At 53.7% G+C, this 114,353-nt stretch carries 117 protein-coding genes and 1 pseudogene (2 of these 118 cut by a window edge); 81 read left to right on the plus strand and 37 right to left on the minus strand.

Annotated elements, in window-relative coordinates; translation table 11 throughout:
* The 4 genes from DK507_RS11210 to DK507_RS11225 all read right to left on the minus strand — a co-directional run.
* Window positions 1–5, minus strand: the 5' portion of a protein-coding gene (locus DK507_RS11210; protein ID WP_109357636.1) for a TIGR01244 family sulfur transferase. It extends 427 nt beyond the left edge of the window; only the first 5 of its 432 coding nucleotides appear in the window; it begins with the start codon at window positions 3–5; the stop codon falls past the left edge of the window.
* A 116-nt stretch (window positions 6–121) separates the two neighbouring features.
* Window positions 122–1,909, minus strand: coding sequence for a DNA helicase RecQ (gene recQ / locus DK507_RS11215; RefSeq protein WP_109356482.1), 1,788 nt, complete (start codon window positions 1,907–1,909; stop codon window positions 122–124).
* 89 nt (window positions 1,910–1,998) lie between these two features.
* Window positions 1,999–3,282: an MFS transporter gene (locus DK507_RS11220; RefSeq protein WP_162559015.1), complete on the minus strand. Its 1,284-nt coding sequence runs from the start codon at window positions 3,280–3,282 to the stop codon at window positions 1,999–2,001.
* 45 nt (window positions 3,283–3,327) lie between these two features.
* Window positions 3,328–4,491: a TIR domain-containing protein gene (locus DK507_RS11225; protein ID WP_109356484.1), complete on the minus strand. Its 1,164-nt coding sequence runs from the start codon at window positions 4,489–4,491 to the stop codon at window positions 3,328–3,330.
* Between the two features lie 123 nt (window positions 4,492–4,614).
* Here DK507_RS11225 and DK507_RS11230 point away from each other — a divergent pair, with 123 nt between their 5' ends.
* Window positions 4,615–6,366 carry an adenylate/guanylate cyclase domain-containing protein gene (locus DK507_RS11230; RefSeq protein WP_109356485.1) on the plus strand — a complete coding sequence of 584 codons (1,752 nt, stop codon included), beginning with the start codon at window positions 4,615–4,617 and terminating at the stop codon, window positions 6,364–6,366.
* 10 nt (window positions 6,367–6,376) lie between these two features.
* On the opposite strand, the gene DK507_RS11235 is transcribed toward DK507_RS11230, so the two are convergent.
* Window positions 6,377–7,621: an AarF/ABC1/UbiB kinase family protein gene (locus DK507_RS11235; RefSeq protein ID WP_109356486.1), complete on the minus strand. Its 1,245-nt coding sequence runs from the start codon at window positions 7,619–7,621 to the stop codon at window positions 6,377–6,379.
* 202 nt (window positions 7,622–7,823) lie between these two features.
* Here DK507_RS11235 and DK507_RS11240 point away from each other — a divergent pair, with 202 nt between their 5' ends.
* Window positions 7,824–8,726: a histone deacetylase gene (locus DK507_RS11240; RefSeq protein ID WP_109356487.1), complete on the plus strand. Its 903-nt coding sequence runs from the start codon at window positions 7,824–7,826 to the stop codon at window positions 8,724–8,726.
* A gap of 21 nt (window positions 8,727–8,747) precedes the next feature.
* Here the strand turns inward: DK507_RS11240 and DK507_RS11245 are convergent, their stop codons facing one another.
* Both DK507_RS11245 and DK507_RS11250 read right to left on the minus strand, forming a co-directional pair.
* Window positions 8,748–9,452, minus strand: a complete 705-nt coding sequence (locus tag DK507_RS11245) for a toll/interleukin-1 receptor domain-containing protein (RefSeq protein ID WP_109356488.1) — start codon at window positions 9,450–9,452, stop codon at window positions 8,748–8,750.
* A 5-nt stretch (window positions 9,453–9,457) separates the two neighbouring features.
* Window positions 9,458–10,438, minus strand: coding sequence for a hypothetical protein (locus DK507_RS11250; RefSeq protein ID WP_162559016.1), 981 nt, complete (start codon window positions 10,436–10,438; stop codon window positions 9,458–9,460).
* Between the two features lie 101 nt (window positions 10,439–10,539).
* Between DK507_RS11250 and DK507_RS11255 the strand changes: the two genes are divergently transcribed.
* The gene (locus DK507_RS11255; RefSeq protein ID WP_109356490.1) at window positions 10,540–13,749 is read left to right on the plus strand and encodes an amidohydrolase family protein; all 3,210 of its coding nucleotides are present in this window, start codon (window positions 10,540–10,542) and stop codon (window positions 13,747–13,749) included.
* Window positions 13,750–13,778: 29 nt separating this feature from the next.
* Here the strand turns inward: DK507_RS11255 and DK507_RS11260 are convergent, their stop codons facing one another.
* Window positions 13,779–14,498, minus strand: a complete 720-nt coding sequence (locus DK507_RS11260; RefSeq protein WP_109356491.1) for a TylF/MycF/NovP-related O-methyltransferase — start codon at window positions 14,496–14,498, stop codon at window positions 13,779–13,781.
* Between the two features lie 146 nt (window positions 14,499–14,644).
* Window positions 14,645–16,072 (minus strand): amidohydrolase, encoded by a 1,428-nt coding sequence (locus DK507_RS11265; RefSeq protein ID WP_109356492.1) that lies wholly within the window; start codon window positions 16,070–16,072, stop codon window positions 14,645–14,647.
* Between the two features lie 203 nt (window positions 16,073–16,275).
* Here DK507_RS11265 and DK507_RS11270 point away from each other — a divergent pair, with 203 nt between their 5' ends.
* The gene (locus DK507_RS11270; protein ID WP_109356493.1) at window positions 16,276–16,542 is read left to right on the plus strand and encodes a hypothetical protein; all 267 of its coding nucleotides are present in this window, start codon (window positions 16,276–16,278) and stop codon (window positions 16,540–16,542) included.
* Between the two features lie 75 nt (window positions 16,543–16,617).
* Here the strand turns inward: DK507_RS11270 and DK507_RS11275 are convergent, their stop codons facing one another.
* From DK507_RS11275 to recF, 3 genes are read right to left on the minus strand one after another with little or no spacing between them, the layout of a single operon-like run.
* Window positions 16,618–17,196, minus strand: a complete 579-nt coding sequence (locus DK507_RS11275; protein WP_162559017.1) for a molybdenum cofactor guanylyltransferase — start codon at window positions 17,194–17,196, stop codon at window positions 16,618–16,620.
* 40 nt (window positions 17,197–17,236) lie between these two features.
* Window positions 17,237–17,980 carry a CHAP domain-containing protein gene (locus tag DK507_RS11280; RefSeq protein WP_254054355.1) on the minus strand — a complete coding sequence of 248 codons (744 nt, stop codon included), beginning with the start codon at window positions 17,978–17,980 and terminating at the stop codon, window positions 17,237–17,239.
* 47 nt (window positions 17,981–18,027) lie between these two features.
* On the minus strand, window positions 18,028–19,101 hold the full coding sequence (recF, locus tag DK507_RS11285; protein ID WP_109356495.1) for a DNA replication/repair protein RecF: 1,074 nt from the start codon (window positions 19,099–19,101) through the stop codon (window positions 18,028–18,030).
* A 539-nt stretch (window positions 19,102–19,640) separates the two neighbouring features.
* On the opposite strand from recF, the gene DK507_RS18095 reads away from it, so the two are divergent.
* The 4 genes from DK507_RS18095 (at window position 19,641) to DK507_RS11305 (ending at window position 22,378) form a co-directional block, all read left to right on the plus strand.
* Window positions 19,641–19,904, plus strand: a complete 264-nt coding sequence (locus tag DK507_RS18095; protein ID WP_109356496.1) for a PspC domain-containing protein — start codon at window positions 19,641–19,643, stop codon at window positions 19,902–19,904.
* Window positions 19,905–20,025: 121 nt separating this feature from the next.
* Window positions 20,026–20,979: a cation diffusion facilitator family transporter gene (locus DK507_RS11295; RefSeq protein WP_109356497.1), complete on the plus strand. Its 954-nt coding sequence runs from the start codon at window positions 20,026–20,028 to the stop codon at window positions 20,977–20,979.
* 468 nt (window positions 20,980–21,447) lie between these two features.
* On the plus strand, window positions 21,448–21,801 hold the full coding sequence (locus DK507_RS11300) for a PilZ domain-containing protein (protein WP_162559018.1): 354 nt from the start codon (window positions 21,448–21,450) through the stop codon (window positions 21,799–21,801).
* 52 nt (window positions 21,802–21,853) lie between these two features.
* On the plus strand, window positions 21,854–22,378 hold the full coding sequence (locus DK507_RS11305; protein WP_109356499.1) for a thermonuclease family protein: 525 nt from the start codon (window positions 21,854–21,856) through the stop codon (window positions 22,376–22,378).
* Here DK507_RS11305 and DK507_RS11310 read toward each other — a convergent pair.
* Complete coding sequence (locus DK507_RS11310; protein ID WP_162559019.1) at window positions 22,350–22,943, minus strand: rhodanese-like domain-containing protein; 594 nt, start codon at window positions 22,941–22,943, stop codon at window positions 22,350–22,352. The genes DK507_RS11305 and DK507_RS11310 overlap by 29 nt on opposite strands.
* Window positions 22,944–23,104: 161 nt before the next feature.
* Here DK507_RS11310 and DK507_RS11315 point away from each other — a divergent pair, with 161 nt between their 5' ends.
* Both DK507_RS11315 and DK507_RS11320 read left to right on the plus strand, forming a co-directional pair.
* Window positions 23,105–23,743, plus strand: a complete 639-nt coding sequence (locus DK507_RS11315) for a lysophospholipid acyltransferase family protein (protein ID WP_254054356.1) — start codon at window positions 23,105–23,107, stop codon at window positions 23,741–23,743.
* Window positions 23,740–24,549 (plus strand): DUF1295 domain-containing protein, encoded by an 810-nt coding sequence (locus DK507_RS11320; protein WP_109356501.1) that lies wholly within the window; start codon window positions 23,740–23,742, stop codon window positions 24,547–24,549. Before DK507_RS11315 ends, DK507_RS11320 begins: the two co-directional genes overlap by 4 nt.
* Before the next feature lie 2 nt (window positions 24,550–24,551).
* Here DK507_RS11320 and DK507_RS11325 read toward each other — a convergent pair whose 3' ends face one another.
* The 5 genes from DK507_RS11325 to DK507_RS11345 form a co-directional block, all read right to left on the minus strand.
* Complete coding sequence (locus DK507_RS11325; RefSeq protein ID WP_109356502.1) at window positions 24,552–25,211, minus strand: DsbA family oxidoreductase; 660 nt, start codon at window positions 25,209–25,211, stop codon at window positions 24,552–24,554.
* A 29-nt stretch (window positions 25,212–25,240) separates the two neighbouring features.
* Entirely contained in the window at window positions 25,241–25,591 is a 351-nt protein-coding gene (gene clpS, locus DK507_RS11330) for an ATP-dependent Clp protease adapter ClpS (protein WP_109357639.1), read from the minus strand.
* 236 nt (window positions 25,592–25,827) lie between these two features.
* Window positions 25,828–26,718, minus strand: coding sequence for a phasin family protein (locus tag DK507_RS11335; protein ID WP_162559020.1), 891 nt, complete (start codon window positions 26,716–26,718; stop codon window positions 25,828–25,830).
* Between the two features lie 202 nt (window positions 26,719–26,920).
* Entirely contained in the window at window positions 26,921–27,778 is an 858-nt protein-coding gene (locus DK507_RS11340; RefSeq protein ID WP_254054357.1) for a sterol desaturase family protein, read from the minus strand.
* Window positions 27,779–27,893: 115 nt separating this feature from the next.
* Window positions 27,894–29,114, minus strand: coding sequence for an AraC family transcriptional regulator (locus DK507_RS11345; protein WP_109357640.1), 1,221 nt, complete (start codon window positions 29,112–29,114; stop codon window positions 27,894–27,896).
* On the opposite strand from DK507_RS11345, the gene DK507_RS11350 reads away from it, so the two are divergent.
* The 6 genes from DK507_RS11350 to DK507_RS11375 all read left to right on the plus strand — a co-directional run bounded on the left by DK507_RS11350 (window position 29,095) and on the right by DK507_RS11375 (window position 36,876).
* Complete coding sequence (locus DK507_RS11350; RefSeq protein ID WP_109356505.1) at window positions 29,095–30,144, plus strand: type III polyketide synthase; 1,050 nt, start codon at window positions 29,095–29,097, stop codon at window positions 30,142–30,144. The genes DK507_RS11345 and DK507_RS11350 overlap by 20 nt on opposite strands.
* Window positions 30,144–30,674, plus strand: a complete 531-nt coding sequence (locus DK507_RS11355; protein WP_109356506.1) for an isoprenylcysteine carboxyl methyltransferase family protein — start codon at window positions 30,144–30,146, stop codon at window positions 30,672–30,674. The genes DK507_RS11350 and DK507_RS11355 overlap by 1 nt, the downstream gene beginning before the upstream one ends.
* A gap of 151 nt (window positions 30,675–30,825) precedes the next feature.
* Window positions 30,826–32,625, plus strand: coding sequence for a hypothetical protein (locus tag DK507_RS11360; protein ID WP_162559021.1), 1,800 nt, complete (start codon window positions 30,826–30,828; stop codon window positions 32,623–32,625).
* Window positions 32,626–32,810: 185 nt separating this feature from the next.
* Window positions 32,811–34,934 carry a prolyl oligopeptidase family serine peptidase gene (locus tag DK507_RS11365; RefSeq protein ID WP_109356508.1) on the plus strand — a complete coding sequence of 708 codons (2,124 nt, stop codon included), beginning with the start codon at window positions 32,811–32,813 and terminating at the stop codon, window positions 34,932–34,934.
* Window positions 34,931–36,163 (plus strand): DUF819 domain-containing protein, encoded by a 1,233-nt coding sequence (locus DK507_RS11370; protein WP_109356509.1) that lies wholly within the window; start codon window positions 34,931–34,933, stop codon window positions 36,161–36,163. Before DK507_RS11365 ends, DK507_RS11370 begins: the two co-directional genes overlap by 4 nt.
* Window positions 36,160–36,876 (plus strand): Type 1 glutamine amidotransferase-like domain-containing protein, encoded by a 717-nt coding sequence (locus DK507_RS11375; RefSeq protein WP_109356510.1) that lies wholly within the window; start codon window positions 36,160–36,162, stop codon window positions 36,874–36,876. Before DK507_RS11370 ends, DK507_RS11375 begins: the two co-directional genes overlap by 4 nt.
* A 45-nt stretch (window positions 36,877–36,921) precedes the next feature.
* On the opposite strand, the gene DK507_RS11380 is transcribed toward DK507_RS11375, so the two are convergent.
* Window positions 36,922–37,818 carry a LysR family transcriptional regulator gene (locus DK507_RS11380; protein ID WP_109356511.1) on the minus strand — a complete coding sequence of 299 codons (897 nt, stop codon included), beginning with the start codon at window positions 37,816–37,818 and terminating at the stop codon, window positions 36,922–36,924.
* A gap of 159 nt (window positions 37,819–37,977) precedes the next feature.
* Between DK507_RS11380 and DK507_RS11385 the strand changes: the two genes are divergently transcribed.
* The 3 genes from DK507_RS11385 to DK507_RS11395 all read left to right on the plus strand — a co-directional run bounded on the left by DK507_RS11385 (window position 37,978) and on the right by DK507_RS11395 (window position 42,110).
* Complete coding sequence (locus tag DK507_RS11385; RefSeq protein WP_109356512.1) at window positions 37,978–38,877, plus strand: TonB-dependent siderophore receptor; 900 nt, start codon at window positions 37,978–37,980, stop codon at window positions 38,875–38,877.
* Window positions 38,784–41,030, plus strand: a complete 2,247-nt coding sequence (locus DK507_RS11390; RefSeq protein WP_162559022.1) for a TonB-dependent receptor — start codon at window positions 38,784–38,786, stop codon at window positions 41,028–41,030. The genes DK507_RS11385 and DK507_RS11390 overlap by 94 nt, the downstream gene beginning before the upstream one ends.
* Before the next feature lie 114 nt (window positions 41,031–41,144).
* Window positions 41,145–42,110, plus strand: coding sequence for a hypothetical protein (locus tag DK507_RS11395; RefSeq protein ID WP_162559023.1), 966 nt, complete (start codon window positions 41,145–41,147; stop codon window positions 42,108–42,110).
* A 65-nt stretch (window positions 42,111–42,175) separates the two neighbouring features.
* Here DK507_RS11395 and DK507_RS11400 read toward each other — a convergent pair whose 3' ends face one another.
* Window positions 42,176–43,078 (minus strand): prephenate dehydratase, encoded by a 903-nt coding sequence (locus DK507_RS11400; RefSeq protein ID WP_109356515.1) that lies wholly within the window; start codon window positions 43,076–43,078, stop codon window positions 42,176–42,178.
* 220 nt (window positions 43,079–43,298) lie between these two features.
* Here DK507_RS11400 and DK507_RS11405 point away from each other — a divergent pair, with 220 nt between their 5' ends.
* Window positions 43,299–43,940 (plus strand): cytochrome c family protein, encoded by a 642-nt coding sequence (locus DK507_RS11405; protein ID WP_109356516.1) that lies wholly within the window; start codon window positions 43,299–43,301, stop codon window positions 43,938–43,940.
* A gap of 29 nt (window positions 43,941–43,969) precedes the next feature.
* Here the strand turns inward: DK507_RS11405 and DK507_RS11410 are convergent, their stop codons facing one another.
* Together DK507_RS11410 and DK507_RS11415 are read right to left on the minus strand one after the other, a co-directional pair.
* Window positions 43,970–44,839 (minus strand): TIGR00730 family Rossman fold protein, encoded by an 870-nt coding sequence (locus tag DK507_RS11410; RefSeq protein WP_109356517.1) that lies wholly within the window; start codon window positions 44,837–44,839, stop codon window positions 43,970–43,972.
* 68 nt (window positions 44,840–44,907) lie between these two features.
* Window positions 44,908–45,573 carry an extensin family protein gene (locus tag DK507_RS11415; protein WP_109356518.1) on the minus strand — a complete coding sequence of 222 codons (666 nt, stop codon included), beginning with the start codon at window positions 45,571–45,573 and terminating at the stop codon, window positions 44,908–44,910.
* A gap of 252 nt (window positions 45,574–45,825) precedes the next feature.
* On the opposite strand from DK507_RS11415, the gene DK507_RS11425 reads away from it, so the two are divergent.
* The 5 genes from DK507_RS11425 (at window position 45,826) to DK507_RS11445 (ending at window position 51,707) form a co-directional block, all read left to right on the plus strand.
* Complete coding sequence (locus tag DK507_RS11425) at window positions 45,826–46,995, plus strand: phosphoserine transaminase (protein WP_109356520.1); 1,170 nt, start codon at window positions 45,826–45,828, stop codon at window positions 46,993–46,995.
* A 107-nt stretch (window positions 46,996–47,102) separates the two neighbouring features.
* Window positions 47,103–48,686, plus strand: a complete 1,584-nt coding sequence (serA, locus tag DK507_RS11430) for a phosphoglycerate dehydrogenase (RefSeq protein WP_109357641.1) — start codon at window positions 47,103–47,105, stop codon at window positions 48,684–48,686.
* Window positions 48,687–48,745: 59 nt separating this feature from the next.
* Window positions 48,746–49,861 carry an ATP phosphoribosyltransferase regulatory subunit gene (locus tag DK507_RS11435; protein ID WP_109356521.1) on the plus strand — a complete coding sequence of 372 codons (1,116 nt, stop codon included), beginning with the start codon at window positions 48,746–48,748 and terminating at the stop codon, window positions 49,859–49,861.
* An 18-nt stretch (window positions 49,862–49,879) separates the two neighbouring features.
* Complete coding sequence (locus DK507_RS11440) at window positions 49,880–51,169, plus strand: adenylosuccinate synthase (protein WP_109356522.1); 1,290 nt, start codon at window positions 49,880–49,882, stop codon at window positions 51,167–51,169.
* Window positions 51,159–51,707 carry a murein L,D-transpeptidase family protein gene (locus tag DK507_RS11445; protein ID WP_174209040.1) on the plus strand — a complete coding sequence of 183 codons (549 nt, stop codon included), beginning with the start codon at window positions 51,159–51,161 and terminating at the stop codon, window positions 51,705–51,707. The genes DK507_RS11440 and DK507_RS11445 overlap by 11 nt, the downstream gene beginning before the upstream one ends.
* A 15-nt stretch (window positions 51,708–51,722) precedes the next feature.
* Here DK507_RS11445 and DK507_RS11450 read toward each other — a convergent pair whose 3' ends face one another.
* Window positions 51,723–53,144 carry a short-chain fatty acyl-CoA regulator family protein gene (locus DK507_RS11450; RefSeq protein ID WP_109356523.1) on the minus strand — a complete coding sequence of 474 codons (1,422 nt, stop codon included), beginning with the start codon at window positions 53,142–53,144 and terminating at the stop codon, window positions 51,723–51,725.
* A 199-nt stretch (window positions 53,145–53,343) separates the two neighbouring features.
* Here DK507_RS11450 and DK507_RS11455 point away from each other — a divergent pair, with 199 nt between their 5' ends.
* Entirely contained in the window at window positions 53,344–54,936 is a 1,593-nt protein-coding gene (locus DK507_RS11455) for an isocitrate lyase (protein ID WP_109356524.1), read from the plus strand.
* Between the two features lie 75 nt (window positions 54,937–55,011).
* Here the strand turns inward: DK507_RS11455 and DK507_RS11460 are convergent, their stop codons facing one another.
* The 8 genes from DK507_RS11460 to DK507_RS11495 form a co-directional block, all read right to left on the minus strand.
* Window positions 55,012–55,944, minus strand: coding sequence for a hypothetical protein (locus tag DK507_RS11460; RefSeq protein WP_109356525.1), 933 nt, complete (start codon window positions 55,942–55,944; stop codon window positions 55,012–55,014).
* Complete coding sequence (locus DK507_RS11465) at window positions 55,917–56,840, minus strand: lipopolysaccharide assembly protein LapB (protein ID WP_109356526.1); 924 nt, start codon at window positions 56,838–56,840, stop codon at window positions 55,917–55,919. The genes DK507_RS11460 and DK507_RS11465 overlap by 28 nt, the downstream gene beginning before the upstream one ends.
* Before the next feature lie 156 nt (window positions 56,841–56,996).
* A complete protein-coding gene (locus DK507_RS11470; RefSeq protein WP_216822384.1) occupies window positions 56,997–57,818 on the minus strand; it encodes a matrixin family metalloprotease in 822 nt (273 codons plus the stop codon).
* Window positions 57,819–57,912: 94 nt separating this feature from the next.
* Window positions 57,913–58,239 (minus strand): hypothetical protein, encoded by a 327-nt coding sequence (locus tag DK507_RS11475; RefSeq protein WP_109356527.1) that lies wholly within the window; start codon window positions 58,237–58,239, stop codon window positions 57,913–57,915.
* A 116-nt stretch (window positions 58,240–58,355) separates the two neighbouring features.
* Window positions 58,356–58,637: a hypothetical protein gene (locus DK507_RS11480; RefSeq protein WP_162559024.1), complete on the minus strand. Its 282-nt coding sequence runs from the start codon at window positions 58,635–58,637 to the stop codon at window positions 58,356–58,358.
* A 218-nt stretch (window positions 58,638–58,855) separates the two neighbouring features.
* On the minus strand, window positions 58,856–62,194 hold the full coding sequence (locus DK507_RS11485) for an error-prone DNA polymerase (RefSeq protein ID WP_109356529.1): 3,339 nt from the start codon (window positions 62,192–62,194) through the stop codon (window positions 58,856–58,858).
* Window positions 62,191–63,756 carry a DNA polymerase Y family protein gene (locus DK507_RS17970; protein WP_109356530.1) on the minus strand — a complete coding sequence of 522 codons (1,566 nt, stop codon included), beginning with the start codon at window positions 63,754–63,756 and terminating at the stop codon, window positions 62,191–62,193. The genes DK507_RS11485 and DK507_RS17970 overlap by 4 nt, the downstream gene beginning before the upstream one ends.
* Complete coding sequence (locus tag DK507_RS11495; protein WP_162559025.1) at window positions 63,659–64,411, minus strand: ImuA family protein; 753 nt, start codon at window positions 64,409–64,411, stop codon at window positions 63,659–63,661. The genes DK507_RS17970 and DK507_RS11495 overlap by 98 nt, the downstream gene beginning before the upstream one ends.
* A 185-nt stretch (window positions 64,412–64,596) precedes the next feature.
* Here DK507_RS11495 and DK507_RS11500 point away from each other — a divergent pair, with 185 nt between their 5' ends.
* Complete coding sequence (locus DK507_RS11500) at window positions 64,597–65,601, plus strand: toll/interleukin-1 receptor domain-containing protein (RefSeq protein ID WP_109356532.1); 1,005 nt, start codon at window positions 64,597–64,599, stop codon at window positions 65,599–65,601.
* A gap of 12 nt (window positions 65,602–65,613) precedes the next feature.
* On the opposite strand, the gene DK507_RS11505 is transcribed toward DK507_RS11500, so the two are convergent.
* Window positions 65,614–66,159, minus strand: a complete 546-nt coding sequence (locus DK507_RS11505) for a DsrE family protein (RefSeq protein WP_109356533.1) — start codon at window positions 66,157–66,159, stop codon at window positions 65,614–65,616.
* Between the two features lie 149 nt (window positions 66,160–66,308).
* Here DK507_RS11505 and DK507_RS11510 point away from each other — a divergent pair, with 149 nt between their 5' ends.
* The 34 genes from DK507_RS11510 to gdhA all read left to right on the plus strand — a co-directional run bounded on the left by DK507_RS11510 (window position 66,309) and on the right by gdhA (window position 90,376).
* On the plus strand, window positions 66,309–67,757 hold the full coding sequence (locus tag DK507_RS11510) for a cytochrome ubiquinol oxidase subunit I (RefSeq protein WP_109356534.1): 1,449 nt from the start codon (window positions 66,309–66,311) through the stop codon (window positions 67,755–67,757).
* A 3-nt stretch (window positions 67,758–67,760) separates the two neighbouring features.
* Window positions 67,761–68,756, plus strand: coding sequence for a cytochrome d ubiquinol oxidase subunit II (cydB, locus tag DK507_RS11515; protein ID WP_109356535.1), 996 nt, complete (start codon window positions 67,761–67,763; stop codon window positions 68,754–68,756).
* Complete coding sequence (locus DK507_RS11520) at window positions 68,756–68,902, plus strand: DUF2474 domain-containing protein (protein WP_109356536.1); 147 nt, start codon at window positions 68,756–68,758, stop codon at window positions 68,900–68,902. The genes cydB and DK507_RS11520 overlap by 1 nt, the downstream gene beginning before the upstream one ends.
* Before the next feature lie 361 nt (window positions 68,903–69,263).
* Entirely contained in the window at window positions 69,264–70,256 is a 993-nt protein-coding gene (locus DK507_RS11525) for a hypothetical protein (protein ID WP_109356537.1), read from the plus strand.
* 82 nt (window positions 70,257–70,338) lie between these two features.
* Entirely contained in the window at window positions 70,339–71,130 is a 792-nt protein-coding gene (locus DK507_RS11530) for a hypothetical protein (RefSeq protein WP_109356538.1), read from the plus strand.
* A gap of 125 nt (window positions 71,131–71,255) precedes the next feature.
* Window positions 71,256–71,627 (plus strand): 30S ribosomal protein S12, encoded by a 372-nt coding sequence (rpsL, locus tag DK507_RS11535; protein ID WP_067198316.1) that lies wholly within the window; start codon window positions 71,256–71,258, stop codon window positions 71,625–71,627.
* Between the two features lie 24 nt (window positions 71,628–71,651).
* Window positions 71,652–72,122: a 30S ribosomal protein S7 gene (gene rpsG / locus DK507_RS11540; protein ID WP_109356539.1), complete on the plus strand. Its 471-nt coding sequence runs from the start codon at window positions 71,652–71,654 to the stop codon at window positions 72,120–72,122.
* Window positions 72,123–72,274: 152 nt separating this feature from the next.
* Entirely contained in the window at window positions 72,275–74,368 is a 2,094-nt protein-coding gene (gene fusA / locus DK507_RS11545) for an elongation factor G (RefSeq protein WP_109356540.1), read from the plus strand.
* Window positions 74,369–74,521: 153 nt separating this feature from the next.
* Window positions 74,522–75,712, plus strand: coding sequence for an elongation factor Tu (tuf, locus tag DK507_RS11550; RefSeq protein WP_109356541.1), 1,191 nt, complete (start codon window positions 74,522–74,524; stop codon window positions 75,710–75,712).
* Window positions 75,713–75,927: 215 nt separating this feature from the next.
* Window positions 75,928–76,239: a 30S ribosomal protein S10 gene (gene rpsJ, locus DK507_RS11555; protein ID WP_108810519.1), complete on the plus strand. Its 312-nt coding sequence runs from the start codon at window positions 75,928–75,930 to the stop codon at window positions 76,237–76,239.
* A gap of 214 nt (window positions 76,240–76,453) precedes the next feature.
* Window positions 76,454–77,320 (plus strand): 50S ribosomal protein L3, encoded by an 867-nt coding sequence (gene rplC, locus DK507_RS11560; protein ID WP_109357644.1) that lies wholly within the window; start codon window positions 76,454–76,456, stop codon window positions 77,318–77,320.
* 3 nt (window positions 77,321–77,323) lie between these two features.
* Window positions 77,324–77,950: a 50S ribosomal protein L4 gene (gene rplD / locus DK507_RS11565; RefSeq protein ID WP_109356542.1), complete on the plus strand. Its 627-nt coding sequence runs from the start codon at window positions 77,324–77,326 to the stop codon at window positions 77,948–77,950.
* A complete protein-coding gene (locus tag DK507_RS11570) occupies window positions 77,943–78,251 on the plus strand; it encodes a 50S ribosomal protein L23 (protein WP_109356543.1) in 309 nt (102 codons plus the stop codon). Before rplD ends, DK507_RS11570 begins: the two co-directional genes overlap by 8 nt.
* A gap of 1 nt (window position 78,252) precedes the next feature.
* Window positions 78,253–79,089, plus strand: a complete 837-nt coding sequence (gene rplB / locus DK507_RS11575) for a 50S ribosomal protein L2 (protein ID WP_108810516.1) — start codon at window positions 78,253–78,255, stop codon at window positions 79,087–79,089.
* Between the two features lie 2 nt (window positions 79,090–79,091).
* Window positions 79,092–79,367 (plus strand): 30S ribosomal protein S19, encoded by a 276-nt coding sequence (gene rpsS / locus DK507_RS11580; protein ID WP_109356544.1) that lies wholly within the window; start codon window positions 79,092–79,094, stop codon window positions 79,365–79,367.
* Window positions 79,367–79,750 carry a 50S ribosomal protein L22 gene (gene rplV / locus DK507_RS11585; protein WP_109356545.1) on the plus strand — a complete coding sequence of 128 codons (384 nt, stop codon included), beginning with the start codon at window positions 79,367–79,369 and terminating at the stop codon, window positions 79,748–79,750. Before rpsS ends, rplV begins: the two co-directional genes overlap by 1 nt.
* A gap of 3 nt (window positions 79,751–79,753) precedes the next feature.
* Window positions 79,754–80,449 (plus strand): 30S ribosomal protein S3, encoded by a 696-nt coding sequence (gene rpsC, locus DK507_RS11590; protein ID WP_109356546.1) that lies wholly within the window; start codon window positions 79,754–79,756, stop codon window positions 80,447–80,449.
* A 24-nt stretch (window positions 80,450–80,473) separates the two neighbouring features.
* The gene (gene rplP / locus DK507_RS11595; protein WP_109356547.1) at window positions 80,474–80,905 is read left to right on the plus strand and encodes a 50S ribosomal protein L16; all 432 of its coding nucleotides are present in this window, start codon (window positions 80,474–80,476) and stop codon (window positions 80,903–80,905) included.
* A gap of 4 nt (window positions 80,906–80,909) precedes the next feature.
* A complete protein-coding gene (gene rpmC / locus DK507_RS11600; RefSeq protein WP_109356548.1) occupies window positions 80,910–81,122 on the plus strand; it encodes a 50S ribosomal protein L29 in 213 nt (70 codons plus the stop codon).
* Window positions 81,123–81,131: 9 nt separating this feature from the next.
* On the plus strand, window positions 81,132–81,443 hold the full coding sequence (gene rpsQ / locus DK507_RS11605) for a 30S ribosomal protein S17 (RefSeq protein WP_109356549.1): 312 nt from the start codon (window positions 81,132–81,134) through the stop codon (window positions 81,441–81,443).
* Between the two features lie 61 nt (window positions 81,444–81,504).
* Window positions 81,505–81,873 (plus strand): 50S ribosomal protein L14, encoded by a 369-nt coding sequence (rplN, locus tag DK507_RS11610; protein WP_074204535.1) that lies wholly within the window; start codon window positions 81,505–81,507, stop codon window positions 81,871–81,873.
* Window positions 81,874–81,875: 2 nt separating this feature from the next.
* Window positions 81,876–82,196, plus strand: a complete 321-nt coding sequence (gene rplX, locus DK507_RS11615) for a 50S ribosomal protein L24 (protein WP_109356550.1) — start codon at window positions 81,876–81,878, stop codon at window positions 82,194–82,196.
* Window positions 82,189–82,767, plus strand: coding sequence for a 50S ribosomal protein L5 (rplE, locus tag DK507_RS11620; protein ID WP_109356551.1), 579 nt, complete (start codon window positions 82,189–82,191; stop codon window positions 82,765–82,767). The genes rplX and rplE overlap by 8 nt, the downstream gene beginning before the upstream one ends.
* 68 nt (window positions 82,768–82,835) lie before the next feature.
* On the plus strand, window positions 82,836–83,141 hold the full coding sequence (gene rpsN / locus DK507_RS11625) for a 30S ribosomal protein S14 (protein ID WP_108810506.1): 306 nt from the start codon (window positions 82,836–82,838) through the stop codon (window positions 83,139–83,141).
* Between the two features lie 12 nt (window positions 83,142–83,153).
* Complete coding sequence (gene rpsH / locus DK507_RS11630) at window positions 83,154–83,549, plus strand: 30S ribosomal protein S8 (RefSeq protein ID WP_109356552.1); 396 nt, start codon at window positions 83,154–83,156, stop codon at window positions 83,547–83,549.
* The gene (rplF, locus tag DK507_RS11635; protein WP_109356553.1) at window positions 83,549–84,082 is read left to right on the plus strand and encodes a 50S ribosomal protein L6; all 534 of its coding nucleotides are present in this window, start codon (window positions 83,549–83,551) and stop codon (window positions 84,080–84,082) included. Before rpsH ends, rplF begins: the two co-directional genes overlap by 1 nt.
* A gap of 3 nt (window positions 84,083–84,085) precedes the next feature.
* Entirely contained in the window at window positions 84,086–84,439 is a 354-nt protein-coding gene (gene rplR / locus DK507_RS11640) for a 50S ribosomal protein L18 (protein ID WP_109356554.1), read from the plus strand.
* A 2-nt stretch (window positions 84,440–84,441) separates the two neighbouring features.
* Entirely contained in the window at window positions 84,442–85,170 is a 729-nt protein-coding gene (gene rpsE, locus DK507_RS11645; RefSeq protein ID WP_109356555.1) for a 30S ribosomal protein S5, read from the plus strand.
* Window positions 85,171–85,176: 6 nt separating this feature from the next.
* Window positions 85,177–85,356 carry a 50S ribosomal protein L30 gene (rpmD, locus tag DK507_RS11650; protein WP_109356556.1) on the plus strand — a complete coding sequence of 60 codons (180 nt, stop codon included), beginning with the start codon at window positions 85,177–85,179 and terminating at the stop codon, window positions 85,354–85,356.
* 46 nt (window positions 85,357–85,402) lie between these two features.
* Complete coding sequence (gene rplO / locus DK507_RS11655) at window positions 85,403–85,957, plus strand: 50S ribosomal protein L15 (protein ID WP_109356557.1); 555 nt, start codon at window positions 85,403–85,405, stop codon at window positions 85,955–85,957.
* A 182-nt stretch (window positions 85,958–86,139) separates the two neighbouring features.
* Entirely contained in the window at window positions 86,140–87,513 is a 1,374-nt protein-coding gene (secY, locus tag DK507_RS11660) for a preprotein translocase subunit SecY (protein ID WP_109356558.1), read from the plus strand.
* Window positions 87,514–87,557: 44 nt separating this feature from the next.
* On the plus strand, window positions 87,558–88,208 hold the full coding sequence (locus tag DK507_RS11665; protein WP_109356559.1) for an adenylate kinase: 651 nt from the start codon (window positions 87,558–87,560) through the stop codon (window positions 88,206–88,208).
* 82 nt (window positions 88,209–88,290) lie between these two features.
* Window positions 88,291–88,890, plus strand: coding sequence for an SRPBCC family protein (locus DK507_RS11670; RefSeq protein ID WP_162559026.1), 600 nt, complete (start codon window positions 88,291–88,293; stop codon window positions 88,888–88,890).
* 130 nt (window positions 88,891–89,020) lie between these two features.
* Complete coding sequence (gene gdhA, locus DK507_RS11675; RefSeq protein WP_109356561.1) at window positions 89,021–90,376, plus strand: NADP-specific glutamate dehydrogenase; 1,356 nt, start codon at window positions 89,021–89,023, stop codon at window positions 90,374–90,376.
* A gap of 51 nt (window positions 90,377–90,427) precedes the next feature.
* On the opposite strand, the pseudogene DK507_RS11680 reads toward gdhA, so the two are convergent.
* Window positions 90,428–90,688, minus strand: a pseudogene (locus DK507_RS11680) (hypothetical protein).
* A gap of 121 nt (window positions 90,689–90,809) precedes the next feature.
* Here DK507_RS11680 and DK507_RS11685 point away from each other — a divergent pair.
* The 6 genes from DK507_RS11685 to DK507_RS11710 all read left to right on the plus strand — a co-directional run bounded on the left by DK507_RS11685 (window position 90,810) and on the right by DK507_RS11710 (window position 97,392).
* Window positions 90,810–92,267 carry an ATP-binding protein gene (locus tag DK507_RS11685; RefSeq protein WP_109357645.1) on the plus strand — a complete coding sequence of 486 codons (1,458 nt, stop codon included), beginning with the start codon at window positions 90,810–90,812 and terminating at the stop codon, window positions 92,265–92,267.
* A gap of 337 nt (window positions 92,268–92,604) precedes the next feature.
* Complete coding sequence (gene rpsM / locus DK507_RS11690) at window positions 92,605–92,973, plus strand: 30S ribosomal protein S13 (protein WP_074204551.1); 369 nt, start codon at window positions 92,605–92,607, stop codon at window positions 92,971–92,973.
* A gap of 52 nt (window positions 92,974–93,025) precedes the next feature.
* Window positions 93,026–93,415, plus strand: coding sequence for a 30S ribosomal protein S11 (gene rpsK / locus DK507_RS11695; protein ID WP_074204552.1), 390 nt, complete (start codon window positions 93,026–93,028; stop codon window positions 93,413–93,415).
* Window positions 93,416–93,518: 103 nt separating this feature from the next.
* Window positions 93,519–94,577: a DNA-directed RNA polymerase subunit alpha gene (locus DK507_RS11700; protein WP_108810491.1), complete on the plus strand. Its 1,059-nt coding sequence runs from the start codon at window positions 93,519–93,521 to the stop codon at window positions 94,575–94,577.
* 136 nt (window positions 94,578–94,713) lie between these two features.
* The gene (gene rplQ, locus DK507_RS11705; protein ID WP_109356562.1) at window positions 94,714–95,136 is read left to right on the plus strand and encodes a 50S ribosomal protein L17; all 423 of its coding nucleotides are present in this window, start codon (window positions 94,714–94,716) and stop codon (window positions 95,134–95,136) included.
* 99 nt (window positions 95,137–95,235) lie between these two features.
* Window positions 95,236–97,392 (plus strand): prolyl oligopeptidase family protein, encoded by a 2,157-nt coding sequence (locus DK507_RS11710; protein ID WP_109356563.1) that lies wholly within the window; start codon window positions 95,236–95,238, stop codon window positions 97,390–97,392.
* 54 nt (window positions 97,393–97,446) lie between these two features.
* On the opposite strand, the gene DK507_RS11715 is transcribed toward DK507_RS11710, so the two are convergent.
* Window positions 97,447–98,532 carry a metallophosphoesterase gene (locus tag DK507_RS11715; RefSeq protein WP_109356564.1) on the minus strand — a complete coding sequence of 362 codons (1,086 nt, stop codon included), beginning with the start codon at window positions 98,530–98,532 and terminating at the stop codon, window positions 97,447–97,449.
* A gap of 114 nt (window positions 98,533–98,646) precedes the next feature.
* Window positions 98,647–101,202: a DNA topoisomerase (ATP-hydrolyzing) subunit B gene (gyrB, locus tag DK507_RS11720; protein ID WP_254054358.1), complete on the minus strand. Its 2,556-nt coding sequence runs from the start codon at window positions 101,200–101,202 to the stop codon at window positions 98,647–98,649.
* 237 nt (window positions 101,203–101,439) lie between these two features.
* Here gyrB and DK507_RS11725 point away from each other — a divergent pair, with 237 nt between their 5' ends.
* Window positions 101,440–101,841: a PaaI family thioesterase gene (locus DK507_RS11725; RefSeq protein WP_109356565.1), complete on the plus strand. Its 402-nt coding sequence runs from the start codon at window positions 101,440–101,442 to the stop codon at window positions 101,839–101,841.
* 56 nt (window positions 101,842–101,897) lie between these two features.
* Window positions 101,898–102,413 carry a hypothetical protein gene (locus DK507_RS11730; protein WP_109356566.1) on the plus strand — a complete coding sequence of 172 codons (516 nt, stop codon included), beginning with the start codon at window positions 101,898–101,900 and terminating at the stop codon, window positions 102,411–102,413.
* A gap of 28 nt (window positions 102,414–102,441) precedes the next feature.
* On the opposite strand, the gene DK507_RS11735 is transcribed toward DK507_RS11730, so the two are convergent.
* Window positions 102,442–102,849 (minus strand): host attachment family protein, encoded by a 408-nt coding sequence (locus tag DK507_RS11735; RefSeq protein WP_109356567.1) that lies wholly within the window; start codon window positions 102,847–102,849, stop codon window positions 102,442–102,444.
* A gap of 53 nt (window positions 102,850–102,902) precedes the next feature.
* Window positions 102,903–104,246 carry a dicarboxylate/amino acid:cation symporter gene (locus DK507_RS11740; RefSeq protein ID WP_162559027.1) on the minus strand — a complete coding sequence of 448 codons (1,344 nt, stop codon included), beginning with the start codon at window positions 104,244–104,246 and terminating at the stop codon, window positions 102,903–102,905.
* Window positions 104,247–104,432: 186 nt separating this feature from the next.
* On the opposite strand from DK507_RS11740, the gene DK507_RS11745 reads away from it, so the two are divergent.
* The 12 genes from DK507_RS11745 to DK507_RS11800 all read left to right on the plus strand — a co-directional run.
* Window positions 104,433–106,013, plus strand: a complete 1,581-nt coding sequence (locus DK507_RS11745) for a class I adenylate-forming enzyme family protein (protein ID WP_109356569.1) — start codon at window positions 104,433–104,435, stop codon at window positions 106,011–106,013.
* Window positions 106,014–106,228: 215 nt separating this feature from the next.
* Window positions 106,229–106,915: a PEP-CTERM sorting domain-containing protein gene (locus DK507_RS11750; protein ID WP_109356570.1), complete on the plus strand. Its 687-nt coding sequence runs from the start codon at window positions 106,229–106,231 to the stop codon at window positions 106,913–106,915.
* A 131-nt stretch (window positions 106,916–107,046) separates the two neighbouring features.
* Entirely contained in the window at window positions 107,047–108,693 is a 1,647-nt protein-coding gene (locus DK507_RS11755) for a tetratricopeptide repeat protein (RefSeq protein WP_162559028.1), read from the plus strand.
* Window positions 108,694–108,765: 72 nt separating this feature from the next.
* A complete protein-coding gene (gene guaA / locus DK507_RS11760) occupies window positions 108,766–110,325 on the plus strand; it encodes a glutamine-hydrolyzing GMP synthase (protein ID WP_109356572.1) in 1,560 nt (519 codons plus the stop codon).
* Window positions 110,326–110,409: 84 nt separating this feature from the next.
* On the plus strand, window positions 110,410–111,417 hold the full coding sequence (locus DK507_RS11765) for an NAD(P)-dependent alcohol dehydrogenase (protein WP_109356573.1): 1,008 nt from the start codon (window positions 110,410–110,412) through the stop codon (window positions 111,415–111,417).
* 77 nt (window positions 111,418–111,494) lie between these two features.
* Window positions 111,495–111,890, plus strand: a complete 396-nt coding sequence (locus tag DK507_RS11770) for a VOC family protein (protein ID WP_109356574.1) — start codon at window positions 111,495–111,497, stop codon at window positions 111,888–111,890.
* Window positions 111,891–111,902: 12 nt separating this feature from the next.
* Window positions 111,903–112,661 (plus strand): endonuclease III, encoded by a 759-nt coding sequence (gene nth / locus DK507_RS11775; protein WP_254054359.1) that lies wholly within the window; start codon window positions 111,903–111,905, stop codon window positions 112,659–112,661.
* Window positions 112,658–113,080: a GNAT family acetyltransferase gene (locus tag DK507_RS11780; protein ID WP_109356575.1), complete on the plus strand. Its 423-nt coding sequence runs from the start codon at window positions 112,658–112,660 to the stop codon at window positions 113,078–113,080. The genes nth and DK507_RS11780 overlap by 4 nt, the downstream gene beginning before the upstream one ends.
* Window positions 113,080–113,547 (plus strand): AAC(3)-I family aminoglycoside N-acetyltransferase, encoded by a 468-nt coding sequence (locus DK507_RS11785; RefSeq protein ID WP_109356576.1) that lies wholly within the window; start codon window positions 113,080–113,082, stop codon window positions 113,545–113,547. Before DK507_RS11780 ends, DK507_RS11785 begins: the two co-directional genes overlap by 1 nt.
* Before the next feature lie 107 nt (window positions 113,548–113,654).
* On the plus strand, window positions 113,655–113,828 hold the full coding sequence (locus DK507_RS11790) for a hypothetical protein (RefSeq protein WP_254054440.1): 174 nt from the start codon (window positions 113,655–113,657) through the stop codon (window positions 113,826–113,828).
* A gap of 10 nt (window positions 113,829–113,838) precedes the next feature.
* Window positions 113,839–114,207 carry an ArsC family reductase gene (locus DK507_RS11795; RefSeq protein WP_254054360.1) on the plus strand — a complete coding sequence of 123 codons (369 nt, stop codon included), beginning with the start codon at window positions 113,839–113,841 and terminating at the stop codon, window positions 114,205–114,207.
* Between the two features lie 10 nt (window positions 114,208–114,217).
* Window positions 114,218–114,353, plus strand: the beginning of a protein-coding gene (locus DK507_RS11800; RefSeq protein ID WP_109356578.1) for a metal-dependent hydrolase. The gene runs 416 nt beyond the window's last position; the window shows 136 of its 552 coding nt (coding positions 1–136); its start codon is at window positions 114,218–114,220; its stop codon lies beyond the right edge, outside the window.

The following is a 114,353-nucleotide window of genomic DNA, read 5'->3' on the forward strand; positions in this document are numbered from 1 at the left end:
AACATGTTTTCAACCTTTTCTACAGGAACAGAGGAATTTTCTTCCGCGAAACTGGTGGAATATCCCAGCACCGCACCACCGAGCAGCAGACCGCCGGTTGCCAATGATGCGATAACCTTTTTCACACGCTTTCCTCTTGTGCTTCAGATACCTCTCTTATCACATTCAGAAAGTCTTCCCCATATTTTTCAAGCTTCGCCGCACCGATGCCGGGCAGCTCGCCCAACGCTGACAAGCTGCGTGGTTTGAAGCCGGTCATATCACGCAGCACGCTGTCATGGAAAATAACATAGGGGGGTACGCCTTGATCCTTGGCCAGCTCCATACGTTTGGCGCGGAGGGCATCGAACAACGGATCGCCCACTGGATTGGGAGAAGAACCGCCGCGCCGTTTCTTGCGTTCGCGTTTTGGTGGCTCGACAATTGCAACCTCAGTTTCGCCTTTTAAAATTGCGCGGGCCTCCGGTCCGAACATCAGCCCGCCGTGCTCGGTGTTGCGCAGGGCGTCGCGCAGCAGCAGTGATCGTGAGACGGGTTTGATCAGCGGCGCTTCCTCGGTATCAACAATGTCGAAAACCGAAAGCTGGTCATGGCCGCGCGACAGCACTTTGTCTTCCTGTTTGCCGGTCAGCACCGCTTCAAGATGACCGACGCCAAAACTCTGTCCGGTGCGATAGACGGCGGAGAGAAATTTGCGTGCCAGTTCGGTAACATTGCGGGTAATCGGCGCATTCAGGCAGTTATCACAATTGCCGCAGCTTTGCGGTGGTTCTTCGCCAAAATGCTTCAGCAGGATGGCGCGGCGACATCCTGCTGCTTCCACCAAGCCGCCAAGCGCCGATAGCCTTGTGCGTTCGCTGTTCAGGCGCTGTTCGTCCACTTCCGTCAGTCTTTGCCGCGCCTTGGCGAAATCTTCTGCTCCCCAGAACATATGTGCCTCGGCAGGATCGCCGTCGCGGCCCGCGCGGCCGGTTTCCTGATAATAGGCTTCGATGGATTTGGGCAGACCTGCATGGGCAACAAATCGCACATCCGGCTTGTCGATACCCATACCGAAGGCAATGGTCGCGACCATTACCATATCTTCAGAAGCGACAAAATCGGCTTGATTGCGCTGCCGCACTTCCGGTGGTAACCCTGCATGATAGGCTCGGGCGCTGCGGCCTGTTCTGGCAATTTGATCTGCCATTTTTTCGGTCGCATTTCGGGTTGGAGCATAGATGATACCGGGACCGGACAAACGTTCTACCAGATCGGCTATTTGCCGGGTCAGGCCTTTACGGGGCGAAATGCTATAGCGGATATTGGGCCGGTCAAAGCCAGCGATGACCAGTCCATCTTGCTCGATGCCAAGCTGCACCAAAATGTCATCCCGCGTATGTTTGTCGGCGGTGGCTGTGAGCGCCAAGCGCGGCACATCGGCAAAATGATCGAGCAAGGGTCGCAGCAAGCGGTAATCGGGCCGGAAATCATGCCCCCACTCGGAAACGCAATGGGCTTCATCAATCGCAAAAAGCGAAATCTTCGTCTGTTCGAGCAGGTTTCTGAAATGCTCGCCGGATGCGCGTTCCGGCGCGGCGTAGAGAAGGTCAAGTTCACCAGCCTTCAACCGCGCGATCGTCTCCGCCCAATTGTCATCTGCTGAAGTAAGTGTTGCCGCGCGAATGCCGACCGCCTCCGCGCTGCGCAACTGATCGTGCATTAGGGCAATAAGCGGAGAGATAACAACAACCGTGCCTTCATTGGCAATGGCGGGCAGTTGATAGCATAGCGACTTGCCGGCGCCGGTTGGCATGACTGCGAGCGTATTTTGGCGCTCCATCACCCGCGCGAGAACCCGATCCTGCACGCCGCGAAACGCGGTAAATCCAAAGGTCGATTTCAGGAGCGGCAGCAGGTTCTCGATCATCCGGCTTTCCTACCCAGCGTATCGGCGAAGTGAAACCGTTAAAGTGGAAATGACCGATTTTGTTGGAGTGGTATTGGGTGCCGTGAAGGTCAGTCGGGCATCGAACGTGTCGCGCGCCAAAAATGAAAGCCGGCCCAGATGTTGAAAAGCGCCAGAATCGCAAGGGCACGCTGAAGCGCGGCGGCCTCGCCGAGTTCGTTGGCAAACGTATCTGACAGGATGCCGACAAATACCGGCCCGACGCCCAGACCGATAATACCCGCGATGAGCAGATAGATCGCCACCGCCATGGCGCGGGTTTCGTCACTGGCCAGTTTTTGCAGCGCGGCAAAATTGGGACCATAGTAAAAGGTCGCGGCAAAGGTCGGGATAGCCAGCAACATCACTGCGATATTGGCGCTTGGTCCATATATGGCCCAAATCATCCCCGGAGCTGAAACCACCATGACCAACGCTGCGACGAGCAGCGGCAGCGTCGGGCGCAGCTTGCCAAAATAGTCACCAGCGCGGCCACCGAGCCATGCGCCGAACCCGCCTGATATACCAACCATGACGCCAAGTTTCCAACCCAGTTCGCCATAGCCGATTTCATGGACCCGGACGAACAGACCGCCATAGAAGCTTGCCAACCCATAGGAGACAAACTGCACCAGCACGCCAGCCGCAACTAGGTGCCAGTAAGCGGGCTTGGAAGACAGTTCGATCAACGCGTCCTTCAATTTGGTTTTGCTTGGGTCAGGTTTGAAAGCCGCAGCCAATGACACGTTGCCGCGCGGATCGGGAACCGTGAACCAGATTACCACCGCAATGATGATCCCTGGTAACCCGGCCATCAAAAAAGCTACGCGCCAGCTGAAATTTTCGGCAATCCAGCCGCCGCCAGCATAGGCGATAAATGCACCTATTGGCACCGACATGCCCAATATGCCCAGAGCGCCCGCGCGACGTTCAGGCGGGAACAGATCGGCAATCAGCGAATGGGAAGCGGGCGCCGAACCTGCTTCCCCGATGCCGACTCCGACACGGGCCAGAAAAAGCTGAATGAAATTGGTCGCGAGGCCGCAGGCAACGGTCATGGCGGACCAGATGGCTATGGCTATGGCTATAATGCGGCTGCGGTTCCACTTGTCGGCCAGAGCAGCTACCGGGATGGCGAGAGTGGTATAAAAAATCGCAAATGAGAGTCCGGTCATCAGCCCGATTTGCGTATCGCTTAGACCTAGATCCCGCTTTACTGGTTCAGCTAAAATGGAAATGATCTGACGATCAAGGAAGTTGAGCATCGTGACGATGAACAATACGCCAAGTACATAGTTGGGATAGCGACTGGACATCGCTGTTCCGGTTCCCGCGGTGGTTTCAAGTCCTGCCATTACGCATCTGTTTGACATGCAATGACCTCCGGAGACACCCTTTGTTTAATTAGGACTTCGTTCGACAGGGCGCGCTATATTTTCCTCGAAAGCGCGCTCACCATCATCGTTGAAAGCATCGCTAAACTGGCTTCTGAATTCCGGTCTGGGTGGGTCCCGGGGTACGTCCAGATTACCAGCAGCAATGGCTCGCAAAATTGCGATCCGTTCCCGAACAATCGTGGCAACACAAGCGGTGTCAGGACAGGTGTCTCGTGTTTCGGTGCGCCATGCGCGTTGTTGTCGCTGAAGCCTGGGAGCATTTGGGCCGGCAGCGGACATTGCGTTCTTGTAAACGGACGACAAGGTCCGGTCGAGCTTGGCAAGTTCCGGGGTGTTGCAGATTAGAAATTCAATCCGCTGCGACGCTTTGGCACAATCAAAACTCGGCCCGTCGGGCGGCAGCGGTTTTGGAGCGACCGGTTTTGCTACTGGTTCAGGGTCCGGTTCTTCGGCCATATCGTCGTCCACCGGTTCGGCGGGATTTTCGACAGGATCAACCGGTGGCAAAGGCTCGTCCGCACTCATGGTGGTCCAGATCAGGAAGCCAGCGACTACAGCCACGAAAAGCCCGGCGATACCGACAATCGGCAGCCAATTGGTTTGTGACTTTTCAGGTTCCCAATCATCATAGTCTTCATAAACCGGCTCAGGCTCGGGTTCGGGCTCCGGATCCGGTTCCGGCTCTGGAGCTTCGGCTGCGCTCGCCTCGTCATTGCCGCTATGTTCGATCAGATCATCGACGGTCATGGTTTTCTGGACCGTGCCAGCAAGTTGATGCGCCTTGGCAGCAACCCGTTCAATTGTGCTCTCGCGCTGTTCGAGCCAGTCGATCCACTGCGAACTGGCAAGATGATAAGCCAGTTCATCCGGGGCAAGTTCTTCGAGCCGTACGGGAATAATGGCCTTTCGTGACGAATCTGCCAGGATCAGCTCGCGCTTCACATGGGGACTTTTGTCTGACTTGCTGCAGAAGAGAAGCAGCGTTGCACAGCTTTGATCAATGGCGCGTTTTATCGCCATATCGAATGCCTCGCCGGGTTCAACATCGCGGGGGGCCAGCCAACAGGTCACGCCATATTTGGCCAGAGATTTTTCGAGTTCCAGCGCGACAGGCAATTTACTGGAATGATGGCTGATAAACAGCTGAGTCGCTGGTTCTTGCCCCATATTTCCCCGTTCCCCTCCGGCGTAGCCGTCATGCGTTCCCAATCACATAGCGGAGCTTATACCCAAGATAGTGACTAAAGCCATAATTTGCGGCATTTGCAAAACTTAACTAGGAGGGATTGCATGGGGGCAAGCTTAACTGAAACCAAAAAAGCCATCGACAAAGGAAATTTGTTGCTGGCCTACGATCTTGCCCGCGTGGCGATCGATAAGGGTGATACATCGGCAGAATTGCGACACTTGCTGGTGCTGACGCTCGCTCGTATGGGCGATGGGCCGCAGGCGATGGAACTATATGAAGAATATGGTCTGCACAGTTCGGCCAATGCGCATCATCGTTCAATTGCTGCGCGAATATTGAAAGATGCGGCGCTGGCGATGCCGGATGGTGATGATCGTGATGAAGCGCTGTTGTCCGCCTACCGGGCTTATACCAAGATTTATGAGGATAGTGGTGACGCTTATCCAGGCATCAATGCTGCCAGTCTTGCCCTGATAAGCGGGCGCAAGAAACAGGCACAGGCGCTGGCTTCTTCAATCATTGCACTCAAGGAAATATCGAACCCGAAAGACTATTATGATGCGGCGACACTGGCCGAAGCCCTGTTGATCAACGAGCGGGTCGATGAGGCTGCCGCTGCACTATACATGGCGAGCCAGTTGCCCGATGCCAATAGCGGTGCAAAGTCGAGCACCAATCGCCAACTTGCATTGCTGGCCCGAACATTGGGGCTGGATGCTGATCGGGAAAATGCTGTGCTCGCCCCGATATCGCCGCCCACCGTCGTTCATTATTGCGGTCATATGTTTCTTGAAGATGCGGCAACCGAGGCGGCTTTGCGGAACCGGATTGACGAATTTCTGAACAAGCAGAATGGCGATTTTGCTTACGGCTCCTTGGCGGCCGGTGCTGACATATTGGCGGCGGAAGCGATGTTGGCACGCGGTGGGGAACTGCATCTGACGCTGCCATTTCTAAAGGAAGATTTTATCGAGCAGTCTGTCATACCTGCTGGTGAGGGATGGCTTGGGCGGTTCGAACATTGTCTGGAATCGGCTACCAGCGTGCATTTCGCGACGGAAATGAACTATGTCGGTGATCCGGCACAATTTGGTTATGCCAGCAAAGTCGCCATGGGCATGGCGAAATTGCGGGCGGATTATCTCGGTACATCTCCGCAGCAATTGGCTTTGTGGGATGGGGTGGCGGTTGACGGACCCGCCGGAACCGGTGCCGATGTCAAGGCTTGGAGTGACTATGGCGGCGTCACTACAGTTATCGCACCGGACGCAATTGATCGCAATCTGAGCTGGCCCGAACAACCTGATACAGATGACCTGGGCCGCGGTCTGGCGGCGTTTTTGTTCACCGACTTTCCGGGTTTCTCGAAACTTGCGGAAGCGGCACTGCCGGCCTTCTGGCAAGGTGTAATGGGACGGATGGGAGCAGTGCTGGACAATTATCCGGACCAGGTTCTGGCGAAGAACAGCTGGGGAGATGCGGTGTTGGCAATCACCCCGGATGCGCCGGTTGCTGCCGAGATTGCGCTGGCCCTGCAAGAAACTTTGCAGGATTTTGACTATGGCCTGCTGGGGCTTTCCGAAAGCAGCGGCATGAGGATCGGCGTCCATTATGGACCCGCCTATCAGACTAAGGATCTGATCACTGGTAAAACGACCTTTTATGGTACTGAAGTCTCACGCGCCGCGCGGATTGAACCGGTTACTCCGCCTGGCGCGGTGTTTGTGACGGAACCTTTCGCCGCGATCCTGATTCTGGAGGCGTCTGACCGGTTCAAATGCCGCTATGTCGGGAATGTCGAGTTTGCCAAAGGCTATGGGACATATCCGATCTATCGCCTGATGCCAGTCTAGTACTTGTTGCTTAGAGATAGTCTTTCAGCAACGGGCCGACATCGACTTTTGCTTTCAGACGGTTGGCCAGCATGTAGACACCGCCAAATTTGCGGTGAATGAAAACCGTATCAACCGGCGGGACATGCCAGAAATCGCGGGCCGCCGCAAAACGCATCCCTTCGTCGCGCAGATCCTGCGCGATTGCATTGTCGGAAAAGTCTATTGGACCTTTTTTACGCAACGGCGCCATGGCCATCTCGAACATGTCCATGATGGCCTCCTGATGATGGTCCGCTGCGCTGTCATCGAACAAGCCGATTTTGATCGCTGCTTTCTGGGCTGCCTCGCGATCGCCGGCCATTCCGGCGATCACCAGCTTGCGATATTGATTGGCGACACGTTTCGGCACGGCACGGGTCGCACCAAAGTCTAGCAGCACGAGTTGCCGCGTTTCGTGATTATAGCGATAGTTGGCAAAATTAGGATCAGTTTGCATCAACCGAAATTCAAACAGTTCGCGGAGCATCAGGCTGAATAGCAGTTTGATGATGCGGTTGCGTTCCCTTTGGGATGCAGACGCCATGGACTCGATAGGCGCGCTATCAATGTAGGACATGGCGAGGACATGACCGGTCGTGAGATCTTTGTGCAATGCCGGTACCTGAAAGTCCGGTGCATCTTTCAGCAACTTGCCAAAGCGTTTGAGATAGGCCGCTTCCTGCTCATAATCCGCTTCCTGATGCAGCTGCAGCTTGGCTTTCGAGAGCATCGGGGCGATGTCGAGTGATTTGGGCACGACACCGGACAGGTTGATAAGCGATGCGACATTATCGACGTCGCTATCAATGCTTTCCCGTACGCCGGGATATTGGACCTTGATAGCAAGATCGCGGCCATCAGCCGTGGTGGCGCGATGGACCTGACCGATGGAAGCGGCGGCAACAGGCCTCATCTGGAAATCTTCAAACCGGTCTTGCCAATCTGACCCATATTGAGAGGATATCACTTTAAGCAACTGCTTTTGAGGCATATATTGCGCATCGGCGCGCAGTCGGGCAAGAATTTCGGACAGTTCTGGCGGAAGGAAATCGCTGGCATCCATCGACAGCATCTGCCCCAGTTTCATCGCCGCACCGCGCAGATTGGCTAGCTGGTTGGTCAGTTTAATCGCGTTGCCAGGCGTAAGCAGCATGTCGCTGATCTTCGGACGTTCGCCTTCGGCCAGACGTTTTGCTCCCTCCAGCAACATGCCTCCGCCAATTGCCGTTGCCATGGTCCCGAAGCGGGCAAAGCGCGACAAGCGTCCGCTGGGTACAGCGAGCCCTTTTTCCGGCGATTTGCGCTTACTGGCTATGATCGTGTCTTTTCATTTTTGGAAAACGTCGGTCAATATGTCGTAGGTGATTTCGGCTTTAATCCCGATACGCCGATGGGGACAGTGTCATTTTTGCATGCGTTGTTCTAACACATGCCGCATGTTGCATGTCGTTCATCATGGTGACTATGTCGCGCCGGCGCCCACACGCGGCAGTTTTGCTTTCGACAAATACCGGCTGGTCATGGACGCAGTGAAACAGTTGTCAGACCGGTACACCGTTTACGCGCCGCATGCGATGGAACGTGAATGGCTCGAAGCCGTACATGACCCGGAATATGTTGATCAGGTTTTGTCTGCTGTGGTGCCTCATGAGAAAGAACGGCGGATCGGCTTTCCGGTTTCGCAAGAGATCGCGCGGCGGGTGCGATTTACCTCTGGCGGGACATGGCTGGCCGCGAAACTGGCGCTGGACCATGGCTATGCGGCCAACAGTGCAGGGGGCAGTCATCATGCGCTGGCTGATACCGGGGCCGGCTATTGTGTGTTCAATGATCTGGCGGTGAGTGCCAACCGGCTGATCGCGGAGGGCGATGCCGGACGGATATTGATCCTCGATCTGGATGTGCATCAGGGAGATGGCACGGCTTCACTCTTGGCCGGGCGTAGCGACATTATGACCGTGTCTGTCCATGCTGAGAGGAATTTCCCGGTGCGCAAGGCCCAATCCACTCTGGATATCGGACTGGAAGATGGCACGGACGATGTACGATATTTGGCGAAGCTGGTAAAGCATCTCCCGGCGTTGCTAGATGATTTTCGTCCGGATCTGGTCCTCTATCAAGCCGGGGTCGATCCCCATGTCAATGACCGGCTGGGGCGTCTCGCCCTGACTGATGAAGGTCTTGCAGCGCGCGAGCGCTTTGTTATCGCACAGGCACGAGGCAGAAAAGTCCCGGTCGCCAGCGCCCTGGGTGGAGGTTACGGGCAAGACCATCAGACTGTTGCAATGCGTCACGCGCGCTCGATGCTGACTATGGCAGCTGAAAATGACCGCCGTTGAGCGAGTTTCTGGAGCGATGTTTCAGGTTCGACGAAGTGGAAGGCGGATGACGCCAAAGGACAAGGCCTGACACAGGCCAAGGATCGCCAGAACCAACAGGCCGAGACCCGCCCGCCCGCCGAGCAGCGTTTCCAGCGATTGTCCGCCGCTCAACGAAAAGCTGATGAGGCCGATGATGAGCAAAAGGATGACTGCCATTGCCAATCCACCCAGCAGGCGCAGGCCGATATTAGCAACCGTCCATTGCTTTCGTTTCCCAAGCCGCGGGGCCGTTTGACTATGGAAGATCGCATCGTTCAAGATCTCGACGTCCTGGCTAAAGGAAATATGCCGCACGAACAGCGCGTTGCGATCCAGTAACGGGTGAAGCTCCTCAGGCAACTGATCCCGCGTCGGCATATCGGCCTCGTTGAGCAGAACGGGGATCACCCGTTTGCCGAGGCGCAGCGCCTCTGCCACTTCCATGCGCACAAAATCATTCTCGTTGGATATGCGCGGTCGTGCGCCTTTTATCGTCTGCCCCAGCCATTTGTCACCGATGAGGACGAGGCAGATATCGGCCTCGGCCATTGCACTGCGCAAACGGTCTGGAAAAGCCTCGCCAGCCGCAATCGATTCCACGTCTAGAAACACCGACTTAACGCCCGGCAGGTCGGCTAGCCGGTCCGCCAGTCGCGCTGTGGCATCCCGGCTGTCATCGCGGCGGTAACTGAGGAATATGCGCATGGTCTTCAACGCTTGAAATTGGCCGCGATGGTCATGTTGAGCTTCGTCTTCGCCAAGTGGATGCGCGGAGTTAAACGGCCGGGTGCGATCATCCGTACCTTGCCGGTGCGGGAGTTTTTAGTGAACTCATAAATCAACGCCTCAACATTGTGATCGCCCGTGAAAGCGATTTTTTTATAGGCGGTCGAAAGATTATTGCTGCCAGCGCTGAGCCTTCTCTGTGCTTCGGTGCTGGACAGTGACCGGCGGCTGGTTTGATAGGGAGTGTCGCTGACGACCACGGCAATATAGCGATAGAATCCCGGAGGCGCGTCAAGGAACAGGCCTCTGACGAAACTTGTCAGGGAATCGGAATTGCGCTGACTGGGCAAGGTATAGCGTTCCGTACCAGGCAGCGGATCGCCCTTGGCGCTAATTTTTTCAATACGGGTGACCAGAACAAAGCCGCCCGGCGCAGAAAAATAACTATATTCAAGATAGCCTGCATCCTCGAAAGCCGCCTTAAGCTTCTGACCGGCATCGTGAAGTGACAAATTTGCCCGACCCTTGATGAAGCGGTCAAGGCTGACGCGCGAGGACGGCGTTTCAGGGGGCCAGACGGGATATCTGGGGATTTTGGGACCTCCCTTAAACAGCCCTGATAATGATCCGGTCCTGATGGAGCGTTTGACTGTCTTCCCGGCTTTCGATCCGACCTTGTCAACTATTCTCTTCTGCGCGGGACGCGGGCGTGGTTTGGCCACCGCTACGGGAGGCGGCGGCGGAGGGGGAGGAGGAAGGGCAGCGGGCTTCGGCTCGGCCATGGGGGAGGCGACTTGCTGTGATTGGCCGGTTAAAGGCTTGCTCGCGCAGCCCGACATCAGCAGCATCGTCACACTCGCCGCTGCGGCGACATATCGATAGTGCTGGCTGGCCCCCGTCATGTTCCCCACCTGAATAGCCCCATGTAAAGCCTTGTAATCCAATAAAGCTGTGAGGTCCATCATCGAAACCAGCGGGTGGTTTTGTCGAGTATGAAGTTTCTCTGTTCATCCGGCTAATTTTGTTGTTAACCTACGACATAAAATAAAGCCTAAGGGAGTCCTCCATGAAATATCGTCTGATTACGGCGCTTGCTGCCATTTCTCTTGCTGGGCAGGTGCATGCACAATCGTCTGATGACAAATCCAAAGAGGAAAATTGGGACGTTAACGCTCCAAAAGGTGCAACCATCAAGCAGGTGCCGATCAAGACCGATGAAGGCAGCTGGATTGATGTCGATGTCAGTCCCGACGGCAATAGCATCGCTTTTGCGCTGCTTGGCGATATTTATACGATGCCGATGGCAGGTGGAACGCCCACTCGTATTGCTGAAGGGCTAGCGTGGGAAGTGCAGCCGCGTTTCTCTCCTGACGGGAAACGTATCGCCTTTACCTCGGACCGTGGCGGTGGCGACAATATCTGGATTATGAACCGCGATGGCAGCGACAAGCGGCAGGTAACAAAAGAGAAATTCCGCCTGCTCTATCAGCCGAGCTGGAGCCCCGACGGCCGGTATATCATTGCCAAGAAACATTTCACCACCGGCCGGTCACTCGGAACCGGGGAAGTCTGGGTCTACCATGTTTCGGGCGGAGCAGGGGTTGTTCTGGTGAAAAAGCCTAATGAGCAGCACCAAAAAGAGCTGGGCGAGCCTATTTATGCCCCCGATGGCAAGTCGCTTTATTATACTCGCAATATCACGCCTGGTGGTCAGTTTATCTATGCGCAGGATTCCAATACGGACCTGTTCAATATCGAGGAATATGACTTGGAAACCGGTGAGATTACGACCGCTGTATCGGGTCTCGGTGGGTCAGTGCGGCCAACACCATCGCCAGATGGCAAGAGCATTGCTTTTGTCCGGCGTGAGCGGGCGAAGTCCAAGCTTTATGTAAAAGACCTCGCCACCGGAATAGAGCGCAAGGTCTATAACGATCTGGATCAGGATGTGCAGGAGACATGGGCTGTCACCGGGGTTTATCCCAACATGGATTGGACACCGGACAGTCGTAGTATTGTCTTTTGGGCCGGCGGAAAAATCCGCAAGGTTGCCGCCGATGGTTCCGGTGCATCGATCATCCCGTTTGCTATCAATGACACGCGCGGCATTGCAGATGCTCCGCATCCTAAAATTACTGTAGCGCCCGATAGCTTCACCACAAAGATGCCGCGCTTTGCTGAAGTTTCGCCTAACGGCCGACAGGTTGTGTTTGAAAGCCTTGGGCAACTTTACATCAAGTCAATGGGTGGTGGTGCGGCAAGGCGCCTGACCCGCAGCAATGGCCAACGCGAGCTTTTCCCGTCCTGGTCCCGTGATGGCCGGTCGATTGTTTTTGTCGAGTGGACCGATAGCAACCTTGGTCGGATCAAGACGGTGAGTGCTTCCGGCGGATCGGCTCGTGTCGTGACCAATCGGCCCGGTCATTACGCCCGACCGCATTTCTCCCCTGATGGCCGCACGATCATTTTCGAAATGCAGGGCGGCGGATATCTAACCTCCCCCGACTATTCAGTGGAAGATGGCGTGTACCGTGTCGCTGCATCGGGCGGCACACCCGAACGTGTCGCAAAGGGGGCTGCAGGACCCCAATATGGCGCGAACAGCGACCGTCTGTTCATGATGGCGCAGAAAGACAATAAACGTGTGTTGATGAGCAGCGACCTTAAAGGCGAAGCGAAGCGCACCCATGCAACCGGCGAATTGGCTAATGACTATATAGTGTCACCAGACGGGCAATATGTCGCTTTCCGCCAGAATTATGAAGTGTTTGTCATGCCTCTGCTTCCCGGTACGCAGGCCGTTGCAGTTGCTCCGGACAGCAAGTCGCTGCCGGTAATCCGAGTCAGCAAGGGCGGGGCGGACTACATACACTGGTCGCAAAACGGGCAGCAACTCCATTGGAGCATTGGACCGCAAGTCTTTACCGCGAAGACCAGCGCTCTTTTTCCCAATGCGCCAGCAGGGAAAGACGCACCGAAATTCACTCCGCCAACCAGCGGCGTCTCGCTGGAGCGAATTGTCGCCGCCGACAAGCCCGCTGGGGTGGTCGCTTTGATCGGCGCGCGGTTGATCACGATGGCTGATGATCAGGGCGGGGTCGTTGAGGATGGCACGATTGTCGTCAAGGACAACAAGATCATCTCTATCGGGGGGCGTGGCAGTATTGCCGTTCCAGCTGAGGCAACCGTGGTTGATGTCACAGGCAAAACCATTGTGCCCGGATATATCGATGCGCACGCCCATGGCGCTCAGGGAACGGATGAATTGGTCCCGCAGCAAAACTGGTCACTGATGCAGAATCTGGCACTGGGCACCACGACCATTCATGACCCGTCCAGCAGGGCGAGCGAGATTTTTGTGGCAGCAGAAATGCAGCGGGCCGGCCAATTGATCGGGCCACGTATCTTCTCAACCGGTGAGATTGTATATGGAGCAAAAGCGCCGCGCGTTTATGCGGAGATCAACAATCTCGATGATGCGCTGGACCATGTCCGGCGGCTGAAGGCGCAGGGAGGCAGCAGCGTCAAAAATTATAATCAGCCACGCCGGGAACAGCGTCAGCAGGTTGTCGAAGCCGCGCGTCAGGAGAACATGCTGGTCGTGGCAGAGGGCGGATCGCTCTATGGCATGGATATGGCATTGATTGCTGACGGCAACTCTACGCTGGAACATAATATCCCGCTGGATATTTTCTACGACGATGTCATCCAAATGTTCTCGCAATCACAGACCAACTACACACCTACAATAGTGGTCAGCTATGGTGGTCTCGCCGGTGACCCATATTGGCGGCAGGCGACCGATGTGTTCAAGCATCCGCTGCTAACACACACGCCGCCGAAACAGTTGGCCGCTGCTAACGTGCGCCGGACCAAGGCACCGGAAGAGGATTTTGTCGATGACGATAATGCCCGCGAAGCCAAGAAGCTGGCGGACAAGGGTGTGTTGGTATCCATCGGTGCGCACGGTCAACAAGCCGGTATCGCGACCCATTGGGAACTTTGGTCCTTCGTTCGTGGCGGCATGTCGCCGTTACAGGCGCTGCGGTCCGGTACGATTGATTCCGCCAAATCACTTGGCATGGCTGATGAGATTGGATCGCTGGAAGCCGGTAAGCTCGCCGATCTGGTTGTACTGGACGCCGACCCGACCGTCGATATCCGCAACAGTGACAAAATCCACCGCGTCATGGTCAATGGCCGGATGTACGATCCGGTGACTATGAACGAAGTCGTGACCGGAGCACGGAAACGGTCAGCTTATTGGTGGGAGTAAATTAGACGGCCCCGATCCGATCTGCAGAGTCAGGCTTGGCGCCGCAAAATCGGATTGGGGCCGTCTTCAAAAACATAGGGGGGGTTGAGGGATAGGAACTCTTCAACTGCTGTTCGGCAGCCGCCGTAATCGTGAAAATCATCAATCACAATCACGCCGCCCGGACTCAGCTTCGCCGCAATAGACTTCAGGCAATAGGCGACAGGTTCGTACCAGTCGCAATCGACATGCGCAAAGGCCAGTCTGTCCACATTAGCGCCTGACCATGTATCTTCGAACAAGCCTTTATGCAGAAAAATACCATTTTTACCGACCGTTAGCCCATGGCGGGCAAAACTGTCTTTGACGTCCGAGAATAAATCGTCCCTGTAACCATAGTAGGACTCGCCACCGATACCGCGCGATGTTCCTGATTTAATGGTTTCGTACCGGGATTTCGATTTATGATCGTCTTTCTCAGAGGTCGGTTCGGGGATCATGCCAAAAACGTCAAAGCCATGAAACTGGCGATTTTCACGCTGACTGGCAATGAGAATGGCTGAACCGCCCAGGGCCACTCCAAACTCGGCAAAGTCTCCTTCGACGCGGCTGACTGATTTCAGCGCGTCCTCGATCCTTATCAACTTGGCCGGAGCGAGGTAGGTCAACCCTTCCCGTAATATCGTCCGGGAAAGTTGTGAAAGGCCATAGGTGCTGAAGCGATGACGTATACGCCGCGCCAATGGACGAAGGGGGATAGGCAAAGCCATAGATCCACAATAGTCTGAAGACGTTGGATAACCAATTCGTCTTCCGGCCGTTGAGCGGTCTCAGAACCCAAAAAAAGCACGTCCCTTCGGATTTGACCGACGTCGATAGAATCTATGGTAAAGGGCGCAGTCGACTCTACGGCTTCCTACTTGCGATAATCGAGCGGTGGTTTTCGGTCACCCAACAGCGACTTATACTTATAATCCGGACCCCGTGCTTTATCGAATTCGGCCTTGGCTTCGGCCCGCAACTCGGGATTGGTATAAAGCTCAATTGCGGCAAGGGTCAGTGTTTTTGCAGCCACCTGCGTGCCTTTGAACCCGATCGACATGCCGCTGGCTGCCGACGACTGCCAGCTATGGGCAGAGGTTCCCGGAACCCAGGTTGCGGTGCTCAGGCCGACCGTCGGGGTGGCATAAGACACATCACCTACGTCGGTAGAGCCATAACCAAGGGTCACATCATAGGGCTGTATCTCGGCCTCACTGCCGAGTTTCAGTTTCGGATTGTTGAAGCTGGCATATATGCGCTCGGCGAATTTTTGCTCTTCGGGCGTATAGGTTATGCCGCCAATCTGCCGTAATTTGGCATCCACCATTTTGGCCAACGGTTCGTTGACAAGCAACGGGTTGTTACCGTGAATGACCTCCCAATCGACTTTGGTACCAGTGCCCAATGCAGCGCCGCGGGCGGCATCTTCCAGGCGTTTCCATATCGCATCAACGCCGTCCGGATCGGGGTGACGGACATAGTAAAAAACTTCGGCGAAATCAGGTACGACGTTGGGCGCAGTACCGCCTTCGGTAATGACATAGTGGATACGCGAATCCTGCGGCACATGCTCGCGCATCATGTTGATCATAAGGTTGAATGCCTCGACGCCGTCCAGCGCAGATCTCGCTTTTTCCGGAGCACCAGCCGCGTGAGCAGACACGCCTTTGAAACGGAATTTGGCAGACCGATTGGCCAATGTGGTCCGTGCAGCCGCCGAATTTTCGTCATCAGCATGCCAGTGGAGGGTGAAATCAACATCGTCGAACAAGCCCGCTCTAACCATGTAGACTTTGCCGCTGCCACCTTCTTCGGCCGGTGTTCCGTAGAGTCGAACCGTTCCCGGAGTCCCGGTCTCGTCGAGCCATTTCTTCACGGCAATAGCGGCTTCCACCGATCCTGCCCCGAACAGATTATGACCGCAAGCGTGAGAAGCGTCTTTGCCCGCGATGGGCGATCTTGTCGCAACGGCGTCCTGATTAATGCCGGGCAGGGCATCAAATTCAGCGAGGATGGCAATGATCGGACCGCCATTGCCATATTCTGCAACAAAGGCAGTCGGGATTTCTGCTACGCCCGCCTCAATCTGGAATCCCTGCGCGCGCAGGCTTTGTTGCAGCAGGCCGCTGGCTTTTTCTTCTTGATAGCCGACTTCTGCCCATTCCCAGATTTGACGAGCCACGCTGGCGGTTTCATCATAACGCGCATCAATTCCCATAAGGATTTCAGCTTCTTTGCTGTCTTGTGCGTGTACCGAAGCCGGCAATGCGGCAAGCGCGAATAGATAAACCAAGCGTTTCATAAAATACCCCATAGTGATCATTGCCAGAAGGTTGGCACAACATTGGCCAGTTGCGCAACAATATTACGGGGCTCGCACTTTTTGCAATAAACGCAGGTCAATTGCAAAAATGCAACTCGCGGGTGCAACATTTCACATTGCAACTTACTTTTATGTAAGCATACTGGTTTTGCATCCTCCCTAACTCTCATTGGAGATCCACTATGAACAAGTTTACTTCTATCATCCTCGGAGCAGCCGCGCTTTCGCTGACGGCTCCTGCAGCATTTGCCGCTGACGCAGAACGTAATGATCGCCTCTATGATGCTTCGGGTTCGAGCGTTGCCAAGGTCAACCGTGTTGCTGATGACGGCGATGTACTGGTCATCTACAAAGGCAAAGTGCGCCGGGTTCAGGCTGAAACACTGACCAAAACCGATGGCAAGTTGATGACATCAATGACCAAAAAAGAAATTCGCCGCCTGAAATAATGGGTCGCGGAGGGACAGTGTTCCTCTGTCAGGCAGTGAAAATGAAAGCCGGTGCACCCCCTCATGCGCCGGCTTTTATATTTGGGTTTCCGCAGCAGCCAGATCCTCAGGCGTGTTGATGTTGATAAATGCGTCTTCATCATGCCATGTTACCAACTTCGCATCACATTGCCGGACCAGCCAGTGCAGCGATGGAGATCGTTCGCCGACATCATGTGTTCCCCGCACACTATTGACGATATCGCAGCGCCAGTAGCCAAAAACCGGGTGCAGGCGTCTAGGGCCTTGCGCAACTGAGCAGCCGGAAACCGAGCTTAGTCGCGATATGATATCATCAGGCGCAAAAGGTGCATCTACCGGTATTGTAACGAAGCCTGTCGCCTCCGCGCACAATATTGGCAATTGCGCAGCAATCGTAAAAATTGCACCAACCGGGCCGCCCGGCATATCGGGATCATCCGAGATGATATCGAGGCCGGTATGAAAATCATCGGGCGCTGATAGCCATATCCGGTCTACCGAAGGCTGGTATCGTGCTATGGCCCGGTCGATCAACCGCTGTCCGTCAAGTCGGATAGTCGCTTTTTCCCGGCCCATACGGCGAGACATACCGCCAGCTAAAATGATAAGGCAGATGGGGGGATTGTCATTCATCTTTTGCTCCAGCGCGGATGGCACTGCAGCCGTTCTGGCTTTAGCTGCCCACTCTGTCCAGCAATTCTCCGATGAGATCGGTTGGCTGAGCGTCATCTAACCGGTTATCTGCCAGCTGTTCCCGTTGTGCCTGCTGTTCCAGTTCGGACTTCATGTTTCGGGCAAAAAGATTGCGGTTGGGCGCCCTGGGCTGGTGAACGGCAGTTGTCGCAGCCCATTGTCTGCCCACATTTTTCCGAAAATCGCTTGATTTCTCATTGGGATAGATAAACCCATTCACTGGATAGGCAGTTTTGCCGAGCGCCCCAATCGGCGCATACCAGATCTTTACGCGGCTCCAGTCTCCATTTGGCGAAACATCAACGGCGGCAACGCTGCGTTCAATCTGTCCGCGACGACCGTTAATCGGGGACCAGTTGGCGTGGTCCAGCAAAATGTTACGGTCATCAATAATCTGGCTAACAACAGCAACATGACCTAGCCGCATTTTGCCATGGCTCTTGAGTGAGAGGACCGCGCCGAGCTGTGGAACATTACCGCGCTCATAAGCAAAGCGTGCCTGTCGCCACCACGTATGGGCGTCGCCGTAAATCTGGATACCGCTCTGTTCGCGGGCGAAGGGAACGCATTGCAAATATGCTGATTGCGAACCGTCAGCCGCACGAGCCATGGCAGGGAATAATATTGCCTGCAGCACCAGCAAGATAGGTATGATCGCACCGCCCAGTTTCTTGAGGAGCTCAACCAGCCTGTCTGACGTGATATTTTTGACAGCGATCTGCATGGAGCCGATCTACGTGAAAGGCGCAAATTCCTGGCTAAAATAATTGGTTAACGCTTTGTAACTCTGCCCTCGGCGACCTGGAAATGCATGGCGTGATCGGGCACATCTTCAAATAATCCCGGTTCGGTGCCGGTTAGCCAGACTTGCCCGCCTTTCTCTGCAAGCTGCCCGAACAGGGTTGCGCGGCGTCGGGGATCCAGATGGGCCGCCACTTCATCTAGCAACAGGATCGGGCGGCTCCCTCTCTGTTCGGTGATAAGGTCGGCATGTGCCAATATGATCGAGAAAAGCAGAGCTTTCTGCTCTCCGGTTGAGCATTTTTCCGCCGCTTGGTCCTTTGTTCGGTGAAAGACGGTCAGGTCAGCGCGGTGTGGTCCTTTCAATGTGCGCCCCGCGGCCCGGTCTGCCTGGCGGCTTGCCCTCAGTGCCTCCAACAAAGCTGACTGGTTGCGCAGCTCGTCATCATCCAGATTGAGTCGGGCTGCAGCGAAGAGTCCGTTATCGGTCATCGCAAGGGCCTTGTTCAAAGCCTCTGTAATACGGAAACGGGCTTCTGCCAGAGTGCTGCCAAAGTTCGCAAGCTGCCCATCCAGCGCGTCCAGCCATTCCGCATCCGGCATATATTCGTCGGCCAACAACCGATTGCGCTCGCGCCTCGCGGCATCATAGCGCGTGCAGTTGCGGGCATGATCAGGCTCCAGCGCGGTGACAAGACGATCCAGAAAGTTACGCCGTCCCGAGGCACCTTCCATGAACAGGCGATCCATTGCGGGGGTCAGCCATAATATTGATAGCCATTGCGCCAGATCATTAGTGGGTACGGCGGCGCCATTGACGCGCGTTTTCCTGCGCTCCGGATATTCTGCGCTGGTGCCGGTGCCCAGTTGAACATCGTCCAGTTCGGCCGCCACCGCGAAGTCGCCAGCACCGCCTTCAAAGGCGATGTCTTTAAGTGCCGCTCGGCGTAAGCCACGCCCCGGCGAGAGTAGCGATACCGCTTCCAGTATATTGGTCTTTCCGGCCCCGTTTTCGCCACTCAGCACGACAAAGCCGGGCGTAGTCTCCAAGCGCAGCTGCGGATAGTTTCTGAAATTTTGCAGGGTGAGCCGGGAAATCGTCATGACAGGACGTCACTCCTAGCCGTGCAGCGATATGATGAGAAGAAAATTCGCAAGCTGAGGTAGGCTTGTTCATATCTTATTCACATAATGCTAAAGGTTAGTAAATGACACCAAATAGTGGTTTTAGACAATTTTACAATTGATGGTGAATCGACATAAGTATATGAAATATAAGAAGAACATGAAACTGGCACGGCTTGTGCAACGTATGAGACATCTTCGCCAACACAACCGCGAAGCCCAGTTTTTAAATTAGAAGGAAATCAAAAATGTTCGCCAATGTTTCAAACAATATCACCGCCGCTTTCGCCGCTTTCGTTTCTGCCGCTGTCTTCATCGGTGCCAGCGTTGGACCAGCGATCAACAATGCCGGCTCTCTGGTAATCTAATTTTTCTCCAAACCCCCTGAAAGGAAATATCATGACCTACGAACTCCAAAATAAGTTTCTTGCCGGCTTTGCCGCTCTTTTCTCAGCTGCGATTTTTGTGAGCGCCAGCATCGCTCCAGCCATCAACAACGCCGGTTCAATGGTGATCTGATGGCGGACAAGAACAAATCCACCGGTTCCACGCCAACCAGCTGGCCTGAACCCATTTCATCAAACAAACGGAAGAATAATCCTGTGAAAAATAAACTGAAACTCGACAAGGCCAATGGCAAGCTGATGGGCGTATGTTCCGGCCTTGCAAACTGGAGCGGCATGGACGCCAATCTGCTGCGTATCATCTTCGTACTCGCAACGATCTTTGGCTTCGGTTCTGCGATCATTATCTATCTCGCCATCGGCCTGATTGTCGACTAATTGCAGAGATAATATCGCCCATATGATATAACATACAGAAAACATTGAATAATAACCATAGACCGCTCTGATAAATCCGTGTATTTAATGACTAGTCATTGAGTAATTTATCGGAGCGCGGATGTCCGGCCACCACCATCATCACGGACATATTTTCCACAGCCATCATGATCGCCATGGCCCGCACGGCCATATGCCGACGAATTTTAGCCGCGCGTTCGCACTCGGCATTACGCTCAATATCATCTACATCATAATCGAGGTAACTTACGGGGTGCTGTCAGGCTCGATGGCCTTGCTCGCCGATGCCGGTCACAACCTTTCCGACGTATTGGGACTCGCTGTCGCATGGGCTGGAGCGGAGCTTGCCAAGCGGCCGCCGAGCAGACAGTTTACCTATGGTCTTGGTGGGTCGTCCATATTGGCCGCTTTACTCAATGGACTGTTTCTGCTGGTCGCTTGCGGCGCAATTGCTTGGGAAGCGATCGAGAGGTTCAGTGCCCCCAGCGAAGTAGCCTCCACGACTGTCATCATCGTTGCCTCTATCGGCATCATTATCAATTTCGGAACCGCGATGCTGTTCCTCCGCGGGCAGAAGGAAGACATCAACATTCGCGGCGCGTTTCTGCATATGATGGCAGATGCAGGTGTTTCAGCCGGTGTCGTCGTTGGCGGGATTGCGATTTTCTATACCGGATTTAACTGGATCGACCCCTTGATCAGCCTGTTCATCGTTGCGTTGATCTTTTGGAGCACTTGGGGGTTACTATCGGAAGCCGTGCGTATGTCCCTGGCAGGTGTTCCGCGGGATATTGATGTGGAAGAGGTTTTTGACGCTCTATCAGATTTCCCCGGTGTAGAAACTGTGCATGATCTGCATATCTGGCCGATGAGCACCAGTGAAACGGCGATGACAGCGCATCTGGTCATTCCGGGCGGCCATCCCGGCAAAGGGTTTCTGGCGGACGTGCAGACATCCATGAAGAAACGGTTCGCAATTCACCATATCACAATCCAGATCGAGTTGGAGGATGAAGAGGCCGATCTCTGTCAAACCGATTGCGGGTCGGGTTAATGCTCTGATTTTGTGCGGTTGAGGGTCCAAAGTTCACACAGTTCACACGTATTTTTCCTCACCTGCAAAGCGCTCATGCTGAGCGCGACCAATAGGACAGTTTTCTATATCCAGCTGTCCAAAGTTCACACAATTCACACATCATTTTGTGGAACGGAAATTTATTCAGAATTGAGAATGAGCCGGATGAAATCTATCATATGAAAACATGTGTAGGAAAGCAGTTTGCGGCCGACGCATCTTGACAGGTCTTTGAAAGGCCAGTGCTGGTTAACGGCAAAAAACCACAGAAAACCGGTAAATTAAGCGGGTATCACCCAAGGGCATTAACCATGCAAAACAGGGGAGCTGTTAACCTTTGCCTAATCATCTACTGGTATTTGAATAAGACAAGATGTCGGTTGGTTTTAAAAATATATGAAATCATCGACAGCAATATCATCTTGTCATTTTCAGGTTCGGAATTTCATGAGCGACAGCAATGTAAAAGGTCTGCAAGGAAAGCGCATCAAGCGCGGTGACCACCGGGTTTCCACGCGTGCCGGGGTTGAGATTTCTGCTGAAGTCCGCGAACCGGGATTGGGCCGGGTTGAAGCGATGATTATCGACCTGTCGCTGTCCGGGTTTCGCATGCGTTGTATGACCCGGTTGACCGGCGAAAAGAATATATTCATGGGCTTGCCCTCCTTTGCCGCGATAGAAAGCAAAATTTGCTGGGTAGAGGGTGACTATTATGGCTGTGAATTTGTTCAGGCCCTGCATCCAGCGGTATTTGATCATATCGTATCGAAATATCCGACGCTGAAAATGGCGGCTTCCTGATCGCCCTCTGATCATCATTGCGTGACTTTGGCAATTCGCTAGTCTCGCAGACATGGCTCGCAAATATTTCGGTAAATTTGGAACCACATTGCTGTTCCTGGCTGTTATTGGTGGCGCATGGGTTTTGATGCGCTGGGTTAACCCGGCAGAGATCATCGTCATTAATGGCGAACAGGTTAGCGTGATTGACGGAGACAGCTTTCGGGATGCGGATATGGAATATCGCATCTACGGTATTGATGCGCCGGAATATCGCCAATCATGCAAAGATGCCGCAGGGCAAGATTGGCCTTGCGGCAAACAGGCACGCGCGGCGCTGGAAGAGAGTTTGGGTGCTGGCGACTATAGCTGCGATGTTCATGCCCGGGATCAATATGGGCGAACTATCGTAACCTGCATAAGCGACGACAAAGACCTTGGTGCTCACATGGTGTCTGAAGGCCATGCGATATCATCTGATAATTTTGATCAGGTCATTTACGGGGCCGAAGAAGCGCAAGCGGAAAATGCCAAGCGCGGAATCTGGCAAGGCACTTTTGAAAAACCGTCTAGTTGGCGCGCGTCGCATCCAAGGTAGCAGGACTGCGTAAAGATTGTGCATCCAGCGTGAAGGGAGAAGGTTCTCCGGTCCAGTTCGCGCGCGGATCGGCAATATGGGTCACCCCGTCCAGTTCATAGATATTCTCATAGCCATAGCCGTAAAGGTTTATAAAAGTTGGGATATTCAACGCCAATGGCGCGCGTTTCAGAACGATCGGCGGAACATTGTCGCGAAAGTTATTATTGCAGTAGATCAAGATCGGCCGCGATTTTTCGCCCAATATCTTGGTCAGCTTTTCTTCGGTGAAATCGGAGAACGGAATATTGATCGCGCCGTCAATATGACCCTGCGCAAAGGCAGCGGCGGAACGGGTGTCCAAAATGACAGCGTTTGGTTGCTTTGCCACTATGTTAAAACGATCCAGATCGATCAGCCGGCCGGTACGATATTCGGATAGCTGCTCGGTGAGTTGCAGAAAGCCTGCATAGTCCACCTGAGGATTGCGCGGTGTTTCAGCGGGTTGCCCTGTTTGTGCTATAGTGGGCTGTATAGCGAGAATTGAGAGGATGGTGGCTGATGCCAATAGCGGTGATATTTTCATGAATGCTGTCCCTCCAGATGCCATAGCCGCAAAATCTAGACATTTCGGATTGCCAAAAGCTGAACCGCGGGTAATTGGCGAGGCACATCTGCCGTTGCGCTTGGGGGAAATGGACCTATTGTCATTTCACAGCTGCGAGCGGGATCGCAAACGGGGGAAGCGTGCACGATAATATCAAACCAAACTGGTTGTCGGAGATTGTCCGGCGCTTTTCCGTGTTCGTCTACACCATTACCGGGTGGACAGCCGTTCAGGAAAACCCGGCGCCGCGCAAATGCGTGATCATTGCCGCGCCGCATACCAGCAACTGGGACTTCATCTACTTTTTCGGGCTGACCAACAAGCTGAAGATCCAGTCCTACTGGATCGGCAAGGATACGCTGTTCAAATGGCCGTTCGGCGACATGATGCGGCGAATGGGCGGTATTCCGGTCGACCGGTCCAAATCGAACAACATGGTCGATGCGATGGTCGCGGAGTTTGAGAAGCGCGATGACTTCATACTTACCATTCCGCCAGAAGGGACGCGCGGCAACGTTCGGCAATGGCGAACCGGCTTCTACTATATTGCGCTGAAGGCCAAAGTCCCGCTGATCATCGGGATGATGGACTATGCCAAGAAAACCGGTGGGCTTGGGCCGCAGATTGAGGTGACCGGCGATTATGAAGCCGATATGGCGAAGGTCAGCAGTTTTTATCACAGCGTCACGCCGAAATTCCCGGAAAAAGCCATGGATGATATCGTCCACACCAATCCCGACCCGGAACCGGGCGCGGGGAAACCGGGAGAAGAGCGATGACCTTGCTCGCAGCCCTCGGCCTGAATCTTGTTCTGCTGGTCGCGGTCATGATCATTCTCTGGCTGGTTTCCATAAAAATCCGTGATGTGTCCTTTATCGATGCCTTCTGGGCCTATGGCATGGCGATCATGGCGGGCGCATCCATTTGGCAAGTGGGAAATGCAGGCTGGTTGGGTTGGACGATCTTTGGTTTGACCGTTACCTGGGGCGTGCGGCTGGGCACGCATCTTTACTTGCGTTGGAGCAAGGAGGGCGAGGATCCGCGCTACACCAAGATCATCGGCACCGCGATGAAGAAAAAGGGCTGGAGTTTTGCGAAAACGGCTTTGATAAAAGCGTGGGTATTGCAGATTCCGCTGCTTTTCATGGTCTGTTTGCCGGCTCAAATCGGCATATTGCTATCGGGTGATCAGGGCCTTGGGCCGGTGGCGATAATCGGGCTAGTGCTAGCGATTATCGGCATCGCTTTCGAGACGATCGGGGATGCGCAGCTCAAGGCGTTCAAGGCGGATCCGTCGAATAAAGGCAAGGTGCTGGATACCGGGCTTTGGCGTTATACCCGTCATCCCAATTACTTTGGTGACTTTTGCACCTGGTGGGGCATTTGGCTGGTCGCGGCGCAAGTCGGCTGGCCAGCGTGGGTAGCGATCATCGGGCCTTTGTTCCTCAGCTTCACGCTAACCAAATGGAGCGGCGCACCCATGCTGGAATATGCGCTGCGCAAGAACCGGCCGGATTATGTGGATTATATCGAGCGAACGTCTGGTTTCTTTCCGATGCCGCCCAAGAGATCGCCGAATAAGTAGGTTCAGGCCGCCGCGGCCAATACCTTATTCTCGATAATCTGGGCAAAGACGTCGCTGTCCTGTGCGCCGGGGACCATGAATTTCTTATTGAAGATAAACGCCGGAACGCCGGAGATGAAACGGTCTTGCCACTGTGCTTCGACAGCGCGAACATCAGCCGCGTACATATCACTGGCCAGCAGGCTGCGGACGCGTTTTTCATCCAGACCGACGGCAACAGCCACTTCGGTCAATATTTCATGATCGCTGACGTCTTTACCGTCGGTGAAATGGGCCTTGAACAAAGCCAGTTTTAGCGCGGTCTGCTTGCCGGTTTCCCCCGCCCAGTGGAGCAAGCGGTGAGCATCAAATGTGTTCACCATCCGCATATTTTCATGATAGCTGAACTCAAAGTCGAGATCGCTGCCAGCATTGCGCAACCGCTCACGATTGGCTTTGCTTTGCTCCGGAGTAGCGCCATATTTCTGCGCCATATGTTCGTTAATATCCTGCCCCTCGGGCGGCATGTTCGGGTTGAGTTCAAATGCATGCCAGGCGAGGGCGAATTCCGCTTTGCCCTCAAAGCGTTGCATAGCCTGTTCGAGCTTTTTAAAACCAATGATACACCAAGGGCAGACCACGTCCGAGACAATATCTACGGTAATTACCGGGGTCTCTGACATATCTATTTCCTTATATAATTGGTGTCGGGTCAGGCTTTTTCTAAAGTGCACTGCAAGGGGTGCTGGTTCTTGCGCGCGAAATCCATGACTTGCGTAACCTTGGTTTCCGCCACTTCATAGCTGAATGTCCCACAAATGCCGACGCCTTTCTGGTGGACATGCAGCATGACCCGGGTCGCTTCATCAATATCCATCTGGAAAAAGCGTTTGAGTACCAGCACGACAAATTCCATCGGTGTGTAATCGTCGTTGAGCAGCAGGACTTTGTAGGGATTGGGTTTCTTGGTCTTGGTCCGTGTTTTGGTGGCGATGCCGAGATCGGTATCATCGCTGTCCCCGGTACCGTTATTGTCCGCGCCGTCATCATCATCCCCGGCCATCTGCTCGCGCAATTTTGCCGCTTCGCTGCCTTCGAAAAAGAGTGCGGCGGCGTCAATTGATGTGGGGGAGAGAATCTCTACTTCAGTCATGTCGAACAGGATATGGTATTTTCACCCTTCAGGGCAAGTGGCGGATTGATCAATTGGCGATGATTTTACGATAAATCGACCCGAGACGAGCAAAAGAAAAAGGCCGCTCCCGGGGGAACGGCCTTTTGCATGACGATGAAAGCGGCTTAAGCGGCTTTCTGAATTTCCTTGCGGATGGTGCTGACGCGATCAGCGATTGGCTGATAGGCTTTACCCGCCAATTTGGTCACGGCATCCATGTTGTTAGAGGTCTGGTCCATAACCCGGTCCAGGCTGCTGCGCATGAAGTCAGCTTGCATTTCAACAAAATCTTTTGGCGTAGCAACATTGAAAGAGTTTTTCAGAACGTTGCTGGCTTCCGCGAAGTTTTCGCGGGTATATTTAACGTTGGTCTTGCCGATTTCCTGAGCGCCTTTAGCGGTGATCTTGCCGCTTTCAACCAGGGTTTCAACGTTCAGACGGTTGAATTCAACAGCATCTTTGGAAACTTCAACAGCACGGTCAGCAACTTCTTTAGCGCGTTCCTGAGCGGTTGCGGTCAGCTTTTCAAGCTGTGCCTGCAATTTGGCAGCCATGTCCTGAAGAGCTTTCTTGTTGGTTGCAGCGGCTTTTGGAGCAGCTTTTTTCACGGTTTTCTTCGCAGGTGCTTTCTTTGCGGTGGTTTTCTTTGCGGTTGTCATTTTGGTCGTTCCTTTTTTAACAGTCTTTTTCGCGGTTGTTGCGGCGCGTTTCGGAGCGGCTTTGCGCTTCGTAACAGTCTTTTTAGGAGCCGCCTTGGTTGCTGCAGGCTTCTTTGCAGCGGGTTTTGAAGCCGTTGTTTTTGTTGGAGCAGCAACCGGCTTTTTCGCGGCAGGAGCCGGAGCGGTTGTTGTTGCGGTCTTTGATGCTGGTGTGGCGGCTGCTTTTGGAGCAGGCGCTTCTTCAGCGGTTACAGGTTCTGCGGATGCAGCGGCAGCATAAGCCGCTTCAGCAGAGAGGCTGGCGGGCTTGTTAGCAGCCGGAACAGCCTTTGTATCAGTCGTTTTCGTATCAGCCATCTTTGCTTCCATTTGTTTGTTGCAGTGCACAAATAGGGAAGGATTACGCCAAAGTCAAGAAAAAATGCTGCAGTGCACAAAAAATGCAAGAAACCGATAAAAACATAATAATAACAAATATATAAAAGATATTCCAAATATCTATCTACCAGCAAAACCTATAAATTAGCATGGAAATTATAGACTTTGCTGTCCTGCAACATCAAATCAGATTGACCGTGGTTGCCACTGCGAGCAGCGAGAAGGCAGCGATACAGATATTGGCGGTGGCTCCGACCGAAAGGCGGATCGGTTTGGCGACGGCATCGAAACGGGCTTCATAATCGGGATGCTCTGTACCCATCATCCGGTCCCACCAGGTGAAGTAGAGGCCGAAATTGCTGTTGCCCTGACTATGGTGCAGGTCATGATGGGTGGTCGTGGTGATCCAGCCGACAAATTTATTGCGCGTCCAGCCCGCGGGGAACAGTTCGACGCCTGCATGACCCATGACATTGCGGATGATCATATGGGCAAGGAACAGGAAGATCGCAAAAGGATACATGCCAGCGGAAAAGAGTGAGAACATGAACAGATAGAGGGGTACAAAGGCTGCCTCTGCCATCGCCTCGAATGACGAGAAGCTATAGGCGGCCCATGGTGTTGGCGTGCGTGACTTATGATGATGCAAATGGGAGAAACGGAACATCGTTTTCGTATGCAGCCAGCGATGCATCCAATAGAAATAGGCATCATGGGCAACAATCATCGCCAAAAGCTGTATGATAAACAATGGCCAGAATATCTCACCGGTTATGACGGAGATCCAGCCAGAGGCTTCCAGTAATACGGTACTGATGGTGGTGAGCCCGAAAACCAAGACTGTGCGCATGGATGATAAAAATTCGCGCTTATAATCCCCGATACCGGCCTTGCGTGTCTGGATCCGCCTGGCGGCGCTCCATTTGCCAAACGCCCACAGGATTAAAGACAATGTACCCGCAGCAATCAGATAGCGTCCCAGATCAAAGGTGAAAGCACCGATCATGTGGTCCACTATGGCATCAAAAAGTTCAGGCATGTCATTCTCCATCAAAAGCAGTTTTGGTTTGATGAAGGTAAAGTGACAGAAAGCTTGGCCTGCCTCTCTGCAATGCTGAAAAATGCTGTGCGATTTTGAAAATGATCAGACTATTTCAGTTTTGATCAATTGCTGCCTTGCGAAAATCGCTAGGTGTTTGGCCGGTTTCGGCGCGAAACGCGCGATTGAACGGGGCAAGCGATCCATAGCCCAAATCCATCGCGATTGTCAGAATCGGCAAGTCAACATGCGCGCGATCCGACAGTTTTTCCTTGGCTTCGGTGATTCGATAGCCGTTGAGAAAGGATGAAAAATTGCGATGGCCGAGCTGCTTGTTGATCAGTGCGCGCAAACGGTGCTCAGGCGTATCCAATTTAGAAGCCAGTGTCGCTATGGTTAGCGACGGTTCGCGATATTGTCCTTCTTCCATCGCGGTGATGAGCTTGTCGTGCAACACGGTTTCCGATGGTGAAAGATTTAGAACAGGACGGACCGGTCGCTTGTCCGTGGTAAGTTTAGAAAACAAATCCCCATCTGCCGTTAACACCGCCATCCCTGCGCCCAGAACGAGGATCAGGATCAGCATCGCATTGATCGCTGATACAATCGGGATATTGTCCGTAGCATCAAAGAAAAGCTCGTAGGTCAAAACACCACCGACCTGTAGTCCGACAAATATCGGAAGATACATCCTGATTCGCCGGCGTTTTTCTATAAGGTCATCAACGCGGCCTGTTAGGGCGATAATGATCAGGTGAACGACCAGCGCGAGGGACAGGAGACGGATCGCATAGAAGGTAAACCATTGCTTGTCCGGCATGGTGACGGCAACGATCCACAATAGCGTAAGCAATATGGGTACGGCGATTAGCAATGGCTTGGCAATGCGGCGCTCAAACAGCTGATGCGCAAATACCCATGCCCAGACGGTTGTTGATATCGAGAGAAAGTCAATGGCTCTGCGCCAGGGAAACGGTGGTGCCAGCGTGACCGATGAATTGATCAAATAGGCCATCGAACTGATCAGCACGCCGAGCAGCGATATTTTCAGATCCCGTCGGGTCCGGCTTGTCAACAGCACAGCAATGATCATAATCTGCCCACCCAGCGTGAGCAGTCGCAAAGTCGTATCGACCAGTGCCAGATCTATTCCGCCGATGGCTATACCCTTCCCTGTTATATGCCATGCTAACCCATCTTCGGCAGTTCGCAACGGGAATATATGCGATACGTCCGTTCGGGCATGATGCCGATTATTCTTTTGTTTCTGAAACAGCTGTGTGTAACAGCTTAGGCATGCAGCGCGAATATGTCCCATGTCCCAACTGAGATCCATCGCAACGGCCCTTCCTGACCACAAGATCAGCCAAGAGGATGTTCTGGAAGTGCTGGCAAAGGCACGCGGATCGGCTTTGCCCGCGCGGTTGAAGCAGATATTGGGCAATAGCGGTATTGATCATCGTTACATCGCGCGGGAACCGGATTATTATCTGGAGCAGCGCAGCTGGCCGGAGCGTGCGCAAATTTATGATGAAGTGGGAAGGGCGCTGGCGGAGGGTTCGGCGACAGCAGCCTTGGCAAAATCCGGCCTGCGGCCTGCTGATATTGATGTGATCGTCATGATCTCCACAACCGGTACGATGACGCCGTCCATTCCGAGCCGGTTGATCGAGACAATGGACTTTCGCCAGTCGGTGCAGACCGTGCCGGTCTTCGGCTATGGCTGTGCAGGCGGCATATTGGGGATAAGATTGGCCAATGATCTGGCAGATGCAAATGGCGGCCAGAATGTGTTGCTGATCTCGCTGGAGCTTTGCAGTCTTTCCTATGACGATAGCCAATTTGACAAGAAGAACATGATTGCAACCGCGCTGTTTGCCGACGGTTGTGCAGCGGCTGTCCTGACCGGAAGGAACGGGCAGGGCGCGAACCCGTCTTTCCGCGCATTTGATCAGAAAACCTGGCCGGATACGCGTGACATGATGGGTTGGGATATTGGTGAAACCGGATTTGACCTTGTGCTGGCGCGCGATATCCCGACTTTTGTGGCCAAGGATTTTACGCCGTTTTGCGATCAGTTCCTCAGCGAACATGGTCTGGAAAAATCGAATATGGCCGAGCCGGCCTGTCATCCCGGTGGCGGCCGCGTGGTGGAGGCTCTGGAAGACTATTTCGCGCCGGAACTGCCGGGCATTCCGGCGACCCGCGAGGTGCTGAAACATCATGGTAATATGTCATCGCCGACGGTGTTGTTCGTACTCGAAAAATTACTAGAGGATAATCCTCAGAAACCTGTCCTGATGACAGCGCTTGGTCCCGGCTTTACATCCGTGCTCGGCATATTGGACCCGGCGGGAGCAGATTGATGGATGGTTTAGGCGCAATTTTTACGACTCCCCCGACCCTTGTCACATGGGTTCTGATCTACATTGTTGTGCAGCGTCTTGCCGAACTGGTCTATGCAAATGGCAATACCAAGCGGCTGCTGTCCGAAGGCGGGGAGGAATTTGGCGCTGATCACTATCACTGGTTCATCTTTCTCCACAGTGCCTGGCTGGCAGTTATCTTCCTGCTGGTCGATCCGTTGCGCGAGTTAAACCCGATCATGCTCGCGCTGTTTGTCAGTACGCAGATTCTACGTGTGTGGACGCTCGCTTCCATCGGCCGGTGGTGGACGACAAGGATCATCTCTGCCCCGCATTTCGACCGGGTCCGGCGCGGCCCGTACAAATATATCCCGCACCCCAATTATCTGGTCGTGGTGCTCGAAATCGCCATCGTGCCCCTGCTTATGGGATTGCCGTGGGTAGCGCTTGTCTTTTCAATCCTGAACGCGGTTCTGCTACGCCACCGGATCAAAGTGGAAAACGAGGTATTGGGACAGCGCGGCGCCTAGAATTTGGCGGCAAGCTGTATGACGGATTGACAAAATCCGGACGTCCGAAGTGTTACCACTGCATATATCGCCCAAATCCGGATTAATTTCGATTTGAAACAACCGTTTCTGTTTCTCTGAGGAAGATTTGGTAACGGGGGGATTGAAAGACTTGTTTAGTCTCAGGGCATCGATCTGGAAAATATGTATCACCGGCCTGCTGGCGGTTCTCGTATATCCTTATGCAGCGGCTTTTGCGCAGACCACCAATATTCCTTCCGGCACCGTGATAAACAGCTATGCTCAGGTCGTCTCAATCACTTCGACTAATGTCCAGCTATCCAGCAGCAGCGGTTTCACCGCAAATAGCCGGGCACTGATAGTGCAGATGAAAGGGGCCTCCGTCACGCGAAACGACGATGCTGCCCATGGCGATATTACCGCATATAATAGTGCCGGACGCTTTGAATATGTCAAAATCGTTTCGGTTTCCGGAAATACGGTCACTCTATCCGATGCTCCCACGGTGTCTTTTTCTACCGGTGGCTCCTTACAGATGATCAGCGTGCCCGTTTTTGACAGCCTGAACCTGAACCAGACGGTCGTGCCACAGGCCTGGAACGGGCGAATTGGCGGTGTGGTAGCATTTGATGTGGTCGGGACCTTGACATTGGGCGCAGATATCAATGCGACAGGTCGGGGATTTCGTGGCGGTGCGTTGGCAACATCAACACCTTTTGATAGCTGTGGGTCGGATCAATTCAACTATACCGGCATCATGCAGGCGGGGACGGGCAACAAGGGCGAAGGTGTCGTGCCTGGCGCATCTGCTCATGAGGCCCGACGCGGACATAATGGCAATGGCGGTGGTGGCGGAAATATTACCGATGCCGGCGGCGGCGGCGGCGGCAACATTGGTGCCGGCGGCCTGGGTGGCCGTGAACTGGACTTGTGTGACGATGACGGCAATTTCGGCGGTCTTGGTGGCCAAGCCCTGGATTATTCTCCCAACAACCGACTGTTCATGGGCGGCGGCGGTGGATCGGGATCGGAAGTCTCGCAGGCTGAAAGCGGAGGCGATCGCAGCGGTGGCGGGCTTATCTTTGTCCGGGTGGACCTCCTTGTAGGCAATGGCGGCCGGATGATTGCGGACGGCCTGTCGGCCCTTGCGGATAATTTCAATGGTTCGGACGGTGGCGGCGCGGGCGGAGCGATCGCGCTATCTGTCATTACCGGTATATCAGGATCTCCTGTTTTCAGCGTTGCCGGAGGCGAAGGCGGCGATGAAGCCAATGATCAATTCGCCCATGGTACCGGCGGAGGCGGCGGTGGCGGTGCAATCAGGCTATTTGGCGCAACCTGTGCTGCGATCACACCGATGGTTAGCGGTGGTTCTGCTGGAACGAGCGTGCTGGGCAGCAATGTTGGTGACCCCAATTGGGGAGCGATTGATGGCGGTCCGGGCAATTGTCAGGGCAATTTTTCGGAACTTGGGCGCACGTCATCAATTGATCCGGCCAAGTTGAACGTCATCAAAACCTCTTCCGTCTATACGGGCAGTGGCACCAGCAGCGGCTTTTCCATACCGGGCGAAGATATTATCTACACAATTGTCGTCCAGAATGTCGGCGGCGGGCCGGGTGGAGAAGATAGCGTCTTCATCATCGACCAGTTGCCCAGTCAGATGGCTTTTCTGAACGATGATATCGATAATGGCGGACCGGACAATTTCCCCGGCAGTGACCCGATCGTGTTTGTCGACAATGGCAGCACATTAAGCCTTGATTACAATAATGACGTCGCTTTCTCCAACCAGCCGACCATGCCGGTATCTTTCGCGGACTGTGGCTATGAACCCGTGAGCGGCTACGATCCGGCGGTCACATATATTTGCATTAATCCCAAGGGCGTATTTGCACGTCCCCAACCCACTTCGGAATTTTCCGTATTATTGCGGGCAAGAATCAACTGACTAGCGGCATTGCTGGTCCCTGAAAATGACGATAACAACGCCATATTGTTTTCGATGTGCACAGTAGTTCGGCCGAGAGGGTGATCTTGCCGAAAACGCATGATGACATTCGAATTATGAATTGGCGACCTGTGGCATTTGTATGCATCATGACAATTCTTTGAACATAAAGAAGGGTGAGGGGCATGGCGATCATCAGAAACTTACGCGTTGCGAGTTCCACGGCAGTTCTGTTGTTGGGGGTCGGCATGACTGTCTCAACGCCGCTACAGGCAGCCGAGAAATCTGAAAAAACAACGGTAAGTCCAGTTGCGTTTATCGAGATGCCGCGGCTGGATGACCCCATGCTTTCTGCGGACGGTAAGAAAATCGTCATGGTCCAATCCGCGGTGGATTGGGCAGAGAATGAGCGGGTTGATGCTTACAACCTGATTGATGTCGAAACTGGAGACTTGCGGGTAATTCCGCGCAGCGAGATTGAGGATGACAGCCTGTCGGCCGCACAATGGGCCCCGGACAGTTCCGGTTTCGTGGCAACGTTGAAACGTGAAGATGACGAAAAGGCTGCTGCCTATTTTTACGATATCGAAAGCAAAAGCCTGACCAAATTGTTCGAACATCCCGAGAATGTCTCTGACATCAAATGGACGACTGATGGTCGCACGATCTATTTTCGGATGCGACGTGACGAAAAGAAAACCAAGGAAGACAAGGCGCGAGAAATAGCGTCTTATGATGTTTCCATTCCGATGGAACTCTGGCGTTACCAGAGGGACGAGAAGATATCGGAGCCGGTTCTGGCCGGCCCGTTCAGCGTTCGCCATTTTTCCCTGTCGGCTGATGATAGTCAAATTATCTACAGCCGCATGCCAGAGGGTGCAGGTTATGCCAGTCACCACCGGGAATTGTGGCTGCGTGATATCGCGACCGGTAGCGATACCCGCCTGACCGAGAATGGATATCATGAAGCGGAAGCGCAACTATCGCCTGATGGGACGCGATTTGCGTTTATCGCCACCGTTAATGAAAAGGGCGAAGGTTATTATGAAGACAATCTGTTTGTTCAGGCCATAGGATCATCACAGCCAAAATTGTTGCTTCCGAACGAGCCCATGGAAGTTCTTGATTTCGCGTGGAATAAACAGGGTTCGGAAATTTTCATATTGGGCAATACGGGCGTGCGCACCAATCTGTTTCGACTGAATTTGGGCAGCAGTCGGCTGACACCGATTACCAAGGGCGATCATGCGTTGGGAGACTGGCGCTATAGTCCGGAGACCGACACGCATATCATGCTGCTTACTGATGCGCGGAGTCCCGGTGAGGTTTACATAAAGAGAAAAGGCGGTCCGCTTGAAAAGGTCAGCAGGATCCATGACGAATGGACAGAACATGTCCGGCTTCCCCAGCAGCAGGTTTTTCAATGGACGGCGCGAGATGGCACATCGCTTGAGGGCCTGTTGATACCGCCAGTGGGCTATCAGTCCGATGGAAAATATCCGCTGGTCACAATCACGCACGGCGGGCCGCGCTCATCTTCGCAATTTGGATCCTGGAATACCTCACGATATGCAAGCGTTCTCGCAGGGCAGGGATATGCGGTTTTCCTGCCCAATCATCGAGGCGGAACCGGCTATGGCGATGCCTTCATGCGCGACATGGTCGGCAACTATTTCCGCAACTCGCATCTCGATGTTCTGGACGGTATTGATGCCCTGGTCACACAGGGTATTGCCGACCCAGACCGGCTGGTGAAAATGGGCTGGAGTGCCGGCGGCCATATGACCAATAAGCTGATCACCTATACTGATCGTTTCAGGGCGGCATCATCCGGTGCCGGTGCCTCCAGCTGGATATCCATGTACGGGGAGAGTGACGTACGCCACAATCGCACGCCCTGGTTTGGCGGTGCCCCGTGGCAGGAAAATGCACCGCTGGATAGTTACATCGCCCAGTCACCATTGAAAGATGCGTGGAAAGTGAAAACACCGACCTTGTTCTTCAACGGTGGCAACGACGTACGGGTGCCGCCTACCCAGCAGATCATGATGTACCGGGGCGTCCGGGCGGCCGGTGCACCGACAAGCCTCTATGTTGCCGAGGGTGAGCCGCATGGTTTTCGCAAGCCCTTTAACCAGCTGTTCAAGATCAATACAGAACTTGCCTGGTATGCCAAACATGTCCTCGATAAAGACTATCAACCTGTTCTGCCACCGATAGAGCCTGAGGTAGAGGAAGAAGATACCAAGGAAGAGGAGGAGCAGGAAATTCCGGAAGAACAAAAGGTTAGTGAAGAGACCGTCCAATGACATTGCCGCTGGATAATGTCGCGAGCTTTGGTGTCCTTTGCACTATATTGGGTATCCTGTTTTTTCTCAAAAACCGGGGCGGTTTCTGGGATCGGTTTTTCGTTTTCATTCCCATCGTATTGCTCTGCTACCTGATCCCCTCACTGCTTCGCAGCTTTGGTATTGTGGCATCGGCCGATGACGGTTTGTGGCAGGTGGCCAAGGATTATTTTCTGCCCGCAGCGTTGATATTGATGACATTGAGCATCGACCTCAAAGCCATTATGGGCCTTGGATCCAAGGCGCTCATCATGTTTTTCACTGCCACTATCGGCATCATCATCGGTGGGCCTATCGCGATCCTGATTGTGGGTTCGTTTAGTCCGGAGACTGTTGGTGGTGAAGGGGCTGATGCAGTATGGCGCGGTCTTGCAACACTGGCCGGCAGCTGGATCGGCGGCGGTGCCAATCAGACAGCGATGCTGGAAGTCTATGGCTATAATCCAGAGCGTTACGGCGCCATGGTCGCTGTCGACATCGTCATTGCCAATATCTGGATGGCATTTCTGCTTTATGGTGCTGGTAATGTTGAGAAAGTGGACCGCTGGCTAAAGGCAGACTCTAGTGCGATAGAAAATTTGCGAGACAAGATGGCGAATTTTACCCTGTCTGTTGAACGCACGTCTACCACATCGGAAATCATGCTGTTGCTCGCGGTGGCTTTTGGCGGGGTCGGTCTATCTCATCTCCTGGGTGGTTTTCTGTCCGGTGCTTTCGAAGCCATACCTGCTTTTACTGACAGTTTTCTGGCGGGTAAATTCTTCTGGATAGTGGTGATTGCGACCACTTTGGGCGTAGCACTCAGCTTTACCAAGGCGCGCGACCTTGAAGGAGCGGGTGCTTCCAAGTTCGGAACTGTTCTTATATTTCTGCTGGTCGCTATTATCGGCACCAAGATGGATATTTTCCAAATGGCTGATGCGCCGATGCTCTTCCTCGTCGGGTTCATCTGGATGTTGTTCCACAGCATATTGTTGATCGTGGTCGCCAAGATGATCCGGGCTCCGTTTTTCTTTGTCGCGGTGGGTAGTAAAGCGAATGTCGGTGGTGCAGCGTCAGCCCCTGTAGTTGCGGCGGCCTTTCATCCTGCGCTCGCCCCCGTCGGGGTCCTGCTCGCGGTGCTTGGTTATGCGCTGGGCACTTATGGGGCGATCTTGTGCGCGCAGCTGATGCAGGCGGTTGCTCCATGACAGCTGTTTCCCGGCAATTTTTTGGCATAAGTGATTCTGCGTCCCTGTTTGTGGCGGAAGATGCCGAACCCGCCATGGCGAAAAAACTTGTCTCTCTGTCGAAAAAGACAAATCCTGTTATTTGTTATGTGGGCGCTGCGAAAGGTGACCGGCAGGATCGAATTGCTGAATTCCTCACGTTGGCCGAGCGGATTGATGCAGTGCCTCATGTACTCAGTTTGTTTAATCCCCCGACGGGTGATCCCAGTCTGTTTTTTGCCGGCGTCGATATCGTTTTTATGGACGGAGGATCGACCCGTAACCTGATGGCGATTTTTGAGGAATGGGGTGTCGTGGATGCCTTGCGCAATGCTTATGAAGAAGGCGTGATAATTGCCGGTGCGAGTGCTGGTCTCAATATCATGTTTGATTGGAATATTACGGACTCGGTGAAGTCAGAGCTCGCTCCACTACAGGGGTACGGGTTCTTGAACGGCAGTGTTTGTGTGCATTATGATGTAAACCCTGGCCGGCAATCAATATTTCAAGATTTCCTAGCCAATGGTGAGGCAGTCTTTCCAGCCTTCGCGATTGACGAGGGGGTTGCCATTCATTTCGAAAACGAAAATATCAGATCCGTGTTTTCCATCAGTGATACTGCCGGTTTGCAACAGATATCGAAACAGAATGGCGCACTTGTTTCCTCGCGATTTACCGTTCAGCGCATCGGCTGATGTTCAAAAAAAGCGCTTCTTCCGGAATCGGAGTGATGAAGCTTGTCAGTCCGGCTGCTTGAGCTTTTCCCAAATATCAGAAACGATGGGGTTTCCATTACTCGCGGCACAGTAGATACGAATAGATAGGTCTGTCGTATGATTACTTGGCACGAGACGCAGTCCTTGCTCCGCGGGATCTCCCGGAACAACGGTTTCTGGCAACCATGATATTCCGAATCCATTTTGCGTTGCCGCCAATATGCTTTCAACCAAAGCTGCTCGATACACGATGTTTAGTCTCTTTCTAAAACGCGCTTTGCCAAGCAACTGCTCAAAAATCCGGGACATGAAGGAAGTGTTGGAATAGGCGACATAGGGGATGGATTCGAAACCATCCTCCCGTAGATCAATCGGAGCAGAATCGATGCTTTGATATGGACGCAAGTGGTGGCGTTCAATTTCGATACTAGGGAATTGTACCGGATCGAAATCGAACGAGATCGAGTCATGATGATATGAGATGAAGAAATCACTGGCCCCGTTGTGAAGACTGGTCAGATAGTCTTCGGCCGCACGGGTTTCGGCAATGATCAGGGTAGAAAATGGCGACGTCACCCCATGCCAGGAATTTATCAGCTCAGGTACAAATTTTAACGCCAGAGTATGCAGACTGGAAATCGTGATGCTGTTTTTACCGATTTTTGAGTATTCATTCGCAACCGCACGCGCTTCGTAACACTGATCGACAATATTTCTGGCGGTATTGATAAAATCTTCCCCCGCGGGCGTCAGCTTGATGGGGTGTGCTGAACGGTTGAAAAGAGGTGTGCCAATCCACGACTCCAGCGCCTGAATACGACGACTTAAAGCGGACTGAGTAACGAACCGTGCCTCTGCAGCATGGGCAAAGTGTCCCTTCTCGGCAACACTAATGAAATCTTCCAGCCACTTTAGTTCCAAGAAAAATGTCCTTTTTCAGAATCTTGCGTTTTTCGCATCGTATCATTCCAATTATGAATTTGAAGTCATTTTTTATGATGTCAGACCGGGGTCGGAGGAACAATGGCTCAGTAACAGCTGGGATTGTGCAACAAAATTGTCTCGAGGGGGATATATCAGATGATAAAGTTACGTAACATACTAAAATGTTCAACCGTACTAGTGGCGGCAACCAGTATCCCGGCTCTGGCTCAAGAGGTGCCGGACACGGAACAGGCTGAGGCAAGCGCAGGCGACGATCTGATTGTTGTTACGGGGTCGCGTATCGAACGGCGGGCCGAAGAATCGTCTATCCCGCTACAGGTATTCAGCGCAGATGATATTGAAGAAACAGGCAAGACGGATCTGGCGGAAATCATCACGCAGCTTCCGGGTGTAGGTGATGGCGTTTCGGTTCAGAACAGCAACAATTCTATCCAAAATAATGGCCTTTCCACGATCAGCTTGCGGCGGTTGGGCGACGACAGAACGCTTGTCTTGATTAACGGTAAGCGGGCTGTGTCCAACTCGGGCAATGGTGATCGCGTCAGCCTTGGCACTATTCCAGCAGGCTTCGTAAAGCGTGCCGAAATCACAACCGGCGGTGCATCCGCGATTTATGGTTCTGATGCTATCGCAGGTGTTGCGAACTTCATTCTCGAAGACTCTTTTGAAGGCATCGATTTCGATGTCCGCTTTTCGGCTCCCGATGCAAGCGGCGGCGAAGAGCTGCGCCTCGAAGGTCTCTATGGCACCAGATTTGCAGATGACCGTGGATATATTCTGCTCGGTGCAAGCTATCGGGATGAGAATGAGATTTTGATCGATTCCAGTCGTCCTTTAGCTGCGGCTGCGCTAGAGTTTGATGATCCAGCTGATGCTTCCCGGGATTCCTTCGCCAATGAGGTAAATGCGCCGGGTTGTGATCCCGATAATACTGATCGGCATTGCGCATTTTACCTTCGTTCGACTCCGATCTTCCAGGTGGTGTTTTTGAAGGTGATGCCTGGTTCAGAGATGGTCAGTGGTTTAATGACGTAGCGCGTGATGATCCTAGTGGTTTTGGTCGTCTGCCCGCTGATCGCGAGCCGGGACAAGATTTTCTGGGAGACTTTGATGGTATCAATGATCGTTTGGGCCAGTCCCTGCGCTCGAAACGCGAAATACTTAATCTTGGTTTTCATGGGAAATATGAGTTCTCCGACGTGGTTACCGCATCGCTGACTGCCCTCTATTCCGATGTAGACACAGTCAGTCGCAATGGCATCGAAGATGCCGGCAGTGGAGAATCTTACGGTATTTTAAACGGTGTGCCTGATGTATTCAATGTTCGCCGAATGGCTTCGGACCATCCATTCATCCCGCCGGAAGTTGAGGTTACGCGAAGCGGTACTGTATCGTGGATCAGATCCTTTCCGGAAGTTGGTGAAGAGCAACGCATCAACAGCCGTGAAACGATCCGCTTAATGGGTGATCTGGATGGCCAGTTGACGGATGCAATCAGATGGAACGCTTTCGCGACCTATGGCGAATGGAAGCAACGGGCAATTAATGTGGGTGAGATCAATCTTCAAAATGTAGATTTTGCTCTGGACATCGAAGACAATGGTGCGGGTGGTTTTCAATGCGCCGATGCAACCGCCCGTCAAAATGGCTGTGTGCCGTTAGATCTTTTTGGCGAAGGAAGTGTATCTCCCGAAGCCGCAGAATATATCAGCTACACAGGCGACGCTTCGCAAAAACGAACCCAGTTTACGGCTGGTGGATCAATCAATGGTGATCTTTTCTCTATAAATGACCGCAATGTGAAATTTGCTGCCGGCGTTGAGTATCGCCGGGAAACGCAGAGCACGAGAGGCGATCGTGATGGTGATTTGGTCGGCGGTGTCGATGGTGATCCGACAACCAATGATGTCTTCGTTACGACCCACTCTACTTTCCCCAGTATCACGGCAAATTATGACGTTGTAGAAGGTTTTGTAGAAATTGATGTACCGTTGTTTGAAACCGTAAATGTCAGCGGTGCCGCTCGCATCGCCGAATATTCTACCGTCGGAACGATTTTCAGCCTGAATGCCGGACTTGTTTGGCAGATGAACGATGATCTAAGATTTCGCACACAATTTTCGCGATCTCAGCGTGCACCAAACATTACCGAGTTTTTCTCGCCAGCGCGGCCTGACGGCGATGATCTTCAGGACCCTTGCGAGGGTTTGAATCCGGATGGAACCGGCATTTCAGCACCATCAAGTCCAGGTGGAGAGAATGCAAACCTTGCTACCATTGCACAAAACTGTCTGGCTGAGGCTGGAATTCAGGCTTATTTTGCCGATCCCGACAATCAGGATGCAGCCGGTGTGCCCGATGCTTTTGATGCGCCAGGTGCTACGCAGGGTCCAAATGCCGGTAACCAGAATCTTCAGGAAGAAACCGCGAATACATTTACCGCCGGTTTCGTGCTCACTCCGTCGGCTATTCCAAACTTTACCTTTGTGGCCGACTACTACCGGATCAGCATCAAAGATGCGATTGGTTCAGTCAGCACGCAAAATACCGTTGATCTTTGCTATGCTGCGGATGATTTTCCGAATAACCGGTTCTGCGACGTGATCACCAGAAACGCTCTGGACGGCAGTGTTGATGAGGTGATTAACTTTCAAGAAAACCTGAATAACGAGCTGGTCGAGGGTATAGACGCAACGATGCGGTGGAGCCGTATTGAACTACCGGTTATTCCCGGCCGTTTCGATATCGACTTCCGCTATTCCCACTATTTCAAGGATCAAACGACGTTCACCGGTATTGGCGGCGTAACGGTGTTGGATACTCCATTAGGAGAAATCGATAATGGTGAAGACGAACTTCGCTTGCGCTTGGGTTATCGGAACGGTGGTTTCCGAATGACTTACACGCTCAATTATGAAGCGGGTGGTATAGACAGTAATGACGCTGCAAATCCTGACGACGATCGCTTCTTCCGCGTGAGTGACGAAACTTTTCATGATGTTTACGCACGCTATCGTTTCGGTCCCGATGACCGTTATACAATCTATGGCGGCGTGAATAATATCTTCAATAATTTCGGTCCACTCATACCAACAGGCACTGATTCAGGCAGCAGTCTTAACATCACGAACGACGTGAATGATGCCGTTGGCCGTGAGTTTTTCCTCGGTGCAAGCGTTCGCTTCTAGGATCGAAAAGAAATAGACCGGCCGTCTGCGGGGGCGATCATGGCCGGACATGACCTCCAAGTCTTATCCTTTAGGGGCTTGGAGGTCATAAATTTAATCAAGAATGGTATGCCGATGAACATCCGATATCTTGCAGTGGTCAGCAGTTTGGTCTTCATATCCGGTGGCTACGTCTCTGCTTTTGCCAATGCCGCGCCGCCTGACAGTAAAGCTACTGAGCGACCAGCCGAGTACCGTTTCCACAGCGTCACCTCAACCGCACCGCCGGAAATCCTTGCGCTGAAATCCGGAGAGATTAACCGGTTTGTCTTCACAAAGTGGGCGGGCCCCGATTTGCCGGTTTGGGTATATTTGCCTGATGGCATTGATTTGTCGCGCGCGCCTGTCCTGTTCATGATGCACGGCAACAAGCGCGATCCCCACCGCTATCTCAGGGAATGGCGAGAACCTGCTCAGAAAAACGGCCTGATCGTTGTTGCGCCGGAATTTTCCCAGCGGGATTTTCCAAAATCCGCGGGCTATAATCTCGGCAATGTCTTCCGGAAAGAAACTGAAGGACGGCAAGATGAATCCATCTGGTCCTTCAGCGCCATTGAACCGATTTTCGATCGTGTAAAACAGGCTGTTGGAAGCCAGCAGACGCAATATAGCATATACGGCCACTCGGCCGGCGCTCAATTTGTGCACCGGTATCTTTATTATAAACCCGATGCGCCGGTGAAACAGTATATCGCCGCCAATGCAGGCTGGTACACACGGCCCGATGTGGCAGAAGTATATCCTTATGGACTGGCTGGGGCTGGTATCTCTGAAGAGATGTTAAAGGCGGCGTTGAGCAAAAACGTCCTGCTGCTGTTGGGGGATAAGGACAATGATCCCAATCATAAAAGCCTGCGACGGAGCCCGGAAGCCATGAAGCAGGGACCGCATCGTTTCGCTCGCGGTCTATCTTACCATGAATTCGGCAAACAGAAGGCCGATGAATATGCCTTGCCCTTTGGTTGGAGAGTAAAGGTTGTTCCCGGTGTTGCCCATTCCAACGGTTTGATGGCCAGGGCCGCTGCCCCTTCTGTGAACTAGGTTTCCAGATCGTTTATGAAATGTAGAAACCGGTCTGCGCTTTCCCTGCGTAGTGACCGGTCATATTAGGAGCGCGGTCGTCCCTGTCGATAGGTACCGAGCAGGCGGACTTCGTTGCAGTGAAAATGCAATTCTTCCAGAGCCCGGTCAACTGCCGGGTCACCAAGACCGCCTTCTATATCAGCGTAGAATTTCGAGGCTGAGAAACTGCCACCTTCCTGATAACTTTCCAGTTTTGTCATGTTGACACCATTGGTCGCGAAGCCGCCCATCGCCTTGTAGAGTGCGGCGGGGATGTTTTTTACTTCAAAGATGAAGGTGGTCATTAACTGAAAATCATCAGGACCATTGCTCTCTGGCATTACAGCATCAGAGGCGAGCAAGACAAAGCGCGTCATGTTATGATCTTCATCCTCTATCGCATTGGCAATGGGTTGCAGGCCGTAAATCTCTGCAGCGAGCGGCGGGGCAATCGCGGCAGCTTGGGGATCCTCCTGCTGCGCGACATAAGCTGCAGCAGCTGCGGTATCGGCGTAGGCGACGGGAATAATGTCACGGGCGCGCAGATAGTGGCGGCATTGACCCAGTGCTTGTGGATGACTCATTGCTGTTTTGATCTTTGCGTCTTCGGATTTTGCCATCAGGCAGTGGCGAATCCGCATGAAGTGCTCCGCAACAATATGCAGACCCGATTCGGGCAGCAGGAAATGGATGTCAGCAACCCTTCCATGCAGGCTGTTCTCAATAGGGATTATTGCGGATCCGGCTATGCCCTGCTTCACCGCATCAAGTGCATCTTCAAATGAAAAACAGGGCAGAGGCAAGCAATCCGGGGCATATTCCATGGCTGCCAGATGGGAATTGGCACCTGGTGCGCCTTGAAACGCGATCGTCTTGGCAGGAGCCTCTGCTGCCGTTGCGGTCATTTTATCGACCATGGCCAGGGCGTTGCGCGGGAAGCTGTTCATGACGCTATCATTTCCTGTTTTGTGCACCCGTTTGTCAAAGGTCGCGATTGCCGTACAAAATGCGTCTGCGCAAGACCTGATCGCACTTGGCGAAACTGGCGCAACAATATTAGCATCTATACGTGTAATTGAGGTCTTGCTTTGAACCGGCGGTCTTATTAGAGAAAGCCCAAAGTTTTGACAGGCTGCTCCTGTCGGTAACGCAGGGATTTTAGACAAGATGGACAATAACAACACCATTGCTGGCTGGGTATTGGCAGGCGGAATTGCAGCGCTTGGTTTTTCGATCCTGAGCGGCAAATATTTCCACGCTGACAAGAATGAGCGTCCGGAAACGATGGGTTTCGCAATTGAAGGTGTAGAATCATCAGACGGCGGTGCGGAAGAAGTGCCGATGAGCATGATGCTCGCCAAGGCTGACGTTGCAGCGGGTGAGGCCGTATTCAGGAAATGTGTTGCCTGCCACACAATCAATGAAGGCGGTGCCAATGGCATTGGACCAAATTTGTGGAACTCGTTCGGCAAATCGCACGGCCATGTTGCCGGCTTTGCCTATAGTGATGCTCTGTCGTCCGTTGAAGGTAACTGGAATTTCGACAATATGAATGCCTGGCTGATTTCCCCGCGGAAATATGCGCCCGGTACAAAAATGACCTTCGCCGGCCTCAGCAAGCCTGAAGATCGCGCCAATGTTATCGCCTACATGAATGCACAAGGCTCAAACCTGCCTTATCCTGAGCCACCTGCCGCCGAAGAAGCGCCAGCAGAGGGTGAAGCTGTCGCCGAGGCCGAAGCTGATGCTGCAGCAACCGAAGTGGCAGAAGAAACCGTGGCAGCCGACGAAGCAGCTGCTGCGGAATAAGCCTTTGCAGTTAAGTTTTCTGTGAGCGACTAGCCGCAGTCGAGATCGTAAAAATCCTGGATAATCTGCCAGGCTTCATCAGCTGTTTCGACAAACTGGAATAGGTCCAGATCCTTTGCGCTGATGGTCCCTTCTTCGGCCAAAGCATCGAAATTGATAATCCGATTCCAGAAATCCTTTCCAAACAGGATGATCGGGAGCGGTTCCATCTTGCCAGTCTGAACGAGTGTTAGCAGCTCGAAAAACTCGTCAAATGTTCCAAACCCGCCAGGGAATACCGCAACGGCTCTGGCGCGTAGCAGGAAGTGCATCTTGCGCAGCGCGAAATAGTGGAACTGGAAACTGAGAGACGGGGTGACATATTCATTGGGTGCCTGCTCGTGCGGCAGGACGATGTTCAGGCCGATCGATTCTTTGCCCGCGTCGGTTGCGCCGCGATTGGCGGCTTCCATTATGGAGGGGCCGCCACCTGAGCAAACTACGAAGTCGCGTTTTCCATTTTCCTCGATACCGCAATCACTGGCCAACTGCCCCAGTCTGCGCGCTTCATCATAATATTTCGATTTTTCTTTCAGCCGCTGGGCAGTCTTCAAAGACGCTTCATCTGTCGCTGCTTCAATCAGCGCATCGGCCTTGCTAGGTTCGGGAATGCGCGCGGAGCCATACATGACCAGCGTCGAGCCGATACCGGCCTCATCGAGCAGCATTTCGGGCTTGAGCAATTCCAGCTGGAACCGGACAGGGCGCAATTCCTCGCGCAGCAGGAAGTCATTATCCTGGAAAGCGAGTGTATAGGCGGGGTCTTCGGTCTGAGGGGTGCTTAAAGCTTGTTGTTTGGCGAAATCTGCTTCTTGTTTTGCCCGATAGAAGCGGCGATCGTGTAAATCTTTATTTGTCATAGCTCCGCCCTAGAGCATAGCTATGTGACTTGCCAATGAACTTAATGGTTTATCTGCAAAATATCAGTTTAACGGCAATAGCCGTTGCCGCCCATGTCGAAATGGAAATGATCATGGTGCGCGGCATTGAAATCAGGGCTGAGTACAGTACCGAACCGACGACAGGCGCTTTTGTGGATGGCGCGCAGGAATTTCTTCTCCTGCCGTCCGCTGTTCCAGTTTTTGGTCAGCGTAATGCGGCGACCATCGGCCAGCACAAAGCCGGACACGTCAATCGCATTGGCGCGCCCATGTTCTGACAGGCGATTGGAGCCGGCCACACGGCGGCAGCTGTAGCTGCCCATGGTTTCGATTCGGACCAGTTCACTTCCCAAATATTGCCTGGCAGCACGTCTAACCGCATATTCGGTCCATGCAGCAAATTTGTTCGCCAGCTCGCATCTTACCGGGCCGAGGTTTGAAACTTCAGTACGGCGTCCAACGTCCAGCATGGTAATGGCGTCTATCTGGCTACATCCACCGGAGAAATTCTGATTGGGTAGGGGTGAAAAACGAACACCGGCATTGCGCAAATCACCGAAACATTGTCGGGCGCTGGGACTCGGATCGATCTTCACACTACCACTTGATGGTCGTTTGCTATCTGGTATGCCGCAAGCGCTCAGCGCGAGTGACAGAAAACCGAGAATCAAAAAATTACGCTTAACTGGCGCTTTTACACATGGCTTTTTCATAAAAACTGCTTGACGAAGCGATCCTAAATCAGAGCTGAAGAACAGTAGCTATACCGGTTTTTCAGCCAAAAAGGATGCGTTTTGCGACAAACGGAATTTTTCTCTCCCAATGTCCCAGTCGGATCATCTCAAAAATGCCGTTTTGATAAAAGCTTATATATTGCTGCTTGACTTGCTGCGCTGCAACAACCATTGCGGCGACGGGCCACGCGGTCCCAACGCCGCGCGAGCTCTCTGTAAGGAGAAGCATACATGACTGATACTATGTTACCGCAACCCGAGTTGCGTCCAAATTGCCCGAATTTTTCTTCGGGCCCTACCGCCAAATTTCCTGGCTGGTCTCTCGATAAATTGAACACCGTGGCCATGGGCCGTTCTCATCGCTCCGCGACAGGTAAGGGCCGGCTGAAATATGCCATCGACCTGAGTCGTGAGTTGCTTGGTATCCCCGACGACTATCTGATCGGCATTGTTCCGGCGTCCGATACCGGCGCTGTTGAATTGGCGATGTGGAATATGCTCGGCGCGCGTCCGGTTACGGTTGCGGCCTGGGAAAGCTTCGGCAATGTCTGGATTCAGGATGCGGTCAAACAATTGAAGCCAGCCGACCTCACGGTCCTCGAAGCCGATTATGGCGAAATTCCCGACCTGACCCAGATCGACAAGGGCGATGATATTGTCTTCACCTGGAATGGTACGACATCGGGTGCGAAAATTCCGGATACCGACTGGATTGCCGACGACCGCGATGGCGTGACCATCAACGATGCAACCAGCGCCGTGTTCGCGCAGCCTATGGACTGGGCGAAACTCGATGCCACCACCTATAGCTGGCAGAAAGTCATGGGATCGGAAGCCGGTCACGGCATGCTGATCCTCAGCCCGCGCGCGGTTGAACGGATTGAAAGCTACAGCCCGAGCTGGCCGCTGCCGAAAATCTTCCGCGTGAAGAAGGGTGATAAATTGAACCGCTCTATCTTCGAAGGAGCAACGATCAACACGCCATCCTTGCTGGCGACCGAAGATTATATCGCCTCGCTCGAATGGGCCAAATCCATTGGTGGTTTGCCAGAGCTGCATGCCAGAGCCGATCGCAATGCGAAAATCGTGCATGACTGGATAGAAGCGACACCATGGCTTCGCAACATGGTCAGCGATCCCGCAAAGTGGACGAACACCGGCGTTTGCATGATGTTCCAGGGTGATTGGTATGATGGTCTGAATGATGACCAAAAAGCCGCTGTGCCCAAGAAGATTGCCGGCCTGCTTGAAGAGATGAATATCGGCTATGACTTTAACGGTTACCGTGATGCGCCGCCAAGCTTGCGTATCTGGTGCGGTTCGACCGTTGAGGAAGAAGATGTCCGCCGCCTTTTGCCCTGGATTGAATGGGCCTATGCGCAGGTCAAAGCCGAGATTTAATTTATCGCGTCATTCCTGCGGAAGCCGGAATCTCCTCGCATAACAGCGCCAAGATTATGGAGATCCCGGCCTCTGCCGGGATGACGGAAATCAAGAAGAGATTTTCTATGCCAAAAGTACTTATATCCGACAAAATGGATCCCAAAGCCGCCGAAATTTTCCGTGAGCGCGGCGTTGAGGTGGATGAGATTACGGGACAAACACCCGAAGAATTGATGCAGATCGTCGGTGACTATGATGGTCTTGCCATCCGGTCGTCCACCAAGGTGACGCCGGAAATTTTGGAAGCTGCGACCAATCTGAAAGTGGTTGGCCGCGCCGGTATTGGTGTCGACAATGTCGATATCCCAGCGGCATCGACCAAAGGTGTGGTGGTTATGAACACCCCGTTCGGTAACAGCATTACGACCGCGGAACATGCCATTGCGATGATGTTTGCTTTGGCCCGTCAGCTGCCTTCTGCTGATGCCTCAACCCAGGCTGGCAAATGGGAGAAATCCAAATTCATGGGTGTCGAGCTGACCAACAAGACGCTGGGTTTGATCGGTGCAGGCAATATTGGTTCGATCGTTGCCGAACGTGCCATTGGCCTGCGCATGAAGGTTGTCGCTTATGATCCGTTCCTTACTGCAGAGCGTGCGGTTGAGATCGGGATTGAGAAAGTGACGCTGGACGAGCTGCTGGAGCGTGCTGATTTTATCACCATGCACACGCCGTTGACGGACCAGACCCGCAATATCATGTCAGCCGAGGCGATTGCCAAAACCAAGCCCGGTGTACGGATCATAAACTGTGCCCGCGGTGGTTTGATTGATGAAGCGGCTCTGAAAGAGGCTTTGGAATCCGGTCATGTCGCAGGCGCTGCGCTGGATGTTTATGCGGAAGAGCCGGCAAAGGAAAATGCGCTCTTTGGAACGCCGAACCTTATTTGTACGCCACATTTGGGCGCATCGACCAGCGAGGCACAGGTTAATGTTGCCATCCAGGTGGCCGAGCAGATGGCCGATTATCTGGTCAATGGCGGCGTTGAAAATGCGCTCAATATGCCTAGTCTCTCGGCAGAACAGGCACCGAAGCTCAAACCTTACATGGTGCTCGCAAATCAGCTGGGTTCATTGATCGGCCAGCTATCAAGCAGCTCGCTGAAAGGCATTTCGGTAGAAGTTGAAGGCGCAGCCGCCGAGCTGGATCCTAAACCCATAACAGCCGCTGTTCTCGCCGGACTAATGGCTGCCTATAGCGACTCTGTGAACATGGTGAACGCACCTTATCTCGCAAAGGAACGCGGCCTTGATGTCCGCGAAGTGCGCCATGACCGCGAGGGCGACTATCACACTCTGGTCCGCGTGTCGGTAACCACGGATGAGGGCGAGAAATCGGTCGCAGGAACGCTGTTCGGTTCTTCCGGTCCGCGTTTGGTTGAAATGTTCGGCATCAAGGTTGAGGCTGATCTGGAAGGCGACATGCTCTATATCGTCAATCAGGATCAACCCGGTTTCATCGGAAGCGTCGGTTCCACATTGGGCGAGGCAGGGGTCAATATCGGCACCTTCCATCTGGGTCGCCGTGCAGATGCACCTGGAGGAGAAGCTGTATTGCTGCTTTCCATCGATTCGCCTGTCGAAGAACCCGTGCTGTGGTCCGTTTGTCAGCTGGAAGGTGTGAAAACGGTCAAAGCCCTGCGCTTCTAGACAGAAGAACAAAAAACCGGTGGCCTGAGCGCGTGCTTAGGCTATGGAGACGAAAGTCTATGCAAAAGCTGTCTAACTTGCTGCCCGAAGGCTTTCACGATTCCCTGCCGCCCCATGCCGAAGCAGGGTCGCGTCTGGAACGTGACGTTCTCGATACGCTGGCCAGCCATGGCTATGCGCGGGTGTCTCCGCCTTTGGTGGAATATGAAGATGTGCTGACGGGTCGGATGACCGGATCGGCGAAAAGCGATCTGATGCGCTTTGTCGATCCGATTTCGCAGCGGACTTTGGCGCTCCGACCGGATGTGACCATGCAGATTGGCCGGATCGCCGCGACCAGCCTGTCGGAGGCAGCACGTCCCTTGCGTCTCAGCTATTCAGGGCAGGTATTGAAGTTGCGCTCTGGTCAATTGCGCCCGGAGCGTAGCCGCCTGCAAATCGGTGCAGAACTGATCGGAACCGATAGCGTCGCGGCGGCAAGTGAAATTGTATCGGTCGCAATCGAGGCGTTGAGCCGTGCCGGTCTGACCGGTATTACTGTGGATTTCACCATGCCGGATCTGGTTGACATATTGTCTGCCGGACCGTTGCCGTTGAGCGCCGCACAGGCGGCCGAGGTGCGCAGCGAACTGGATATGAAAGATGCTGGCGGTCTGACGGAGCTGGGTGCCGTCGGCTACTTGCCGCTGATTGAAGCGACAGGGCCTTTTGACGACGCCATGGCCAAGATGCGATCTTTTGACAGCGACAATCTGTTGGCATCGCGGCTGGATGGCATCGCTGCTATTGCTGCGAATATCGAGGACAAGGCAAATCTGACTCTTGATCCGACCGAGCGGCACGGCTTTGAATATCAAAACTGGTTTGGCTTTACGCTGTTTGCAGAGGGTTTTGTCGGCGCGATGGGACGCGGTGGTAGTTATGAAGTACCGGCATCTGATGGTGGGACTGAAAATGCGGTCGGTTTTTCGCTCTATCCCAGCCCGCTGATCGATGCCGGTTTCAGTGCAAAGGCCAAGGATATTCTGTTCTTGCCACTAGGGCATGACAGTGAAGTGGCGGCTTCGCTACGAGCAAAGGGATGGCGCACGGTTGCGGCCCTTTCAGATAGCGATGATGCCGAGGCATTGGGGTGCACCCACCATCTGGATGGCGAGAAGCCGGTAGCAATTTAACAGGAAGAATTTTCAGATATGGCCAATGTAACGGTTATCGGTGCCCAATGGGGTGATGAGGGCAAAGGCAAGATTGTCGACTGGTTGTCGGAACGCGCGGATGTCGTGGTCCGGTTTCAGGGCGGTCACAATGCCGGCCATACACTGGTTGTGGACGGCAAAGTCTACAAGCTTTCCCTCTTGCCATCCGGTATTGTACGCGGCGCATTGTCGATTATCGGAAACGGCGTCGTGCTTGATCCCTGGCACTTGCGCGATGAAATTGAAAAGCTGAGCAAACAGGGTGTCGCGATCAATGCCGATAATTTCGGGATCGCTGAAAACTGCCCGCTGATCCTGCCTATTCACCGCGATCTTGATGCGTTGCGCGAAGATGCGAGCGGTAAGGGCAAGATTGGCACCACGCGCCGCGGCATTGGCCCGGCCTATGAAGACAAGGTAGGCCGTCGTTCGATCCGGGTATGTGATCTCGCCTATCTCGATGATCTGGGTCCACAACTGGACCGGTTATGCGCTCATCATGATGCACTGCGCGCCGGTTTTGGCGAGAAGCCGGTGGACCGGGAGCGTTTGCTGGCCGACCTCAGAGAGATTGCGGATAGCGTGCTGCAATATGCGCAACCGGTCTGGAAACGGCTGAACGAGGCGCGCAAGCGTGGTGATCGGATATTGTTTGAAGGTGCGCAGGGCGTGCTGCTGGACGTCGATCACGGCACCTATCCGTTTGTGACCAGCTCCAACACTATCTCTGGCACAGCCGCTGGTGGGTCTGGCATTGGGCCGTCGGCAACCGGTTATGTGCTTGGCATTGTGAAGGCCTACACGACGCGTGTCGGGTCAGGCCCGTTTCCAACGGAATTGGCTAACGACATCGGTCAACGTCTCGGCGAACGGGGCCATGAATTTGGCACCAATACCGGACGGCAACGGCGCTGCGGCTGGTTTGATGCGGTGCTGGTCCGACAGGCTCTGGCAGTATCCGGGGTCAGCGGTATTGCGCTGACCAAGCTCGACGTCCTCGACGGCTTTGAAGAATTGAAAATCTGCGTCGGTTATGATCTCAATGGTGTGACCTATGACTATCTGCCGCCGCATCATCAGGATCAGGAAGCAGTGACGCCGATTTATGAAAGCATGCCGGGCTGGAGCGAATCCACCGCCGGCGCGCGCAGCTGGGCTGATCTTCCGGCGCAGGCGATCAAATATATCAAGCGCGTGGAAGAACTGATCCAGTGCCCGGTGGCGCTTGTTTCTACCTCTCCCGAGCGGGAAGACACGATTTTGGTGACCGATCCCTTTGCAGACTAGGTTTGCCTTGCTTCTGGCGCTGGCGGCCGTCGGCGGATGTGCCGCTGGGGTAGAAAACACAGAGGCCAGGCAACAGGTAGATGATAGAGCGATCGCGCTTCCAATCATTCCAGCCGGGACCAAAGCCGACAGCATCTTGGTCGATAAAAGCGATCGCACTTTGATCCTCTATAAAGCGGACAAGGAAATTGCCCGCTATGAAGGCATCCGTTTTGGCAATGCACCGGATGGCCATAAACGCTTTGAGGGCGATGAGCGTACACCCGAAGGGCGCTACACCATCAACGGTCGCAACCCTGGCAGCAGCTACCATCTAAGCCTTCGCATATCCTATCCCAACACCGCTGACCGCGCTTATGCCGAAGCGAGAGGAAAATCACCGGGCGGTGATATTTTTATTCACGGTCAACCTAACGGTCGGGATGGACCGACGATGAAATCGGATTGGACCGATGGCTGTATCGCATTGAGCAACGCAGAGATTGAACAGATCTGGGAAGTGGTGCCCGACGGGGCGGCAATTACCATACAACCTTAGATTCCTTCCGACCACTCAACTATGCGAAAAGCCAAAGGGTGTGTTGGCTTGCCGATAGTCATCGGACAAAATCTGCCGGCCAATGGGGGGTGCCGAGCGGGCTCGGCATTTTGTGCGATGACATAGCCGGCAGGTGACGCCTATGGGCGTGGCGCTCTCCGGGCTGATGTCTGGTCGGTCGCGAGTGTAGATCAGACGGTCAGCATGTTCTGCCGCGCAGCCCAATGCGATGGCGCGTTCAACACGCTGTGTGCCAAAGGCGCCGCCGCCAGCAGTCACGGTTCTGGCAATCGAAAAGAATCGCTCCCCATCGGGAAGCTCCAGCCACTGGGTAATCACCTGTCGCGGGCTGCGAAATGCCTGATGCACCGACCACAGCGGACAGGCTCCGCCGTGACGAGCAAAGGGAAAGCCGGCGCCGTCCAATCGTTTGGAAACATTGCCGGCAGGATCCACCCGAATGAAGAAGAACGGAACGCGCTCCTGACCAGGCTTTTGAAGTGTGGTCAGACGGTGAGCGGTTTGTTCGAAACTGGTGCCGAATTGGCGGGCAAGGGCTTCAACATCATAGTGACGTGTTTCGACTGCTTTGGCGAAGGCGGAATAGGGCATGAGCAAAGCCGCTGCGGCATAGCCGGTAAGGGCGCGTCGGGTCAGCCTTTCGCCGCTTTCCGTGGTGAAGCTACCCTCTTTCAGCACCGCATCGATTTCACCGTTCAGTTCCAGATAGGACAATTGCAGAGCCAGTTGAAACATCTGGCTGGCGTTATCCAGCTGGTCGTCGATCAATATCTGACGCCGGTGGCGGTCGAGGCGCCGGGTTGCACCCATCATGACATCCGAAGGGAGGCGGCGTACTTGCAGGCCATGCTTGTCGTTCAGATGAGCTATCATGCTGTCCTGTCCGTTTACGGTCTCGGCCAGGCGTTCGGCAGCGTCGTCAATATTGGAAAAGCTATTGCGGCGAGCGGCAAGATAGCGGCGGGCTTGCGCCACTGGATCGGCAGCATCCGGATCGACGCTACTGCCATCTGTGCGGGCACTGGTATCTTTATCGGCCAGTGCCAATTGTTCTTCCCGATAGGCAGTGTAAAGGCGCAGCATGGCCTCGGTAAAACCGGGATAGCTGGTCGCGACATCCGCGGTGTCGAGCTGCGGAAAGTCAATATCCGCGAACATCGGGTCTTTAAGGACCGCCTCCAGCCGCGCGGTATATTCCTCACCGCCATCGCCCGCCAGCTCTGCCATGTCGATTTTATACGTCCGGGCGAGGCGCAGCAGCATATCGGCCGTAAAGGGACGTTGATTACGCTCCAATAAGGCGACATAGGAGGCTGATATCTCAAGATCGGCGGCCATATCCGCCTGTGTAAGACCAAGATCACGACGAAGCCTTTTCAGGCGGGGGCCCATATAGACCGGGCGTTCACTGGACATGATGGGCTCTAGGCATGTGTTTCCGAATCACCTGTTTGTAATATCCTTACAACTATACAACAATATTTTGTAAAGCGTTACAGTTAAACTTCACAGCGCTTCGGAACCGGCCCTGTGCGGCGTACAACGGGGCATAGCTTTCGTGAACAACGATTCGCGGACACCGCTTAAACTGCCGAATTTTTAAAGGAGCATGACGATGTCATATCAAGAATATATCAATCAGACGAACGCGCTGATCCAGAAACAGAACGGAACATGGGAGGGTATCGACTCTGAAGCCGTTGCCCGGATGCGTTTGCAGAACCGTTTCCACACCGGCCTCGATATCGCCAAATATACCGCAAAAATCATGCGTGAAGATATGGCAGCCTATGATGCTGATCCTGCCAACTACACCCAGTCGCTGGGCTGCTGGCACGGCTTTATCGGTCAACAGAAGATGATTTCGATCAAGAAGCATTTTGGCAATACGAAACGACGCTATCTCTACCTCTCCGGCTGGATGGTTGCCGCTTTGCGCAGCGAATTTGGTCCACTTCCTGATCAGTCCATGCACGAGAAAACATCCGTGCCCGCTCTGATTGAAGAGCTTTATACCTTCCTGCGTCAGGCTGATGCCCGTGAACTGGGCGGCTTGTTCCGCGATATTGATGCGGCGCGCGATGCGGGTGATGTCGTAACCGAAAAACGCCTGATGAACGAAGTTGAAAATCATCAGACCCACGTTGTTCCCATCATCGCTGATATTGACGCTGGCTTTGGTAATGCAGAAGCAACCTATCTTCTCGCCAAGAAAATGATCGAGGCTGGTGCATGTGCCCTTCAGATCGAAAACCAGGTGTCTGACGAGAAGCAATGTGGTCACCAGGACGGCAAAGTCACCGTGCCACATGAAGACTTCCTCGCGAAGGTTCGCGCTTGTCGCTATGCGTTCCTTGAGCTGGGCGTTGAAGATGGCATCATCGTTACACGTACCGACTCTCTGGGCGCAGGCCTGACCAAGCAGATTGCGGTGAGCAATGAGCCCGGCGATCTTGGTGACCAATATAACAGCTTCCTTGATTGCGAAGAAATTGATCCGGCAACTGCGCAAAATGGCGATGTTATCCTGAACCGTGATGGCAAGATGATGCGTCCGAAGCGTTTGCCAAGCAATCTCTTCCAGTTCCGCGCCGGAACCGGTGAAGACCGCTGTGTGCTCGATTGCATTACCTCGCTGCAGCACGGCGCCGACCTGCTCTGGATCGAAACCGAGAAACCGCATGTTGAGCAGATTGCCGGCATGGTTGACCGGATCCGTGAAGTTATGCCGAATGCAAAGCTGGTTTATAACAACTCGCCATCATTCAACTGGACGCTGAATTTCCGTCAGCAGGTTTATGATGCATGGGCAGCCGAAGGCAAAGACGTCACCGCTTATGATCGTGCGAACCTGATGAGCGTGGAATATGATGGCACCGAATTGGCCGCCGATGCCGATGAACGTATCCGTACGTTCCAAGCTGATGGTGCAAAACGGGCTGGTATTTTCCACCACCTGATCACCCTGCCGACCTATCACACGGCTGCTCTGTCGACCGATAATCTTGCGAAAGAATATTTCGGTGAGCAAGGCATGCTGGGTTATGTTCTTAACGTTCAGCGCGAAGAAATTCGCCAGGGCATTGCCTGCGTGAAGCATCAAAACATGGCCGGTTCAGATATCGGTGATGATCACAAGGAATATTTCGCTGGCGACGCGGCCCTGAAAGCGGGCGGCGCCGACAACACGATGAACCAGTTTGGCTAGTCGTTGGATTGCAGACGGAATAAAAACGGCCCGGAGATTTGATCCCCGGGCCGTTTTTCTTTGTAATATGACTTGCTAGTTCACCGTTTTCTTCAATGCAGCCTTGAGCATTTCCGGATCATATAGCGACAGATGTTGCTTATCGCTGACCAGCTTTCTGGTCTTTCGATAGCTGTTTTCCCATTGACGCAAGGCTTGGTTGAAGTCCGCGCTGCTCTTGGTATCCTGCAATGTGCCAAGCTGCCGACTGGACGATACAAGCGCATCCCGTTCTTTGTTCAGCCTTTTCCCGGCATAGCGTTCGTGGATCAATCCCAGTCGATGGCGTGCGGAAGCGAGCAGCAGATGGGAAAGCTTCAAGTGCCCCTTTTGTCGGGCTTCCTTTGCAGCAAGCACGGCCTGGTCCACTGCTATCAGTTGGCTTTCGACTGTTAATGCGATCCGGTTATTGGCAGGTGCTGCGGTCAAAGAGCGTACATAATGGGCGAGAGCGGCAAGAACCGCTGGTGTTGGCTCCTGTCCATTAAACTCCTCCACGATGAGATCGCGGATGAACTTTTCTAGCTCGTTGCTATCCGTGGCGCGAGAGATCTTCCCGGGAACTGTAAGATCCGGAATCTTTACCGGATCGAATATCGCATTGCCGCGATGGGAACTGAAAAAGCTGCTGGTGACGTCCGCTGTTCCGGGTTCCCCGGAAACGTTGGGAAACTGGAAAGCCGGGTTGTCACGGCCATTTTCATGGCAACTCGCGCAGGATAAGCCCGCCTTGGCGGCCTGACCGCCCAGCAATGTCGGCGTGTGAAACAAGGCTTCACCCGCCAGCATCTGCTCGTCTTGTGCCAAAGCTTCTCGCTCTGGCTCAGTGGTCAGCGCGGTGAAATGCTGGCCCGGGTCAAGCCATTCCATGGCCTGAATAAACGGGCGATCAGCGGCATGTGCAACCGCTGCACAGGTTAAACTGATCGCTGCGCTATATTTTAGGAAACGGACGCTTCGCCGATCCACCGGCGCAATTCCTCTGCTTCATAGCAACCAAAACTGCACAGGCTTTCCAGTCTGGCCAGTTTCTTTTTCGCACCAGCAAGATCGCCGCGTTCGACCATCAGCTCGCCATAATATTCCGTGGCTCCGCGATGTTCGGGCGCAACAGCCAATGCTGTCTGATAATATTGCTCAGCACGGTCGAAATTTTTGAGCTTGCGATTGGCGAAGCCGAGATAGGTCAGGATGTCGGGATGGGGGCCAAAGGTCATTGATGCGAGTTGCAGCTCTGCAATCGCAGCTTCATATTTCTTTTCGTTGATCAATGCGACGGCGCCCATATAGGCCAGATCGCCATTGCCGATGCTGGCAAATTCAATACTGTCGGCCGGTTGATAGCTGGCAGAACCGCCGCCGTTCATCGTCGCTTTGACTTTCGCAATTGCCTTGGTCAGTTCCGCCTTTTGTGCGCAGCTATTGCCGCAGGCGCTGTCTTTGGCTGTCAGCTTACCGAGAGAAGCCTTTGCTTTGTCGGCCATATCAAGCTTGTGATAAGTGATCGCGAGATCGCGATGCGCCTCGATTAAATTGCCATTATATTTGACCGCTTTTTCCAGTGGCTTGCGCGCTTTTTTGTAGTTGCCTTGTCCAATATAGCTGACGCCGAGCAGATATTGGGCATTGGCGTTGCGCGGTGCGACGCTGAGTGAGCGTTTGAATGACCGGATTGCTTTTTTATGATCTTTGGCTTTTAGGGCATTAATACCTTTTTGATATTCGGCCGACGCGTCATATTTCGGAGCGCTGCTGCTGGGCGCTGATCCACCGCCCCCTCCGCCACCAGCGGCGATAGCCGATCCTGGATTAAATGCGAGTGTTGTTGCTGCACCCAGAATCGCGGCTGATTTGAAAATATGCATGCTGTTTCCTTCTACCTTGTAATTGCCCTAATAGCATAAACATGCCTCAGACGCGAAATTTGCCGAATGTCCATTATTCGGCAAATCGAGCCAGAAAGTTACAGAATCAAGGTGAAGGGATCGAATCCGGGACTGGAGGTTTGCGCATCCGGCCGATTATGATGGGCAATCGGTAGTCCCAGATGTCGCTGGCGGACCATAGAGTGATTGACATCCCGCGATGTCATCAGCAGCCAAAAACCGCTGCGGGCCGGAATAGCTGGGGAACATCAATGCGCCTCTCTGACGGCTATGGCCCAGGCCGATTGCATGACCAAATTCATGCGCAGCAACAGTCAGAAAATCGATACCCTGGGTGTCGCTCAGGTTGCAGGTCCAGTTTTCATCATCATCAAAATGGGTGTCACCAGCCAGCGGGCCGCCATTGGGTGGCGGGAAATACGCATGCGCCAATACCCCTGATGCTCCGTCAAAGGGGTTTCCATCACCATGTTCCCCGGTAGCAAACTCGATTTCAATATCGACATTTCCACCGCCGCTGACGGAGAAACGAAGATCGCACTGTTCGGACCAGAGGGTAAAAGCGGCGGCGACATCGCGCTCAATATCGGCTCGCGCCATCTTGGTTGAAAAGCTGTTGAACCTATATGTAAGGTCTGAATTTTCCCACCGGCTAACTGCTGTAAACGCCGCGCTCATCGGAGGGATATCTACAAACCCGCAACGGGGTTTCGCCATTTCGCAGAGTGTCGCCTGATCCACTTTGCCGGTCGCAGGCAAACCGAAACAACATTGATAAAGCCGAACGGCCTTCTCTGTGGCATCATCATATTCACCGTCATGCAGTGTGCCAAACCGGTCCTGGAGATATCCATAGTGCCGAAGGTACGATTGGATGCCCTGAATTTCGTCGCCCGACATGTCACGTGAAAGCATATCGTTGAGCGACATTTGAGAGATATTTGGGGGTATTGTCATCGGTCTCACCTCTGTGAAAAAGTGTTAGCGCTGTTCTCCACCCCCGAAATATCCCCGGGCATTTGTTGCGACCCAATGCCCGGTTATATCGGACTTATTCGGATTGCTCCGTTTCACTTTCAGCGGTGGAAGATTCTGTCGCATCATCAGTTGCGCCGTCTTCGCCTACCGGAGGAATAGCGTCACTCGCTTCCGGCAATATTTCATCCGCTGGTGCTGCGCCTCCTTCAAGGCCGCCAGTTGCTGGAGCGCTATCATCCATTGGTGCCGTATCCACAGGCTCTTCCATTGGTGAAGCTTCCATTCCCGTGCCATCTTCCAGGCCATCAGCGGCCGGGTCTTCTGCTGGCGGTGCATCGCAAGCAGCAAGCGCAAATATTGCGGGCGTCAAAATCAATGCTGGTTTAAATAGTTTTTTCATGAGCTCTCTTCCTTGTCAGAGATATATGGCGGCCAACCGAGCAGGGAGGGAGAATTGCTCAAGTTGGCCGCGCACGTTAGGCACAGTTTAGGCTGATAGAGCCTGATATGCTTTGACTATTTAGGGTCAGGCGCGCCGTCACCATCCTGGTCAAAAGCATCCGGGGCACCATCGCCATCGGTATCCCAGCTATCAGGTTTACCGTCACCACGTTGGTCCCAGGCATCCATTACGCCGTCACCATCGGTATCGATGGTTGCAGGTGCTGCCTCTGGGGCAGGAGCCGCTTCTGCTGCACCTTCTTCCGGTGCTTCGGCACCGGCATCTTGCGCAAAACTTGGGGCGGCAATCAAAGTTGCAGCGCCAAAGGCAGCCGCGATCATTGGTAGTTTTTTCATCTTACTCAACTCCATCGTTAACCCCCTGCCTGATCAAAAAATGGTGGTTATCGGGCGACATTCCAGAAGTTAGCGTTCAGCAGACCAGCCAGCGCGTTCAAGCGAAAAATGGCTGAAACTCGTCGGAAACGAGAGGCGTTCTACCCGATTCGATGAGATTTGGGTTCGGGTATTTTACAGTTTTGAGAATCGATTTCAGGTTCGCATAACTATATTGCCTAATGAAAATCCCGTGATTTGGGCAATATCCTGACGTTGCGCGGATGGCCGCTGCGGGGATATTTGGGTTTGGGCAGGAGTGCTCTTGCTTTGTGCTGTTCTGCCTGCCTGTCCTCGTTGCGATAGACAGGGCGATTAACTTCATCGGCTCTTGCCATGGATATAGGTGTTTGCTCATGCTCGGCAATTGTATCGAGCATGGTGGTGCAGTCCTCGACTTTGCTGACCATCAAATGAGTCACGCCCTCCTTGCTATGCTGGATCTCGCCGGATGCCAGCATCAATCGTGCCGCCATGACGGGCCGGCGCATGGCTTCGAACCGGCTGGCCCAGAGCAGCAGATTGGATATGCCGGTCTCATCCTCCAGCGTGATGAAAATCGCATTGCCTTTGCCGGGTCGCTGACGGATCAGGACGACTCCGGCGACTTGCGCGAAGCTGCCGCTTTTGGCCTTGGCTATTTCGGCACAGCTCATCACACCCATGGTGCGGAATTTATCGCGCAGGAACTCCATCGGATGACCTTTCAGTGACAGACGGATGCTCTGATAGTCGGTGACGACATGTTCGCTTTTGGTCATGGCGGGCAAGCGTGCATCCTCTTCTTCAGCCTGCTCGCGTGCTTGTGCCGCTTCGAACAAGGGCAGGGTATTTGATGGCGTACGCCGGACTTCCCAAAGTGCCTGCCGCCGGTCGAGGCCGATGGAGCGGCAGGCATCGGCATCAGCGAGCAAGCGTAGCGCGCGGGCAGGCAGTTTCGCCTGGCGGGCCAGCTGCTCAATCGACTGGAAGGGACGGGTTGCAGCCATCAACTTGGACCATTCTTCCCGGAAACCATCAATCTGGCGCAGACCAATGCGCAGGGCGTGGGGATGGTCGCCGCTTGACACATCTTCCAGGCTATTATCCCAATCGCTATGGTTGATATCGACGCCGTGCACTTCAACGCCATGTTCTCGGGCATCACGGACAATCTGGGCGGGTGCATAAAAACCCATCGGCTGGGAGTTGAGCAAGGCAGCAGCAAAGACCGCCGGGTGATGGCACTTAATCCAGGAACTGATGTAGACCAATATGGCGAAAGACTGGGCATGACTTTCAGGGAAGCCATAGCTGCCAAAGCCCTGTATCTGATTATAGCAGCGTTCGGCAAAATCGCGCTCATACCCGCGCGCGACCATGCCTTCGATCATCTTTTCCTGAAAATGGTGGATAGTCCCGACATTGCGAAAAGTCGCCATGGCGCGGCGCAGCTTGTTGGCATCAACGGCCGAAAAATCTGCTGCAACAATAGCGAGCTTCATCGCCTGTTCCTGAAACAACGGGACGCCGCAGGTCTTGCCGAGCACCGAATGCAGCTCATCCCGGGGATGCGGCGGTTTGGGTGAGGGGAGCGTGATGGCTTCTACACCGGACCGCCGCCGTAGATAAGGATGCACCATGTCCCCTTCAATCGGACCGGGCCGGACAATTGCGACCTGAATGACAAGATCATAAAATTCGCGCGGACGCAGACGGGGGAGCATGTTGATCTGCGCGCGGCTTTCGACCTGGAACACGCCGATGCTGTCGCCCTTGCACAGCATGTCATAGGTCGCTTCATCCTCTTGCGGGATGGTAGCAAGGGCATAATCGCCCAGACTGTGATCGCGCATCATGTCAAATGCCTTGCGGATGCAGGTCAGCATACCGAGCGCCAGCACATCGACCTTCATCAGGCCGAGCGCATCAATATCATCCTTGTCCCACTCAATGAATGTACGATCCTCCATCGCTGCATTATGGATTGGCACGGTTTCATCAAGCCGGTCCTGGGTAAGGACAAAACCGCCAACATGCTGTGACAAATGTCTGGGAAATTGCAGGATATCGCGAACCAGATCGCCCAGTCGCACAATATCAGGACTATCAGGATCAAGACCTGTTTCCTTGAACCGGCTATCAGGGGCTTTGCTTGAATAGCTGCCCCATACAGTGCTCGACAGCCGCGCGGTTATGTCTTCCGACAGGTCCAGTGCCTTACCGACTTCGCGGATCGCGCTGCGGGAACGATAATGGACGACCGTCGCGGCGATACCGGCGCGGTGACGGCCATAGCGGTCATAAATATACTGGATCACCTCTTCGCGGCGTTCATGTTCGAAATCGACATCAATATCGGGCGGTTCCCTGCGCTCCTCCGATATGAAGCGGGAGAAGAGCAGGTCATGTTTCATCGGATCGACCGAGGTGACACCGAGCAGAAAGCAGACGGCACTATTGGCAGCACTGCCACGCCCCTGACATAATATGCCTTGGGATCGTGCATATCTGACAATGTCATGGACGGTCAGAAAATAGGGTGCATATTCCAGTTTCTGGATCAGGCGCAATTCGTCTTCGACCTTTGAGCGGAGCGTGTCTGGAATGCCGTCAGGATGCTTCTCATGCGCCGCACTCCAGCTGAGATGCTCCAGCCAGTCTTGCGGCGTCCAGCCTTTCGGTACAGGTTCGTCGGGATAATGATAGCTGAGCTCGTCCAGGGTGAAGTCAATGCACGCCAGCAGCTTCTGGGTTTCCGCTATCGCGTCCGGACAGTCGGCAAAGAGCCGCGCCATTTCCTGCGGGCTTTTCAAATGCCGCTCTGCATTGGCGGCGAGCAGGCGGCCTGCTTTGGCGATGGTCGTTTTTTCCGCGGTGCAGGTGAGTATGTCATGAAGCGGGCGCTGCCTCGGCGTTGCGTAAAGCGGATCGTTGGTGGCGAGTATCGGGATGTCAGTGGCTTGCGAAAGATTTTGTAGTTCATCCAGCCGGCGCTTGTCGCATCCGGTGCGTGGCATGGTGGCACCGATCCAAAGGTGAGGGGTGAGTGCGCGGAGGCGAGACCAGAAATCATCTGGGCCGATATCATTTACTGCACCACTTTGCTCCGGAAAGACAACCAGTACCATGTCTTCCACCCATTCAAACAGGTCTGCTTCATATAAAAAGCAATCGCCCTTCTCGGCGCGCAGATTACCGGTGGAGAGCAATCGGGTCAGTCGTCCCCAACCATAGCGGGTAGTCGGATAGGCAACGATATCCGGAGTTTCATCCGTGAAGACGAGCCGGGCACCGACGACCAGTTTAAAGTCGGGTAGGGCGATGCCTTCTTCTACGGCATCCTCATAAGCGGTGCGCAGGGCAACATGTGCACGAACGACGCCGGCGACGCTGTTCCGGTCAGCAATGCCGATACCGGTCATGCTCAGCAGCATGGCTTGTGCCACCATATCAGCGGGGGAAGAGGCCCCGCGTAAAAAGCTGTAGTGGGTTGCTGCGCACAGTTCGGCAAAGATGGGCTCGGATGGCTCTGTCACGCGAACAGGCCATGAATATACCAGTCCGGACTGGCTTTTTCCGATCCGTAAAGGCCATGCCGGAACAACCAGTAGCGTCGCCCGCGGATATCCTCGACCCGGTAATAATCGCGGGTCAGGCCGCCTTTTCCGGCCTGTTGCCCATCGCGCCTTTGCCACCATTCCGAAGCGATGCGTTCGGGGCCTTCATAACGGCTGACCCGATGGGTTTTGCGCCGCCAGGTGAAGCGATAGGGTGGGCCATCTGGCACTTCGGCAAGTACCTTTATGTGTTGTGGTGGATCAAACATATGCAGGGGGCGCAAAGGTGGCTCTCCGGCTTTTGGATTATCCCATTTTGTGGCCCATGCTTTGGGTGGGCCGCTATCCAGAGCGGGCAGGGCGAGCAGCCCCTGTTCGGGGATATGACTGTCGGCAGGCATGAAATGCTGTACTTGTGCCCGCCCCAGCCGGACACTGAGCTGGCTGACCAATGCGGCTTGGTTGCCTTGTTTGTCTTCACCGCCTTCCAGGCGATATTGTTCAACCTCCAACGCATCGGTGGCGACTATGGATAGCCGGATGAGATCGTAACCAAAGCCGGGATTCAGTGGGTCATTGAGAGCCTCGATCCGCTCCTTCAGCAAGCGTTTGAACAAAGCGGGGTCGCGGGTGGCGGGCGCTGTCTCGATCGCCAGACGCGCGATGTCACCATCGCAGCGAAACAGCATCATATGGATCATCCGTGCACCCTGACCGCGCTCTTCCAGCTGCCGCGCCGCTTCGACAAAAAGCTCTTCCAGGCAGCTTGTGGCAAAATCAACATGGGTGAGGGGTTCGGCAAAGCGGCGTTCGGTTGTGACATTGGCGAGTTTGCGGATCGGGTCTATCGGCCGGTCTTCAATCCCCATGATCCGGTCAAGTCGCAGCGCCAGTAAAGACCCGAAACGCGCAACGAGAGCAGCGCGCGGTCGTTCGGCCAGATCACCAATATGATAAAGGCCAGCCCGTTCCAGCGCGCGGTGGGTCTTGTCATCCATGGTGAGGGCAGAGACTGGCAGTTGCGCCTCCGCACCTTCTTTCAAGCCGTGATGGGCGAGGGCGATCGCCGCATCGGGTGTACCAGCCAAGGCCCATGACAGGCTAAATCCAGCCTGATCGAACCGGTCTTCGGCATCTTGCGCCAGCGCGGTTTCCGAAGCGAAGAAATGCGTACAGCCGCTAATGTCGAGCAATAGAGTGCGAGGCGGACTGACCGATACCATAGGAGTATAGCGCAAACAGGCATCGGCCAACCGGTCCAGCAGTGCGGCATCGGCCAGCACATCAGAATCGAAAACCTTCAGGTCAGGCACGCGCGCCCGTGCATCAGCGAGCTTCATGCCGGGGCCAAGGCCTAGATACGTCGCCTCCCGATCCACGGCCATCAATACCATTGCGCCCTTTACCTTCTCTATCAGGGCAAAAGGGGCGGTCAGCGGTGCGTCAGGCGTTTGCGCGTATTTTTTCGTGATCCGTTCTGATTCCAGATACGGCAGGAACAGCGCCAATATCCGCCGCTTCCTGAAAGCTTCTTGTTTCACGGTTCCACTCCAAACGGGCGTTCAGGCCATCCAGTCCGCCGCGATGGCGCATCAGCGTAATGTCAAAGACAGGATGACCGACGGCATTGCCGGCGAGGGCTTTTGAAGGCGCTGCGGCGACCTGCCAGCGGCTATAAGCGGCGCTCGGCATAGGTGCGGCTTTGTTGCGCAGCATGAAAGTCGTCACGCCGGATTTTTTGGCAAAAAGAGACAGGCGTCGCGTCGCGGTCAGATCAAGACCTTTGGGATTCTTACCCGCCAGTTCAACAATCACCGATCCTATAGGTGCACAGCGTACCGCATCGGCAGCCGCGCGCAGCACGGCGATGCTATCCGGGGCGTCGATGTAAATTATGTGATCGGGATTAATCCCCAGTTCGGCCAGACCGGGTGGATAAAGCCGCCCCTGTCGCTGCGCTTCTCCCCGGTCCCGTACCCATATAATCGGCCGGTCTGTCGCCTTCGCTGCCATTTGAGTACGCGTTGCCAGGAGCAATGATAAAGCGGCGGCGCTGCTGCTGTCTTCAGGTTCGGCTGCGTGGATTTCATGGAGCTGTGCCAGCGGCAAGCCGTGATGAGAGCTTTCTCCGGCAAGCGCCACATCAATAGTCCGGGCGCCAAAAGTGAAGTGGTCAGCCGTCGCACTGTTCAGCATTTGTGACTTATCCGCACTAAACTTTTGAATTATATTCGAATCGATTGTGTTCATGGTTTGTTCTAATTTATAGAACATTCAAACCGGGTCAAGAGAACAGGCGTTTCGAGGTCGTGATTTTACATTGCCGTATCCCGCAGCAATAGACTATAAAGCGCAGCAGCATAAAGGGATAAGGGGCGGATATGGCGGACATTTTTATCAGCTACTCGAGAAATGATCGGGACCGCTGCACAGCCATCCGTGATCATCTGGAGGCGTTGAAGGTCAGTGTCTGGTTCGATGCGGGCATTGGTGCGGGTTCATCCTTTGACCGCGAAATTGAACGCGAGATTGAAGCTGCCAAGGCTCTTCTGGTGCTCTGGACCGAAGAATCTGTCGAGTCCGACTGGGTTCGCAACGAAGCACGGACTGGCAAGGAACGCAGCGGACTGATTGCGGTGCAGCTGCGCGAATGTCAGCTGCCACTCGAATTCCGGTCGGTGCAAGCAGAAGTCTTGGAGGAAGGTGCCGAGGGGACCGACAATCTCGTCTGGCTCAATATCCTCACGCGCATTGGTGAGCTTCTGGATCGCCCCGGTCTGGCGGAATATGCCCGGCTCAAGGAAAAGGGCAGTACGGATGACTGGAAGGCCTGGCTCAGCCGCTATTCCGCTGATCCACTCGCACCCAGTGTTATCGACCGCATCATAGAAAGCGCTACACCCGATACCAGTCAGCAACTGGCTAGTGAGCGTGCCAAACGCGCGGCCATGGAAGCTGAGCTGGGTGAGCTGACCGCTGCATCTAAAGCACAGGCAGGAGAGGTGGCCAGCAATGCGCGCGAGCTGGTGCGCCTGCGCCGCGAACTGGATCAGGCGCAGTCCGGTCAGAAAGAAGCGGAGGCGGAGCTAGAGCGGTTTCGGGAAGCCTCTGGCGGTAAATCAGGTGCCAATGATGGCGGACTGGCCGGGCTGGGTATCGTACTGGAAGACAAGGTTGCGATCTATGTCGCCCTGGTCCTGTGGGTTGTTGCGATACGCTTCATCTGGGATCCGCTGAGCGAGCTGATCAGAGGCTATGGCGGTTTGGGCGATGTGTTCTGGATCGCTTTCGGGGTCGTCACACTGGCTGCACCGGCCGGGTTAATGACTATGAAAATCCTGCGTAAGCGCAAGGCCATGGCCAATGAAGAGGAACCGGTTTCCTGAATTCACGAACCTTTAGAATGGATTGAGCGTATATCCCTGCTGTTGCAGCAGCGCATGGGCCGTCATTGCCGACAGGTCCATTTTCACGCCGGGCAATAGGTCAGCACTGGCGATTTTATAAGCCGCTGCGCTTTGACCACATAAGTGAAACGCGACGCCATGTTTTTGAAGGACCGCAATCGCATCTGCACTGCCGTTCCTAGTGCCTTCATTGCGCGCACCATATATATCCTGCCTGGTCAGGTCGACCGAAGCGCCGCCATGAACCACGATGGCGAGCCTGATATTTTCGGCAGGAACACCTGCTGCGACATGCATGTTGATAAACCGCGCTGCGCTTTCGATGGTCCGGTTCAGGCTGCCGGGGTTGGCTTTCTTGGCTACATCAAAGGCAATTTGGAACCGGCTGCCCTTGGCCAGCGGATCATCTGTCTGAACCGCCGCCTTTGGTCCAAAATCCTCAAAGACGGGGCCGGTCTCAAACCCCTCAGGTTGTGCCATTGCAGGGGTTGAAAGCGCAAATGCGCCGCAGAATAGAGCAGCTTTAAGTATCTTCATAACATGTTCCTGTCCTTGTCCCGGTTGCGCGTCATGCAACTGTAATATTCTACTTATCAAGCGCGCCGACATTGTGAAAGAGCGGCGTGATCGCTAAATACGCGCCGACTCATTTGTAATTCGATCCACCCAAAAGGGGACAATCGACGATGTTTGAGCAGTTTGATGCCGTAATGCTGGCCCGCATACAATTTGCGTTTACGATCAGCTTTCATTTTATCTTTCCGGCCTTTTCGATCGGTCTGGCCAGCTATCTGGCGGTGCTCGAGGGGCTTTGGCTCAAAACCGGCAAACAAATCTACATGGATCTCTTCAAATACTGGCTGAAGATTTTCGCGGTGACCTTTGCCATGGGAGTGGTGTCCGGTATCGTGATGTCCTATCAGTTCGGCACCAACTGGGCCGTTTTCTCGGATAAAGCCGGGCCGGTTATCGGGCCGCTTATGGCTTATGAAGTGCTGACCGCCTTTTTCCTGGAGGCGGGTTTCCTAGGCGTCATGCTGTTCGGCATGAACAAGGTCGGGAAGAAGCTGCACTTTACCGCGACTCTGATGGTCGCGATCGGTACCTTCATTTCCGCCTTCTGGATATTGAGTGTGAACAGCTGGATGCAGACGCCCACGGGCCATGAGATTGCAGCCAACGGCCAGTTTGTTCCCGGCGACAGCTGGTGGGATATCGTGTTTAACCCCAGCTTTCCTTACCGCCTGTTCCATACGCTGATGGCCACTTATCTGACCACCGCCTTTGTCGTCGGCGGTGTCGGCGCTTGGCATTTGCTGAAAGACAAAGCCAATCCCCATGCCCGCAAGATGTTCTCGATGGCGATGTGGATGGCGGCTCTGGTCGCTCCGGTACAGATTTTCGCTGGCGACCTGCACGGGCTTAACACGTTGGAGCATCAGCCAGCGAAAGTCATGGCCATGGAAGGCCATTATGACAGCTACCCCGATGGTGCGCCGCTGATCCTCTTCGGCATCCCGAATAGTGAGGAAAAGCGGGTCGATTACAAGATCGAGATTCCCAAGCTGTCGTCCCTGATCCTCAAGCATGATTTGAACGCGCCGCTTGATGGTCTGGACACGGTCCCGGATGCGGATGAGCCGCCTGTCGGCATGGTTTTCTGGTCCTTCCGGATCATGGTCGGGATCGGCTTTGCGATGCTTGGCATCGGGCTGTGGAGCCTTTTCGCAAGGGTTCGCAGGAAACTCTATGACTGGCACCTGCTGCACAAGGTCGCGATCATCATGGCGCCATCCGGCTTTGTCGCGGTGATTGCCGGCTGGATCACCACGGAAGTCGGACGGCAACCTTACACAGTCTATGGCCTGTTGCGCACGGCCGACAGTGTTTCACCGCTTGCTGCACCTGCTGTGGCGGCGTCGCTAATCGCCTTCATCATCGTCTATTTCGCGGTATTCGGCATCGGCACCTGGTATATCATGCGTCTGATGAGCAAGGTGCCGCAGGTCGGTGAGAAAGGCGTCAAGTCAACAGAGACAGGCCCGGTCCGCACCGCCGGTATTACGCCGGGACCAGCCCAGAAGGATGCGCCGGCCTTTGAGCCCGGCACCTCTCAACAAAAGCCAGGGGAGTAGATCATGGATTTGACCGTCATCTGGGCCTTCATCATCGCTTTTGCTGTCTTTGCCTATGTCGTGATGGACGGGTTTGACCTTGGCATCGGCATATTGTTTCCCGCCTTTGAAGTGGGCGATGCGCGCGATCAGGCGATGAACAGCATCGCGCCGGTATGGGACGGCAATGAAACCTGGCTGGTGCTGGGCGGCGGCGGGTTGCTGGCGGCGTTTCCGCTCGCCTATGCCATCATATTGCCCGCCACCTATCCGCTCATCATCGTCATGCTGCTGGGCCTTGTCTTTCGCGGGGTCGCCTTTGAGTTTCGCTGGCGCGACCCGGACCACCGGGCCTTTTGGGATTTTGCCTTTACCGGCGGTTCCTTTGCCGCCGCCTTTTCGCAGGGCATGATATTGGGCGCGTTGCTGCAGGGCGTCGAGGTCGCGGACCGCGCCTATGCGGGCAGCTGGTTTGACTGGTTTACGCCTTACACCTTGCTGACCGGTGTAGGGACGGTCGCGGGCTATGCCCTTTTGGGGGCAACCTGGGTGATCTGGAAAACCGAGGATGGCGCACAGGATACGGCCTATCGATTGGCCAAACCGGCGGCGATCACGACGCTGATATTAATGGCCGCAGTCAGCCTCTACACGCCGTTCCTTGCCGGGCAATATTGGACCCGATGGTTTGAAATGCCTAACATCCTGTTCGCGGCGCAAGTCCCGCTGCTCGTCGTGATCCTGACCTATTTCCTGTTCCGCGGACTTTTTAAAAAGCAGGAGGCCGCGCCCTTCCTGATTTCGCTTGGCCTGTTCTTCCTCGGCATGGCGGGGCTGGGCATTTCCATGTTCCCCTATATCGTGCCCGACCAGATCACCATCTGGGACGCAGCCGTGCCCGAAAGCAGCCAGATATTCATGCTGATCGGCGTCGTGCTGACCGTGCCGCTGATCCTGATCTACACTGGATGGGCTTACTGGGTTTTCCGCGGCAAGGTCGGCAGCGACGGCTATCATTAATGGCGCTGTCCGATAAGCCATCCGGCGAACAATCCGCCGATGATGCCCCGCTATGGAAACGGCTGGCCTGGATGGCCGCGATTTGGGCGATGAGCATCTCTGTCCTTGGTATCATCGCCTATATCCTGAGGCTGTGGATCACGTAGCAGCCGGTTTCGGGCTGCGAAACGACGCGCAGAAAGTTGACAAATTATACGCAAAACAGAGGTGAAATTCTGTTGAAGCGGTGTTTTTCGTCGATGAATGGAGGCGTGTGGTTTGGGGGAGGGGGGATGATCATGGCCGGAATTATATCAGGCGCGGGGTGTGTAGGAAAGCGGCAGGCGCAGTGTTGAGGGGTTGGAGGTCTTGCAAAAGTCATCTCAATCCTAACACTTTCTCTAAATCCAATACTCAATCAACCCTTGGGAAAATCGCTGAAGTATTTCATGGAATATTCAAATCGGCTTCGATTATTTCATGAAATAACCAAATTGGGTTTTATTTGTATCACTAAAGAGCAGATCTTTGTTTTATGCAGCAAAAAGCATTTTCGATCAAAGAGTTCTAATAATTAGCGAAAATGGAAAGATTGGGGGCAAAGAGAATATGATAAGTAAAAGCGCGCTAATATGCGCAACGATCACTGCCGCATTGCTAGGTATTCCGACCGATGAAGTCTGTGCCGAAAGCGCGGTTAGTAATGGGGTGTCGGTTGAAAGTCTAAAAAAGCAGTTGGAAGCTGAAGATAAATTAGAAGAGTTACGGAAAGAGCGTTATGCGGCAAATCGCAAGCTCAAAGAAATTGCTATTCAAGAAATGGAAATCCGTGCTGCCGCAGGGATGACTTCGTCTCAGGCTATTGCTGTAAAGGCTGGCGGCAGCGAGCAGACTTTGGTTGCGCAAGCAACTCCAAAGGAAACGCCGGTTGGAAATGCTGATCCAAAAGAAAAGAAAACGAAAAAAACGAATGATAAAACAAAGAAAGAGAATGACGAAACAAAGGAAGCGCAACAGAGTAAGGAATTCGGTACAAAATTCGGTGGTATCGAGTTCGGAGCGGGGATTGGCTTTAGCTATGACCTTGGATCGAATGACCGAGTGTCCGAAGCGGAACTCGTGAATGGAGTCGTTCGTATTAAGAAAAGTGACAATGTTCAGGCGCGACTAATGCTAGAGTCGCATTACTTTTTTACCCCAAAATTTGATCTTTTCAGTCTGAAAAACTCGGGTCAGTCTAGTGATGATAATATGTGGGGCTTTGGTCCTTTTGTGGCTATTCAGCCTGGGGGTGATAACCTTATCGAGGCAGTTGGGGGTGGGCTAATGTTTGGCTTTCGACGCTCAAAGAAGTCGACGGAAAGCTTTAATCTTGGCTTTGGAGTATTGTACGACATAAATTCCAAAACGCTTGGCGATGGGATATTGCCTAACGAGCCACTTCCTATGGGAGAGACAGAAATCCGGTTTCGGGAGCAGGAGCAGAGCGGATTTTTGATTATGTCTTCCTACTCTTTTTAGATGGCCTGTAAGACCCGAGTAATGAAAGTATCGATTTTTTTGGTACTTGATCCTACTTCTTGGGCGCCATAGCTATTATATTATGGATGACAATGATCGGTTGGAAGGTGCGCCCATAACGCTTGCTATCGAGGGGCCAAATTTCTTCCGGATCGGTTTTTGGCTTACGGTAACATACATCGGTGCAGTGGTTGGCTTCTCGCTTTGGGATTGGATTGATGTTGCACGAATGAAGCCCAATGAATGGGGTGATTTCCTTGCAGGAGTTTTCGGCCCCTTGGCACTGCTTTGGGTTGTGCTTGGATTTCTTCAACAAGGTTCGGAATTAAAAAACAGTCGTGATGCTCTGCTACTACAGGCAAAAGAACTAAAAAATTCGGTTGAACAACAAAAGGCATTGGTTGCAGTTTCGCGCGAACAAGTAACTTCGGAAATCGAAGCACTTAAAGAAAGTCGTCAACAGGCAAACCTTAAAATTCGTCCGAGGTTAAGAATTGAATATTCAAACGCGATGGTGTTTGGGCAAACCGTGCGACGTTATTTCTCAATTATAAATGACGGTGAGATATGTGTGAGCTTAAGATTGTTTGTCTATATCGAGAATAGACCCTTCAAAGCAACGAACATTGGAGAGTTGGTGAAAGAGGCAAGAGAGCAATTTTCAATAGATAAACCAAGAGATGATCCAGATTATGGTATGATTACGGTACACGCATCTTTCGTGGATGGTTTGGGAACTGTGCTAGCTCAAGAGTTCCTCATCAATAATGTGAATGATGATTGGTCTATTGGAAGGCCTTATGGACAGGCTATTGAACCCGATCGCATTCCCAAACTGGGTCCCACTGTTGACCTTCCAACGAATCCCCGCTAAGGGCCGCGCTTCTGTTGCGGTGTGATCCGTCAGGCCCGCAGAAAACTTACATAGGCAAAACACTTTCGGCGATTTGGCCGTGAGAGTAACCCTAGTTTATCTAGATCCAATAAGGTGAAGACTTTATGCCAACGATTAATCAGCTCGTCCGTAAAGGGCGGGTGCCACAGAAGACGAAGTCCAAAGTGCCGGCCATGGAAGCCAACCCGCAGAAGCGCGGCGTTTGCACCCGTGTCTACACAACGACTCCAAAGAAACCAAACTCCGCTCTCAGAAAGGTTGCCAAGGTTCGCCTGACCAACCAGCGTGAGGTCATCAGCTATATCCCAGGTGAAGGGCACAACCTTCAGGAGCATAGCGTTGTTCTCATTCGCGGCGGCCGTGTTCGCGACCTTCCCGGTGTGCGTTACCATGTGCTGCGCGGTGTTCTTGATACGCAAGGCGTTAAGGACCGGAAGCAATCCCGTTCCAAATATGGCGCCAAGCGTCCTAAATAATCGGTTCAGTAGGAGTTATATAATATGGCACGTCGTCGTCGTCCCGAGAAACGGGTAATCCTTCCTGATCCAAAGTTTAAGGATCAGGTCCTTTCCAAATTCATGAACAACCTGATGCAGGATGGTAAGAAATCTGTTGCAGAACGTATCGTTTATGGCGCGCTGGACAGCGTAGAAGCCAAAGCGAAAAAAGATCCGCTGCAGATGTTCCATGATGCGCTCAACAATGTGAAGCCGGGCATCGAAGTCCGCTCTCGCCGTGTTGGTGGTGCAACCTATCAGGTTCCTGTCGAAGTGCGTCCCGAGCGCGCTCAGGCTCTTGCGATCCGCTGGGTCATTGCTGCTGCCCGTGCACGTAGCGAGACCACCATGGCTGCTCGCCTGTCCGGTGAGATCCTTGACGCTTCCAACAATCGCGGCAACGCGGTGAAGAAGCGGGAAGATGCGCACAAGATGGCCGAAGCCAACCGCGCATTTGCACATTACCGCTGGTAACATTATATAAAGGCGCAGGGGTTGCAGAGCCTCTGTAAATTCCTGCGCTTTTCACATTGTTGTATTTGTAACTAATCAGGGCTGGTCATCGCTGGCCCGTTTCACTATAGGGGCGGCGCTAATTGGGGCCCCTTAATTCTGGAGTAAAGACTATGGCACGCAGCCATCCGCTCGAACGATATCGCAATATTGGCATTATGGCCCATATTGATGCTGGTAAAACGACCACTACGGAACGTATTCTCTATTATACGGGCAAGTCCTATAAAATCGGCGAAGTGCATGATGGCGCGGCGACGATGGACTGGATGGAGCAAGAGCAAGAGCGTGGTATTACCATTACTTCTGCTGCGACCACCTGTTTCTGGAATGCGGAAGACCGCAAGGGCCCAGAGCACCGGATCAACATTATTGATACACCAGGCCACGTTGACTTTACCATTGAAGTTGAGCGTTCGCTGCGTGTGCTCGATGGCGCGGTTGCCTGTTTCGACGGTGTCGCCGGTGTTGAGCCGCAGTCAGAAACCGTGTGGCGTCAGGCCGACAAATATAAAGTGCCGCGGATGTGCTTCATCAACAAGCTCGACCGGACCGGTGCCGATTTCAAATTCTGCGTTAACTCGATCATTGAGCGTCTCGGCGCGACCCCGGCTGTGCTGTATCTGCCCATCGGCATCGAAGCCAGCCTGGTTGGCCTGGTTGACCTGGTGAACCAGCGTTCGATCACATGGAAGAACGAAGACCTTGGCGCTGAATATACTTATGGTGAAATCCCTGAGGATATGGCTGACGAGGCGGCTGAATATCGTGAGAAGCTCATCGAGCTTGCCGTGGAGCAGGACGATGACGTGATGGAAGCCTATCTGGAAGGTACCGAGCCTGATGCAGCGACCCTGAAGTCGCTCATCCGTAAAGGTACGCTGAACCAGAGCTTCGTTCCCGTGCTTTGTGGCTCGGCCTTTAAGAATAAAGGTGTTCAGCCACTGCTCGACGCGGTTGTTGATTATATGCCAAGCCCGCTGGACGTTGACGCGATTAAAGGTGTCAAGCTGGACGGTGAAACTGAAGACACGCGTCCATCAAGCGATGACGAGCCTTTTGCGGCTTTGGCCTTTAAAGTCATGAACGATCCGTTCGTTGGTACCTTGACCTTTGCCCGTATCTATTCCGGCAAGCTGGAAAAAGGCACCGTGCTGAACTCGGTCAAGGACAAGAAGGAAAAAGTCGGCCGTATCCTGGAAATGCACTCCAATGACCGTAAGGACATTGAAGAGGCATTTGCCGGTGACATCATTGCTCTGGCCGGCATGAAGACCACCACCACCGGTGACACGCTTTGTGCCGCAGAAGATCCGATCATTCTGGAACGAATGGAATTCCCTGATCCGGTTATCGAGCTTTCGGTTGAACCAAAAACCAAGGCCGACCAAGAGAAAATGGGCGTTGCGCTTAACCGCTTGGCTGCGGAAGATCCGTCCTTCCGTGTGACGACTGACCATGAATCCGGTCAGACGATCATTAAGGGAATGGGCGAGCTTCACCTCGACATTCTGGTCGACCGTATGAAGCGTGAGTTTAAAGTGGAAGCCAATGTTGGTGCACCGCAGGTTGCTTATCGCGAGTCACTCGGCAAGGCTGTCGACACCGACTATACGCATAAGAAGCAGTCCGGTGGTTCCGGTCAGTTTGCGCGTATCAAGTTCGAAGTCACTCCCGGTGAGCGTGGTGCAGGCATTACCTTTGAAGACGAAATCAAGGGCGGTAACATTCCGAAGGAATATATCCCATCCGTTGAAAAAGGTATGCGTGAAACGGCCGAAACTGGTTCTTTGATCGGCTTCCCGATCATTGACTTTAACATTCGTGTTTATGACGGCGCGTTCCATGATGTTGACTCCTCGGCGCTGGCTTTTGAAATCGCAGCGCGTGCAGCAATGCGTGAAGCGGCCCAGAAGTCCGGCATCAAGCTGCTTGAGCCAATCATGAAAGTTGAAGTGATTACGCCGGAAGATTATCTTGGTGACGTGATCGGCGATCTTAACTCTCGCCGTGGTCAGATCCAGGGTACCGACACGCGCGGTATCGCTCAGGCAGTGGACGCGATGGTGCCACTGGCCAACATGTTTGGTTATGTGAATGAGCTGCGCTCTTTCACGCAGGGCCGTGCACAATATTCGATGCAGTTCTCTCACTATGAGCAAGTGCCGAATAATGTCGCAGAAGAATTGAAGGAGAAGATGGCTTAATCGCCGCTGCTCTTTTTACGAGTAACCGCGCTTACCTTTTGGTTCGGGCTCAAGAAAAAAGCCTAGAGGTTAAAAGGGTGTTGACAGATTTGGATAGTCTCGCCAAAGCGCGGCACAGACTATCAAGACGATAGAAATTAGAGGTAAGAAAAAATGGCAAAAGAGAAGTTTGAACGCAATAAGCCGCATTGCAACATCGGCACCATCGGTCACGTTGACCACGGTAAAACCACGTTGACCGCAGCGATCACGAAAGTGCTTGCTGAATCTGGCGGCGGTGAAGCCGTAGACTTCGCGAACATCGACAAGGCGCCTGAAGAGCGGGAGCGCGGTATCACCATTTCAACGGCACACGTTGAATATGAAACCGACAACCGCCACTATGCGCACGTCGACTGCCCAGGCCACGCTGACTATGTTAAAAACATGATCACCGGCGCGGCTCAGATGGACGGTGCTATTCTGGTTGTGAACGCAGCTGATGGTCCAATGCCACAGACTCGCGAGCACATCCTGCTTGCTCGTCAGGTTGGCGTTCCTGCTCTTGTTGTTTTCATGAACAAAGTTGATCAGGTTGACGACGAAGAACTGCTTGAGCTGGTTGAAATGGAAGTTCGTGAACTTCTCTCTTCTTACGACTTTGACGGCGACAATATTCCTATCGTTGCTGGCTCGGCTCTGGCTGCTCTTGAAGGCCGTGACGACAATATCGGTAAAGAGAAAATTCTTGAACTGATGGCTGCTGTTGATGAGCACATTCCACAGCCAGACCGTCCGGTTGACCAGGACTTCCTGATGCCAATCGAGGACGTGTTCTCAATTTCAGGTCGTGGTACCGTTGTTACCGGCCGTGTTGAAACCGGCGTTGTGAATGTTGGCGACGAAGTTGAAATCGTTGGTATCAAAGATACCTCGAAAACAACCGTTACCGGCGTTGAAATGTTCCGTAAGTTGCTCGACAGCGGTGAAGCTGGCGACAACATCGGTGCCTTGATCCGTGGTGTTTCTCGTGAAGAAGTTGAGCGTGGTCAGGTTCTTTGTAAGCCTGGTTCGATCACTCCACACACCGAGTTCAGTGCAGAAGTTTACGTGTTGTCGAAAGACGAAGGTGGTCGTCATACGCCATTCTTCGCCAACTATCGGCCACAATTCTACTTCCGTACAACGGACGTGACCGGCGAAGTTATCCTGCCAGAAGGTACGGAAATGGTTATGCCTGGTGACAACGTGACAATTAACGTGAAGTTGATTGCACCAATCGCCATGGACTCCGGTCTTCGCTTCGCTATTCGCGAAGGTGGTCGCACCGTCGGTTCTGGGGTTGTCAGCACCGTAACAAAGTAATATAGGACTGCATCGCCGCCCGGGTCACTGATTCGGGCGGCCAGTTTTTTCCTCCTTCGCTCCATTTGGAGCTACGGCGGACAGGCCGCTCGGTAAGAAAATCGGGCGGTTTTATTTTGAAGGTTTTAACACAGTATTCCTTCGTTGTTTCTTCGATGGGCTTGCCCGCCGAAGCTTTAGCGAAGGAGGGCTCTTTGACATTGGTATAGGTTCTTATGGAAACGCAGAATATTCGCATACGCTTGAAGGCATTCGATCATCGGGTTCTCGATCAGGCGACCGGCGATATCGCTGACACAGCTCGCCGCACTGGCGCGCTTATCCGTGGACCGATCCCAATGCCAACGCGCATCGAAAAATTTACCGTAAACCGCGGCCCACACGTTGACAAAAAGTCGCGTGAACAGTTTGAGGTCCGGACTTACAAAAGGTTGCTCGATATCGTGCAGCCTACGCCGCAAACTGTTGATGCTTTGATGAAGCTCGACCTTGCTGCGGGTGTGAATGTAGAGATTAAGCTCGCTTAATGTGAGTGACGACGTTGCTCCGATCGGAGCGACGGTGACATGGGAAACCGCCAGTATCATGCTGGGTCATGTGTCCCCCGTCTAGTTTGACTGGTCTTCGGATCAATCAGACGCTTTAGCCCGGACGGGGCGATATTCGAAAATTCGGGGCTTTGTATTTTGTAACACGCCCGCTGGCAATTCCGCGACCGGGCCTCTGTAAGGAGAAATGATCGTGCGTACTGGCGTGATCGCGAAAAAAATGGGGATGACCCGCTTGTTTCAGGAAGATGGTCGGCATGTGCCGGTAACCGTTCTTTCCCTGGAAGAATGTCAGGTTGTTGGAGCCCGCAAACAGGATCCGGATGGCTATTTTGCTGTTCAGCTTGGTGCAGGTGCCCGTAAAGCGAAAAATGTAAACAAACCACAACGTGAAGCTTTTGCAAAAGCAGAAGTTGAGCCAAAGGCACGTGTTGCCGAATTTCGGGTTGAGAGCGAAGAAGGTTTGCTCCCCGTTGGTGCTCGGATAACGGCTGACCACTTCATTGCTGGTCAGATGGTCGACATTCAAGGTGTGACGCAGGGTAAGGGCTTTGCCGGTGCCATGAAGCGTTGGGGCTTCGGCGGTATGCGCGCAACCCACGGTGTTTCCATCTCTCACCGTGCGCATGGTTCTACCGGTCAAAACCAGGATCCTGGTAAAGTCTTCAAAGGTAAGAAGATGGCTGGTCACATGGGTGCGCGTAATCGCACACAGCAAAATCTTGAGGTCGTTCGCACGGATGCTGCGCGCGGCCTTATCTTTGTCCGTGGCAGCGTCCCCGGTTCCAAAGGTGGCTGGTTGCTGGTTAAAGATGCTGTGAAAGTGGCTCTTCCTGAAGGTGTTCCATTCCCGGGTGCTATGCGCCGCAACGCGGATGAAACGGCAACCGAAGATGCGCCTGCTGGTATGATCGAGGCGGATGCAGAGCATGAAGCGCCGGCTGGTCCTACCGATGAAGAAATTGCAGCAGCAGCGGCGGAGACGCCAGCAGAGGCTCCTGCAGAAAAGCCAGCAGAAGAGAAATCTGATGCTGCGGATGATGCAGGGAAGGAGGGCTAAGCCATGAAATTGAAAGTGAAAACCCTCGACGCAAAAGCCAAGGGCGACATTGATCTGAATGATGACGTGTTCGGTCTTGAGGCGCGCGCAGACATTCTGCACCGCGTCGTCAACTGGCAGCGTGAAAAAGCGCGCGGCACCGCCCGTCCAACGCGTGAGCGTAGTGACATTGCCCGCACCGGTAAGAAGTTCGGCAACCAAAAGGGCGGTGGTACCGCTCGTCATGGTGATCGTCGTGCTCCTATCTTTGTTGGTGGTGGTAAAGCCCACGGTGCGCGCAAGCGTGACTTCAACCCTTCGCTGAACAAGAAAGTTCGTGCATTGGGTCTGAAAATGGCGCTGTCTGATAAGGCAAAGAACGACAATCTGATCGTGCTTGAGAATATTGAAATGAAAGAAGCCAAAACACAGGCTCTTCTGGCCAATATTACGAAGCTCGGTTTTGGCAAGTCAGCGCTGGTCATGGATGGTGATGATGTGAATGATGCTTTCTCTAAGGCATCGAACAACATTCCTCGCGTCAATGTGATGTCAGCTGCTGGTGCCAATGTTTATGACATTTTGAACCATGAGACCCTGGTGCTGACACGCGCTGCGGTTGAAAAGCTGGAGGCACGCTTCAATGGCTAAAAAAGAAGCAGTGGACATTCGTCACTATGACGTAATTGTCGGCCCACACATCACCGAGAAATCAACCTTGCTCAGCGAAAATAACGCTGTGGTTTTCAAAGTTGCGAACACCGCAACCAAGCCGCAGATCAAAGCCGCTATCGAGGCGTTGTTTGATGTCAAAGTCAAAGGCGTGAACACGATGGTGCAAAAGGGCAAGACCAAGAAGTGGAAGGGTCGCCCCTACACTCGCAACGATGTTAAAAAAGCTGTCGTGACTTTGGCTGAAGGCCAGACCATCGACATCACCACGGGAATTTAAGATGGCTTTAAAATCCTATAAACCGACAAGTCCTGCGCGACGCGGTCTTATCCTGGTCGACAAGAGCGGCCTTTGGAAAGGCAAGCCCGTCAAGAAGCTTGTTGAAGGCAAGCGCAAAACTGGCGGTCGCAACAACAAAGGTCACGTAACCTCACGCGGTATCGCGGGTGGTCACAAGCAAAAATATCGTCTGGTGGACTTCAAGCGCCGCAAGTTCGATGTTTCGGCAACCGTTGAGCGGATCGAATATGATCCTAACCGGACTGCTTTTATTGCTTTGATCAAATATGACGATGGCGAGCTGAGCTACATCCTGGCGCCACAGCGTCTGGCCGTTGGTGACACTGTCATCGCTGGTGAAAAAGTCGACGTGAAGCCAGGTAATGCGATGAAATTGTCGCAAATGCCAATCGGTACGATCATCCACAATGTGGAAATGAAGCCAGGCAAGGGCGGTCAGATTGCTCGCTCTGCTGGTACATATGTCCAGATTGTTGGCCGTGACCGCGGTATGGTCATTGTTCGCCTGAACTCAGGGGAGCAGCGTTATATCCGCAGCGATTGCATGGGCACGGTTGGTGCGGTTTCAAACCCCGACAACTCCAACCAGAATTTCGGTAAAGCTGGCCGCACGCGTTGGAAGGGCCGTCGTCCTTTGACACGTGGTGTTGCGAAAAACCCTGTCGATCACCCGCATGGTGGTGGTGAAGGTCGGACCTCCGGTGGTCGTCACCCAGTGACACCATGGGGCAAGCCAACCAAGGGCGCTCGTACCCGTAAGAACAAAACGACCGACAAGATGATCATCCGGTCGCGTCACGCTAAGAAGAAGAGGTAAGCATGGCTCGTTCCATCAAAAAAGGTCCATTTGTTGACCTCCATCTGCTGAAAAAAGCGCAAGACGCGCAGGAAGCTGGTGCACGCTCGCCGATCAAGACATGGTCGCGTCGTTCCACGGTTCTCCCTGATTTCGTCGGGCTTACTTTCAACGTTTATAACGGCCAGAAATTCATTCCGGTTTCCGTGAATGAAGACATGGTTGGCCACAAGCTTGGCGAGTTCGCTCCGACGCGTAACTATTACGGCCATGGCGCTGACAAAAAAGGCAAGAAATAATGGGTAAGGCATCATCACCCCGCCGCGTTGGCGACAATGAAGCTTTGGCTGTTGGCAATTCCATTCGTGGATCTGCCCAGAAGCTGAACCTTGTTGCACAGCTGATCCGCGGCAAGAAAGCAGAAGACGCTTTGAACATCCTGTCCTTCTCCAAAAAGAGCATGGCCAAGGATGTAAGCAAGGTTCTCGCTTCCGCTATCGCCAATGCAGAAAACAACCATAATCTGGATGTTGACGCATTGATCGTTCAGGAAGCCAGTGTTGGCAAAAGCCTGACCATGAAGCGCTGGAAAGCCCGCGCACGTGGTCGTTCAGCCAAGATCATCAAGCCATTTAGCCGCGTTCGCATCGTTGTTCGCGAGCACGAAGAAGAAGAGGCGTAAACCATGGGTCAAAAGAGTAATCCTATCGGGCTTCGCCTGCAGATTAACCGGACTTGGGACAGCCGCTGGTATGCGGAAGGTGCTGATTACGGCAATCTCTTGATGGAAGACATCAAGATGCGCAAATATATCCTGGAAACCGTGCCACAGGCTGCGATCTCCAAGGTTGTAATTGAGCGTCCGGCCAAAACCTGCCGCGTTTCCATCTATGCCGCCCGTCCCGGTGTTATCATCGGTAAGAAGGGTGCGGATATTGAGAAACTGCGCCGCAAGCTCAGCGAAATGTCTTCCAGTGATGTGTCTTTGAACATTGTTGAAATTCGCAAGCCAGAAGTTGACGCACAATTGGTAGCACAGGGCATTGGTGATCAGTTGATCCGCCGTGTTGCTTTCCGCCGGGCTATGAAGCGCGCTGTTCAGTCCGCTCTGCGTCTGGGTGCCGAAGGTATTAAAATTGTTTGTGGTGGCCGTTTGGGCGGAGCAGAAATTGCCCGTGTTGAATGGTACCGTGAAGGCCGCGTGCCGCTTCATACGCTGCGCGCCAATATCGACTATGCTGAACATGAAGCGCTCACCGCTTACGGCATTATCGGTATCAAGGTCTGGATTTTCAAAGGCGAGATATTGGGTCACGACCCGATGGCTCAGGATCGGTTGATGGTGGAAGCGCAAACTTCCGGCGTTCGCCCCTCTCGTTGATTTTTAGGGAATAGGTAAAGCATCATGCTGCAACCAAAGAAAACAAAATTCCGGAAGGCTCACAAGGGCCGGATTAAAGGAAAGGCCCCAGGCGGTACGACGTTGAACTTCGGTTCTTATGGTCTGAAAGCCATGGAGCCAGAACGGGTCACCGCGCGTCAGATCGAAGCGGCTCGCCGTGCGATCACACGTCATATCAAACGGCAAGGTCGTTTGTGGATCCGCATCTTCCCGGACGTGCCGGTTTCGAAGAAGCCTGCTGAAGTGCGTCAGGGTAAAGGTAAGGGTTCGGTCGAGTATTGGGCTTGTCGGGTAAAACCAGGCCGGATCATGTTTGAACTGGATGGCGTTCCTGGCCCAATTGCTGCGGTTGCTTTCGAGCGTGCGGCGATGAAGCTCCCTATCAAGACAAAAGTTGTGGCTCGCCTTGGCGATACGTCACATTTGGAAGGTTAAGGACATGAGCAAGACAGAAGATTTGCGGACCAAAACCGACGATCAGCTTGAGGCCGATCTGGGCGAACTGAAGCGCGAGGCATTTAACCTGCGCTTTCAGTCTGCGACCAACCAGCTCGAAAAGCCAAGTCGGATACGCGAAGTGCGTCGCACGATTGCGAAGATTAAAACCCTGCAGAACGAGCGCGCGAAAGCCGCCGTCGCAGAAAAGGCGTAAGGAACCGATATGCCAAAACGTATTCTCACCGGCACAGTAGTGTCAGACAAGGGCGACAAGACCATTGTTGTCAATGTCGAACGCAAAGTGAAGCATCCGCTTTACGGAAAAATTATGCGTCGTTCGAAAAAATATCATGCGCATGATGAAAAGAACGAGATGAGCACTGGTGAAACCGTGCGTATCGAGGAAACAAAACCGATTTCCAAGTTGAAGACTTGGAAGGTGCTGGAACGGGTTGGCGCTGCTGCTGCTCCTGCAACACCAAAGGTTGCTGAAATTACCGCTGAAGACGAAGGCGAAGTCAAAGCCGAAAGCTGAAGCTAGCGAAGTTTAACTGTGCTCCGAATATTCGGGGCGGAATGAAGAAGGAAATGGATCCATGATCCAGATGCAATCGAACTTGGAGGTCGCTGACAATAGCGGAGCCAAACGCGTGCAGTGTATCAAGGTGCTGGGCGGTTCCAAGCGCCGGTTTGCTGGCGTTGGCGACATTATTGTTGTGTCGATCAAGGAAGCGGCCCCGCGCGGCAAGGTCAAGAAGGGTGATGTTCACCGGGCCGTGATCGTGCGCACGAAGAAAGATATCCGCCGCAAAGACGGTTCGGTTATCCGCTTCGACAGCAATGCCGCTGTTTTGGTCAACAATGCGCAGGAGCCAATTGGCACGCGTATCTTTGGCCCTGTGGTTCGCGAACTGCGCGCCAAAAAGCATATGAAAATCATCAGCCTTGCGCCGGAGGTGCTATAATCATGGCCAATGCAAAGATCAAAAAGGGTGACACCGTTGTAGTTCTGTCCGGCAAGGACAAGGGCAAATCCGGTGAAGTGACCAAGGTTATGCCAAAAGACGATAAAGTGATCGTCGCTGGTGCCAATGTTGCTGTGCGTCACCGCAAACCGACACAGGCCAACCCGCAAGGTGGTCTGGAACGCCGTGAAGCGCCAATGCACATCAGCAAGGTTGCTGTGGCCGATCCTAAAGATGGCAAGCCGACACGGGTTCGCTTTGAAGAGAAAGACGGAAAGATGGTCCGTGTGGCCGTGAAATCCGGGGAGAAAGTCGATGGCTGATAAATATTTGCCACGCATGCGTAAAAAATATGACGATCAGATCGTCAAAGCGATGCAGGAAAAGTTCAACTATTCCAATCCTATGGAAGTGCCAAAGATCACCAAGATCACACTGAATATGGGCGTTGGTGAAGGTAGCCAGGACAAGAAGAAAGCCACGACAGCGGCAGCTGAAATGGAACTGATTGCTGGTCAGAAGCCTGTCATCACCAGAGCGAAGACGTCTATCGCGACGTTCAAGCTGCGTGAAGGCATGCCGATTGGTTGTAAAGTAACATTGCGCCGTGAGCGGATGTACGAATTTCTCGATCGTCTGATCACCGTGGCCATGCCGCGTATTCGTGACTTTCGTGGTCTGAACCCAAAGAGTTTTGATGGTCGTGGCAACTTTGCCATGGGCATTAAAGAGCAGATTATTTTTCCTGAGATTGCCTATGACGACATCGATGTGGTGCGCGGCATGGACATTATCGTGACGACAAGCGCGAAAACGAATGACGAAGCTCGCGAGCTTCTGAAACTGTTCGGTTTCCCGTTCCCGCAGGAAGAAGAAGAGCAAGCCGCGGCATAATCCGCGAGAGACAATTTTTTAAGTTTCCGGTTTTCGGAGACACGCAAGAAAGGAAGAGAACTTAAGTCATGGCGAAACTGAGTTCCATTAATAAAAACGAACGTCGCAAGAAGCTGGTTAAGAAATATGCCGGCCGTTATGCGAAGTTGAAGGCGATGGCCAACGATCAGTCTCTTGACGAGACCGAGCGTTTGATGGCGCGTCTTAAAATGGCGGAAATTCCGCGCAACGGTAATCCAACCCGCGTGCGTAACCGCTGCGAAACAACAGGACGTCCGCGCGGCTATTACCGCAAGTTCCGTCTCTGCCGCATTGAGCTGCGTGATATGGCTAACAAAGGCCTTATCCCCGGCGTAACGAAATCCAGCTGGTAAAGGGAAGATAATATGGCTTTTACCGATCCCTTGGGTGATATGCTCACCCGCATCCGTAACGGACAGCAAGCACGTAAGGACAGTGTGGTTTCACCTGCTTCCAAATTGCGCGGTGCTGTTCTCGAAGTTCTGCAGCGCGAAGGTTATATTCGCGGCTACAGCGAAGAAGAGGTGAACAAGCACCCCGGTCTTCGTATTGAACTGAAATATTTTGAAGGCGAGCCGGCTATCCGCCACGTGGCCCGCGTTTCAAAGCCTGGTCGTCGTATCTACAGCGGTTCTCAGGAGCTGCCTTCAGTACGCAATGGCCTGGGCATTACAATCGTTTCGACGCCAAAAGGCGTTTTGTCTGACGCGGAAGCGCGCCAGCAGAATGTCGGCGGCGAAGTACTCGCAGAGGTGTTCTAATGTCTCGTATCGGCAAAAAAGCAGTTAGCATTCCTGACGGCGTTACCGCCACGATGGAGGACGGCCTGGTCAAGATCAAAGGACCAAAGGGCGAACTTTCCACCCCTATGGTTGATGATCTGAGCTATGAGTTGAGCGATGGCGGTTTGTTGGTCACACCAGCAAACAAAACCACACGCGCACGCTCTTACTGGGGCATGCAACGGACACTGGTTCAGAACCTTGTCGACGGTGTAACCGAAGGTTTTACCAAAGTTCTTGAAATCACGGGGGTTGGTTATCGTGCGGCAGTGAAGGGTAAAATCCTTAACTTGCAGCTTGGTTTTAGCCACGATGTCGATTTCGACATTCCGGAAGGTATCACCATCAAGACGCCGGATCAGACCACGGTCGAAATTTCGGGTATTGATAAACAGCAGGTTGGTCAGGTTGCCGCAGAAATTCGGCGCTGGCGCAAACCGGAGCCTTATAAGGGCAAGGGCATTAAATATCGCGGCGAATATGTTTTCCGCAAAGAAGGGAAGAAGAAATAAGCCATGGCTAATATTTCTCTATTCAAACGGCGTCAGCAACGCGTTCGCACCAAATTGCGGAAGCGCGGGCTCACAAAACCTCGTTTGTCTGTGCACCGCACAGGTCGTCATATCTATGCGCAAGTCATTGATGATTCAGAGGGCAAGACTGTTGCCGCTGCTTCAACAATCGACAAGGCGTCCAAGGTAAAAACGGGTGCCGATAGCGCCGCCGCAGCCGATGTTGGCAAGCGCGTTGCAGCAGCAGCGAAAAAAGCGGGCGTAACCGAAGTAATTTTTGACCGTGGCGGTTTTCTGTATCACGGACGTGTGAAGGCCTTGGCCGACGCTGCACGTGAAGGCGGATTGGAGTTTTAAGCATGGCTGAAGAAACAAAGAACGAAGGCTCAGAAGCGCCGGAATCAGCTGCACCAGCTGAGGCTGCTCCTGCCGAGCAAAAACAAGAGCGTCAAGGTCGCGGTGGAAACCGTGGCGGACGTGACGGTGGACGCGGCGGCCGTGATGGCGGACGCGGTCGTGGCCGTGGTCGTGGTGGCCGGGATCAGGATCAGGGCGAAGAGTTGATCGAGAAACTGGTTCACATCAACCGTGTTTCCAAAACTGTTAAAGGCGGTAAGCGCTTTGGTTTTGCTGCCCTGGTTGTGGTTGGCGACGGCAAAGGCCGTGCCGGTTTTGGTAAAGGTAAAGCACGCGAAGTGCCTGAAGCGATTACCAAAGCAACAGCTGCTGCGAAAAAGAAAATGGTTCGCGTTCCATTGCGGGAAGGTCGTACGCTTCACCATGACGGCAAAGGCCAGTTTGGTGCAGGCAACGTGACCTTGCGTTCGGCGCCTCCAGGTACCGGTATCATTGCCGGTGGGCCTATGCGTGCGGTTTTCGAAAGTCTTGGTGTGGCCGACGTGGTGACCAAGTCTAACGGAACATCCAACCCTTATAACATGATCCGGGCAACCTTCGTGGCGCTTGGTGAACAGACCAGCCCCAAGGCTGTATCCCAGCGGCGCGGCAAGAAAGTTGCCGATCTGCTTGGCCGCGGCGGCGCTTCTGAAGCTGAGGCTGAGGCCGAAGCTGCAGCAGTTACGGAGTAAGGCATAATGGCTAAAGTGAAAATCAAGCAGATTGGTTCGCCAATCCGTCGCCCGGAAGAACAGCGCAAGACGTTGATCGGCCTGGGCCTCAATAAAATGCACCGTGTTTCCGAATTGGAAGACACCCCGGAAGTGCGCGGCATGATCCGTAAGGTGCACCATCTTGTAGAGGTTGTTGAAGGGTAAAACCCGAGGACAACCGTGCGAATAAAAGCGAAAGCGAGTACACGACATGAAACTGAACGAAATTAAAGATAATGACGGCGCGCGCAAATTGCGTACCCGTATTGGCCGCGGCATTGGTTCCGGCAAAGGCAAAACCGGCGGACGTGGTCAAAAGGGCCAGAAGTCTCGCTCCGGTGTTTCCATCAACGGCTTTGAAGGTGGTCAGATGCCACTTCACATGCGGCTTCCGAAGCGCGGTTTCAACAACCCGTTCGGCACCGACTATGCTGAAGTCAATTTGGGTATGATCCAGAAGTTCATCGACGCCAAAAAGCTGGCCAACAAAGGTACGCTGGACCAGGCAGCTTTGAACGCAGCCGGTCTGACCCGTGGCGGCAAAGACGGTGTGCGTCTGCTGGCCAAAGGTGAAATCAAGGCGAAAATCACCATTGCTGTTGCTGGCGCTTCCAAAGCAGCCATCGAAGCGGTGGAAAAAGCGGGCGGCAAAGTCGAAATTCTTGCTGGTGCAGCGACCCACCGTCCAAAAGGCGAAAAGAAGGCAACACCTTCCAAGCCGGCTAAAGAGAAAAAGGCCGCCAACAGGGCCAAAAAGAAAGATTGATTTAGACCAATCAACGGCCCCGCTAAGCTTCAGAGCATAGACGGGGCCTTTCTTTTTATCCGTATCGGCTCAGCTTGATGCCCAAGAGCCTTGTTTTTCGGGCAGCAACATCCGATATGGGATCGATGCATTGATTTGAAGCAGGAATAGCTTCATGAACGGCGGGGCAAGGAACTACTAAAATGGCATCAAAAGCCGATCAGGTCGCAGCAAATTTGAGCCTGGCAAAATTCGGAGAAGCAACCGAACTCCGCAAACGTATCTGGTTTACGCTGGGTGCGTTGGTGGTTTTCCGGCTGCTCAGCTTCGTACCACTTCCTGGTGTGGATCCAGTCGTACTGGCGGATCTATATGACCAGACACGCGGTGGTGTTCTTGATATTTTCAATACATTTTCCGGCGGTTCGCTTGAGCGGATGAGCCTGATTGCATTGGGTGTAATGCCCTATATTACCGCATCGATTGTCGTCCAGTTGGCCGCCGCTTTGTCACCGACATTGGCCGCGATCAAGAAAGACGGCGAAGCGGGCCGCAAAAAGCTCAATCAATATACCCGCTATGGTACGGTTGGTCTGACGGCGATCCAGGGCTATTTCATAGCCGTTGGGCTGGAGAGCTTTGCCTCTCAATCCGGTCTGCAAGCCGTAGTTAATCCCGGTATGGGCTTTCGTATTGGTGCGGTGATCAGTCTGGTCGGCGGTACATTATTCCTGATGTGGCTGGGTGAGCAGATTACCAGCCGCGGTATCGGTAACGGTATCTCGCTTATCATCATGGCCGGTATTGTCGCTCAGATGCCGACTTTCGTCAGCAATCTCATGGAAGGCAGCCGGACTGGTTCTGTTGGCGCTTTGACCATTGTTGGTTTGATCGCGATGGTCGTTGGTCTGGTGCTGTTCATCAGTTTCATGGAGCGTGCGCAAAGACGCGTGCTCATTCAATATCCCAAACGCGCCACGCAAAATGGCGTGATGCAGGCGGATCGCAGCCATTTACCGCTGAAGGTCAATACAGCCGGTGTTATCCCGCCGATCTTCGCTTCCTCGCTGTTGTTGATGCCACTGACGGTTAGCCAGTTTGCTGGAAATACAGCTGCAGGAGAAAGCGCGAGTGGTGACTTCATTATCGCGTTGAACCAATATCTTGCTCATGGGCAACCGCTTTACATGGCGCTTTATGCAGCCGGTATTATCTTCTTCTGTTTCTTCTACACGGCGGTTGTTTTTAACCCCGAAGAAACCGCCGATAATCTCAAGAAAAATGGTGGCTTTGTGCCTGGCATCCGGCCCGGTAAAAATACATCGGATTATCTTGATTATGTGTTGACCCGCATTACGGTTGTTGGCGCTGCGTACCTGGCTTTTGTCTGTGTTTTGCCGGAATATATTATGGCGCAAACCAATTTGCCGCTCTTCTTCCTGGGCGGGACCAGTTTGCTGATTATCGTGAACGTGACCGTCGATACGGTTACCCAGATTCAGAGCCACTTGCTGGCTCTGCAATATGGCGATCTGCTGAAAAAAGCGAAACTCAAAGGCGGTCGCCGCAAACGCTAATAATTTTCCTCCGGGATTGGTAAGGTTATAGGGGACAGTAACTTATGGACATCATCCTGTTGGGACCACCGGGTGCCGGAAAAGGTACGCAAGCCGGTCTTCTCGAAGACGAGCATGGCATGGTCCAACTGTCCACCGGCGATATGCTGCGCGCAGCGGTTAAGGCTGGCACAGAGGTTGGCTTGAAAGCCAAAGCATTGATGGACGCTGGCGAGTTGGTTCCCGATGAAGTCGTTTCCGGCATTATTGGCGATAGGCTTGACGAACTTGGTTCCGATCAAGGCGTTATTTTTGATGGCTATCCCCGTACCGAGGCGCAGGTCCATTCGCTTGATGAGATATTGACGGCTCGAAACCGCAAGCTCGATCATGTTATTGAACTGGGTGTGGACGTTGACGCACTGGTGGAACGCATTACCGGGCGGTTCACTTGCGGCAATTGCGGCGAAGGCTATCACGACAAATTCAAGCAACCTGCCAAGGCAGATGTTTGCGATGTCTGCGGTTCTAACGAATTTAAACGCCGCCCGGACGATAATGAAGAAACCGTTCGCACCCGCATGGATGAGTATCGCGCCAAGACGGCGCCGATCCTGCCCATCTACGAGGAGCGCGGTATAGTCACCAAGGTCGACGGCATGGGCAGCATGGATGCTGTGAGCAGCGCCATTGAAGCAGTGCTTGCTCTGGACTGATTTCGTTTGTCAGCTTTGGCTGATAGATATTGCCAGTGACAAGGACGCCGACTAGTCTCCCGCCTAACAGGGGAGACACAGATTGTTCCGATTCATATTACCATTGGCAGCTGCTCTCAGCGCCACCGCCGTGCAGGCAGAAGTTACCAATACCGCGGATAACGGCTTTACTGTCAAACATTCAGCTCCGGTGAATGCGGCTCCCGAAGTCGTGTGGAAAACCATCATTGCACCGGCTCGTTGGTGGAATGGTGAGCATAGTTTTTCCGGCAATGCCGAAAATTTCTATCTGGTGCCGCAGGCCGGTGGCTGTTTTTGCGAGCTGCTGCGCACGGTAAGCGAAGACAATATCAAATCGGCCGAAGGCAGCGTGCAGCATATGCGTGTCCTGTTTGCGCAGAACAACAAAGCCTTGCGGATGTCCGGTGCGCTTGGCCCATTGCAAGGGGAGGCGGTGACAGGCACGCTTACTATCGGCCTGCGCCCTGATGGAGAAAATACTGCCGTATCCTTCGTCTACAAGGTCGGAGGATATATGGAGTTTCCGGTCGATCAAATCGCGCCGGCGGTCGATGGCGTTATTGGCGAACAGCTAACCCGGCTTGCAGCGCTTTTTGCACCGGAAGAAGAAACGGAGGCGGAACCAGAGAGCGAACCCGAAGAAGCGGAGCAAGCCGAATAAATCGGGCCAAATATCAAAGCTTTACCAATCGAATAAATTGCCGTTAATATGATGCCCAAGTCAAATGCGACTCGAGGACATCGCAATTGATCGCGGGCGCGCAGATAATCACTCTAGGGGGAGTAAGGCGATGGCCGTTTCAGATCATGTAGATTTTCCAACATTCATGGAAGGCGTGAAAAAGCGCAATCCCGGACAAACCGAGTTTATTCAGGCGGTGCAGGAAGTCGCCCAGGATATTTACGGGTTTATCGAGGATAAGGAAGAATATCACGCGGCGCAGATATTGCGGCGCATGGCAGAGCCCGATCGCGTGGTTTCCTTCCGCGTTTGCTGGGAAGATGATAATCACAATATCCGCGTGCAGCGCGGTTGGCGGGTCCAGAATAACAATGCCATCGGCCCTTATAAGGGCGGCATCCGTTTCCATCCCAGTGTGACTGAAAGCGTGCTGAAGTTTCTCGCCTTTGAACAGACGTTCAAAAATTCGCTGACCGGCCTGCCCATGGGTGGCGGTAAGGGCGGCGCCAATTTTAACCCCAAAGGCAAGTCAGACGCCGAAGTGATGCGTTTTTGCCAAAGCTTCATGACCGAGCTTTATCGTCATATTGGCCCTGATACCGATGTGCCGGCGGGTGACATTGGCGTGGGCGGCCGTGAAATTGGCTATATGTTTGGCCAGTATAAACGGATCACCAATCGCTGGGAAGGCGTGCTGACCGGCAAAGGTCGTGAATATGGCGGCAGTGAAATGCGGCCTGAAGCCACCGGCTATGGCGCGGTTTATTTCATGCAAAATATGCTGGCGCACAAGAAAGACGTTATTGAAGGCAAGACAGCGGTCATTTCCGGGTCCGGCAACGTTGCGACCCATGCAGCTGAACAAATTACCAAACAGGGCGGCAAGGTTCTGACCCTGTCCGACAGTGGCGGTTTTGTGCACGATCCTGACGGTTTCACCCAAGAGAAAATCGACTGGGTCAAAGAGCATAAAACCCATCGCCGTGGACGCATGTCGGAATATGTCGATGAGTTTAAAGGCGCGACCTTCCACGAAGGACAGCGTCCGTGGAGCGTGGCCTGCGATCTCGCCTTGCCTTGCGCTACACAAAATGAACTCAATGAAGACGAAGCGAAAATGCTGGTCTCAAACGGCGTGAAAGCCGTCTCGGAAGGCGCGAATATGCCTACCACGTTAGAAGGTGTTCATGTCTTCCACGATGCGAAGATCATGTATGGACCGGGCAAGGCGGCCAATGCTGGCGGCGTAGCAGTATCTGGCTTGGAAATGAGCCAGAACGCGGAGCGTATCAGCTGGAACCACGAGCGTCTGGGCACCATGCTGACCGAATTGATGGAAGGCATCCACAGTCAGTGCGTCGAATATGGCGACCAGGGTGATGGCTATGTCGACTATGTGAAGGGCGCGAATATCGCGGGCTTCAAGAAAGTCGCCGACGCGATGCTGGCCTACGGGGTTGTCTAAGGCTGAAGTGATAAAGCGGCTTGCTGGAGATACCGGGAAGCCGCTTTATCATCAATTGCCTTGAGCGCGGTCCATCAAATCCATAAAGTCGCGGGCGGAATTGCGGTCCGTCTCATCTTCGAAGGCGCTGTCCAGATCTGGCGCAGAGCCCAGCATATATAGCACGGCCCACAAGGCGAAGCGTCGTCCGCTGTCTGTTTCCAATCCTAAATCAACGCGCATCCGCTCGACGCCGGCCTTCATTGCCTCTGGGTGGGCCGACGAAAGATCGGTGGTGCCGAAATAGCGCTGTCATTGATCATCGAAATCCATTCGTGTTGATCTAAGCCATCGCTCATATATTCGCAACTCAGTCAAAAATACTCTGGTTTGGCTCGTTCCATCAGTTGCAACTTCACAGCCTTGTCGGTAGGGCCGCGATGTGAATGTTGGTATGGAAATTGGGAATGATGACACGGGGCAAGCCGTGCATATCAATGTTGAAGAGCTGCTGGCTACGCGGCTATTGGTGCAGGGCAATTCGGGCTCGGGAAAATCGCATCTTCTGCGCCGTCTGCTTGAAGAGAGTGCACATCTCGTTCAGCAAGTGGTGATCGATCCCGAAGGTGATTTTGCCACATTGGCGGACGCCTATAATCACGTGGTGATCGACGCGGGCGACTATAATGAGCGGGAAATTGCCACTATGGGGACTCGCATAAGGGAGCATCGCGCTTCGATCATCCTGAATCTGGAGGCATTGGAACTCGAAGCGCAAATGACCTGCGCGGCGGCATTTCTCAATGCTATGTTCGATGCGCCGCGTGATCATTGGTATCCGGCTTTGGTGGTGGTGGACGAAGCGCAGATGTTCGCGCCTGCTGTAGCGGGAGATGTACCGGATGCTGTGCGCCGTGCCAGCCTTGGCGCCATGACCAATTTAATGTGCAGGGGGCGCAAGCGCGGCCTGGCTGGCGCGATCGCGACCCAAAGGCTTGCCAAACTGGCAAAAAATGTCGCGGCTGAGGCAAGCAATTTCCTGATGGGTCGCACGTTCCTTGATATCGACATGGCGCGCGCCGCTGATCTGCTGGGCATGGAACGCCGACAAGCCGAACGCATCAGGGATTTGGAGCGAGGATGTTTCCTGGGCCTTGGTCCGGCTATATCGCGCCGTCCGATATCCATGAAAATAGGGCCGACGCAAACCAGTACCCGTATGGGTACGCATAGCCTTTTGCCAATGCCTGAGGCTGAGCCAGAGAATTTGCGCTCCATGCTATTCGCCGAAATGGAAACGGATCCCATGCCGGTTCAGCATCAATCAGAGCCAGAGCCGATAGCCGCTGAGGAGTTAATTCGCCGTATCGCTGCGCCAGAGCCAGCACCCGAAACGCCATCTGCGCCCGATGATACGGATGATGGGGCAGGGGATGATATCGCTGATATTGAGGCGATCATTGTCAATGTATTGCAAGAAATGCTTGCCGATACCGATAGCGCTTATCAACCAGATGCATTGCTATATCAGGATTTTTCCGTCCGATGCCGGATGCAGCAACTTGCCAGTGCGCCTCTGGAGCTAGCCGATTTTCGCCGCCGTTTTGCGTTGGCGAAAGGCGGGATACTTGACCCCAGTGAACCGCGTTGGAAAGATATCCTGAAAGTATCCACGCATTTGCCTGAAGATATGGCAGCACCTTTTCTGCAAATCGCGCGAGCCGCGATGGAAGGCAGCCCATGTCCTGACGATGATGCGCTGGGCCGCGCTTATGGTACGAGGTCTCCCGGCCGTATCCGCAGGCTGGTTGAATATATGGAAAAGCAGGGTGCGATCGTCGTTCGCGCCGATTTCGGTGGAAAGCGTTCGATTGGCATTCCCCAATTGGGCTTCAGTACAGAAGCCCAATAAGTTTGGCAGCAAATCCGTTTGAATTGACTAAAGCTTCTGTTTTGGGATCACTTGGCAGCTAATAACCACTTCTGCACCCATAGCGGGCATGGCTTTGATATTGATCAGAAGCTATTGACGGACTAATTTAGATGCAATTCTGAATCTGCCGGTTCGCCGCTTAAACCGCTATTGACAGCGCCAGCGACTCTCCCTATTTGGAGCTTATTCGAAATCCAACACAACCGGCAACGCTTTCGTGGCGTCCGCTGGTTTTGTGCGTTTTGGATGTGTTTTTAACAGCTTAGCTATGAGATAGAGACCGGCGAATCGGTCTCTGTGGAGCAGGAGAAAAATATTGGCACGTATTGCCGGGGTAAATATCCCAACAAACAAGCGCGTTATTATCGCGCTCACCTATATTCACGGTATCGGACGCACAAAAGCGGCTGAAATTGTCGAAAAACTGAAAATTGATCCAGCCCGCCGGGTTCAGGACCTTACCGATCAGGAAGTTTTGCACATTCGCGAAACCATTGACGCAGACCATACGGTTGAAGGTGATTTGCGTCGTGAGAACGCAATGAACATCAAGCGCCTGATGGATCTGGCCTGCTATCGCGGTCTTCGTCACCGTAAAGGTCTGCCGGTTCGCGGACAGCGTACGCACACCAATGCGCGTACCCGCAAAGGCAAGCCCAAGGCTATTGCCGGTAAGAAAAAATAAGACAGTCTTTTTAAGACTTGTCTCTTCTGGATATTAGGTAGGAATTGATCACATGGCACGCGAACCTCAGCGCATTAAAAAGCGCGAGCGCAAAAATATTTCGGCAGGCGTAGCGCACGTCAACGCCACATTTAACAACACGATGGTCACCATCACCGATGCACAGGGCAATGCGATAAGCTGGTCTTCTGCAGGCATGATGGGTTTTAAAGGCTCTCGTAAATCTACGCCGTACGCGGCGCAGGTTGCAGCGGAAGACGCTGGCAAAAAAGCAGCTGACCACGGTGTTCGCACCCTGGAAGTTGAAGTTAAAGGCCCCGGCTCTGGCCGTGAGTCTGCTCTTCGTGCGCTGCAGGCAGTCGGTTTCACCATTACCTCGATCCGCGATGTTACGCCGATCCCGCACAATGGTGTCCGTCCGTCCAAGCGCCGCCGCGTCTAAGCCGCGCAAGTTTACGGGAACTATCCGGCCGGTAGTTTCCAATTTTTGGTAATTCGGAGTGGTAACGGTCCAACCCACTCTTTGAACTCACTAGGGGAAGTCCATGACTGTCAATATGAAGAACTGGCAAGAACTGAAGAAGCCCAATGTTCTCGATATAAAATCCGGTGGTGATCCCAAGCGTAAAGCTACTTTTGTAGCAGAACCTCTTGAGCGCGGCTTTGGCTTGACCATTGGTAACGCCTTGCGCCGTGTTTTGCTGTCATCGTTGCAAGGTGCTGCGGTTACTTCGATCAAGATCGAAAATGCTCTGCATGAATTCTCGTCGCTCCCCGGCGTGCGTGAAGATGTCACTGACATTGTTTTGAACGTCAAACAGATCGCTCTGAAGATGGAAGGCGAAGATGCCAAGCGTCTGCAGCTTTCTGCAACCGGTCCTGCAGAAGTGACTGCAGGCGATATTGCGGTTTCCGGCGACATCGAAGTAATGAACCCTGACCTGGTTATCTGTCACCTTGATGAAGGCGCGTCCTTCAACATGGAACTGACCGTCAATGTCGGCAAAGGCTATGTTCCAGCGGTTGCTAATCGTCCGGCAGATGCACCCATCGGCCTGATCCCGGTTGACTCGCTCTACTCGCCAATCCGTCAGGTTTCTTATAAAGTCGATAATGCCCGTGTTGGTCAGGAGCTTGACTTTGACAAGCTGAACCTCACCATCGACACCGACGGCACCGTGACCCCGGAAGATGCCATTGCTTATGCAGCGCGCATTCTTCAGGATCAGTTGCAGCTGTTCGTGCATTTCGAAGAAGCTTTGGAAAGCGTGTCGTCGCCCATCGGCATGGCCGCAGCACAGAGCCAGCAGGAAAGCGACGCCAACCAGCTCAACCGTTACCTTCTCAAGAAGGTCGACGAGCTGGAATTGTCCGTCCGTTCAGCAAACTGCCTCAAGAACGACAATATCATTTATATTGGCGATCTGGTGCAGAAGACCGAAGCCGAAATGCTGCGTACACCTAACTTTGGCCGTAAGTCCTTGAACGAAATCAAGGAAGTGCTGTCCAGCATGGGTCTGCGTCTGGGAATGGATATTCCTGGTTGGCCGCCTGAAAATATCGAGGAAATGGCCAAGAAGCTTGAGCAAGAGCTGCTGGGTTAAACGGGAAACTGGCCGACCCGCAAATCGGCCTGCATCGGGGTACCTCATACGGCCCCAATACGAACGTCCGATCCCTTCAGGGAAAGTGGGAACCGGTTTCCCGCCCGGAAGAGTCGGCAAAAATGGAGTATAGAATATGCGTCATAGAATGAAGGGCCGCCGTATGCAGCGGACCGGTGCTCACCGTCAGGCTTTGCTGAAAAACCTGTCTGCGGCACTGATCAAGCATGAGCAGATCATGACAACCCTGCCTAAAGCCAAAGAAATGCGGCCTTATGTAGAAAAGCTGATCACGTTGGCGAAAAAAGGTGGCTTGTCTAACCGTCGTCTTGCGCATGCGCGTTTGATGGACGAGACTCAGGAAAAGAAGCTTTTTGGCGAGTTGGCCGAGCGCTATAGCGACCGTAGCGGTGGTTATACCCGGATTATTAAAGCCGGTTTCCGCGATTCGGACGCCGCTGCCATGGCAGTGATCGAACTGGTGGATCGTAACGAAGAAGCAAAAGGTCAGGACAGTGGTCCGGATCAGAATGCTGAAGAAGATTTCGAAGAGGCATAAGCCGCTTCATCTGAAAGGCAGTTTCAATTGATAATAGAGGCCGTGGGCGATAAGCTCGCGGCCTCTTTTCTTTGTGTTTCACAGTTTTCGGGGAATTTTATGCGTATCACCGGTCTTCTTGTTCTGGCACTGGCCAGCAGTACGGCAATCACTTCCAATCCAGTTCTTGCCCAAACCGAAACAGAAGCGAAGGATGATGCTCTGACCTACCCGAAAACCAAGACTGTCGATGTGATTGAAGAACAATTTGGCGAGTCCATTGCAGATCCTTATCGCTGGCTGGAAAACGATGTGCGGGAAGATGCCGAGGTCGCGGCTTGGGTGAAGGCGCAAAATGCGGTGACCGATGCATATCTGGTGACGCTGGAAGACCGTAAACCACTTGCAACATCAATGACTGCTCTTTTCGACTATGACGAGATTGAACCTCCTGTCGAGGCAGGTGGAAAATATTTCTTCGAGCGCAAAAGTGGCGGCCAGAATCAGGCCATACTTTACGTCCGGGATGGGAAAGATGGCGAAGAGCGCGTGCTGATCGACCCGGCGGATTGGTCGGACGATGGCGCAACAGCACTGGCGGAATGGAAGCCTTCGGAAGATGGCAGCTTGCTGGCTTATGCAGTTCAGGACGGCGGTTCCGACTGGCGCACCCTGAAGGTCATTAATGTCGCAACCGGTGAGATTATGAAGGACACAGTGGAGTGGGTTAAATTCAGCGATCTTGCATGGATGCCGGGCAATAGCGGTTTTCTCTATTCCCGCTTTCCCGAACCGGAAGAGGGTGAAGCGTTTCAGTCGCTGAACAAAAATCACACCATCTATGTGCATGTTCTGGGGAGCGAGCAGAGCCGGGATATAAAGGTTTACGCTACCCCCGATCAACCGGAATTGAGCCACACCGCTACGGTCACTTCGGACAAGCAATGGGTGGTCATTACCTCCTCTTCGGGAACCGACGATCGCTATGAAATTACGTTGGTCAAGGTGGATGCCAATGAGATTGAGCCGCGCAAGTTGGTCACCGGATTTGACCATAATTGGTCACTGATTGATGGTGTTGGCGATACGCTCTATTTCATGACCAATATGGACGCGCCGCGCCTGCGGGTCATGAAAACGGATGTCAGTGCTGAAACCCCGGAATGGGTAGAGGTCGTCCCGGAGCATATGGCGACGATTGATGATGCGGTATTGGTCGGCGATACACTGGCAGTGGATTATATCGATGATGCCAAGAGCCGGCTCGAGCTGTTTGCGCTGGATGGTACGCCCAAGGGTGTGGTTGATTTACCCGGGCTGGGTCAGGTCAAGGGGTTGGACGGTTCGGCCAAGGCGGACGCAGGCTATTTCGCGTTTGAAAGCTTCAATCAGCCTGCGACTGTTTACAGCTTTGGTGATGCGGGGGTACCCACTGTATGGGCTAAACCGGATATACCGTTTGATCCCGAAAGCATCACCGTGTCGCAGCGCTTCTATGAGAGCAAAGACGGCACGAAAATCCCGATGTTCCTGGTGCACAAGAAGGATCTCGACCTGAGCAAGGGCGTACCGACGCTGCTCTACGGCTATGGGGGATTCAATATCTCGGTTCTGCCCGGGTATAGCGCGCCCAAAATGGCCTGGATCGAAGCAGGCGGCGTCTATGCTTCGGCCAATCTGCGCGGCGGCGGCGAATATGGCAAGGAATGGCATGATGGCGGTCGTCTGCAGAACAAACAGAATGTGTTTGATGATTTTATCGCGGCGGGTGAATATCTGATCGCTGAGGGCATCACGCCCAAGGATGGTCTGGCGATTGAGGGACGCTCCAATGGCGGGCTTTTGGTGGGAGCGGTGATGAACCAGCGGCCGGACCTGTTTACTACGGGCCATGCGGCTGTGGGCGTGATGGACATGTTGCGCTTCGACCGGTTTACCGCTGGTCGTTACTGGGTCGATGACTATGGCTATCCGAACAGGGAGGCAGATTTCCGGAAACTGCTGAGCTATTCGCCTTATCACAACATAAAGGATGGCACGGACTATCCGGCGCTAATTGTTTCAACCGCTGATACCGACGACCGCGTGGTGCCGGGGCACAGCTTCAAGTATACCGCGCGATTGCAGGCTTTGAATACCGGCGAGAAACCGCATCTGATCCGCATAGAAACGCGGGCAGGGCATGGTAGCGGCAAGCCGACCGATAAACTGATCGAGGAATATTCCGATATCTACGGCTTCATGGCCGATGCCGTCGGGTTGGAAATTACTGAATAGGTTTTACTGAGATTTGCCCTTGTTGTGTGATTCGTCGACCAGTAGGGGATATTTTCAAGAAGGGTTCGCTGCGGAAACATTCAGTTTCGTGAATCCGTCTTTGGTGTGAGCAAAAAATTCGCCATTTTCGATGCGCAAAAATGACGGCACACCGCCGTAGTGGGCCGAAGCTCCGGTATCGATCTGGACTAGCCTGCCGTCGCGGCTGACCCGAATGCCCTTTTCATTGCGCGTGTGACCGATGATGATGTGGGCGGCGTTATAGGTTCGCAGCACCATATTGATTTCCCTATCCGCATCGAAACCCTTCTCGTCCTCGCGGCCGCGAACATTGCCGCGGTACCAGAGCGGCCCCAATCTGTGGCGCAGGATATTATCGCGTGATCGATCCTGTTTGCGAAGCGCTTTTTCAGCCGCGATGTTCATTTCATCAAGCGAAAAGCGGCTGAATTCCTGACTATATCCACCATGAGCGAATAAATAGCCTCGTACCTTTGTCACCACCTGATTACGCGCCACCCATTTGCCAATATAGCCGGTTGGGCTCCACGCGGCGCGGTGTTCCAACTTACCCAAAGGCGTATTTTTCTCCCATTCCGTCTTGATTTGATCAGCGGTCAGCTTTGGGGACTTTTTTCGATATCTGGCTTCGATATCCGAGCGATGGGTAGCATAGTGATCGCGCCTGACCGCTTCGGAATTTTTATCTGCGAAAGCAGCATATTCACCCGGGTGGACATAACGCAGATCGCGGTACACATTCATGGCTTCATGATTGCCGACCATCGGAACGACCTTGCCGCCGGAAGAAGGCGCCTGCTGTTCGAGCAATTGCAGGCTTTCGATGATCTTGCGGGTGTCAGGACCACGATCCGGGATATCACCTGTTTGTACAAAGATGGTATCACTACCGATCCAGTTGCCTTGCTGGTCCATCAAACCAGCTTCAAGCATCAGCGCTCGATAAGGGGCATAGTCTCCATGCATGTCACCGATCGCGATGATCTTGGGTATGGTATTATTCTGGCCAACCTCTAAGGGAGCATCTTGCACCGAAGCGCAGGCAGTGAGTAGCGATAGTCCGGTGATCAACAAAAAATATGCGTATAGACGAGACGCAAATTTTCCTGCCCTTGGCATACGACCTCCCACAACTACAATTTCGATAATGGTTTTAACGCATTACGCACGTATGCGATATCAAACCATAATCAAAAAACGAAGCTATTGTGCCCAATGTGGCCGGAACTGTACTTAAACGTCCAGATTGGCGACGTTCAGCGCGTTGTCGACGATAAATTCCCGCCGTGGTTCGACCACGTCGCCCATCAGCTTGGTGAAGATCTCGTCTGTCACGTCCGCCTGTTCGACCGTCACTTGTAGCAGAGAGCGAACTTCGGGATCCAGCGTGGTTTCCCAAAGTTGCTCGGCATTCATCTCTCCCAGGCCTTTATAGCGCTGGAAGGACAGGCCTTTGCGTCCGGCGGCCAATACGGCATCCAGCAGTTCGGATGGCCGCGTGATCAGTACTCCTTCCGATCCTGCGCTGCCATCATCCTCACTATCTTCCGCTGCGCCCTTCACTAGGCGGCTACCGGTTGCATAAGTGGCACTTTGTTCGGATGCCAGGCTGTGCAATTTGCGCGCTTCGGCCGATTCCAGGAATTTGGCTTCGATAATATGGTGATCAGTGACCCCGCGCCACAAACGCTCGAATAAATAGCCACCTTCTTCGGAAACACTGCCCGACCAGCGGCCTTCTTCGTCCACAGCGTCCATCCAGGCGGCAGCAGCCTCAACGGCGGCTTGCCGCTCGGCGGGGCCATGTTGCGGATTAAGCGCGCCGGTTAGCGCCATGCCTTCGACAATGGTGCTGTCATAGCGGCGCGGCACATAGGTCATTAGTGAGCGCATACGCCGACCATGTTCGACCAGATTGCGCAAATCCTCACCGGACCGTGCGCCTTCAGCCGTTTGCAAGATCATATTCTGCAAACCGGCCTCAACCAGATAATTGTCGAGCGCGTTATCGTCTTTCAGATACACCTCGCTCTTGCCCTTGCCAACTTTGTACAGCGGCGGCTGAGCAATATAAAGATGCCCGTTTTCAACAATCTCCGGCATTTGCCGATAGAAAAATGTCAAAAGCAAGGTGCGGATATGCGCGCCATCGACGTCAGCATCGGTCATGATCACGATCTTGTGATAGCGCAGCTTTTCAATATTGAAATCTTCACGACCAATACCTGTGCCCATGGCCTGAATCAGTGTGCCGACTTCTTTGGAAGAGAGCATCCGGTCAAAGCGCGCACGCTCAACGTTCAATATCTTACCTTTGAGCGGCAGGATCGCCTGATAATGGCGGTCGCGTCCCTGTTTAGCCGATCCACCAGCGGAATCACCCTCCACCAGGAAAAGTTCCGATTTCGCTGGATCGCGTTCCTGACAATCAGCCAGCTTGCCGGGCAGGGAGGCAATATCCATTGCGCCCTTGCGCCGTGTAAGTTCACGCGCTTTCTTGGCCGCTTCACGGGCCGCAGCAGCGTCGATCACCTTCTGGACAACCATTGCCGCATTTTGCGGATTTTCTTCCAGCCATTCTGCTAGCTTGTCAGCCATCAGGCTTTCCAGCGGCTGGCGAACTTCGGAAGAGACCAGCTTGTCTTTGGTCTGCGAGCTGAATTTCGGATCCGGCAGTTTGACCGACACAATGGCGGTCAGGCCTTCGCGCATATCATCGCCAGTCAGCTTGACCTTCTCTTTCTTAAGCGCGCCAGAACTTTCGGCATAATTGTTCAGCGTCCGCGTTAGTGCCGAACGGAAAGCCGCCAAATGGGTACCGCCGTCGCGCTGAGGGATATTGTTGGTGAAACACAACACATTTTCATAATAGCTGTCATTCCATTCCAGCGCGACGTCGATAGTGACATCATCACGGTCACCATGAATGGCAATGGGGTCCGGCACGAGAGCGGTCTTGTTGCGGTCGAGATATTGCACAAAGGCCGCAATGCCGCCTTCGTAGAAAAGATCAATTTCCTTGGCCTCTTCATGGCGTTCGTCACGCAGCAGAATGTGGACGCCGCTGTTAAGGAATGCCAGCTCGCGATAGCGATGCTCGAGCTTTTCAAAGTCAAATTCGGTAATCTTGAAGGTTGCAGGAGAAGGGAAGAAGGTAACCCGCGTACCCTTTTTGCCATTAGCATCACCGATGACTTCCAGTGAGCGCACAGCATCACCAAATTCAAAGCGCATATTATGCTCTTTACCATCGCGCCAGATATTGAGTTCCAGCCATTCGGACAGCGCGTTTACAACAGACACGCCCACGCCGTGGAGACCGCCGGAAACCTTATAGGCATTGTCGTCAGAAGTGTTTTCAAACTTACCGCCTGCGTGGAGCTGAGTCATGATAACTTCTGCTGCACTTACGCCTTCTTCCTTGTGCATCCCTACAGGAATGCCGCGGCCATTATCTTCGACGGAAACGCTGCCATCGGCGTTCAGGGTGATCAGAATCAGGTCGCAATGACCAGCCAAAGCCTCATCAATCGCGTTATCCGATACCTCAAACACCATATGATGCAGGCCCGAGCCATCATCGGTATCACCGATATACATTCCGGGCCGTTTGCGAACCGCATCAAGGCCTTTCAGGACCTTGATGGAATCGGCACCATATTCATTTTTGTTGGAACTGTCGGAAGCGTTTTCAGCGCCTTCCGGGCTGTTATTTTCTGTGTTTTCACTCATGCCTGCAGGATAGCGATTTGGTGCGATAAACCCAAGCAAATTGTTGGATTTTGACATATTATTTCACTGATTTTTCAAATGCTTAACATATCCGGACAATTGCCAGCTTTTTCTCGCGCGAAGGCGCGAAGAATGCGAAGAAATTCTGGTGAAATATTCGCTTTATGCACTTGCCACTTGGTCTTTTAAAGAACTTCGGTTCTCTAACCTTTAAAGAGGGTTGCAAGCCTATTGTGAACAACCATAAGAAGATAGTGTCTTCGCGTGAACCAAACTGATAAAGAGCGTAAAAATATGAGTAACCCCGCCGATATCGTCCCTTTCGCCAAAACCATGGGCATTAAAATCACCGAAATGACCAAGGAGAAAATCCGCGGCGAGATGCTGGTTCGGCCAGATATTTGTACCGCAGGCAATGGTCGCGGCACGCCGTCCATTCATGGTGGCGCAGTGATGACGTTCGCCGATGTTCTGGGCGCTTTTGGTGGTTTTGCCAATCTGCCCGAAGGATCGAGCGGCACCACTACCTCGGAAAGCAAGACAAATTTCCTCAATGCCGCGCCAGAGGGGCAGATTGTTTATGGCGAAGCTGTGCCGCTGAAAGTCGGCAAAAGGCAGTCTGTATGGCAATCGCGGTTATCGCTAGAGGACGGAACATTGGTTGCTGTCGTGACCCAGACGCAAATTGTGCTTTGAGGTATGCCCTCATTCGAATCTTTCCAAAAGCCGGTATTTTGGTCTAGACCGTAGACATGATGAGAAGCTTGATCCCCGCCGTGCTGATTTGTTTTGCCGCCAGCGCCTGTTCAGAGACAACCCAAGTCAGCGATGACCTGCAGGAAAGTCAGACCGATACCGCCAATCCCACAGGCCGGACGGAGCGGGTTGGTGCCAATCCCGGTGAACGTCCGGTACGTATTGGTGAAGGCGGACCTCGCTTTGATGCCTGTCAGGCGATGGGCCGTGTCACCGGCTTGCGGGAAGCTGAACTTGACGTCCTGATCGCGCCTTTTGATGCCGCAGAACGCAAGGACAGCCTGTCGGCGGGCCAGTTGGTCCACATCTGCACCCGCAGCCACGACCAGCAATGGCTGGGCATTGTTTATGATGACACCGCGGCAGCAGCAGAACCAAACGCTGACGGTACCGCAACCGGCGGATCACAGGATTGCCGTGTGTCTTCGCCGGTGCGGTCCAAGCGCAACTATGACGGCCCCTGCAAAAGCGGCTGGGTCGAAAGCACGTTCGTCAGACTGGTCGCCGGTTAGTCGGGCCCCGTTCGCGGGATATCAGAACCTAGTTATTCTGGATCGCTCGTTCGATATCCTTAATCGACGAGTTGGTCAGCGTCTTGCTCATTTCCAGAACGATCCTGTCGGTAACCTCCTTGTGCAACAGGGGACGCATTTCGCCCAGACTGTCCGGATCCGCGGCCAGTACCAGACTGTCAAAACCGCCGCTGCTCGCAAGGCTATAGAGATGATAGGCAAGCTGTTTTGAGAAAGTCGCTTCATCAGTTTCTCTGGCGGAGGAATCCGGCATGTAGGAGCCGGACGGCCCTTCCGAGCTTAGGTTCTTCGGACTGATCGTGCTCTCGGCTCGCAGCTTGATGCCATTACCGTCACCAATATTGCGATAGAGCTTGGCTTCGGCTCCCGTGGCAACAACGACGAGGCAGTTGGTTGGGATAGGGGAGTTTGTCATTTCTTGTCCTTTGTTTGAGAGGGTGAACCTGTTTCGAAAATTGTGCCGCTGGGTTAAACGTTTTGCTCGGTTGGTCGTTCCACAACTGGAACGGCAGTTTTGCGCAACAGGGTGCTTGCGGTCAGGTCACCTGCGACATTTACGCTGGTGCGGCTCATATCCAGTATCCGGTCGACCCCCATCACGATGACCATGCCATCGGCCGGGATCCCAAATCCAGCGGCAACGCTGACCAAAATTGCGATGCTGACCCCCGGCGTTCCGGGAGCGCCGATAGAAGAGGCGACCAATGTTACGGTCATCACCATGATCTGGCCTGCGCTAAGTTCAATGCCGGACATTTGCGCAAGAAACAGGATCGCGACGCTCTGGTACAAAGCCGTCCCGGCCATGTTCATGGTTGCCCCCAATGGCGCAACGAGGTTTGCGATGTCCCGTGGTACACCGAGCTTCTTCGCCGACTGGACGGTGCTGGGCATGACAGCTGCTGAACTGGATGTCGAGAAAGCGAGTAGCAAGGTTTCTCCCGCTTTCTTGAAAAACGTGATGGGCCCTATCCGGCAAAAAATGGCCAGGATGGAGAGGTACAGCAGGAAAAGCAGCAATAAACCGAGCAGGACGGTACCGACATAGGCGGATACAGCTAAGAGTGTATCGAGACCTATCTGCATGACCAGCTGCGCCATCATGCCGAAAACAGCCAAGGGTGCGAGGAACATCGCCCATTTGACGATGGTCATGCAGATGGACAATAGCGCGTCGAGTACAGACAGAAACGGCTCTATCCGGTCTCGCGTTACCTGTGTCGCGGCGATACCGACCAGCAGGGCGAGGACAACAACCGCCAGCAAATCGCCCTGCACGATAGACGCGGTGGGATTGTCGGGCAGGATCGCTGAAATCAATTCTGGCGCCTTGCCGAGATCAAATGTGGTCGCTTCGCCGTTCGGGACAGGTGTACCGGTTGAAACCCGGAATGAACCGGCTAGCCCTGCGCCAGGACGCAATATACCGGCAAGCGTGATACCGATGGCGGCAGCGGCGAAAGTGGTCGCGAGGACGAAACCGGCAAAGCGCAGCCCGATCCGTTGCAGCGCTTCACTTGACCCGCTGCCGGTCAGACCGCCAATGATCGAGGCAAATACCAGCGGGATCAAAACCATTGCGATAAGGCCCAGAAACAGTTGGCCGGGAAGTGCGAGCCAGGCGCCCAGCCAGCGCGCCGTTTCGGCTGAAATCAGGCCGCCTTCCGGGCCGAGCAGCAACCCGGCCGCAATGCCGAGCAATAATGCGACCAAAACCTGCGCCCAAAGCCGGGTCTGTATCCAGCTATGCATTTTCGCTGATTGCTGGCCGAGGCGAATGGACGGCAGCTCGGGAAGGGGCGGTATCGGCATGGGTCTGCTGTTTCCGTATCTTTGAGCCGTGGCGATATTGATGGTCCAGTCAGAAACGAGAACCGCTTTCGCGCCAAGTCGAGCGGGGTTTCCCGTTATCCGCATCCCGAAACAATAGGTAATGTTCCGGATGGTTGGCGAAATGGCGGATTGCATTTTCGCGCGCGATGCAGGAAACATCGGATCATGACAAAAATTGATCCTATCGCCTATCTCGACCAACCTTTTGGCCACTTATCCGATCTCATCCATGCCCATGCTGTAAACCAGCCGGGCCGTATCGCCCTAGACGATGGCGAGGAACGGTTGAACTGGCGGGAAACTGCGGCTTTGGTCAACAGGGCGGCGGCCCAGCTTCAGGCAGACGGGTTGGAAAAAGGGCAAGCGGTCTCGATTCTGGGCACGACAACCATCCGCTACGCCATCGCCTATCTTGGCGCCATTGTTGCTGGCGGTTGCGCGGCCCCTTTGACAACTTCCGCCACACCTAAGCAGCTCGCCAACATGATGGCAGACAGCGGCGCAATGCATTTATTTGTCGATAGCGCCAAACGCGCCGAGCTTTTCGAAAGCGGCATCGACTTGCCTCCGCTAAAGCATATCATGATGGATGCCGCAGAAGAAGGCGCGCCATCGATGCACGACTGGATGGCGGCAGAAGGCACAAAGCCTACCGATCCGGGCGTTGGTCCCAAAGACCCCTTCAACATCATCTATTCAAGCGGCACCACCGGCACACCCAAGGGCATTGTCCATAGTCGCCAGATGCGCTGGTATCAGATGGCGGTGGGTGAAAACTCCGGCTACGGCCAACCCGGCCAGGTCTCGCTGTTCTCCACGCCACTCTATTCAAACACGACACTTGGTATTTTTGTCGCGACCGTTGCCTATGGCGGGACATCGATTCTCATGCGCAAGTTTGACTGCCAGCGCTGGCTGGAGCTGGCGCAGGAAAACCGTGCGACCCATACCATGTTGGTCCCGGTGCAATATCAGCGGTTAATGGATTTTGATGATTTTGACGACTATGATCTTAGCCACTTCACTCATAAATATTGCACCAGTGCGCCCTTCTCGGCGGAACTGAAGGCCGAGGTCTTGGAGCGTATGCCCGGCGGTCTTATCGAGATTTATTCCATGACCGAGGGGGGTGTTGTCTGCATCCTGTTAGCGCATGCGCATCCTGACAAGCTGCACACGGTCGGTATCGCCTGGGGCGGCAGCGAGGTGATTACGGTTGACGAAGACCTCAATCGCTTGCCTGCTGGCGAGATGGGCGAACTGGTTGGACGCTCGCAGACCATGATGAGCGGCTATCAGAACCAGCCGGAAAAAACCGAGGAGGCCAGCTGGTATGATGAAAATGGCGACCGCTGGCAGCGGATGGGCGATATCGGCAAAGTCGATGAGGACGGCTTCATCACGCTGATGGGCCGATCCAAGGACATGATTATATCAGGGGGCTTCAACATTTATCCCCGTGATCTGGAAGAAGCGTTGATGGCGCAACCGGATGTCGCTGATGCTGCCGTCGTTGGCGTTGCCTCCAGGCAATGGGGAGAAACACCGGTCGGATTCGTGGTGGGGGAACCCGGGGCATCGCTGGATCTCGAAGCATTAAAGGCGGCAACCAATTCCGAACTTGGCAAGACCCAGCGCCTGTCGGAACTGCACCTGATTGAAGAGCTGCCGCGCAGCCATATTGGCAAGATTCTGAAAACGGAATTGCGGGATCGGGCCCAACAGGAACTTGCCGCGGCCGGTTAACCACATTTCTAAAGGCTTTATTGTCGATAATGATTACATTTATGACATGGTTAACAAGAATTTAACCAACCAGCTATCTGTAATATAAGTCTTTTTCAAAAATGGCATATGTTCTGCTTATCTTTTCATCATCCGGGTCCCAATCAGTTCAACGTTAACATTTGAACAGACGAGATCCGCTTAATGAAAAGATAGAAAACGGGGCAAACAACATCATGCGCAAGATTTCCATAGCAACACTGACCGCCATCGGTCTCGCAGCTGCTTACGCAACGCCGGCTTCGGCAGGGGTTATCGACTATGCAGCGACCAACTATACTGGCGGGTCCTGTAAGCATGGTCTTTACACCGGCAATACCGGCCGGGGCTGTAATCGTCGCTATTCTTTTCAGGATGGTACGACATTCAGCTATGATACCGATGCGCAGACGGCGACACTGACCGGTACAGCCATTAACGGTTCAGGGCAGGTCGCAACGCTGGACCTGAACTTTAGCAATTTCCTGGAAACCATCGACGGTACCAATTTCGATTATAAGAATGGCGGCGGCAATTTTAATCCTGTCACCGATACGCCGGATATTGATTTCTTCACCAACGGTTCTGGTACGATCAGCATTGACGGTGCGGTTTATACCGTGAACCCGAACGATCCATTTGCCGGCAACACCACACTGCAATTTGGTCATGGTGCAAATGACAAGAACAAGAATTTTGGCGGTTCGGCCTGGCTGAATATCCTGAACCCGCACGGTCATGCCGTTCGGCACTGGGATATTAATTTCAACCTGGACAAGATTGCGTCGGAAGTACCCGAGCCGGGTGCTCTGGGCTTACTGGGCCTCGCCGTGGGCGGACTTTGGGCGGGCACACGCCGTCGCCGCAAAAAGCTTGCTGCATAAGCATTAAGTTCAATCAGAATACTGGAACCGGGCGAGCTCATTATCGGCTGGTTTCTTTTTGTCTGCAATTGGCCGCTATGGCATCATGCGGATTAGCCCTTTTTAAAGGCTTTTGGGGTTATTCAAAGGTCATGAAACTTGCATCAAAATCCACCGTAACGACCTCTTTGCTGGCCCTTTCGCTGGTGCTTAGCGCCTGTTCGTCTGACGGCAATGATCCGATGGCAGATGCAGAAGCGGCTTTTGCTGAAAATGACTTTCGCGAGGCTCGCATCTATCTGATGTCTGCGCTGAAGGACAATACCGTCAACCCGGCGGCCAACTTGCTCTACGGTAAAACACTGCTGCGCCTTGGCGATGGTGTTGGTGCGGAAGCGGCTTTGAAGAAGCTGGCTGGAAATGCGGAATATGACGCGGAAGTACAAAGCCTGATGGCTCATGCGCTGCTGCTGCGCAACATGCCGAAACGTGCTCTGGCTCTGACTGAGAACCCGGACCCTGAAAATGCCAACCTGGCTTATTGGGTGAAGGCACAGGCGCTGCTTGCGCTGGACCGAGAAGAGGAAGCTGTGGCCGCTTTGTCAGATGGCCTTGCCGCCGCGCCCAACGATCCCGGGCTTCTGGCGCTTCGCGGAAATTATGAAGTGGATAGACGCAATATTAGCGCAGCTCGCCGTACCGCTGCCCTTGCGCTCAAACATGATCCGGAAAACCTTGATGCCTTGTTGCTGTCCGGCCAACTGGCGCTGATGCGTCAGGATTTACCGGCCGCCAAGGACACTTTTGGCAAGGCGCTTGAACTCTATCCCGACAGCATAACGCCGCTTTTTTCGGTTGCTGCCGTCGACGCGGATTTGGGTAATGCAAAGGATGCGAAGGCAAATTTGAAACGCATTCTGGAGCTGGCCCCCGGCCATCCGATGGCGCTTTTCCTGATGGCCAGAATTGCCTTTAATGATGGCGATATCGACCGGGCTCATGATCTGGCTCAGGGTGCAGGTGAGGCGTTGGATGATGTACCCAGTGCTGCTCTGCTTCGCGGAGAAATCGCCTATTTGCAGGGCAATCATGAGCAGGCAATTGAGCGGTTGCGCAAATTCTTAGTCGACATGCCAGGCCATGTACAGGGCACCACGGTGCTGGGATCGGCGCTCGCAGCCGTGGGAAATGAAATCGAAGCCTATCAACTGGTAAAACCGGCAGCGCAGCGCGCCAACGCCACCCCGCAATTGCTGGCTTTGGCGGCCAGACTTGGGAAACTGCAAAACGACCCGTTGGCCGCCGGTTTTGAAAGCCGGGCGCAAGTACCAGAGGGGCGCAATGATATCGCGCTGAAAATGACCGACGCGGGACAGGCCATAGCCAACAAGCAATGGAGCAAGGCCGAATCTATCTACGCCGATCTGCGGGCTTCCGGTCTCGACGGCAATGCGATTGTCATGAACAACAGCGCGTTGGTGCAGTTAGAGTTGGGAAATGAGGCGGAGGCTGTGAGTTTTGCTCGCGCCGCTTTCGCGCTGACGCCTGATGATCCCAATGTGCTCGACACGTTGGGCTGGACGCTATTGCAATCGGGTCAGGATAAGGCTGAAGCGTTGAAACTGCTGCGGCAGGCCTCTTCCCGTGCGCCGGGCAATCTGGAAATTCGCTGGCATCTGGCCAATGCGCTGGCTGCCAATGGACAGACGGCAGAAGCAAAGCGGGTGATAAAGAGTCTCAAGGCGTTCGCGAGTGCCGATCAGCAAGCACAGATCGATAAGCTGCTCGCGCGGCTTTGAATTCGAGCACAAAGTTCATAATCCGCGCCACAATCTATAGACTCTTTCTCCGTGCCAGATTAAGCGCTCTTCATGTCTATTGCCCATGAAGAAACCATCCTGATCGTCGATTTCGGCTCTCAGGTCACGCAGCTTATCGCACGCCGGGTCCGCGAGGCCGGAGTTTACTCGGAAATTGCTCCGTTTAACAGTGCCGAAGAAGCATTTGCGCGAATGAAGCCCAAGGGGATCATCCTTTCGGGCAGCCCGGCCAGTGTGACCGAAGAAGACAGTCCACGCATCCCGCAGGCTTTTCTGGAGGCCGGTATTCCGGTCCTCGGTATTTGCTATGGTCAGCAAGTGATGACGACGCAACTGGGCGGTCAGGTTGAAGGCGGGGAGAGCGGCGAATTCGGCCGTGCCTTTATCGAGATTTCAGAAAGCTGCGTTCTGTTTGACGGTCTCTGGAAGGTTGGCGAAAAACACCAGGTGTGGATGAGCCACGGCGACAAGGTCACCGAGTTTGCTCCCGGTTTCCGGATCGTCGCAACCACGGAAGGCGCGCCCTTTGCGATTATCGCGGATGATGAAAAGCGCTTTTATGGCATGCAGTTCCATCCGGAAGTCGTCCACACACCAGATGGCGGCAAGCTGATCGCCAATTTCGTCCGCCATGTCTGCGGCTGTGCCGGCGACTGGTCGATGGCGGAATTCAAGGCGGCCAAGATCAAGGAAATTCGTGAGCAAGTCGGCGATGGCAAGGTAATCTGCGGCCTGTCGGGCGGCGTTGACAGCGCGGTCGCGGCTGTGCTGATCCATGAGGCGATTGGCGAGCAGCTCACCTGTGTATTTGTCGATCACGGGTTGATGCGTCAGGGCGAGGCGGATCAGGTGGTGAGCCTGTTCAAGGGCCATTACAATATTCCGCTGGTGCATCTCGATGTCGAGACACTGTTCCTAAATGGCCTGAAAGGCGAAACCGATCCGGAAAAGAAGCGCAAGTTTATTGGCAAGACCTTTATCGATGTGTTTGAGATTGAGGCGAAAAAAGTCGGCGGTGCGGATTTCCTCGCCCAAGGGACGCTCTATCCCGATGTGATCGAGAGTGTCAGCTTTACTGGCGGGCCAAGCGTAACGATCAAGTCGCACCACAATGTTGGCGGGCTTCCCGAGCGTATGAACATGCAGCTCGTTGAACCCTTGCGCGAATTGTTCAAGGACGAAGTCCGAGCATTGGGCCGAGAGCTAGGTCTGCCCGAGATTTTCGTCGGTCGCCATCCGTTCCCGGGTCCCGGCCTTGCCATCCGCATTCCCGGCGAAGTGACCAAGGAACGTTGCGATATCTTGCGCAAAGCCGACGCTATCTATCTGGAAGAGATAAGAAATGCAGGACTATATGATGCGATCTGGCAGGCTTTCGTCGTGTTGCTCCCGGTCAAGACCGTCGGAGTAATGGGGGACGGCCGGACCTATGATAATGTCTGCGGCTTGCGCGCTGTGACCAGCACCGATGGCATGACCGCCGATGTCTATCCCTTTGACGCCAGTTTCCTGACCCGTGTGGCGACGCGGATTGTCAACGAGGTGAAGGGGATAAACCGGGTGGTTTATGATTATACCTCGAAACCGCCGGGGACGATTGAGTGGGAGTGATAGGGCGATTTAGTGAGCTGTGGTTCTTGAGGACCAAAAGGTTCAGGCTGACGAAGAACTAAACTAACGCAAGGAGAGAACCCCATGAAAGCCATCCAACTCCAATCCCCAGCCTCGCTCGACAATCTCCAACTGGTTGATCTCCCCGACCCCGCTGCTCCCGGTCCGGGTGAAATTGCGGTTCGGTTGCGCGCATCATCGCTGAACTATCATGATTATGCGGTGGTCAAGGGCATGCTCCCGACAGCAGATAAGCGCATACCCATGTCGGACGGTGCGGGCGAAGTGACGGCAGTGGGTGAGGGCGTTACCGAGTTTAAGGTCGGCGATGCAGTGGTTTCCACCTTCTTCCCCGACTGGATTGATGGCCCGCCACCGGAAGGCGGGTTTCAGCGTGTGCCCGGCGACGGGATTGACGGCTATGCGGTGGAGCAGGCGGTTGGTGCAGCGACATCATGGACCCACGCGCCCAAGGGCTATAGCGCAGCCGAAGCGGCAACGCTGACCTGTGCGGGCCTGACCGCCTGGCGCGCGTTATTCGTCGATGGTTGTGTGAAGCCCGGCGACACAGTGCTTGTGCAGGGCACGGGCGGCGTGTCCATCTTTGCACTGCAATTTGCCAAGGCAGCGGGCGCGACGGTGATCGCGACTTCTTCATCCAACGAAAAACTGGCGCGGCTCAAAGACTTGGGAGCGGATCATCTGATCAATTACAAGCAAATCGAAGCCTGGGGACCGAAAGTCCTTGAACTCACCGGCGGTGCAGGTGTGGATTGCGTGGTCGAAATTGGCGGACCGGGGACGCTCGACCAGTCGATGATGGCGACCCGTATTGGCGGGCATATCGCGCTGATCGGTGTGCTGACCGGTTTTGCGGGACCGGTTCAGACCGGCTTGCTCATGGCCAAAAACCTTCGCGTGCAGGGCCTGACGGTCGGCAGCCGCGCGCAGCAGATCGATATGATTGCCGCGATTGAGGCCAATGGAATCAAGCCAGTGCTCGACAAGCATTTTCCACTGGCGGACCTGGCCGATGCGTTCCGCCACCAGGAATCGGGCGCACATTTCGGCAAGATCGTCGTCGAAATTTGATCTGTGGAAGCTCCGGATCAGTATGATATAGCAAAGCCGTCACATACAACTTTTTTGTGGCGGAGGAGGATGATCGGATGACCAATGAATATATAACGCTGGGCAGCAGCGATCTTGAACGATCGCATGCATATTATGATGCCGTGATGCCGGTTCTTGGTGCAACTCTGGAAGCGGATTATCCTGGCATGACATTTTGTTATAAAATGCCCAGCGGTTTCCGAATCTGGGTTTCGAAACCCCAAAATGGGGAGCCACCCGCTTGCGGCAATGGCCATACGGCGGGTCTCTATGCTGATAGCGCTGACACAGTGGACAGGGCGCATAGGGCGGCGCTCGCATATGGCGGCAGTGATGAAGGTGCGCCGGGCCCGCGTCCCATCTATGGTCCAGAATTTTACGGGGGCTATGCGCGTGATCCTGATGGGAATAAAATGAGTTTCGTAACCTATGTGGACACAGCCTCAGCTTAGACGGCCGGGAGAATGAACCTTGCCTCTCACAAACTGGCAACGCATGTTCCGGTGATGCAACTGTCTCTTGGAACCGACACCCGAACCGACACGTTACGCTGTGTTCAGCGGCGACTCATTGCCCAGTTCGGACGAATTGTGAGACCGGCGGACAAACGCCGCGATCCGGTTTGGACGCTGGTGCAGGGCGTGATCGGCGCGCGATCGAAAACCGCAATATCCAACGCCTCGACCGATCGTTTATTGGCTGATTTCGGCAGTTGGGAGGCGGTTGCGGGGCTACCGCTGGAAACGCTGAAGGACTATCTCGCAAATCAGACTTTTCCTGACCTTTCGGCAAGTCGGCTAAAGGATTGCCTGTGGGAAATCATTAACCGATGCGGGGCCGCCAATCTGTCTCATCTGACGGATATGACAACCGCAGAAGCCATGATATGGCTGGAATCCTTACCCGGCGTTGCGCGCAAGATCAGTGCGGGTGTGATGAGCAACAGCACGCTGAAGCGCAAAGCGCTGGTCATAGACACACACCACCGCCGAGTGGTCCAGCGCATCGGGCTGGTGCCGCCCAAAGCTGACACGACGCGCAGCTATGATATCCTGATGCCGGTTCTTCCGCCTGACTGGTCGGCGGCGGATATTGACGAGCATCATCTGTTGGTCAAAAAGCTGGGCCAGACGTATTGTCGACCTTCCAGTCCCGATTGTGCGAGCTGTCCAGCGCGCGGCGATTGCCAGACAGGACAGGCTTCCGGAAAGCAGGCATCTTGAATACTTATCCTCCAACACGCCGGGCCGGGGCGGATGATCGTGACGCGGTGCTATCGCTTTGGGAGGCCTGCGGCCTGACCCGCCCATGGAATGATGCTGATGCCGATTTCAAACGCGCCATCGATGGCGCAACATCTGATATCCTGTGCCTCGAAGAGGACGGAAAACTGGTGGCGACAGTCATGGTCGGTGACGATGGCCATCGCGGCTGGGTTTATTATCTCGGTGTTTTGCCGGATGGAAGACGGAAGGGACTTGGACGAACAATTATGACCGCCGCCGAGCAGTGGTTACACCAACGTGATGCACCAAAAATCCAGTTGATGGTGCGGGATGACAATGAACAGGCTATCGGGTTTTACAAAGCGCTGGGATATGAGGTGCAGCCGGTTGTCACGATCGGACGGAGGCTTGATTGATGGATAACCCGTCCCCCGCCATCATCCAGCAATTGTCTCCCGCAGATACAGAGCTTGCGCGTGAACTACTTTACGTTTTTGGTCAGGCGTTCGAAGATGAAGCAACATATGATTCCAAGGCTTCCAGCAAGGATTATCTGGAAAAGCTGCTGGCCCGTGATCATTTTATCGCCTTGGTCGCGCTGGTTGAAGGCGAGGTGGTAGGCGGGATTGCCGCCTATGAAATGGAAAAGCTAGAGCTGGAACGGTCCGAAATCTATCTCTATGATCTGGCGGTGCTTGAAAGTCATCGCCGGCGGCATATCGCAACACATTTGGTTGATGCATTACGTGAAATTGCGGTCGAACGCGGCGCATGGGTTGTATTTGTCCAGGCAGATCACGGCGATGATCCCGCCATTACCCTTTATACGGGTCTTGGAACCCGGGAAGACGTGCTGCATTTCGATATAAAGCCGGAGAAATAATCTTCGGGAAAATGGTCCTAAACAGTTAGAAAGCGCCAGGTGAACATTCTGGTCTTTCTCTACTTTCCAACCACGTTTGCAATCGCATCGGATTGACCGACGCAAAGGTGGCGGACGAGACGGCACAACAATTAGAAGAGCGCACTCCCGATTGGGCTTTGCAAGATAGGCATTTCTGGCTTATTCAGTTTGGCAAGAAAATCTGCACATCCCGGAGTCCGAAATGCGACCGGTGTCCCGTGAGCGACATTTGTCTCTGGTTTGCTGCGCAGACAAAATAGGGTGATGATTATGAGTAACGAGACAAAAATGTACGGGATTTCCAATTGCGATACGATCAAAAAGGCACGCAACTGGATGGAGAAAAACGGTATCAACTACGTTTTTCATGATTACAAGAAATCTGGTATTACCAAGGATATGCTGGAACTGTGGGTGATGCAGGTGGGGTGGGAGCCGCTGCTCAACAAGCGTGGTACCACCTTCAAGAAGCTTCCTGACATGATGAAGGAAAATATCGACGAGAACAGCGCGATAATGCTGATGGCGGAAAACCCCAGCATGATTAAACGCCCGGTTCTGGAGCATGGTGACGAACTAGTTGTCGGTTTTAAAGCCGCAGATTACGAGGCAGCAGGGCTGACAGCGCGTAACAGCTAGAGCATATTCGATGCCAACCATAATGACCCATGCGGCCGTTCCGATTGCCGGGGCGTTGTTGCTGGGTCGCAGTCGCCTATCAGCTCCGGTAATCGCAACGGGCATCGTTTTTGCGATGCTGCCCGATGCGGATGTCATAGGCTTTG

Origin of the sequence: Sphingorhabdus sp. EL138, from assembly GCF_900258045.1 — a bacterium.
Classification (GTDB): Bacteria; Pseudomonadota; Alphaproteobacteria; order Sphingomonadales; family Sphingomonadaceae; genus Parasphingorhabdus.

Bases quoted from the DNA above. Each gene is read 5' to 3' on its own strand.
- rplD (WP_109356542.1), top strand. From the start codon at position 77,324: ATGAAATTGAAAGTGAAAACCCTCGACGCAAAAGCCAAGGGCGACATT.
- rpsN (WP_108810506.1), top strand. From the start codon at position 82,836: ATGGCGAAACTGAGTTCCATTAATAAAAACGAACGTCGCAAGAAGCTG.
- DK507_RS11715 (WP_109356564.1), bottom strand. From the start codon at position 98,532: ATGCCAAGGGCAGGAAAATTTGCGTCTCGTCTATACGCATATTTTTTG.
- DK507_RS11385 (WP_109356512.1), top strand. From the start codon at position 37,978: ATGATAAAGTTACGTAACATACTAAAATGTTCAACCGTACTAGTGGCG.
- DK507_RS11470 (WP_216822384.1), bottom strand. From the start codon at position 57,818: ATGACAATACCCCCAAATATCTCTCAAATGTCGCTCAACGATATGCTT.
- rplE (WP_109356551.1), top strand. From the start codon at position 82,189: ATGGCTGATAAATATTTGCCACGCATGCGTAAAAAATATGACGATCAG.
- rpsK (WP_074204552.1), top strand. From the start codon at position 93,026: ATGGCACGCGAACCTCAGCGCATTAAAAAGCGCGAGCGCAAAAATATT.
- fusA (WP_109356540.1), top strand. From the start codon at position 72,275: ATGGCACGCAGCCATCCGCTCGAACGATATCGCAATATTGGCATTATG.
- rplQ (WP_109356562.1), top strand. From the start codon at position 94,714: ATGCGTCATAGAATGAAGGGCCGCCGTATGCAGCGGACCGGTGCTCAC.
- DK507_RS11350 (WP_109356505.1), top strand. From the start codon at position 29,095: ATGTCCCAACTGAGATCCATCGCAACGGCCCTTCCTGACCACAAGATC.
- DK507_RS11375 (WP_109356510.1), top strand. From the start codon at position 36,160: ATGACAGCTGTTTCCCGGCAATTTTTTGGCATAAGTGATTCTGCGTCC.
- DK507_RS11220 (WP_162559015.1), bottom strand. From the start codon at position 3,282: ATGGCAGGACTTGAAACCACCGCGGGAACCGGAACAGCGATGTCCAGT.
- DK507_RS11725 (WP_109356565.1), top strand. From the start codon at position 101,440: ATGAGTAACCCCGCCGATATCGTCCCTTTCGCCAAAACCATGGGCATT.
- rpsC (WP_109356546.1), top strand. From the start codon at position 79,754: ATGGGTCAAAAGAGTAATCCTATCGGGCTTCGCCTGCAGATTAACCGG.
- rpmC (WP_109356548.1), top strand. From the start codon at position 80,910: ATGAGCAAGACAGAAGATTTGCGGACCAAAACCGACGATCAGCTTGAG.
- DK507_RS11665 (WP_109356559.1), top strand. From the start codon at position 87,558: ATGGACATCATCCTGTTGGGACCACCGGGTGCCGGAAAAGGTACGCAA.
- DK507_RS11235 (WP_109356486.1), bottom strand. From the start codon at position 7,621: ATGGCAACGGCAATTGGCGGAGGCATGTTGCTGGAGGGAGCAAAACGT.
- DK507_RS11250 (WP_162559016.1), bottom strand. From the start codon at position 10,438: ATGATGGACCTCACAGCTTTATTGGATTACAAGGCTTTACATGGGGCT.
- DK507_RS11405 (WP_109356516.1), top strand. From the start codon at position 43,299: ATGGACAATAACAACACCATTGCTGGCTGGGTATTGGCAGGCGGAATT.
- DK507_RS11355 (WP_109356506.1), top strand. From the start codon at position 30,144: ATGGATGGTTTAGGCGCAATTTTTACGACTCCCCCGACCCTTGTCACA.
- recF (WP_109356495.1), bottom strand. From the start codon at position 19,101: ATGACGATTTCCCGGCTCACCCTGCAAAATTTCAGAAACTATCCGCAG.
- serA (WP_109357641.1), top strand. From the start codon at position 47,103: ATGCCAAAAGTACTTATATCCGACAAAATGGATCCCAAAGCCGCCGAA.
- DK507_RS11400 (WP_109356515.1), bottom strand. From the start codon at position 43,078: ATGAACAGCTTCCCGCGCAACGCCCTGGCCATGGTCGATAAAATGACC.
- DK507_RS11255 (WP_109356490.1), top strand. From the start codon at position 10,540: ATGAAATATCGTCTGATTACGGCGCTTGCTGCCATTTCTCTTGCTGGG.
- rplF (WP_109356553.1), top strand. From the start codon at position 83,549: ATGTCTCGTATCGGCAAAAAAGCAGTTAGCATTCCTGACGGCGTTACC.
- DK507_RS11735 (WP_109356567.1), bottom strand. From the start codon at position 102,849: ATGACAAACTCCCCTATCCCAACCAACTGCCTCGTCGTTGTTGCCACG.
- rpmD (WP_109356556.1), top strand. From the start codon at position 85,177: ATGGCTAAAGTGAAAATCAAGCAGATTGGTTCGCCAATCCGTCGCCCG.
- DK507_RS11335 (WP_162559020.1), bottom strand. From the start codon at position 26,718: ATGGCTGATACGAAAACGACTGATACAAAGGCTGTTCCGGCTGCTAAC.
- DK507_RS11340 (WP_254054357.1), bottom strand. From the start codon at position 27,778: ATGCCTGAACTTTTTGATGCCATAGTGGACCACATGATCGGTGCTTTC.
- DK507_RS11700 (WP_108810491.1), top strand. From the start codon at position 93,519: ATGACTGTCAATATGAAGAACTGGCAAGAACTGAAGAAGCCCAATGTT.
- DK507_RS11305 (WP_109356499.1), top strand. From the start codon at position 21,854: ATGGCTCGCAAATATTTCGGTAAATTTGGAACCACATTGCTGTTCCTG.
- DK507_RS11415 (WP_109356518.1), bottom strand. From the start codon at position 45,573: ATGAAAAAGCCATGTGTAAAAGCGCCAGTTAAGCGTAATTTTTTGATT.
- DK507_RS11475 (WP_109356527.1), bottom strand. From the start codon at position 58,239: ATGAAAAAACTATTTAAACCAGCATTGATTTTGACGCCCGCAATATTT.
- DK507_RS11465 (WP_109356526.1), bottom strand. From the start codon at position 56,840: ATGCATATTTTCAAATCAGCCGCGATTCTGGGTGCAGCAACAACACTC.
- rplR (WP_109356554.1), top strand. From the start codon at position 84,086: ATGGCTAATATTTCTCTATTCAAACGGCGTCAGCAACGCGTTCGCACC.
- guaA (WP_109356572.1), top strand. From the start codon at position 108,766: ATGTCTATTGCCCATGAAGAAACCATCCTGATCGTCGATTTCGGCTCT.
- DK507_RS11480 (WP_162559024.1), bottom strand. From the start codon at position 58,637: ATGAAAAAACTACCAATGATCGCGGCTGCCTTTGGCGCTGCAACTTTG.
- rpsE (WP_109356555.1), top strand. From the start codon at position 84,442: ATGGCTGAAGAAACAAAGAACGAAGGCTCAGAAGCGCCGGAATCAGCT.
- rplB (WP_108810516.1), top strand. From the start codon at position 78,253: ATGGCTTTAAAATCCTATAAACCGACAAGTCCTGCGCGACGCGGTCTT.
- DK507_RS11370 (WP_109356509.1), top strand. From the start codon at position 34,931: ATGACATTGCCGCTGGATAATGTCGCGAGCTTTGGTGTCCTTTGCACT.
- DK507_RS11345 (WP_109357640.1), bottom strand. From the start codon at position 29,114: ATGGATCTCAGTTGGGACATGGGACATATTCGCGCTGCATGCCTAAGC.
- rplO (WP_109356557.1), top strand. From the start codon at position 85,403: ATGAAACTGAACGAAATTAAAGATAATGACGGCGCGCGCAAATTGCGT.
- rpsH (WP_109356552.1), top strand. From the start codon at position 83,154: ATGGCTTTTACCGATCCCTTGGGTGATATGCTCACCCGCATCCGTAAC.
- DK507_RS11530 (WP_109356538.1), top strand. From the start codon at position 70,339: ATGGATGACAATGATCGGTTGGAAGGTGCGCCCATAACGCTTGCTATC.
- rpsJ (WP_108810519.1), top strand. From the start codon at position 75,928: ATGGAAACGCAGAATATTCGCATACGCTTGAAGGCATTCGATCATCGG.
- DK507_RS11230 (WP_109356485.1), top strand. From the start codon at position 4,615: ATGGGGGCAAGCTTAACTGAAACCAAAAAAGCCATCGACAAAGGAAAT.
- DK507_RS11300 (WP_162559018.1), top strand. From the start codon at position 21,448: ATGAGCGACAGCAATGTAAAAGGTCTGCAAGGAAAGCGCATCAAGCGC.
- DK507_RS11265 (WP_109356492.1), bottom strand. From the start codon at position 16,072: ATGAAACGCTTGGTTTATCTATTCGCGCTTGCCGCATTGCCGGCTTCG.
- DK507_RS11260 (WP_109356491.1), bottom strand. From the start codon at position 14,498: ATGGCTTTGCCTATCCCCCTTCGTCCATTGGCGCGGCGTATACGTCAT.
- DK507_RS11745 (WP_109356569.1), top strand. From the start codon at position 104,433: ATGACAAAAATTGATCCTATCGCCTATCTCGACCAACCTTTTGGCCAC.
- DK507_RS11505 (WP_109356533.1), bottom strand. From the start codon at position 66,159: ATGAAGATACTTAAAGCTGCTCTATTCTGCGGCGCATTTGCGCTTTCA.
- DK507_RS11685 (WP_109357645.1), top strand. From the start codon at position 90,810: ATGGAAATTGGGAATGATGACACGGGGCAAGCCGTGCATATCAATGTT.
- DK507_RS11320 (WP_109356501.1), top strand. From the start codon at position 23,740: ATGACCTTGCTCGCAGCCCTCGGCCTGAATCTTGTTCTGCTGGTCGCG.
- rplX (WP_109356550.1), top strand. From the start codon at position 81,876: ATGGCCAATGCAAAGATCAAAAAGGGTGACACCGTTGTAGTTCTGTCC.
- rpsG (WP_109356539.1), top strand. From the start codon at position 71,652: ATGGCACGTCGTCGTCGTCCCGAGAAACGGGTAATCCTTCCTGATCCA.
- DK507_RS11755 (WP_162559028.1), top strand. From the start codon at position 107,047: ATGAAACTTGCATCAAAATCCACCGTAACGACCTCTTTGCTGGCCCTT.
- DK507_RS11325 (WP_109356502.1), bottom strand. From the start codon at position 25,211: ATGTCAGAGACCCCGGTAATTACCGTAGATATTGTCTCGGACGTGGTC.
- clpS (WP_109357639.1), bottom strand. From the start codon at position 25,591: ATGGCCGGGGATGATGATGACGGCGCGGACAATAACGGTACCGGGGAC.
- DK507_RS18095 (WP_109356496.1), top strand. From the start codon at position 19,641: ATGGCGGACAAGAACAAATCCACCGGTTCCACGCCAACCAGCTGGCCT.
- DK507_RS11510 (WP_109356534.1), top strand. From the start codon at position 66,309: ATGTTTGAGCAGTTTGATGCCGTAATGCTGGCCCGCATACAATTTGCG.
- gdhA (WP_109356561.1), top strand. From the start codon at position 89,021: ATGGCCGTTTCAGATCATGTAGATTTTCCAACATTCATGGAAGGCGTG.
- gyrB (WP_254054358.1), bottom strand. From the start codon at position 101,202: ATGTCAAAATCCAACAATTTGCTTGGGTTTATCGCACCAAATCGCTAT.
- DK507_RS11710 (WP_109356563.1), top strand. From the start codon at position 95,236: ATGCGTATCACCGGTCTTCTTGTTCTGGCACTGGCCAGCAGTACGGCA.
- DK507_RS11410 (WP_109356517.1), bottom strand. From the start codon at position 44,839: ATGACAAATAAAGATTTACACGATCGCCGCTTCTATCGGGCAAAACAA.
- DK507_RS11275 (WP_162559017.1), bottom strand. From the start codon at position 17,196: ATGAATGACAATCCCCCCATCTGCCTTATCATTTTAGCTGGCGGTATG.
- DK507_RS11425 (WP_109356520.1), top strand. From the start codon at position 45,826: ATGACTGATACTATGTTACCGCAACCCGAGTTGCGTCCAAATTGCCCG.
- DK507_RS11225 (WP_109356484.1), bottom strand. From the start codon at position 4,491: ATGGGGCAAGAACCAGCGACTCAGCTGTTTATCAGCCATCATTCCAGT.
- secY (WP_109356558.1), top strand. From the start codon at position 86,140: ATGGCATCAAAAGCCGATCAGGTCGCAGCAAATTTGAGCCTGGCAAAA.
- nth (WP_254054359.1), top strand. From the start codon at position 111,903: ATGAACCTTGCCTCTCACAAACTGGCAACGCATGTTCCGGTGATGCAA.
- rplP (WP_109356547.1), top strand. From the start codon at position 80,474: ATGCTGCAACCAAAGAAAACAAAATTCCGGAAGGCTCACAAGGGCCGG.
- DK507_RS11450 (WP_109356523.1), bottom strand. From the start codon at position 53,144: ATGTCCAGTGAACGCCCGGTCTATATGGGCCCCCGCCTGAAAAGGCTT.
- DK507_RS11295 (WP_109356497.1), top strand. From the start codon at position 20,026: ATGTCCGGCCACCACCATCATCACGGACATATTTTCCACAGCCATCAT.
- rpsQ (WP_109356549.1), top strand. From the start codon at position 81,132: ATGCCAAAACGTATTCTCACCGGCACAGTAGTGTCAGACAAGGGCGAC.
- DK507_RS11435 (WP_109356521.1), top strand. From the start codon at position 48,746: ATGCAAAAGCTGTCTAACTTGCTGCCCGAAGGCTTTCACGATTCCCTG.
- rplN (WP_074204535.1), top strand. From the start codon at position 81,505: ATGATCCAGATGCAATCGAACTTGGAGGTCGCTGACAATAGCGGAGCC.
- DK507_RS11740 (WP_162559027.1), bottom strand. From the start codon at position 104,246: ATGCCGATACCGCCCCTTCCCGAGCTGCCGTCCATTCGCCTCGGCCAG.
- DK507_RS11730 (WP_109356566.1), top strand. From the start codon at position 101,898: ATGATGAGAAGCTTGATCCCCGCCGTGCTGATTTGTTTTGCCGCCAGC.
- DK507_RS11365 (WP_109356508.1), top strand. From the start codon at position 32,811: ATGGCGATCATCAGAAACTTACGCGTTGCGAGTTCCACGGCAGTTCTG.
- DK507_RS11240 (WP_109356487.1), top strand. From the start codon at position 7,824: ATGTTGCATGTCGTTCATCATGGTGACTATGTCGCGCCGGCGCCCACA.
- recQ (WP_109356482.1), bottom strand. From the start codon at position 1,909: ATGATCGAGAACCTGCTGCCGCTCCTGAAATCGACCTTTGGATTTACC.
- DK507_RS11270 (WP_109356493.1), top strand. From the start codon at position 16,276: ATGAACAAGTTTACTTCTATCATCCTCGGAGCAGCCGCGCTTTCGCTG.
- DK507_RS11570 (WP_109356543.1), top strand. From the start codon at position 77,943: ATGGCTAAAAAAGAAGCAGTGGACATTCGTCACTATGACGTAATTGTC.
- rpsS (WP_109356544.1), top strand. From the start codon at position 79,092: ATGGCTCGTTCCATCAAAAAAGGTCCATTTGTTGACCTCCATCTGCTG.
- DK507_RS11770 (WP_109356574.1), top strand. From the start codon at position 111,495: ATGACCAATGAATATATAACGCTGGGCAGCAGCGATCTTGAACGATCG.
- DK507_RS11500 (WP_109356532.1), top strand. From the start codon at position 64,597: ATGGCGGACATTTTTATCAGCTACTCGAGAAATGATCGGGACCGCTGC.
- DK507_RS11785 (WP_109356576.1), top strand. From the start codon at position 113,080: ATGGATAACCCGTCCCCCGCCATCATCCAGCAATTGTCTCCCGCAGAT.
- DK507_RS11455 (WP_109356524.1), top strand. From the start codon at position 53,344: ATGTCATATCAAGAATATATCAATCAGACGAACGCGCTGATCCAGAAA.
- DK507_RS11520 (WP_109356536.1), top strand. From the start codon at position 68,756: ATGGCGCTGTCCGATAAGCCATCCGGCGAACAATCCGCCGATGATGCC.
- DK507_RS11795 (WP_254054360.1), top strand. From the start codon at position 113,839: ATGAGTAACGAGACAAAAATGTACGGGATTTCCAATTGCGATACGATC.
- DK507_RS11440 (WP_109356522.1), top strand. From the start codon at position 49,880: ATGGCCAATGTAACGGTTATCGGTGCCCAATGGGGTGATGAGGGCAAA.
- DK507_RS11310 (WP_162559019.1), bottom strand. From the start codon at position 22,943: ATGAAAATATCACCGCTATTGGCATCAGCCACCATCCTCTCAATTCTC.
- DK507_RS11750 (WP_109356570.1), top strand. From the start codon at position 106,229: ATGCGCAAGATTTCCATAGCAACACTGACCGCCATCGGTCTCGCAGCT.
- tuf (WP_109356541.1), top strand. From the start codon at position 74,522: ATGGCAAAAGAGAAGTTTGAACGCAATAAGCCGCATTGCAACATCGGC.
- rplV (WP_109356545.1), top strand. From the start codon at position 79,367: ATGGGTAAGGCATCATCACCCCGCCGCGTTGGCGACAATGAAGCTTTG.
- DK507_RS11245 (WP_109356488.1), bottom strand. From the start codon at position 9,452: ATGCGCATATTCCTCAGTTACCGCCGCGATGACAGCCGGGATGCCACA.
- rpsL (WP_067198316.1), top strand. From the start codon at position 71,256: ATGCCAACGATTAATCAGCTCGTCCGTAAAGGGCGGGTGCCACAGAAG.
- cydB (WP_109356535.1), top strand. From the start codon at position 67,761: ATGGATTTGACCGTCATCTGGGCCTTCATCATCGCTTTTGCTGTCTTT.
- DK507_RS11765 (WP_109356573.1), top strand. From the start codon at position 110,410: ATGAAAGCCATCCAACTCCAATCCCCAGCCTCGCTCGACAATCTCCAA.
- DK507_RS11395 (WP_162559023.1), top strand. From the start codon at position 41,145: ATGAACATCCGATATCTTGCAGTGGTCAGCAGTTTGGTCTTCATATCC.
- DK507_RS11495 (WP_162559025.1), bottom strand. From the start codon at position 64,411: ATGCTGAACAGTGCGACGGCTGACCACTTCACTTTTGGCGCCCGGACT.
- DK507_RS11280 (WP_254054355.1), bottom strand. From the start codon at position 17,980: ATGCAGATCGCTGTCAAAAATATCACGTCAGACAGGCTGGTTGAGCTC.